This is a genomic window from Enterococcus sp. DIV1368b (genome assembly GCF_050529595.1).
GTDB lineage: Bacteria > Bacillota > Bacilli > Lactobacillales > Enterococcaceae > Enterococcus_B > Enterococcus_B mundtii.
Genome location: NZ_CP172883.1, coordinates 1218872 through 1334214 on the forward strand (window position 1 = coordinate 1218872; position 115343 = coordinate 1334214).

General features: G+C 39.4%; 110 protein-coding genes and 1 pseudogene (2 of these 111 running past the window's edge). 87 read left to right on the forward strand and 24 right to left on the reverse strand.

Annotated features, from left to right (window positions below; all coding sequences use genetic code 11):
• From purL to holA, 33 genes are all read left to right on the forward strand, one after another.
• Positions 1 to 1399: the 3' portion of a phosphoribosylformylglycinamidine synthase subunit PurL gene (gene purL / locus IGJ19_RS05795; protein WP_115357534.1), read on the forward strand. 824 nt of this gene lie to the left of the window's left edge; only the last 1399 of its 2223 coding nucleotides appear in the window; its start codon lies beyond the left edge, outside the window; the stop codon is at positions 1397 to 1399.
• Positions 1384 to 2823: an amidophosphoribosyltransferase gene (purF, locus tag IGJ19_RS05800; RefSeq protein ID WP_071867134.1), complete on the forward strand. Its 1440-nt coding sequence runs from the start codon at positions 1384 to 1386 to the stop codon at positions 2821 to 2823. Before purL ends, purF begins: the two co-directional genes overlap by 16 nt.
• Positions 2824 to 2853: 30 nt before the next feature.
• Positions 2854 to 3897 (forward strand): phosphoribosylformylglycinamidine cyclo-ligase, encoded by a 1044-nt coding sequence (gene purM, locus IGJ19_RS05805; protein ID WP_161642408.1) that lies wholly within the window; start codon positions 2854 to 2856, stop codon positions 3895 to 3897.
• A complete protein-coding gene (purN, locus tag IGJ19_RS05810) occupies positions 3894 to 4472 on the forward strand; it encodes a phosphoribosylglycinamide formyltransferase (RefSeq protein WP_115357535.1) in 579 nt (192 codons plus the stop codon). The genes purM and purN overlap by 4 nt, the downstream gene beginning before the upstream one ends.
• Positions 4469 to 6001 (forward strand): bifunctional phosphoribosylaminoimidazolecarboxamide formyltransferase/IMP cyclohydrolase, encoded by a 1533-nt coding sequence (gene purH / locus IGJ19_RS05815; protein WP_430604467.1) that lies wholly within the window; start codon positions 4469 to 4471, stop codon positions 5999 to 6001. The genes purN and purH overlap by 4 nt, the downstream gene beginning before the upstream one ends.
• Before the next feature lie 15 nt (positions 6002 to 6016).
• On the forward strand, positions 6017 to 7282 hold the full coding sequence (purD, locus tag IGJ19_RS05820; protein WP_430604468.1) for a phosphoribosylamine--glycine ligase: 1266 nt from the start codon (positions 6017 to 6019) through the stop codon (positions 7280 to 7282).
• A gap of 118 nt (positions 7283 to 7400) precedes the next feature.
• On the forward strand, positions 7401 to 8315 hold the full coding sequence (locus IGJ19_RS05825; protein WP_071867129.1) for an aldo/keto reductase: 915 nt from the start codon (positions 7401 to 7403) through the stop codon (positions 8313 to 8315).
• Positions 8316 to 8420: 105 nt separating this feature from the next.
• Positions 8421 to 9542: a hypothetical protein gene (locus tag IGJ19_RS05830; protein WP_074799706.1), complete on the forward strand. Its 1122-nt coding sequence runs from the start codon at positions 8421 to 8423 to the stop codon at positions 9540 to 9542.
• A 239-nt stretch (positions 9543 to 9781) separates the two neighbouring features.
• The gene (gene guaC, locus IGJ19_RS05835) at positions 9782 to 10759 is read left to right on the forward strand and encodes a GMP reductase (protein ID WP_019723828.1); all 978 of its coding nucleotides are present in this window, start codon (positions 9782 to 9784) and stop codon (positions 10757 to 10759) included.
• 111 nt (positions 10760 to 10870) lie between these two features.
• On the forward strand, positions 10871 to 12307 hold the full coding sequence (locus IGJ19_RS05840) for a PLP-dependent aminotransferase family protein (RefSeq protein ID WP_161642395.1): 1437 nt from the start codon (positions 10871 to 10873) through the stop codon (positions 12305 to 12307).
• Positions 12308 to 12826: 519 nt separating this feature from the next.
• A complete protein-coding gene (gene pdhA / locus IGJ19_RS05845; RefSeq protein WP_010735671.1) occupies positions 12827 to 13936 on the forward strand; it encodes a pyruvate dehydrogenase (acetyl-transferring) E1 component subunit alpha in 1110 nt (369 codons plus the stop codon).
• A 2-nt stretch (positions 13937 to 13938) separates the two neighbouring features.
• Positions 13939 to 14916 carry an alpha-ketoacid dehydrogenase subunit beta gene (locus IGJ19_RS05850; RefSeq protein ID WP_010735670.1) on the forward strand — a complete coding sequence of 326 codons (978 nt, stop codon included), beginning with the start codon at positions 13939 to 13941 and terminating at the stop codon, positions 14914 to 14916.
• Positions 14917 to 14940: 24 nt separating this feature from the next.
• Positions 14941 to 16593 (forward strand): dihydrolipoyllysine-residue acetyltransferase, encoded by a 1653-nt coding sequence (locus IGJ19_RS05855; protein ID WP_074799703.1) that lies wholly within the window; start codon positions 14941 to 14943, stop codon positions 16591 to 16593.
• A 7-nt stretch (positions 16594 to 16600) separates the two neighbouring features.
• On the forward strand, positions 16601 to 18007 hold the full coding sequence (gene lpdA, locus IGJ19_RS05860; protein WP_010735668.1) for a dihydrolipoyl dehydrogenase: 1407 nt from the start codon (positions 16601 to 16603) through the stop codon (positions 18005 to 18007).
• Between the two features lie 168 nt (positions 18008 to 18175).
• Positions 18176 to 18451, forward strand: a complete 276-nt coding sequence (locus tag IGJ19_RS05865) for a UPF0223 family protein (RefSeq protein WP_019723241.1) — start codon at positions 18176 to 18178, stop codon at positions 18449 to 18451.
• Between the two features lie 4 nt (positions 18452 to 18455).
• On the forward strand, positions 18456 to 19223 hold the full coding sequence (locus IGJ19_RS05870) for an inositol monophosphatase family protein (protein ID WP_115358461.1): 768 nt from the start codon (positions 18456 to 18458) through the stop codon (positions 19221 to 19223).
• 345 nt (positions 19224 to 19568) lie between these two features.
• A complete protein-coding gene (gene typA, locus IGJ19_RS05875) occupies positions 19569 to 21398 on the forward strand; it encodes a translational GTPase TypA (RefSeq protein ID WP_010735665.1) in 1830 nt (609 codons plus the stop codon).
• Positions 21399 to 21776: 378 nt separating this feature from the next.
• The gene (locus IGJ19_RS05880; protein WP_430604469.1) at positions 21777 to 26864 is read left to right on the forward strand and encodes an LPXTG cell wall anchor domain-containing protein; all 5088 of its coding nucleotides are present in this window, start codon (positions 21777 to 21779) and stop codon (positions 26862 to 26864) included.
• 435 nt (positions 26865 to 27299) lie between these two features.
• Positions 27300 to 29087: a DNA helicase RecQ gene (recQ, locus tag IGJ19_RS05885; RefSeq protein ID WP_071867120.1), complete on the forward strand. Its 1788-nt coding sequence runs from the start codon at positions 27300 to 27302 to the stop codon at positions 29085 to 29087.
• A gap of 88 nt (positions 29088 to 29175) precedes the next feature.
• Positions 29176 to 29478 (forward strand): YlaN family protein, encoded by a 303-nt coding sequence (locus IGJ19_RS05890; RefSeq protein ID WP_010735661.1) that lies wholly within the window; start codon positions 29176 to 29178, stop codon positions 29476 to 29478.
• A 2-nt stretch (positions 29479 to 29480) separates the two neighbouring features.
• Complete coding sequence (locus tag IGJ19_RS05895; protein ID WP_071867119.1) at positions 29481 to 30647, forward strand: FtsW/RodA/SpoVE family cell cycle protein; 1167 nt, start codon at positions 29481 to 29483, stop codon at positions 30645 to 30647.
• A gap of 21 nt (positions 30648 to 30668) precedes the next feature.
• The gene (locus IGJ19_RS05900) at positions 30669 to 34097 is read left to right on the forward strand and encodes a pyruvate carboxylase (RefSeq protein WP_430604470.1); all 3429 of its coding nucleotides are present in this window, start codon (positions 30669 to 30671) and stop codon (positions 34095 to 34097) included.
• A 17-nt stretch (positions 34098 to 34114) separates the two neighbouring features.
• Positions 34115 to 35245, forward strand: coding sequence for a CAP-associated domain-containing protein (locus IGJ19_RS05905; RefSeq protein WP_074799700.1), 1131 nt, complete (start codon positions 34115 to 34117; stop codon positions 35243 to 35245).
• Entirely contained in the window at positions 35232 to 35663 is a 432-nt protein-coding gene (locus IGJ19_RS05910; RefSeq protein WP_071867161.1) for a YlbF family regulator, read from the forward strand. Before IGJ19_RS05905 ends, IGJ19_RS05910 begins: the two co-directional genes overlap by 14 nt.
• Positions 35647 to 35988, forward strand: a complete 342-nt coding sequence (locus IGJ19_RS05915) for a YlbG family protein (RefSeq protein ID WP_034689324.1) — start codon at positions 35647 to 35649, stop codon at positions 35986 to 35988. The genes IGJ19_RS05910 and IGJ19_RS05915 overlap by 17 nt, the downstream gene beginning before the upstream one ends.
• Before the next feature lie 183 nt (positions 35989 to 36171).
• The gene (rsmD, locus tag IGJ19_RS05920) at positions 36172 to 36729 is read left to right on the forward strand and encodes a 16S rRNA (guanine(966)-N(2))-methyltransferase RsmD (RefSeq protein ID WP_019723134.1); all 558 of its coding nucleotides are present in this window, start codon (positions 36172 to 36174) and stop codon (positions 36727 to 36729) included.
• The gene (coaD, locus tag IGJ19_RS05925) at positions 36730 to 37221 is read left to right on the forward strand and encodes a pantetheine-phosphate adenylyltransferase (RefSeq protein WP_071867116.1); all 492 of its coding nucleotides are present in this window, start codon (positions 36730 to 36732) and stop codon (positions 37219 to 37221) included.
• Positions 37211 to 38254: a SepM family pheromone-processing serine protease gene (locus IGJ19_RS05930; protein WP_074799698.1), complete on the forward strand. Its 1044-nt coding sequence runs from the start codon at positions 37211 to 37213 to the stop codon at positions 38252 to 38254. Before coaD ends, IGJ19_RS05930 begins: the two co-directional genes overlap by 11 nt.
• Before the next feature lie 303 nt (positions 38255 to 38557).
• Positions 38558 to 39700 (forward strand): hypothetical protein, encoded by a 1143-nt coding sequence (locus tag IGJ19_RS05935; RefSeq protein WP_430604471.1) that lies wholly within the window; start codon positions 38558 to 38560, stop codon positions 39698 to 39700.
• Positions 39701 to 39821: 121 nt separating this feature from the next.
• Positions 39822 to 40475, forward strand: coding sequence for a helix-hairpin-helix domain-containing protein (locus tag IGJ19_RS05940; RefSeq protein WP_430604472.1), 654 nt, complete (start codon positions 39822 to 39824; stop codon positions 40473 to 40475).
• 19 nt (positions 40476 to 40494) lie between these two features.
• On the forward strand, positions 40495 to 40977 hold the full coding sequence (locus IGJ19_RS05945) for a ComE operon protein 2 (RefSeq protein WP_034689319.1): 483 nt from the start codon (positions 40495 to 40497) through the stop codon (positions 40975 to 40977).
• Positions 40970 to 43246 carry a DNA internalization-related competence protein ComEC/Rec2 gene (locus tag IGJ19_RS05950; RefSeq protein ID WP_430604473.1) on the forward strand — a complete coding sequence of 759 codons (2277 nt, stop codon included), beginning with the start codon at positions 40970 to 40972 and terminating at the stop codon, positions 43244 to 43246. Before IGJ19_RS05945 ends, IGJ19_RS05950 begins: the two co-directional genes overlap by 8 nt.
• 36 nt (positions 43247 to 43282) lie before the next feature.
• The gene (gene holA, locus IGJ19_RS05955; protein WP_074799696.1) at positions 43283 to 44329 is read left to right on the forward strand and encodes a DNA polymerase III subunit delta; all 1047 of its coding nucleotides are present in this window, start codon (positions 43283 to 43285) and stop codon (positions 44327 to 44329) included.
• 114 nt (positions 44330 to 44443) lie between these two features.
• Here the strand turns inward: holA and rpsT are convergent, their stop codons facing one another.
• The 4 genes from rpsT to IGJ19_RS05975 form a co-directional block, all read right to left on the reverse strand.
• Positions 44444 to 44698, reverse strand: a complete 255-nt coding sequence (gene rpsT, locus IGJ19_RS05960) for a 30S ribosomal protein S20 (protein ID WP_010735647.1) — start codon at positions 44696 to 44698, stop codon at positions 44444 to 44446.
• A 401-nt stretch (positions 44699 to 45099) separates the two neighbouring features.
• On the reverse strand, positions 45100 to 45369 hold the full coding sequence (locus IGJ19_RS05965; protein ID WP_010735646.1) for a hypothetical protein: 270 nt from the start codon (positions 45367 to 45369) through the stop codon (positions 45100 to 45102).
• Positions 45370 to 45564: 195 nt separating this feature from the next.
• The gene (locus IGJ19_RS05970) at positions 45565 to 45690 is read right to left on the reverse strand and encodes a hypothetical protein (RefSeq protein ID WP_010735645.1); all 126 of its coding nucleotides are present in this window, start codon (positions 45688 to 45690) and stop codon (positions 45565 to 45567) included.
• A 70-nt stretch (positions 45691 to 45760) separates the two neighbouring features.
• Positions 45761 to 46216 carry a DUF441 domain-containing protein gene (locus tag IGJ19_RS05975; protein ID WP_010735644.1) on the reverse strand — a complete coding sequence of 152 codons (456 nt, stop codon included), beginning with the start codon at positions 46214 to 46216 and terminating at the stop codon, positions 45761 to 45763.
• Positions 46217 to 46651: 435 nt separating this feature from the next.
• Between IGJ19_RS05975 and IGJ19_RS05980 the strand changes: the two genes are divergently transcribed.
• From IGJ19_RS05980 to IGJ19_RS06020, 9 genes are all read left to right on the forward strand, one after another.
• On the forward strand, positions 46652 to 47080 hold the full coding sequence (locus tag IGJ19_RS05980) for a DUF1310 family protein (protein ID WP_430604474.1): 429 nt from the start codon (positions 46652 to 46654) through the stop codon (positions 47078 to 47080).
• Complete coding sequence (locus tag IGJ19_RS05985; RefSeq protein ID WP_430604475.1) at positions 47067 to 47345, forward strand: hypothetical protein; 279 nt, start codon at positions 47067 to 47069, stop codon at positions 47343 to 47345. The genes IGJ19_RS05980 and IGJ19_RS05985 overlap by 14 nt, the downstream gene beginning before the upstream one ends.
• 130 nt (positions 47346 to 47475) lie before the next feature.
• Entirely contained in the window at positions 47476 to 47901 is a 426-nt protein-coding gene (locus IGJ19_RS05990; protein ID WP_161642383.1) for a DUF1310 family protein, read from the forward strand.
• The gene (locus IGJ19_RS05995; protein ID WP_430604476.1) at positions 47891 to 48367 is read left to right on the forward strand and encodes a hypothetical protein; all 477 of its coding nucleotides are present in this window, start codon (positions 47891 to 47893) and stop codon (positions 48365 to 48367) included. Before IGJ19_RS05990 ends, IGJ19_RS05995 begins: the two co-directional genes overlap by 11 nt.
• An 85-nt stretch (positions 48368 to 48452) precedes the next feature.
• Positions 48453 to 48857 (forward strand): IS200/IS605 family transposase, encoded by a 405-nt coding sequence (gene tnpA, locus IGJ19_RS06000; RefSeq protein ID WP_019724606.1) that lies wholly within the window; start codon positions 48453 to 48455, stop codon positions 48855 to 48857.
• A gap of 16 nt (positions 48858 to 48873) precedes the next feature.
• A complete protein-coding gene (gene tnpB, locus IGJ19_RS06005; RefSeq protein WP_077152109.1) occupies positions 48874 to 50022 on the forward strand; it encodes an IS200/IS605 family element RNA-guided endonuclease TnpB in 1149 nt (382 codons plus the stop codon).
• A gap of 185 nt (positions 50023 to 50207) precedes the next feature.
• The gene (locus IGJ19_RS06010) at positions 50208 to 51020 is read left to right on the forward strand and encodes a hypothetical protein (protein WP_430604477.1); all 813 of its coding nucleotides are present in this window, start codon (positions 50208 to 50210) and stop codon (positions 51018 to 51020) included.
• Between the two features lie 2 nt (positions 51021 to 51022).
• Positions 51023 to 51352, forward strand: coding sequence for a hypothetical protein (locus IGJ19_RS06015; RefSeq protein WP_074799693.1), 330 nt, complete (start codon positions 51023 to 51025; stop codon positions 51350 to 51352).
• A gap of 19 nt (positions 51353 to 51371) precedes the next feature.
• Positions 51372 to 51611 carry a hypothetical protein gene (locus IGJ19_RS06020; RefSeq protein WP_430604478.1) on the forward strand — a complete coding sequence of 80 codons (240 nt, stop codon included), beginning with the start codon at positions 51372 to 51374 and terminating at the stop codon, positions 51609 to 51611.
• A gap of 183 nt (positions 51612 to 51794) precedes the next feature.
• Here IGJ19_RS06020 and IGJ19_RS06025 read toward each other — a convergent pair whose 3' ends face one another.
• Positions 51795 to 52751, reverse strand: a complete 957-nt coding sequence (locus IGJ19_RS06025) for a permease prefix domain 1-containing protein (RefSeq protein WP_430604479.1) — start codon at positions 52749 to 52751, stop codon at positions 51795 to 51797.
• Positions 52748 to 53080 (reverse strand): PadR family transcriptional regulator, encoded by a 333-nt coding sequence (locus IGJ19_RS06030; protein ID WP_086334599.1) that lies wholly within the window; start codon positions 53078 to 53080, stop codon positions 52748 to 52750. Before IGJ19_RS06030 ends, IGJ19_RS06025 begins: the two co-directional genes overlap by 4 nt.
• A 509-nt stretch (positions 53081 to 53589) precedes the next feature.
• Here IGJ19_RS06030 and abc-f point away from each other — a divergent pair.
• A pseudogene (gene abc-f / locus IGJ19_RS06035) lies at positions 53590 to 55092 on the forward strand (ribosomal protection-like ABC-F family protein); the annotation flags it as partial.
• 200 nt (positions 55093 to 55292) lie between these two features.
• On the opposite strand, the gene IGJ19_RS06040 reads toward abc-f, so the two are convergent.
• The 3 genes from IGJ19_RS06040 to IGJ19_RS06050 all read right to left on the reverse strand — a co-directional run bounded on the left by IGJ19_RS06040 (position 55293) and on the right by IGJ19_RS06050 (position 57634).
• Positions 55293 to 56126, reverse strand: a complete 834-nt coding sequence (locus tag IGJ19_RS06040) for an undecaprenyl-diphosphate phosphatase (RefSeq protein WP_071867106.1) — start codon at positions 56124 to 56126, stop codon at positions 55293 to 55295.
• Positions 56127 to 56279: 153 nt separating this feature from the next.
• Positions 56280 to 56984: a histidine phosphatase family protein gene (locus tag IGJ19_RS06045; RefSeq protein WP_074799691.1), complete on the reverse strand. Its 705-nt coding sequence runs from the start codon at positions 56982 to 56984 to the stop codon at positions 56280 to 56282.
• A gap of 23 nt (positions 56985 to 57007) precedes the next feature.
• Entirely contained in the window at positions 57008 to 57634 is a 627-nt protein-coding gene (locus IGJ19_RS06050) for an MBL fold metallo-hydrolase (protein WP_010735633.1), read from the reverse strand.
• Between the two features lie 316 nt (positions 57635 to 57950).
• Between IGJ19_RS06050 and IGJ19_RS06055 the strand changes: the two genes are divergently transcribed.
• A complete protein-coding gene (locus IGJ19_RS06055; RefSeq protein ID WP_375148145.1) occupies positions 57951 to 60299 on the forward strand; it encodes an ATP-dependent DNA helicase in 2349 nt (782 codons plus the stop codon).
• 58 nt (positions 60300 to 60357) lie between these two features.
• On the opposite strand, the gene IGJ19_RS06060 is transcribed toward IGJ19_RS06055, so the two are convergent.
• Complete coding sequence (locus IGJ19_RS06060) at positions 60358 to 60852, reverse strand: YajQ family cyclic di-GMP-binding protein (protein ID WP_019723741.1); 495 nt, start codon at positions 60850 to 60852, stop codon at positions 60358 to 60360.
• 156 nt (positions 60853 to 61008) lie between these two features.
• Between IGJ19_RS06060 and IGJ19_RS06065 the strand changes: the two genes are divergently transcribed.
• From IGJ19_RS06065 to IGJ19_RS06080, 4 genes are all read left to right on the forward strand, one after another.
• Positions 61009 to 61956 carry a YitT family protein gene (locus IGJ19_RS06065; protein ID WP_430604480.1) on the forward strand — a complete coding sequence of 316 codons (948 nt, stop codon included), beginning with the start codon at positions 61009 to 61011 and terminating at the stop codon, positions 61954 to 61956.
• Positions 61957 to 62203: 247 nt separating this feature from the next.
• Positions 62204 to 62542 (forward strand): metal-sulfur cluster assembly factor, encoded by a 339-nt coding sequence (locus IGJ19_RS06070; RefSeq protein WP_019723739.1) that lies wholly within the window; start codon positions 62204 to 62206, stop codon positions 62540 to 62542.
• A gap of 324 nt (positions 62543 to 62866) precedes the next feature.
• On the forward strand, positions 62867 to 63301 hold the full coding sequence (locus IGJ19_RS06075; RefSeq protein ID WP_081367441.1) for an IS1096 element passenger TnpR family protein: 435 nt from the start codon (positions 62867 to 62869) through the stop codon (positions 63299 to 63301).
• Positions 63302 to 63642: 341 nt separating this feature from the next.
• Entirely contained in the window at positions 63643 to 63807 is a 165-nt protein-coding gene (locus IGJ19_RS06080; protein ID WP_019723294.1) for a hypothetical protein, read from the forward strand.
• A gap of 897 nt (positions 63808 to 64704) precedes the next feature.
• Here the strand turns inward: IGJ19_RS06080 and IGJ19_RS06085 are convergent.
• Positions 64705 to 65208 (reverse strand): phosphoribosylanthranilate isomerase, encoded by a 504-nt coding sequence (locus tag IGJ19_RS06085; RefSeq protein ID WP_430604481.1) that lies wholly within the window; start codon positions 65206 to 65208, stop codon positions 64705 to 64707.
• Between the two features lie 251 nt (positions 65209 to 65459).
• On the opposite strand from IGJ19_RS06085, the gene IGJ19_RS06090 reads away from it, so the two are divergent.
• The 4 genes from IGJ19_RS06090 (at position 65460) to IGJ19_RS06105 (ending at position 67235) form a co-directional block, all read left to right on the forward strand.
• Positions 65460 to 65948, forward strand: coding sequence for an ASCH domain-containing protein (locus IGJ19_RS06090; RefSeq protein WP_430604482.1), 489 nt, complete (start codon positions 65460 to 65462; stop codon positions 65946 to 65948).
• Entirely contained in the window at positions 65938 to 66396 is a 459-nt protein-coding gene (locus IGJ19_RS06095; RefSeq protein WP_142433498.1) for a GNAT family N-acetyltransferase, read from the forward strand. The genes IGJ19_RS06090 and IGJ19_RS06095 overlap by 11 nt, the downstream gene beginning before the upstream one ends.
• Before the next feature lie 29 nt (positions 66397 to 66425).
• Positions 66426 to 66548, forward strand: coding sequence for a hypothetical protein (locus IGJ19_RS06100; protein ID WP_019723288.1), 123 nt, complete (start codon positions 66426 to 66428; stop codon positions 66546 to 66548).
• A gap of 240 nt (positions 66549 to 66788) precedes the next feature.
• The gene (locus tag IGJ19_RS06105) at positions 66789 to 67235 is read left to right on the forward strand and encodes a GNAT family N-acetyltransferase (protein WP_430604483.1); all 447 of its coding nucleotides are present in this window, start codon (positions 66789 to 66791) and stop codon (positions 67233 to 67235) included.
• Positions 67236 to 67321: 86 nt separating this feature from the next.
• Here the strand turns inward: IGJ19_RS06105 and IGJ19_RS06110 are convergent, their stop codons facing one another.
• Positions 67322 to 67900 (reverse strand): helix-turn-helix domain-containing protein, encoded by a 579-nt coding sequence (locus IGJ19_RS06110; protein ID WP_430604484.1) that lies wholly within the window; start codon positions 67898 to 67900, stop codon positions 67322 to 67324.
• A gap of 261 nt (positions 67901 to 68161) precedes the next feature.
• On the opposite strand from IGJ19_RS06110, the gene arsC reads away from it, so the two are divergent.
• Entirely contained in the window at positions 68162 to 68596 is a 435-nt protein-coding gene (arsC, locus tag IGJ19_RS06115) for an arsenate reductase (thioredoxin) (protein WP_430604485.1), read from the forward strand.
• A gap of 343 nt (positions 68597 to 68939) precedes the next feature.
• The gene (locus tag IGJ19_RS06120; protein ID WP_430604486.1) at positions 68940 to 69497 is read left to right on the forward strand and encodes a ClbS/DfsB family four-helix bundle protein; all 558 of its coding nucleotides are present in this window, start codon (positions 68940 to 68942) and stop codon (positions 69495 to 69497) included.
• Between the two features lie 53 nt (positions 69498 to 69550).
• Here the strand turns inward: IGJ19_RS06120 and IGJ19_RS06125 are convergent, their stop codons facing one another.
• On the reverse strand, positions 69551 to 70165 hold the full coding sequence (locus IGJ19_RS06125; RefSeq protein WP_074799681.1) for a LysM peptidoglycan-binding domain-containing protein: 615 nt from the start codon (positions 70163 to 70165) through the stop codon (positions 69551 to 69553).
• Between the two features lie 340 nt (positions 70166 to 70505).
• Between IGJ19_RS06125 and IGJ19_RS06130 the strand changes: the two genes are divergently transcribed.
• Positions 70506 to 70940 carry a universal stress protein gene (locus tag IGJ19_RS06130; RefSeq protein ID WP_071867833.1) on the forward strand — a complete coding sequence of 145 codons (435 nt, stop codon included), beginning with the start codon at positions 70506 to 70508 and terminating at the stop codon, positions 70938 to 70940.
• A gap of 73 nt (positions 70941 to 71013) precedes the next feature.
• Here IGJ19_RS06130 and IGJ19_RS06135 read toward each other — a convergent pair whose 3' ends face one another.
• Positions 71014 to 71268 carry a glucose uptake protein gene (locus IGJ19_RS06135; protein ID WP_071867832.1) on the reverse strand — a complete coding sequence of 85 codons (255 nt, stop codon included), beginning with the start codon at positions 71266 to 71268 and terminating at the stop codon, positions 71014 to 71016.
• A 170-nt stretch (positions 71269 to 71438) separates the two neighbouring features.
• Between IGJ19_RS06135 and IGJ19_RS06140 the strand changes: the two genes are divergently transcribed.
• A complete protein-coding gene (locus tag IGJ19_RS06140; protein WP_071867831.1) occupies positions 71439 to 71702 on the forward strand; it encodes a hypothetical protein in 264 nt (87 codons plus the stop codon).
• A 22-nt stretch (positions 71703 to 71724) separates the two neighbouring features.
• Positions 71725 to 71913 carry a hypothetical protein gene (locus IGJ19_RS06145; RefSeq protein ID WP_065095892.1) on the forward strand — a complete coding sequence of 63 codons (189 nt, stop codon included), beginning with the start codon at positions 71725 to 71727 and terminating at the stop codon, positions 71911 to 71913.
• A 156-nt stretch (positions 71914 to 72069) separates the two neighbouring features.
• On the opposite strand, the gene IGJ19_RS06150 is transcribed toward IGJ19_RS06145, so the two are convergent.
• A complete protein-coding gene (locus tag IGJ19_RS06150; RefSeq protein ID WP_071867830.1) occupies positions 72070 to 72255 on the reverse strand; it encodes a hypothetical protein in 186 nt (61 codons plus the stop codon).
• A gap of 159 nt (positions 72256 to 72414) precedes the next feature.
• Between IGJ19_RS06150 and IGJ19_RS06155 the strand changes: the two genes are divergently transcribed.
• Positions 72415 to 72786, forward strand: a complete 372-nt coding sequence (locus IGJ19_RS06155; protein ID WP_071867829.1) for a YxeA family protein — start codon at positions 72415 to 72417, stop codon at positions 72784 to 72786.
• Between the two features lie 92 nt (positions 72787 to 72878).
• Here IGJ19_RS06155 and IGJ19_RS06160 read toward each other — a convergent pair whose 3' ends face one another.
• Both IGJ19_RS06160 and IGJ19_RS06165 read right to left on the reverse strand, forming a co-directional pair.
• Positions 72879 to 73301: a hypothetical protein gene (locus tag IGJ19_RS06160; RefSeq protein ID WP_430604487.1), complete on the reverse strand. Its 423-nt coding sequence runs from the start codon at positions 73299 to 73301 to the stop codon at positions 72879 to 72881.
• 59 nt (positions 73302 to 73360) lie between these two features.
• A complete protein-coding gene (locus tag IGJ19_RS06165) occupies positions 73361 to 74110 on the reverse strand; it encodes a C39 family peptidase (RefSeq protein ID WP_430604488.1) in 750 nt (249 codons plus the stop codon).
• Positions 74111 to 74382: 272 nt separating this feature from the next.
• Between IGJ19_RS06165 and IGJ19_RS06170 the strand changes: the two genes are divergently transcribed.
• Both IGJ19_RS06170 and IGJ19_RS06175 read left to right on the forward strand, forming a co-directional pair.
• Positions 74383 to 74580, forward strand: a complete 198-nt coding sequence (locus tag IGJ19_RS06170) for a hypothetical protein (RefSeq protein ID WP_010735604.1) — start codon at positions 74383 to 74385, stop codon at positions 74578 to 74580.
• A 240-nt stretch (positions 74581 to 74820) separates the two neighbouring features.
• Positions 74821 to 75309: a hypothetical protein gene (locus IGJ19_RS06175; RefSeq protein WP_071867826.1), complete on the forward strand. Its 489-nt coding sequence runs from the start codon at positions 74821 to 74823 to the stop codon at positions 75307 to 75309.
• A 69-nt stretch (positions 75310 to 75378) separates the two neighbouring features.
• On the opposite strand, the gene IGJ19_RS06180 is transcribed toward IGJ19_RS06175, so the two are convergent.
• The gene (locus tag IGJ19_RS06180) at positions 75379 to 75975 is read right to left on the reverse strand and encodes a nitroreductase family protein (RefSeq protein ID WP_430604489.1); all 597 of its coding nucleotides are present in this window, start codon (positions 75973 to 75975) and stop codon (positions 75379 to 75381) included.
• Between the two features lie 372 nt (positions 75976 to 76347).
• Here IGJ19_RS06180 and IGJ19_RS06185 point away from each other — a divergent pair, with 372 nt between their 5' ends.
• The 6 genes from IGJ19_RS06185 to pheT all read left to right on the forward strand — a co-directional run bounded on the left by IGJ19_RS06185 (position 76348) and on the right by pheT (position 89385).
• Entirely contained in the window at positions 76348 to 77811 is a 1464-nt protein-coding gene (locus IGJ19_RS06185) for a peptide MFS transporter (RefSeq protein WP_086334611.1), read from the forward strand.
• 142 nt (positions 77812 to 77953) lie between these two features.
• Positions 77954 to 81484 carry a PD-(D/E)XK nuclease family protein gene (locus IGJ19_RS06190; protein ID WP_430604490.1) on the forward strand — a complete coding sequence of 1177 codons (3531 nt, stop codon included), beginning with the start codon at positions 77954 to 77956 and terminating at the stop codon, positions 81482 to 81484.
• Complete coding sequence (addA, locus tag IGJ19_RS06195; RefSeq protein ID WP_430604491.1) at positions 81481 to 85200, forward strand: helicase-exonuclease AddAB subunit AddA; 3720 nt, start codon at positions 81481 to 81483, stop codon at positions 85198 to 85200. Before IGJ19_RS06190 ends, addA begins: the two co-directional genes overlap by 4 nt.
• A 66-nt stretch (positions 85201 to 85266) precedes the next feature.
• On the forward strand, positions 85267 to 85608 hold the full coding sequence (locus IGJ19_RS06200; RefSeq protein WP_019724054.1) for a winged helix-turn-helix transcriptional regulator: 342 nt from the start codon (positions 85267 to 85269) through the stop codon (positions 85606 to 85608).
• Between the two features lie 308 nt (positions 85609 to 85916).
• Complete coding sequence (gene pheS, locus IGJ19_RS06205; RefSeq protein ID WP_071867821.1) at positions 85917 to 86960, forward strand: phenylalanine--tRNA ligase subunit alpha; 1044 nt, start codon at positions 85917 to 85919, stop codon at positions 86958 to 86960.
• Between the two features lie 4 nt (positions 86961 to 86964).
• A complete protein-coding gene (gene pheT, locus IGJ19_RS06210; protein ID WP_430604492.1) occupies positions 86965 to 89385 on the forward strand; it encodes a phenylalanine--tRNA ligase subunit beta in 2421 nt (806 codons plus the stop codon).
• Between the two features lie 70 nt (positions 89386 to 89455).
• Here pheT and trpS read toward each other — a convergent pair whose 3' ends face one another.
• A complete protein-coding gene (gene trpS / locus IGJ19_RS06215) occupies positions 89456 to 90469 on the reverse strand; it encodes a tryptophan--tRNA ligase (RefSeq protein WP_019724057.1) in 1014 nt (337 codons plus the stop codon).
• A gap of 253 nt (positions 90470 to 90722) precedes the next feature.
• Between trpS and IGJ19_RS06220 the strand changes: the two genes are divergently transcribed.
• The 8 genes from IGJ19_RS06220 to cbpB all read left to right on the forward strand — a co-directional run bounded on the left by IGJ19_RS06220 (position 90723) and on the right by cbpB (position 97140).
• On the forward strand, positions 90723 to 91460 hold the full coding sequence (locus tag IGJ19_RS06220; RefSeq protein WP_010735594.1) for an amino acid ABC transporter ATP-binding protein: 738 nt from the start codon (positions 90723 to 90725) through the stop codon (positions 91458 to 91460).
• Positions 91461 to 91473: 13 nt separating this feature from the next.
• Complete coding sequence (locus IGJ19_RS06225; RefSeq protein WP_019724510.1) at positions 91474 to 92289, forward strand: transporter substrate-binding domain-containing protein; 816 nt, start codon at positions 91474 to 91476, stop codon at positions 92287 to 92289.
• A gap of 12 nt (positions 92290 to 92301) precedes the next feature.
• Entirely contained in the window at positions 92302 to 92949 is a 648-nt protein-coding gene (locus IGJ19_RS06230; RefSeq protein WP_071867819.1) for an amino acid ABC transporter permease, read from the forward strand.
• A 14-nt stretch (positions 92950 to 92963) separates the two neighbouring features.
• Complete coding sequence (locus IGJ19_RS06235) at positions 92964 to 93620, forward strand: amino acid ABC transporter permease (protein WP_071867818.1); 657 nt, start codon at positions 92964 to 92966, stop codon at positions 93618 to 93620.
• 214 nt (positions 93621 to 93834) lie between these two features.
• On the forward strand, positions 93835 to 94662 hold the full coding sequence (gene racE / locus IGJ19_RS06240; RefSeq protein ID WP_142433491.1) for a glutamate racemase: 828 nt from the start codon (positions 93835 to 93837) through the stop codon (positions 94660 to 94662).
• Positions 94662 to 96014: a ribonuclease PH gene (gene rph, locus IGJ19_RS06245; protein WP_071867835.1), complete on the forward strand. Its 1353-nt coding sequence runs from the start codon at positions 94662 to 94664 to the stop codon at positions 96012 to 96014. Before racE ends, rph begins: the two co-directional genes overlap by 1 nt.
• Positions 96015 to 96527 (forward strand): metallophosphoesterase, encoded by a 513-nt coding sequence (locus tag IGJ19_RS06250; protein WP_071867816.1) that lies wholly within the window; start codon positions 96015 to 96017, stop codon positions 96525 to 96527. It abuts the gene before it with no gap.
• A gap of 106 nt (positions 96528 to 96633) precedes the next feature.
• Positions 96634 to 97140 carry a cyclic-di-AMP-binding protein CbpB gene (gene cbpB / locus IGJ19_RS06255; RefSeq protein WP_071867815.1) on the forward strand — a complete coding sequence of 169 codons (507 nt, stop codon included), beginning with the start codon at positions 96634 to 96636 and terminating at the stop codon, positions 97138 to 97140.
• 279 nt (positions 97141 to 97419) lie between these two features.
• Here the strand turns inward: cbpB and IGJ19_RS06260 are convergent, their stop codons facing one another.
• Positions 97420 to 98337, reverse strand: coding sequence for a mechanosensitive ion channel family protein (locus tag IGJ19_RS06260; protein ID WP_430604493.1), 918 nt, complete (start codon positions 98335 to 98337; stop codon positions 97420 to 97422).
• 177 nt (positions 98338 to 98514) lie between these two features.
• On the opposite strand from IGJ19_RS06260, the gene IGJ19_RS06265 reads away from it, so the two are divergent.
• Positions 98515 to 99528, forward strand: coding sequence for a branched-chain amino acid aminotransferase (locus tag IGJ19_RS06265; protein ID WP_260697453.1), 1014 nt, complete (start codon positions 98515 to 98517; stop codon positions 99526 to 99528).
• A 66-nt stretch (positions 99529 to 99594) separates the two neighbouring features.
• On the opposite strand, the gene fabI is transcribed toward IGJ19_RS06265, so the two are convergent.
• Positions 99595 to 100350: an enoyl-ACP reductase FabI gene (fabI, locus tag IGJ19_RS06270; RefSeq protein WP_010735584.1), complete on the reverse strand. Its 756-nt coding sequence runs from the start codon at positions 100348 to 100350 to the stop codon at positions 99595 to 99597.
• A gap of 210 nt (positions 100351 to 100560) precedes the next feature.
• Here fabI and fabZ point away from each other — a divergent pair, with 210 nt between their 5' ends.
• Complete coding sequence (gene fabZ / locus IGJ19_RS06275; protein WP_010735583.1) at positions 100561 to 101001, forward strand: 3-hydroxyacyl-ACP dehydratase FabZ; 441 nt, start codon at positions 100561 to 100563, stop codon at positions 100999 to 101001.
• 443 nt (positions 101002 to 101444) lie between these two features.
• On the opposite strand, the gene IGJ19_RS06280 is transcribed toward fabZ, so the two are convergent.
• Entirely contained in the window at positions 101445 to 102197 is a 753-nt protein-coding gene (locus IGJ19_RS06280; RefSeq protein WP_260697454.1) for a peptidylprolyl isomerase, read from the reverse strand.
• A gap of 185 nt (positions 102198 to 102382) precedes the next feature.
• On the opposite strand from IGJ19_RS06280, the gene IGJ19_RS06285 reads away from it, so the two are divergent.
• The 9 genes from IGJ19_RS06285 to IGJ19_RS06325 all read left to right on the forward strand — a co-directional run bounded on the left by IGJ19_RS06285 (position 102383) and on the right by IGJ19_RS06325 (position 112361).
• Positions 102383 to 103474, forward strand: a complete 1092-nt coding sequence (locus tag IGJ19_RS06285; protein ID WP_019723746.1) for a DUF871 domain-containing protein — start codon at positions 102383 to 102385, stop codon at positions 103472 to 103474.
• 157 nt (positions 103475 to 103631) lie between these two features.
• Positions 103632 to 104564 carry an alpha/beta hydrolase gene (locus IGJ19_RS06290; RefSeq protein ID WP_430604494.1) on the forward strand — a complete coding sequence of 311 codons (933 nt, stop codon included), beginning with the start codon at positions 103632 to 103634 and terminating at the stop codon, positions 104562 to 104564.
• Positions 104565 to 104815: 251 nt separating this feature from the next.
• Positions 104816 to 106129: a GTPase ObgE gene (gene obgE / locus IGJ19_RS06295; RefSeq protein ID WP_034689254.1), complete on the forward strand. Its 1314-nt coding sequence runs from the start codon at positions 104816 to 104818 to the stop codon at positions 106127 to 106129.
• 263 nt (positions 106130 to 106392) lie between these two features.
• Positions 106393 to 106980 (forward strand): DUF1269 domain-containing protein, encoded by a 588-nt coding sequence (locus IGJ19_RS06300; RefSeq protein ID WP_074799742.1) that lies wholly within the window; start codon positions 106393 to 106395, stop codon positions 106978 to 106980.
• Between the two features lie 152 nt (positions 106981 to 107132).
• A complete protein-coding gene (gene rnz, locus IGJ19_RS06305; RefSeq protein WP_071867809.1) occupies positions 107133 to 108074 on the forward strand; it encodes a ribonuclease Z in 942 nt (313 codons plus the stop codon).
• A complete protein-coding gene (locus tag IGJ19_RS06310; protein WP_430604495.1) occupies positions 108071 to 108859 on the forward strand; it encodes an SDR family NAD(P)-dependent oxidoreductase in 789 nt (262 codons plus the stop codon). Before rnz ends, IGJ19_RS06310 begins: the two co-directional genes overlap by 4 nt.
• 9 nt (positions 108860 to 108868) lie before the next feature.
• A complete protein-coding gene (locus IGJ19_RS06315) occupies positions 108869 to 109303 on the forward strand; it encodes a LapA family protein (protein WP_023519574.1) in 435 nt (144 codons plus the stop codon).
• A gap of 233 nt (positions 109304 to 109536) precedes the next feature.
• Positions 109537 to 111834, forward strand: coding sequence for a single-stranded-DNA-specific exonuclease RecJ (gene recJ, locus IGJ19_RS06320; RefSeq protein ID WP_430604496.1), 2298 nt, complete (start codon positions 109537 to 109539; stop codon positions 111832 to 111834).
• A gap of 14 nt (positions 111835 to 111848) precedes the next feature.
• On the forward strand, positions 111849 to 112361 hold the full coding sequence (locus tag IGJ19_RS06325) for an adenine phosphoribosyltransferase (protein WP_010735573.1): 513 nt from the start codon (positions 111849 to 111851) through the stop codon (positions 112359 to 112361).
• Positions 112362 to 112562: 201 nt separating this feature from the next.
• Here the strand turns inward: IGJ19_RS06325 and IGJ19_RS06330 are convergent, their stop codons facing one another.
• Both IGJ19_RS06330 and lexA read right to left on the reverse strand, forming a co-directional pair.
• Positions 112563 to 112781, reverse strand: coding sequence for a hypothetical protein (locus IGJ19_RS06330; protein WP_430604497.1), 219 nt, complete (start codon positions 112779 to 112781; stop codon positions 112563 to 112565).
• Between the two features lie 177 nt (positions 112782 to 112958).
• A complete protein-coding gene (gene lexA / locus IGJ19_RS06335; protein WP_010735571.1) occupies positions 112959 to 113582 on the reverse strand; it encodes a transcriptional repressor LexA in 624 nt (207 codons plus the stop codon).
• A 151-nt stretch (positions 113583 to 113733) separates the two neighbouring features.
• On the opposite strand from lexA, the gene IGJ19_RS06340 reads away from it, so the two are divergent.
• Both IGJ19_RS06340 and tkt read left to right on the forward strand, forming a co-directional pair.
• A complete protein-coding gene (locus IGJ19_RS06340) occupies positions 113734 to 113985 on the forward strand; it encodes a DUF896 family protein (protein WP_071867806.1) in 252 nt (83 codons plus the stop codon).
• A gap of 98 nt (positions 113986 to 114083) precedes the next feature.
• Positions 114084 to 115343: the 5' portion of a transketolase gene (gene tkt, locus IGJ19_RS06345; RefSeq protein ID WP_142433487.1), read on the forward strand. The gene runs 735 nt beyond the window's last position; 1260 of the gene's 1995 nt are visible here — the first part of the coding sequence; it begins with the start codon at positions 114084 to 114086; its stop codon lies beyond the right edge, outside the window.

A 115343-nucleotide genomic window follows, 5' to 3' on the forward strand; every position in this document is an offset into this window, starting at 1 on the left:
AGATATGGGTGCGGCAGGACTTGTTTCATCTAGTTCAGAAATGGCTTCAAAAGCAGGCTCTGGTTTGGTATTGACCTTGGACGATGTACCTCAGCGTGAATCACAGATGACCCCTTATGAAATGATGTTGTCTGAATCACAAGAACGGATGTTGATCTGTGTGAAGGCAGGATCAGAAGCGCGCGTCCAAGAACTATTCCAAAAATACGATTTAGATGCGGTGACGATCGGAAAAGTAACAGATGATGGTCAGTACCGTTTGTATCATCATGGAAAAGAAGTAGCTAATCTTCCGGTAGATGCCTTAGCAGAAGATGCGCCTGTCTACCAGAAAGAAATGGTTGAACCAGAACGGATGGCAAAATTCCGTGAATTAGGGCAATATCAACCAGTGATCGATGACCCAAATAACGTGTTGCTAGATTTATTGCAACAACCAACGATTGCTTCAAAACGTTCGATCTATGAAACTTACGATTCTCGTGTCCAAACGAATACAGTCGTTGCTCCGGGTAGTGATGCCGCAGTCTTACGTATTCGTGGCACGAAAAAAGCGTTAGCGATGACGACGGATTGTAATGCTCGTTATATTTATCTAGATCCAGAAATTGGTGGTCAGATCGCTGTTGCGGAAGCAGCAAGAAATATCGTCGCGAGTGGTGGACAACCGTTAGCGATCACGGATTGTTTGAACTATGGTTCTCCAGATAAACCAGAAGTATTCTGGGAATTAGCGTACTCAGCTGATGGGATTGCCAAAGGATGTGAAATGTTGGAAACACCCGTGATCTCAGGAAATGTTTCTTTATATAACGAGACAGATGGCCAAGCGATCTATCCAACGCCGATGATCGGTATGGTCGGATTGATCGAAGCGCACGAACATATCACTACCCAAGAGTTCAAACAAGCGGGAGATTTGATCTATGTGATCGGCCAGACGTTTGCAGACTTTAACGGCAGTGAATTACAAAAGATGCAGCTTGGCAGGATCGAAGGAATGGTGGAGCATTTTGATCTAACCACCGAAAAAGAAAACCAAACCTTGGTGTTAGAAGCAATCAAAGCTGGACTGATCCAAAGTGCGCATGACTGTGCAGAAGGTGGGTTAGCGGTAGCTATCGCTGAATCAGCGTTTACAAATGGATTTGGGGTATCAACGACAATTGATCTGCCAGTTGCTCATCTGTTTTCTGAAACACAATCACGTTTTGTCGTATCAGTAACAAGAGAAAACAAACAAGCATTTGAAAAACTAGCTGGTGATCGTGTGACATTTCTTGGTCACGTGACGGAAGAAAAACAATTAGTGGTACAAGCAAATGATGGAAGAGTTGACTTGGCAGTCGCTTCGGCGAAACAGTCTTGGGAGGAAGCGATCGAATGTCTTATGAAGTAAGAAGCATCAATGAAGAATGTGGAGTGTTCGGTGTTTGGGGACATCCTCAAGCTGCCAATGTCACTTACTTTGGTTTGCATAGTTTGCAGCATCGTGGGCAAGAAGGCGCTGGCATCGTATCGAATGATGACGGGAAATTATATGGTCACCGTGATCTTGGGCTTCTTTCGGAGGTATTCAAAGATCCAAGAAAACTAGCAGCTTTATCTGGACAAGCAGCGATCGGTCACGTTCGCTATGCTACTGCGGGCAATGGCAGTGTAGATAATATCCAACCTTTTTTATTCAAATTTTACGATCAATCGATTGGGTTGGCTCATAACGGCAATCTGACGAATGCTCGCTCTTTGCGGACGTCTTTAGAAAAAGATGGTGCTATCTTTCATTCAAATTCAGATACAGAGATCTTGATGCATTTGATCCGTCGTAGTAACGAAGAAACATTTTTAGACAGATTAAAGGAAGCCTTAGCTGAGGTAAAAGGCGGGTTTGCCTACTTATTACTGACAGAAGACGCCATGGTTGCGGCACTGGACCCTAATGGTTTTCGCCCATTAGCCATTGGTCAAATGAAAAATGGCGCATATGTCATTACTTCTGAAACCTGTGCGCTGGAAGGGATCGGTGCGCGCTTCGTACGTGATGTCTTGCCAGGAGAAATCGTCATCATCAATGATGATGGCTATACGATCGAACAATACACGACAGATACTCAACTGGCGATTTGTTCGATGGAATATATTTACTTTGCACGTCCGGATTCTGATATTGCAGGGATCAATGTGCATACAGCACGCAAAAATATGGGGAGACGTTTAGCGGCTGAAGCGCCGATCGAAGCAGATATGGTGGTTGGTGTGCCGAATTCTTCGTTGTCAGCAGCCAGTGGGTATGCGGAAGCAAGTGGAATCCCTTATGAGATCGGCTTGGTGAAAAATCAATACGTGGCGCGTACGTTCATTCAACCAACGCCAGAATTAAGAGAACAAGGTGTGCGAATGAAACTTTCAGCGGTTCGAGGAGTTGTTGAAGGAAAAAAAATCATTATGGTCGATGATTCGATCGTTCGCGGCACTACAAGCCGAAGAATCGTCAATCTATTAAAAGAAGCCGGAGCAAAGGAAGTCCATGTACGAATTGCATCTCCACCATTGAAATATCCATGTTTTTATGGGATCGACATCCAAACGAGGAAAGAACTGATCGCAGCGAATCATTCAATCGAAGAAATCAGAGAATGTATCGGTGCAGATTCGTTGGATTTCTTGAGTGAAGAAGGTTTGATTGGCGCAATCGGCCTACAAAAAGATGCCCCTTATTCAGGGTTATGTATGGCTTATTTCAACGGCGATTATCCGACACCGCTATATGACTACGAAGAAAAATACCAAGAATCTTTAAAAGAAAAAGTATCATTTTTTTAAACGGAGCAAATGAAAGGAGCAAGTAATCAAATGAGTAATGCTTATGCAAAAGCGGGTGTGGACGTAGAAGCGGGTTATGAAGTCGTGGATCGCATCAAAAAACATGTGAAGAAAACAGAAAGAATCGGTGTGATGGGGGCATTAGGAGGATTTGGTGGTTGCTTTGACCTTAGTGGATTCCAATTAAAAGAACCTGTCTTAGTTTCCGGAACAGACGGTGTAGGTACTAAGTTAGCTGTAGCTATCGCCGCAGATCGCCATGAAACGATCGGTATCGATTGTGTCGCGATGTGTGTCAATGATATTTTGGCACAAGGGGCAGAACCTTTATACTTTTTAGATTATTTGGCAACAGGTAAAAATGATCCAGAACGTTTAGAAAAAGTCGTAGCAGGCGTTGCCGCTGGCTGTGTTTCAGCAAACATGGCATTGATCGGTGGCGAAACAGCAGAAATGCCAGGCATGTATCAAGGGGACGATTATGATCTGGCAGGCTTTGCGGTAGGGATCGCGGAAAAAGCGCAATTGATTACTGGTCAATCGATCACAACAGGTGATATCTTGCTAGGTTTGCCTTCTAGTGGCATCCATTCCAATGGGTACTCTTTGGTTCGTAAAATTTTTTTTGAACAGCATGGTTTTTCATTAGAAGAAACGATCGAAGGGTTGGATTCCTCTTTGGCAGATGTGTTGCTTGAACCAACAAAAATCTATGTTTCGACTTTATTGCCATTAGTCAAAGAAGAGAAGATCAAAGGTGCCGCACATATTACAGGTGGTGGATTTATTGAGAATATTCCACGGATGTTGCCAGAAAACGTTGCTGCCAGCATCGATCTAGGCACTTGGCCAGTTTTACCGGTCTTCGATTGTTTACAAAAGTATGGGGAAATCCCTGCACATGAAATGTATGAGATCTTTAACATGGGCATTGGAATGGTCATTGCAGTTGCTCCTGAACATGCGAGTGAAATCATTGATCAAATCCGTAAATCTGGCGAAGAAGTCTATCAAATCGGGCAAGTCGTACCTTTTGAGGAGCAAAAAGTCGTGATCGCAGAGGGGAAAAAATGAAGATTGCCGTCTTTGCTTCAGGAAATGGCAGTAACTTTCAAGCGCTGGTCGATTATTTTAAAAAGAACCGACTTTCTGCGACAATCGAGTGGTTGTTTTGTGATCAGCCACATGCCTATGTTTTACAACGGGCAAAAAAAGCGCAAGTTCCGAGTACCTGTTTTTCACCGAAAGAGTTTGCATCAAAAACGGAGTACGAACAAGCGATCCTTGAAGAATTAGCAAACCGAGAGATTGATTTGATCGTACTGGCAGGCTATATGCGAATCGTTGGTGAAGGGTTACTGTCTGTTTACGAAAATAAAATGATCAATATCCATCCTTCGTTATTACCAAATTTTCCAGGTCTTCATGGGATTCGCGATGCTTTTGAAGCAGGCGTGGAAGAAACAGGTGTGACTGTCCATTATATCGATCGTGGTGTGGATACTGGACCGATCATTCGTCAGGAAAAAGTAGTAATCGAAAAAGAAGATACATTAGCTACATTGGAACAAAAAATCCATCAAATCGAACATCAGATCTTTCCAGAAGTAATCGCAAAAATAGTAAATATGGGAGATGTAAACAAATGACAAGAGCGTTAATAAGTGTTTCAGATAAGACTGGGGTCATTGACTTTGCGAAAGGACTGCGTGCTGCCGGTATAGAGATCATTTCCACAGGCGGAACAAAAACTGCTTTAGAAGAAGCGGGAATCGAAACTATCTCCATTGAAGAAGTAACTGGTTTTCCTGAAATGATGGATGGTCGAGTAAAAACCTTACATCCGAAAATCCACGGAGGATTATTAGGGCGTCGAGATAGTGAAAGCCATATGGAGGCAATGGAAAAAGAAGCCATCCAACCAATCGATATTGTCTGTGTCAACCTTTATCCATTCAAGGAAACGATCTTAAAACCAGAAACGACCGAAGCAGATGCGATCGAAAATATTGATATCGGTGGGCCGAGTATGTTGCGAAGTGCTGCAAAAAACCATGCCTTTGTAACAGCCATCGTTGATCCCCTTGATTATGCGATCGTCTTAGCAGAAATCCAGCAAGAAGGTTACACGACTCTTGCGACGCGCAGAAAACTAGCAGCAAAAGTTTTCCGTCATACGGCGGCTTATGATGCCTTGATCGGACAATATCTCACAGAGGCAGTGGGTGAGAAAGAACCTGAGAATCTAACACTTACCTACACGCGTAAACAAGACCTTCGTTATGGTGAGAATAGCCATCAAGAAGCAGCGTTTTATCAAGCGGCATTACCATCGAGCTACTCGATTGCGTGTGCGGAACAATTGCACGGTAAGGAACTTTCTTTCAATAATATTCGTGATGCGGATGCTGCGTTACGTATCATGAGAGAGTTCACGGAACCAACGGTCGTTGCGCTAAAACATATGAACCCATGTGGTATCGGAAGTGGCGAGACGATTTTCTCTGCGTGGGAAGCAGCTTATGCTGCTGATCCGGTATCGATCTTTGGCGGTATTATCGTATTGAATCGGGAAGTCGATTTGGTTAGTGCACAAGCAATGACCCAATTATTTTTAGAAATCATTATCGCTCCTAGTTACAGTGAAGAGGCGCTAGCTGTACTGAAAACAAAGAAAAATCTCCGTCTGTTGCAAGTCGATTTCTCAAATGTGGAGGGAAATGCTAACGAAATGGTCTCTGTCTTAGGCGGTTTACTGATCCAACAAGATGATCGTGCAATGGAAGAACCCGAAAGTTGGACCGTAGTCACCGATCGTCAACCCACAAAAGAAGAGCAAGCAGCGATGGCTTTTGCTTGGAAAGCAGTCAAACATGTGAAATCAAATGCGATCGTCGTTGCAAATCAACAGCAAACCCTCGGTATTGGTGCCGGTCAAATGAATCGTGTGGGTTCGGTCAAGCTTGCAATCGAACAAGCTGGTGCTAAAGCCGGAACAGCTGCGCTTGCAAGTGATGCTTACTTCCCGATGGATGACTCTGTCGAATACGCTGCGAATCATGGTATCAAAGCAATCATCCAACCAGGAGGAAGTATCAAAGATCAAGCCTCAATCGATATGGCAAATAAGCATGGTATCACAATGGTATTTACCGGCGTGCGTCATTTTAGACATTAAGAAGGAGCGAATAAAATGAAATGTTTAGTGATTGGCTCGGGCGGACGAGAACATGCAATCAGTAAAAAACTTGCAGCTAGTCCGTTAGTCGAAGCGGTGTATTGCGCACCTGGAAATGCAGGGATGAAAAAAGATGGGATTCGTTTGGTAAATCTTGCTGAAACAGAACATGAAGGATTGATCGAGTTTGTTCGATCTGAAGGAATCGCCTGGACATTTGTAGGTCCAGAGATCCCTCTACTCAATGGGATTGTTGATGATTTTCAAGCGGAAGGATTAGCGATTTTTGGTCCAACTAAAGCAGCTGCCTTGATTGAAGGTTCAAAAAGCTTTGCCAAAGAGTTAATGGCACGTCAAGGTATTCCTACGGCAGAGTCACAAACGTTTAGCCGTTTTGCTGAAGCAAGAAAATATATTGAAGCGAAAGGCGCACCGATCGTTATCAAAGCAGACGGATTAGCTGCTGGTAAAGGGGTCGTTGTGGCAGAAACCATCGAAGCCGCTGTCGAAGCCGCTTCAGAGATGCTAGAACATAATCGATTTGGTGCTAGTGGGCAACAAATCGTTGTGGAAGAGTTCTTGTCTGGTGAAGAGTTCTCTTTACTTGCTTTTGTCCGAGATACAGAAGTTTATCCCATGGTGATCTCGCAAGATCACAAACGAGCGTATAATGGTGATAGAGGTCCAAATACCGGTGGAATGGGTGCCTATACACCTGTGCCACAAATCCCTCAAACCATGGTTGATCAAGCTGTCGAAGAGGTGCTGAAACCCGCAGTGCGAGGAATGAAAGAGCTAGGACGTCCATTTACTGGTATTTTATATGCAGGGTTAATTGCCACAGCAGAAGGACCAAAAGTAATCGAGTTCAATGCTCGGTTTGGTGACCCTGAAACGCAAGTCGTCTTGCCGCGACTCAAAAGTGATCTAGCAGAAATCATTGACCGTCTATTATCAGGAAAGGCAGTCGAGTTAACATGGGAGTCAGAAGGGTTTTGCTTAGGGGTAGTCGTTGCTGCGGAAGGTTATCCAGAAAACTACCAAAAAGGCGCCTTACTTCCAGATTTTTCAACTGATCCAGATGTGTCCATCTATTATGCCGGAGTAGAGGAACGAGCAGAAGAATTGGTAGGTGCAGGAGGACGGATCTATTTGGTGGAGGCTAGTGGTCAGACAATCGAGGAAGCGCAAGAAAAAATATACTCGGTTTTAAAAGTCAAGAATACTGATCATACATTCTATCGGACGGATGTCGGCTCAAAAGCCTTGGTACAAAAGTAAAATCTAAATAAAGAAATAAAACTATTTTTTGCTGAATAGGAAAAATAGTTTTATTTTTTTTGAAGCCTTTTCATGGTGATTATGGTAAAATCGAGTTGGTAAGAAAGGATGAGATTTGATGAAAAAGATTCGTTTAGGGACTTCTGACCAGCTCGTATCCTCCGTCATTTTAGGTTGTATGCGGTTGAATGGTTCTGAGCAACCTGAAAAAGTGATTGAAACAGCTTTTGAAAATGGCATCAACTTTTTTGACCATGCGGATATTTACGGTGGTGGGGACTGTGAAACAATTTTTGCTCAAGCGTTAGCAAAAACTTCGCTAAAACGTGATGAATTATTTATCCAAACGAAATGCGGGATCGTACCAGGAAAGATGTTTGATTTCTCAAAAAAACACATCATTCAATCGGTTGAAGATAGCTTGCGTCGATTAGATATGGAATACGTTGATGCCTTGTTACTTCATCGTCCAGACACGCTCGTTGAACCCGAAGAAGTGGCGGAAGCGTTTGATGAGTTGGAACAATCTGGCAAGGTTCGTTTCTTTGGTGTGAGCAATCAAAAGCCAATGCAGATCGAGTTATTGAAAAAATATGTGAAACAGCCGTTACTGGCAAATCAATTACAGTTTGGTCTGAAACATTCCGAAATGATCGATCAGGGAATCCATGTGAACATGACGGATCAAGCAAGTATTGACCATGATGGCAGTATCCTAGATTATTCTCGTTTGCATGAGATGACAATCCAAGCGTGGTCGCCTTATCAATATGGCTTCTTTGAAGGTGTATTCATTGGAAATGAAAAATTCCCGGAATTGAATCAGTCGTTAAACGAACTGGCAGAAAAATATCAGACGACACCAACCGGTTTAGCTTCAGCATGGATTTTACGTCATCCTGCAAATATGCAAGTGATCGCTGGAACGATGAATCTGACAAGGATTGAAGAAATCGCGAAAGCATCAATGATCGATATGACACGAGAAGATTGGTATGCATTGTATCGTGCTGCTGGCAACATTTTGCCATAAAATAAAAGATATCGTTAGCCGACTCTCTGTTTTTTATGAGAAAGAGAGTCGGTTTTTACAAAAATAGAAAAACGATGAACAGTATCGAAGAAAAGAGGAGAATCAATGGATAAACAGTTAAGGAAACTATTACAAGATGAGAGAAAATACTTATACGCCGATTTTAGTACATTACATAAAACGCAACAAAAACTATATAATGAAATCATCAAAGAACAAAATAACTTATTGAATAAATTTCCTGAAAATGGAACACAAGCAAAAAAACTTATCGACCCAATCAATTCTTATGAAAATAAGATCGAAATGTGGGTAGCCAACGCCATGCGGATGGAAAAAATGGAGAAGCATATCCAATCTATTCGATTAAAACTACATGCGGGCTTTTCTCAGCCAAGCAAGGCTTTCGAAAGAATGGGCTATCAGGAAAATTCGGCAAGAATCATGCTTGAAAAACGAAATGAACAGTTTTATCCCAAGGTGTTTCAACAATTGATTTCAAATATTACTTCCTTCCTTGGTCAGAATGTCACTTTCGCCCGTGGTGAAGCAAAGATTCCGCAATCGGTTGATCTAAACCTAAGTAAAAAAACGTTACAAACACGTAAAGATCGTTTGTCAGCTGAATTTAAAGTACTACATAAAGAATCAAATGAATGGAAAAATGATTTGAAAACCTTAACGAAACAAGTGTTGAAGCATCGTGAAGATTTAGAAAATCCTGATTTTCGAATGGATTTTAAAAGAGGCTTGGAATCGCATCATTCCATTGAACATATTGCAGGACCCGTCATCAATTCGATCGAATCACTACATTCAAGTATGTTGAATTACGCAGAAAGTTTGATCCATTTAAATAAAAAAGAGGGAGAACTTTTTGAGACCAGAGCGCAAATCAACGGGAAAGAGCAGTATGTCAATGGGAGTCATACGCTGAAAAGCTTGAATTACCAGCGTGGTCAGGCACTAACTGATCTAAAAGCAATAAGCAAAGAATATTATACTCCTAAAGTGCTGTCAGCGATCGATTATGTACGTGGTCTAGGTGCAGGAGTACTAAGAACAGTTGATGTAGATAAGCATGTACAGACGGACAGAAAACTCCAACAAGTATCTCAGCTAAAAGCACAAGGCTCTTTCGCCGACCGTGCGAATCGTGCGAAAAAAATGGCGGGAGATTTCCAACAAAATCGCCCAACAACAAGCAACCACGAAAAAAGTCGTTAGGAATCATTGTGATTTCACAAACAAATAAGTAAAGTAAAATCAAAAAAAGCGAACATTTTTTTAACGTTCGCTTTTTTTGTACGAAAACTTAATTAAAGGTAAAGTGAAACTTTTTTATAACAAAAAAGCTTGATTTTTTATTGAAATTACGTTAAATTACTTGAGGTGCTAAAAATAAGCACGTAAAAAGCAGATAATGTTCGTGTTTTTTACGAATATGAAATCGAGAGGACGATATGATGAAAGTATTTGATTACGAAGATATTCAACTGATTCCTAATAAATGTATCGTAAACAGCCGTTCAGAATGTGATACAACTGTGACATTAGGTTCACATACATTTAAAATGCCGGTTGTACCAGCAAATATGCAAACGATCATTGATGAAACGATTGCGGAATTTTTAGCTGAAAATGGTTATTTCTATATCATGCATCGTTTTGAAGAAGAAGCAAGAATCCCATTTATCGAAAAAATGAAAGCAAGAAATTTAATTTCTTCTATTAGTGTAGGCGTGAAAAAGGACGAGTATGCTTTTGTAGAAGAATTAGCAGAAAAATCGCTTGTACCAGATTATATTACAATTGATATTGCCCATGGACATTCAAATGCTGTGATCGCGATGATCCAGCATATCAAAAAGCATTTACCAGATACGTTTGTCATTGCGGGGAACGTAGGGACGCCAGAAGCCGTTCGAGAATTGGAAAACGCTGGAGCAGATGCAACGAAAGTCGGCATTGGCCCAGGAAAAGTATGTATCACAAAAATCAAAACTGGTTTTGGTACTGGTGGTTGGCAATTAGCTGCACTAAGATGGTGCGCGAAAGCTGCCCGTAAACCCATCATTGCTGATGGTGGCATCCGTACGCCTGGAGATGTCGCGAAATCAGTGCGTTTTGGCGCGACGATGGTGATGATCGGCTCATTGTTTGCAGGGCACGAAGAATCACCAGGAGAAACAAAAGTAGAGAACGGCGTCGTTTACAAAGAATATTTTGGATCAGCCTCTGAATTCCAAAAAGGCGAAAAGAAAAATGTTGAAGGTAAGAAAATCTGGATCCAACACAAAGGATCTCTGAAAGATACGTTAGTTGAAATGCAACAAGACTTACAATCTTCGATTTCTTATGCCGGTGGTCGTGACTTAGAATCAATTCGTAAAGTCGATTATGTCATCGTTAAAAACTCTATTTTCAACGGAGATACGATTTAATTTAATAGATTAGAAGATTGGTAGGAGAAATCTTGCCAATCTTTTTTTGGCATTTTCCTTTCTGTAAAAACTACGTTACAATAGTAGAAAGTAAACAATTGGAGAATCGTTATGTGGACGAAAATAAATAAAGAAAAAGGTTCTGTTTACCAACAAGTTATGGACCAAATCTTGAAGAACATCGAAAATGGACAATTGCAACCAGGAGATAAACTACCCTCGGAAAGACTATTTGCGGATTATTTTGGAGTGAATCGTACGACTGTTGTGCATGCGTTAGATGAATTGCGTGGACTAGGGATATTGGAAAGTCGTCAAGGGAGTGGTCGGTTTATTTCTTCGGTGACTTGGGGTGATTTTTCAGAGCCACGGATCGATTGGCGTCAATTGATCTCTGTAAGATACGATAAGATCGTTGATAGTTACGGAGAAAAAGTCAAAGATGCAAGTCGGAAATCCGATTTTTTAGATTTATATTCAAGTGAAATGCCGCTTGATGTATTACCTAATGTGAAGATGCCCAATTATACATTAGAAGGTATCTTAAAAGAAGAACAAGCCGTTTCCGTGTTTGGGTATCAACCGTTGATGGCGCAGATCAGAGAACGCTTGATCAGAAATAACGGATTTTCGTTTAAAAAAAGTCAATTGCTGATCACGGGTGGGGGACAACAAGCAATCTTCCTGATTTTACAAACGATTTTGTCCGTAGGAGATGCCGTTGCGGTGGAATCCCCAACCTTTTTCTACCGCTTGCCATTGTTTAAAGCACTTGGTACCCGCTTATTCGGTATTCCAATGGATGATCAAGGGATTGATTTAGGGAAATTGGAAGAAGCCGTTCATAAGCATAAGATCAAAGCGGTCTTAGTCAATCCAAATTTTCAAAATCCGACAGGTACAGTGATGGCAGCTGAACGCCGCCAACGTTTAGTCGCGCTGTGCCGCAAATACCAATTGCCGATCATAGAAGATGATGTGTTTGCAGATTTAGCCTTTTCTCCAGAAAAAAAAGCTTCGATCGCTCCGATCCATGTGATTGATCCGGAAAATGTGCTGTATGTCGGTTCGTTATCGCGCTTGTTAGGGGAAACGACTAAAATTGGTTGGATCGTCGGTCCAGCGATTTTGATCCAACGATTGTCTGAGGCACAAAAAATGATGGATGTCTCTTTGAGTATCTTTACACAAATGGCCGCAACTGCTGTTTTTGAATCTTCTTTTGACCAAAACATGGCAAGTCTGTGTCAACGACTAGAAAAGAACAGTCAGCTTTTACGTAGTTGGATCGATTCGCAAGACTTCTTTCATTTAGCCCCTCTTGCAGGTGGATACTATGGCTGGCTGACTTGGGAGGGTGAAAAGTTCACGAAGGTATTAGCAGAAAGATTATTGCGTGAGGGGTTAGGTGTGGCCCCAGGTTATCTTTTTGGCGAAGACATCGGTTTAAGAATCAACTATAGCCGTATGAGCTCTGATGACCTGCCACTATTCGCTTCACGAATGGACAAATTACAAACATGGTTGGAAGAGAAAGAGAAGCAATAGCAAGAAAAGAAAGAGTAACTTTTGTTATTTTTTCTTTTCTTTTTTATTTTGTGAAGAAATTTCTGGAAAAGTTGACGTATTGCCTGTCAATCAAAAGAAATATGTAGTTGTACAGGCTTATTGTTTGTAAAAAAGCCTATGTTAAGGATAAAATTAAGATAAGTGATTTGTGTAATCACTCACTATCGAGAAAAAAATTAATACAGTGACTGGTAAAAGGTTGTAACAACTTGAATACAGAAAAGAAACGATTGTTATAAAAGGGGAGAAACATCTCTATGTTTTTTTAGAAAAAATGTAAACCGCTTACTATCTTGTGATTGCCTTCACTATTTTAACAGAGATAGGGATTGTTATAATTTTTTTTTAATGGTGAAAATTTATGCTTAAAGCTTGTATTTCGGAGGAATACGTGATAATTTATTAGTGAAGCCGGAGAAATAGTGATACAGATATCGTCGCTGTTTCAACCGCGGAATGAAGAGAGTTTCTTATAGATGAGAGAGGAATGTGTGATAAATGGCAAACAAGAAAACACCTATCGACTTCCAAGCGTTGCTTGAAGAAGTCAATTCAGATTTTCCGGTATACCAAGCACTTGATCAAGATGGGAAAGTAGTAAACCCTGATCTTGTTCCAGATTTGACAGATGAAGAGTTAGTAGAATTGATGACTAGCATGGTTTGGTCTCGTGTATTGGATCAACGCTCAACAGCATTGAACCGTCAAGGACGTTTAGGATTTTTTGCTCCTACTGCTGGACAAGAAGCAAGTCAATTAGCTAGTGCATTCGCTTTTGACAAAGAAGATGTACTATTACCAGGTTACCGTGATGTTCCACAATTGATCAAACACGGCTTACCTTTATCTCAAGCATTTCTATGGTCTCGTGGACATGCAGCTGGAAACTTCTACCCAGAAGAATTGAAAGCTCTACCACCACAAATCATCATTGGTGCACAATACGTCCAAGCAGCAGGTGTTGCATTAGGACTTAAAAAACGTAATAAGAAAAATGTTGTTTTCACTTATACAGGTGATGGCGGTTCTTCTCAAGGTGACTTCTATGAAGCAATCAACTTTGCTGGAGCTTACCATGCGAATGCTGTATTCTACATCCAAAACAATGGATTTGCGATTTCAACACCTCGTGAAAAACAAACAGCAGCAAAAACATTAGCGCAAAAAGCAGTAGCAGCTGGTATCCCAGGTATCCAAGTGGATGGTATGGACCCATTAGCTGTATATACTGTTTCAAAAATGGCACGTGACTGGGCAGTTTCTGGTAACGGACCTGTATTGATCGAAACATTGACTTACCGTTACGGTCCACATACATTATCTGGTGATGACCCAACGCGTTACCGTGAAAAAGACGTTGATGATGAATGGCAATTAAAAGATCCATTGATACGTTTCCGTAAATACCTAACTGAAAAAGGATTATGGAGCGAAGAAAAAGAAGAAGCAGTCATTGAACAAACAAAAGAAGAAATCAAAGCAGCAATTGCTGAAGCAGATAAAGTTCCAAAACAAAAAGTTTCAGATTTCTTGAAAAATATGTTTGAAGAAACACCACAAACAATCAAAGAACAAATTGCAATCTATGAAGCGAAGGAGTCGAAATAACCATGGCACAAAAAACAATGATTCAAGCAATCACAGATGCCTTAGCACTTGAACTTGAAAACGACGAAAACGTACTCGTTTTTGGTGAAGATGTCGGCAAAAACGGAGGCGTATTCCGTGCAACTGAAGGATTGCAAGAAAAGTTCGGTGAAGACCGCGTATTTGACACTCCTTTAGCAGAATCAGGTATTGCCGGATTAGGTTTCGGTTTAGCACTTGAAGGATTTCGTCCTGTCCCTGAAATCCAATTCTTTGGCTTTATTTTTGAAGCAATGGATGAAGTTGTAGCACAAATGGCTCGTACAAGATACCGTATGGGTGGAACAAGAAATATTCCAGTAACGATCCGTTCACCATTTGGTGGTGGTGTTCATACACCTGAATTACACTCAGATAACTTAGAAGGATTGATTGCTCAATCTCCTGGTATCCGTGTAGTGATTCCATCAAACCCATATGATGCAAAAGGATTATTGATTGCTTCTATTAGAAGTAATGACCCTGTTGTTTTCTTGGAGCATATGAAACTTTACCGTTCATTCCGTGAGGAAGTGCCAGATGAAGCGTACGAAGTGCCTTTAGACAAAGCCGCAGTGACTCGTGAAGGAACAGATGTATCGATCATCACTTATGGTGCAATGGTACGTGAAGCCATTAAGGCAGCAGATAATCTTGAAAAAGAAGGTATCTCTGTTGAGATCGTTGACCTACGAACAGTTGCTCCATTAGATGTTGAAACAATCATCAAATCTGTTGAAAAAACAGGACGTGTCGTTGTTGTTCAAGAAGCACAACGTCAAGCAGGCGTAAGCACTCAAGTAATCTCTGAAATCTCTGAACGTGCAATTCTTTCATTAGAAGCACCAATCGGACGCGTTTCTGCACCAGATACTGTTTTCCCATTCGGTCAAGCAGAAAACATCTGGTTGCCAAATGCTTCTGACATCGAAGCAAAAGTAAAAGAAATCGCAGAATTTTAAGGAAAGAAAGGACGTTAAAAACCCATGGCTTACCAATTTAAATTACCTGATATCGGTGAAGGTATCGCAGAAGGTGAAATCGTTAAATGGTTCGTTCAACCAGGCGATACGATCAATGAAGACGATACATTATTAGAAGTACAAAATGACAAATCAGTGGAAGAAATTCCATCTCCAGTGACAGGAACAGTGAAAAGCATCGTTGTTCCAGAAGGTACAGTCGCAAATGTTGGTGACGTATTAGTTGAGATCGATGCACCAGGACATGAAGGAAACGAAGACAGCGGAAGCGAAGGCGTGGCAGCTACTGAGCAAACACCTGAAGCACCTGCTGCTGAACCAACAACAGAAAGTTCATCTGCATCAGCAGAAGCTTCTGAAGGTGGCGTATTCCAATTCAAATTACCTGATATCGGTGAAGGTATCGCAGAAGGTGAAATCGTTAAATGGTTTGTTAAAGCCGGTGACACGATTAATGAAGACGATACATTATTAGAAGTGCAAAATGACAAATCAGTGGAAGAAATTCCATCTCCAGTAACAGGGACTGTGAAAACAATCGTTGTTTCTGAAGGTACAGTCGCAAATGTTGGTGACGTATTGGTTGAGATCGACGCGCCAGGACACAATAGTGCACCTGCAAGCAAACCAGCGGCAGCAACTTCTGATGCAAAAGTGGAAACTTCAGGTTCTTCAAGTATCCCTGAAGCTGCAAACCCAGATAAACGCGTATTAGCAATGCCATCTGTTCGTCAATTCGCTCGCGAAAAAGACGTGGATATCAGCCAAGTTTCTGCAACTGGAAAAGGCGGACGTGTGACAAAAGAAGATATTGAAAACTTCTTATCTGGCGGAGGCGCTCCAGCAGCTGCAAGCAAACCTGCTGAATCAGCTGCACCGACAGAAGCATCTGCTGAAAAACCAGCTGAAACAAAAGCTGCTCCAGCAAAAGCATTCAAATCAAACTTAGGCGATCTAGAAGAACGTGTGGCATTGACACCAACACGTAAAGCAATTGCCAAAGCGATGGTCAACAGCAAACAAACAGCACCTCATGTCACTTTACATGATGAAGTTGAAGTAACAAATCTTTGGGATAACCGTAAGAAATTCAAAGAAGTGGCAGCTGCTAACGGCACGAAATTAACGTTCTTGCCTTACGTTGTCAAAGCATTGACTGCAACAGTCAAAAAATTCCCAATCTTGAATGCGTCAATCGATGATGCAAAACAAGAAATCGTTTATAAAAACTATTACAATATCGGTATCGCAACAGATACAGACCATGGTTTGTATGTGCCAAACGTGAAAGATGCTGACCGTAAAGGAATGTTTGCGATCGCAGACGAAATCAACGAGAAAGCAAAACTTGCACATGATGGCAAACTAGCGGCAGACGATATGCGTAATGGAACGATCACGATCAGTAACATTGGTTCAGTTGGCGGCGGCTGGTTCACACCAGTAATCAACTACCCTGAAGTAGCAATCCTAGGTGTAGGAACAATTGCCCAACAACCAATCGTCAATGCTGAAGGAGAAATTGTTGTTGGCCGTGTGATGAAATTATCATTGAGTTTCGATCACCGAATCGTCGATGGTGCGACAGCACAACAAGCAATGAATAACATCAAACGTTTATTAGCTGATCCAGAGCTATTAATGATGGAAGGATGAGAAACAAATGGTAGTTGGAGATTTTGCTGTTGAATTAGATACAGTTGTAATCGGTGCGGGACCTGGCGGCTATGTCGCTGCCATCCGCGCTGCTGAAATGGGCCAAAAAGTAGCGATCATTGAAAGAGAATATATCGGCGGCGTTTGTTTGAACGTTGGTTGTATTCCTTCTAAAGCGTTGATCGCAGCAGGTCATCATTATCAAGAATCACTTGATTCATCGATGTTTGGTGTAACAAGTGAAAATGTCTCACTTGATTTTACAAAAACACAAGAGTGGAAAGACAACAAAGTAGTGAAAACATTGACTTCAGGTGTCGGCTACTTGTTGAAAAAACACAAAGTTGAAACGATCGAAGGCGAAGCATTCTTCGTAGATGATCATACATTACGTGTGATCCATCCGGATTCTGCTCAAACGTATTCATTCAACCATGCTATCGTTGCAACAGGTTCTCGTCCAATTGAAATCCCTGGATTCAAATTTGGTGGTCGTGTCTTAGATTCTACAGGTGGATTGAGCCTAACAGAAGTTCCTAAGAAATTCGTCATCATCGGCGGCGGGGTAATCGGTGCTGAACTTGGTGCGGCTTACGCAAACTTAGGTTCTGAAGTAACGATCCTTGAAGGTTCACCACAAATTTTACCTACGTATGAAAAAGACTTGGTGAAATTAGTGGAAGATGACTTCAAGAAAAAAGGCGTAACAGTCATTACAAATGCCATGGCTAAAGAATCAATCGACAATGGTGATAGCGTAACTGTAAAATATGCAGTAGACGGAAAAGAAGAATCAGTAACAGCTGACTACGTGATGGTCACTGTTGGACGTCGTCCGAATACTGAAGACATGGGCTTAGAACAAGCTGGTGTTGAAATCGGTGAACGTGGCTTGATCCCAGTTGATAATCAAGGACGTACAAACGTACCTAACATCTTTGCAATCGGCGACATCGTTCCAGGCGCTGCTTTAGCACATAAAGCAAGCTATGAAGCAAAAATCGCCGCAGAAGCAATCTCTGGCAAAAAAGTAGCCGTTGACTACAAAGCTATGCCAGCTGTTGCCTTTACTGATCCTGAATTAGCATCAGTAGGGATGACGATCAAAGAAGCAAAAGAAGCCGGACTAGAAGCAACTGCTTATAAATTCCCATTCTCTGGGAATGGTCGTGCATTATCATTAGGTAAAACAGAAGGCTTTATCCGCTTAGTGACAACCAATGAAGACAATGTCATCATCGGTGCGCAAATCGGTGGAGTTGGAGCGAGTGATATGGTTTCTGAACTTGCTTTGGCAATCGAATCAGGTATGAACGCTGAAGATATCGCGTTGACGATCCATCCACATCCATCTTTAGGTGAGATCACAATGGACGCAGCTGAATTAGCTTTAGGCTTACCGATTCATATTTAATCATTCAACTAAATGCAACTTTCTCTGAGAAGAGAGAGTTGTGTTTTTTTATACTCTAAATAGCGACTATAAAATTATTATGTAAACTAAAATAGAGCAAAACCACTTGGAAGAAGTCTTCTTTCTATGATAAACTGAAAGGGATGAATAGAATAGGAGATAATATCTATGAATGAGTATCAATATCCATTAGACTTGGACTGGACCACTGAAGAAATGGTCATCGTGATGAACATGTGGGAGGCCCTCGAAAAAGCGAATGAACAAGGGATCAATAATCAGGAATTTCTAACAACCTATCAACAATTCAAAACAGTGATCAAATCGATCGGAGAAGAAAAACGATTAGGACGCGAATTTGAAAAAGCTTCTGGCTATTCGCTATACCGTACTATTCAAGAGGCAAAGAAGAACACCAACAAAATGCTAAAAATGAATGGGTGAGACGATGGAGAAAATGATTGAGGAAATAATTGGCTGGTTGGTAGCAGCAAAAGAAAAGATCCTTCATGCACAAAATGATCAACTAACAGTCGCAGAAAAAACGAATCGTAAAGATCTAGTGACAAACATGGATCGAGAAATCCAAGCATTTCTGATCAATAAAATCCATTCTGCCTATCCTCAAGCAAAAATTTTGGCAGAAGAAGAAGGATACAACAACTTATCGGATTTGAGTGGTCAAGTCTTTATTATTGATCCCATCGATGGTACCTTGAATTTTGTAGTCCAAGGCGAAAATTTCTGTATCATGCTTGCTTATTACGAAGATGGAGTGGGACAGCTAGGGTTTATCTATGATGTCATGCGAGATGAATTATACTGGGGCGGTAAAACGATCGGTGTTTACAAAAATGATGTGAAATTAACAAAACCGCAAGACCTTCCGTTAGATAAAGGATTAGTAGCAATCAATAGCTATCTCTTCGGTCACGATCGATTCAATATCCATGCGATTGGTGAACAAAGTATCGGCGTTCGGATGTGTGGCTGTGCAGGCTTAGAATTGATTGCGATGTTAAAAGGAAACCACATCGGCTATATCTCTAATCTAAGTCCCTGGGATTACGCAGCTGGCAATGTTCTTTTGGAAGAGTTCGGTATGCGATATAGTGGGTTTTCCGGTGCGCCATTGACTTTCAGTGGCAGAGAATATTATTTAGCCGCAACGCCAACAGCCTATGAGACCATACTTGACATGCTTCAATTGGACTGATTATTTTTCTGAGTTTGAGATATGCCTATCAAATAGCTCTTATAAAATAAGTGGAGGACGATAAAATTGCTTTTTAAGCAACCTAGTCCTTCGCTTATTTGTTTAGTCAAATATAGTATCGGAATATTCATTTGTAGAATATGCTAGTGGAAGAGTTTTGTAATAGCTCCTTTTTTACATAAATTCGGATTTTTCGTGCTGTTTTGATTAGAAAAAGGGCAAATTATTAATTTTCTCGAAAAAATGAAAACATTTCACTATATTTCATGAAAAAAGTTTGGTATAATAAACAGTCGAGTAAAATTGCCCTGTGATAAAGAATCGATAAAAAAGGAGTTACTTAAATTGAATAAAAGAAATGACATCCGTAACGTAGCGATCATCGCCCACGTCGACCACGGAAAAACAACATTAGTTGATGAACTATTAAAACAATCTGACACATTAGACGCCCACACTCAATTACAAGAACGTGCGATGGACTCAAACGCACTTGAACAAGAACGTGGAATCACAATCTTAGCGAAAAATACAGCTGTTGATTATAAAGGGATTCGCGTCAATATCATGGATACACCTGGACACGCGGACTTCGGTGGTGAAGTAGAGCGTATCATGAAAATGGTAGACGGCGTTGTCTTAGTTGTAGATGCTTATGAAGGCACCATGCCTCAAACACGTTTCGTATTGAAAAAGGCTTTAGAGCAACATATCACACCGATCGTTGTTGTAAACAAGATTGACAAACCATCCGCTCGTCCTGAGTATGTGGTAGATGAAGTCTTAGAATTATTTATCGAATTAGGCGCAGACGATGATCAATTGGATTTCCCAGTGATCTACGCATCTGCTTTGAACGGAACATCAAGCTTATCCGATGATCCAGCGGACCAAGAACCAACAATGGCACCGATCTTTGATACAATTGTCGAAGCTATCCCTGCACCAGTTGACAATAGCGATGAACCTTTACAATTCCAAGTATCATTACTTGATTACAACGATTATGTTGGACGTATCGGTATCGGCCGTGTCTTCAGAGGAAAAATCAAAGTTGGTGACCAAGTATCACTGATCAAACTTGATGGCACAGTGAAGAAATTCCGTGTGACAAAATTATTTGGTTTCTTTGGCTTACAACGTTTAGAAATCCAAGAAGCTAAAGCTGGTGATTTGATCGCTGTCTCAGGAATGGAAGATATCTTCGTTGGGGAAACCGTTACACCAGTCGATCATCAAGAAGCATTACCGATTTTGCATATCGATGAACCAACATTACAAATGACTTTCTTAGTCAATAACTCTCCATTTGCTGGACGCGAAGGAAAATACGTGACATCACGTAAAATCGAAGAACGTTTGATGGCAGAATTACAAACAGACGTTTCACTTCGTGTTGAACCAACGAATTCACCAGATGCTTGGACAGTTTCAGGTCGTGGTGAACTTCACTTATCGATCTTGATCGAGAACATGCGTCGTGAAGGTTATGAATTACAAGTATCACGTCCAGAAGTTATCGAAAGAGAAATCGATGGCGTAAAATGTGAACCATTTGAACGTGTTCAAATCGACACACCAGAAGAATACATGGGTAGTGTCATCGAATCATTGAGCCAACGTAAAGGTGAAATGCAAGACATGGTCCATACAGGAAATGGTCAAATTCGTTTGACATTCTTGACACCTGCTCGTGGATTGATCGGTTACTCAACAGAGTTCTTATCAATGACTCGTGGTTACGGAATCATGAACCACACATTTGATCAATACTTGCCAATGCTTCCTGGCCAAATCGGCGGACGTCACCAAGGTGCGTTAGTATCCATCGATACAGGTAAAGCAACCACGTATTCAATCATGAGTATCGAAGAACGTGGTACTGTATTTGTTGAACCAGGAACAGAAGTATACGAAGGTATGATCATCGGTGAAAACAGCCGTGAGAATGACTTGACAGTCAATATCACAAAAGCAAAACAAATGACCAACGTTCGTTCTGCTAACAAAGATCAAACATCAGTCATCAAAAAACCAAAACAATTAACACTTGAAGAATCATTAGAATTCTTGAATGACGATGAATACTGTGAAGTAACTCCAGAAAACATCCGTCTAAGAAAACAAATCTTAGAAAAAAATGCACGTGAAAAAGCATCTAAAAAGAAAAAATAATTATTTTGACCGAATCTTAGAGAGAAATCTCTGAGGTACGGTTTTTTTTGTAACTTTTAAACCGATCAAAGATTATTCTTTTTCCTTGATAAGTAAAGTTAAATAACGCTGTTCTTTCAATTTTTACAAGTTAATATAGAAAAAATGGCGTTATCAAAAAATGATTTTAGTTTTAAACTTAACAAAGTAAAGTTTACCTATATTTATAGACATGGATGGAAGGTGAGACAAAAAAATAAAACAACGCTTCTGATTGAAAGATAAGAAAATAGCCATAACATTTTGAGAAGGAGGAGCGATGTCTTTAGATGAGAGAAATAGATACCATATAAGTAGCAACGCTCCTCCTGACGGGTAAGATCGAAGGAGGAACGTAAGGTGAGTATACGGAGAAAGATAATACATAGTGTTTTAGTGGGTGGTATGTTGTTAGGGAACTTGAATGGAGTGATTGTTCAAAGTGTATCGGCAGTTACTCAAAGAAACAATGAACAAGTAATTAGTAATAAAAAATCTCTAACTAACAATGTGATGGGAACGAAAGAAAATAATACGGTAAGTTCAAACAAAGCTAAAAAAGTAAATGAAAATAATTTGAATACAAGATATTCTGAAGAAGAAGTGAAAAAGATAATTGCAGAAGCTATAGATGATCGATTTGGTTATCTATATTCAGAAGCAATGAAATCCTTTGATCATAATTTTAAAATTGGTGAAGCAATTAAAGTAGAGGGAGATTATAGAACTTGGAATTTTCCAACTGAAGAGCCCTCAATACCTATTCCAGAAAGCTATTTAGTTGGTCAGATTTATTTAATAAACAGGATGACACTGAATCCGGAGTGGACTAGTGAAGGAATTACCAAAAGTGGTAATTGGCATGTCCGTTTTGAATTGAAAGATCGTGGGCAAACTCTTGATAATGCTGGAGCTACGATAACTATGACTAGATTAGCTAATAATCCAGTAAACGGAAATGAGATTCTTGAAAATGTTAGACTTGATCATTTATATTCACTTAGAAGTAATGGCTTTGGTATAGAATTATATAGAATGAATGGTAACGTTTCATTTCTATCTGCTGAACAAGCAATAGGTGATATTAAAGTAACAGTAAAAAATGGACCTCACAATTTAGATGAGGGACAAGACGTTGCAAATTTAAAATTGCTAGATTATCTAGATGTTAGCAATGCGAAAGGAACCGTTTCTGCTAGTTGGGTAGAAAAACCAGACACATCAAAAGTCGGCGAGCAAAAAGGGAAAGTCAAAGTTACTGATTCAGTCACTTCCAGAGAGACAATCGTTGATGTGCCATTCAATGTCAAACCTGGTCCATTACGAATGACAGCTAAATCAGGAAACTTTGAAGTTTATCAATATGATCGCTTACCAGATCCTAAAGACTATTTCGAGGTTCCAAATGCGAACGGAACTTATATCGTCGAATGGTTAAGCAATGTAAATACAAATGTTTCGGGAGTACAAAATTGGCAAGCAAAAGCTACTGCGGAAGATGGGCGAACTGCTGAAGCTTCTGTAACAATCAATGTCAAACCTCATGAAGGTCTGAAGGTCCAATTGAAACCCATTGAAGATCGAGTAATGGGGAATGAGTATCCATCCTTTGCTTCTAATTTTAAGGATTATATTGATTCTGTGACCATGAACGGTGTACCAGTTGCAGTCGATGATTTGGAGTTTGTTGAGGCAGAATCAAGTGAACCCAATTTCACATATACAGGCACGCAGCCAGTTAAGTTGACGGTACAAACACGGCATTCAAACAGTGGTGTGATGATCAAAGGAACCGGAGAAACGACCGTCAATGTTCTTTGGGGACATACGATTTATATGCGATCGGCAACCGGAGCTTCAGCGGGATCATTTTCTTTAAAAACGGATAATTCAGGAAATCCAACAGCCAAAATCGTTTTTGGTACAGGAATTCCTTCAGCAATGAATGTTGCAGTTGGACCTCTATCCTCACCATTTTCATTGTATTACTCATTTGAAGTTTTAAGAGGAAATACAGTTGTTTATAGTCAGGACGTCTCCAATCGTGCCACATTACAACAAATCATGGATCAATTTGGAAACACCTCATCAACGATCGATGTCCGTTACGATGATGTCATTAAGATCTATCATCCAGAACGAACGCCGAATAGTTCAGTCGTGATGATCGATGAAAAAGAAGAGGATTATACCTATGATTCTGAGTATGCATACTATAAGATCACACCGTATGGATTTGATCCGTTTCCGGTATTAGATGCAGAATCTTCGCAAAAAAGCTTTGTACTTGGAGAAAATACCTCTATGATTGAACCAGCCTCTTTATTGAAAAATGTAACCATCAATGGTCGTACAATCGATAGTAAGGATTATACCGTAGAAGCTCTTGTTGATTTTGATACTCATGCGATTGGTGCGAGAAAAATGAATCTAAATGTCACAACGAATGATGGTCTAGCAACGAAAGAATTCGAAGTCGATTATCAAGTCAAATGGGGTAGTACATTCGTATTGAAAGGCTTGGATAATGCAACCGTTGGAGCATTTAGTCTACTGAAAGAAAACGATCAATGGGCATTGCATGCTAGTCCAGGTGTAAGTGGGACGGACTTGAGTCAACCGGTCAATAATCATTTTGGACGAGACACCTACTATGGCATTGAAGTGATCGAAAATATTACCACCAAGTATCAATATAACGTACTAGGGAATCAATCGATTAGAGAAGGAATCGAAGGGTTCAATCAAGGAAAACCTTTGAATGTCAAACAAGGCGACGTCATCAAAGTGTATCATGCAGAACCAACAGGTAATAGTTTATTGATGCAAGATGAATTAGCAAAAGACTTTACGATGGGTTCAAATGATGCCTATTACGAAGTCACAGAACATGGGTTAGAACCGATCCTCGCGATTTCTACGGATACCAAACCACAAGAATTTAGCTTAGGTGATGATGCCACGGGGATTGATGGAACGCAACTGATCAATCAGGTAACGATCAACGGTACCGAGCTAACACCGGATCTATATACAGTGAAACAATTAGGAAACTTCGATACAACCACAGTCGGTCAAAAAGAACTTGCTATCCAATTTGACACGAAAGATGGGGTAGTATCAAAAGTCATCACAGTGCCTTATGAAGTGAAATGGGGCAGAACGATTGTGATGAAATCTAGCACTGGTGGTTCAGCAGGTGTTTTCTCACTGCAAACTACTAATACGACCAGACAATTGAAAATCCATCATGGGTTTGACTCGCCATTAGATGAGCGCTTAGGAAACGATCAAGACCTCTATTATTCAATTGAAGTCTTACGTGGCGAAAGAGTCCAGTATAGTCAAGAAGTCCCAGGTCGTGTCACGCTACAAGACGTCATCAACGGTTTTGGAACTAATGGTACTCAAGCTGTCACTGTCCAGTTAGATGATGTGATCAAAATTTATCACCCGCAAAAATCTCCTGGTAGCTCGGTACTGATGGTCGATGAACTAGAAGAGGACTTCACGTATGGTTCAGATTATGCGTATTACAAAGTAACGACTTATGGTTTTGAAGCAATGCCAGTCATGGAAGTCCATACAGCTAATAAAGCATTTTATCTCGCGCAAGATGTGACTACTGCAGCTGATGCTGAATTAATTGATCGTGTGACGATCAACGGCAAAACAGTTGATCCAGAGGAATACACAATCGAAAGACGTTCAGAAATCGATACGACGACGGTAGGAAATAAAAACGTCGCTATGCGTGTGAAAATGAACGATGGTTTAACTAGTGTACAAGTTGAACTTCCTTATCAAGTCAAATGGGGAAGTACATTTATTCTGAAAGGTGAAGAAAAAGAAGGGAAAAAAGGTATCGTCGGTTCTTTTAGTCTGCTTGATCAAAATGACCAGTTGGCTATCTATGCCACAAAAGGTGAAGATGAAACAGAACTTAATGCGCCAGTCAATTCTGCTTATGGTCGTAATGCCTATTATCGAATCGATATCCTAGCAGATCCTAAAAATAAAGCCAATAGTTTATTTCCCAATAACATCAAATATACTTATGAAGTGGCAGGTAATCAAACGGTTCGTCAAGCAATCGAAGGGTTCAATAATGGGCAATCATTACCTGTGGAAGAAGGAGACATTTTCCGTGTCTACCATGCAGAAACAGATAACCAGAACTTACTGATGTGGGATGATATCGTCAAAAACTATACAGCTGGGTTGAATTACGCTTATTATGAAGTCAAGAATGGAGAGTTTGAGCCAATTACGATGATCCACGCAGATGTTGCTAGTCAGGAACTTGTCTTAGGTGAAGATACCAGTGAAGTAGACGTGACAACGTTGATTGACAATGTTGCATTTAACGGACAGAGTTTGAACACAGAGCTTTATAAAGTAGAACAAACGGGAGCGTTTGATACGCATACGACAGGAGAAAAAACAGTAACGGTAAAAGTATCAACGGCAGATGGTGTTTCTTCGACTGACATCGAAGTGCCATATGAAGTGAAATGGGGCAGCACGATCCATTTAAAAAATCGTAAAGGTGAAACGGTTGGATCATTTGGACTACTTAAAAACAGCAAACAAATCGAGATCCAATCTGTCCAAGGAACCGATCAAACAGTGTTGAAGAATCGAGTGAATGAATACGATGACACCGAAGTATATTATGGAATCGAAATTCTCAACGAACGTAAGCAAAGCAAATATCAATACGAGGTTCGTGGTACACAAACGATCGAGCAAGCAATTTCACGTTTTAATACTGGTAAATCACTGGCGGTGACCCCAGGTGATATCGTGAAGGTTTATCACGTAGATACTAGTAACAATTTATTGATGGCAGAAGAGAACGAACGAAACTACACCTATGGCAGTAATTACGCTTATTATAAGGTAACAGATTATGGTTTTGAGCCTACGGGTGAGTTAACAGTTGAACCTGCTCAGCCTTCTTTTGCACAAGGCACTGCAAGAGTTGACCTGAAATCGTTAGTAAAAGAAGTTAAAGTCAATGGACGTGTAATACCTAAAAATGTCTATACTGTTTCTTTAGATGGGTCATCTGAAATCGATACAGAAACTATGGGAAGTCGCTTTGTTTCTCTCGATGTCAAAGTGGACCGTAGTTATGGGAGTTTATCTACTCGTACAGAATCTTCCTATGAAATCGTTGAACCTGGCCAAGAAACAACGCCAGGAGAAGAGGACGCTAGTGCAGAAGATGGTACTGGCACATCCAACGACCCAAATGCAGATGGAATTTCAGCAGAGACTGGTTTAGGTGAGGGTTCCGCAGCAGAAGGTGATGAGAGCAAATTGCCACAAACCAATCAAACCATCAATCGAGTACTGCCATATATTGGTGCATGTTTCTTACTAGTAGTAGGATTTGTTTTATGGAAACGAAAAATGTCTAAAAAATCGTTTGATAAACAGTAACCGATAGTTAAAATGACAACGAAGCAGTTGAAAGAGCGAAAGTGATAATTACTTTGGCATCCTTTCAACTGTTTTTTTATGATCACTAAAGGAGTCACGGACAAGAAATATAAAAATAAATCCTATGAGCAAAAAACAAAATTCTCATAATAGGAAGTCGATCATTAGCTGTGGAGAACTTAAAGAAACAAAAAATGAAAGCAAGAATGGCAAGATGAATTTTTTAAAGAACTTTTAAAAGACTCGAAATGCTCTATTTTTAGTTTCACAAACGGTATTTTGTTTCACGGAGTGAGACTTGCTCTTATGAGCAGACAGAAGTAGAATAGATAGTACATGTCAAATGAATCATTGGAGAAAATGCGTAATTAATAGTTAGATGAAAGAAGTAAAACTTGAAAGTGTAAAAACAAACAGAAATCGAGGAGGGCGCATGTGGAGCAGTTATTAAAAAAATATTTTGGATATGAGCTTTTCCGCCCAGGCCAAAAAGAAATCATTGAAAAAATTATGGCTCAAGAAGATGTCTTGGGTATCATGCCGACTGGAAGCGGAAAATCAATATGTTATCAGCTACCTGCGCTAGCCTTGGAAGGGTTGACGATCGTCGTTTCTCCCTTGATCTCTTTGATGAAAGATCAAGTGGATGCTGCGAATCAACTGGGGATCGCTGCTACGTTTATCAATAGTTCATTAGAAGGATATGAAGTGGCACAACGTTTTCGTTCATTAGATGAGGGAAAGTATCAATTGTTATATGTTGCACCAGAACGTTTTATTATGCCTGATTTTATCCAAGCGATGAATCGTTGGTCCGTTCGCTTGATTGCCATTGATGAAGCCCACTGTATCTCGCAATGGGGGCATGATTTTAGACCCAGTTATTTGCAGATGGCGAATATTTTAGAAGGTATTCCTCAGCGTCCGCCCATCGTGGCCTTGACAGCAACTGCTACTGTCCCTGTAGCAACAGATATCAAAAGACTTTTAAAAATCCCTGAAAAGAACCATATTCAAACTGGATTTGCACGAGAAAATCTAAGGTTGCAGGTTATCAAAGATCAAAAAAAAGAACAATATTTGGTCGAGTATTTAAAAGTGAATCAAAATCAATCAGGCATCATTTATGCCGCGACTAGAAAAGAAGTGGATCGACTTTATCAGTTGTTGGCGAAATTTGGTTTTTCCGTTGGCAGATACCACGGCGGTATTTCAGAAAGGGAACGGACGGAAATGCAAGAAGCTTTCCTCTATGATCGTATCCAACTATTAGTAGCAACCAACGCTTTTGGAATGGGAATCAATAAAAGTAATATTCGGTTTGTCATTCACTACCAAATACCAGGTTCATTAGAAGCATATTATCAGGAAGCTGGTCGTGCCGGAAGAGATGGCTTACCTAGTGAAGCCATTTTGCTATTTGCGCCACAAGATGTGCAAGTCCAAAAGTTTTTTGTTCAACAATCGCAACGTGAGGAAGCACAAAAACATAAGGAATACGACAAGATCCGAGCCATGACTGAATACGTCCATATCGAATCCTGTCTGCAACAATATATTCTTTCTTACTTTGGAGAAGCAAGCGAGCCTTGTCAGCGTTGTGGCAACTGTCTTGATGATCGTGAACTGGTCGATGTGACCACAGAAACGCAAATGGTTTTGTCTTGTTTGAAACGAATGGGTGAAAACTACGGAAAACAATTACTAATGAAAGTCCTTGCCGGATCAAAAGATCAGAAAATCAAACAGTTTCAGTTTGATCGATTGTCTACGTATGGTCTACTAAGGAATCTGTCACAAAAAAATATATTGCAGTTGATCGACTATCTGATTTCAAGTGGCTACTTACTTGCGGCTAGTGGTGAATACCCTGTTTTAAAAGTCAGCGATCTTGGGGTGCAAGTGCTTATGGGGAAAGTAACTGTACACAAAAAGGAACCCAAAAAAGTGCAACAATTGTCGCATGATGAAACAGATGGTCTATTTGAAGTATTACGCCAGTTACGGACCGATTTAGCTGCTGACGCGGGCGTTCCACCATACGTTGTTTTTTCAGATGCAACACTCAAAGAAATGAGTCGTAATCGTCCAAAAGACCGATTGGCACTTCTCCAAATCAAAGGGGTAGGACAAAGCAAGCTCGATAAGTATGGTGAAATGTTCTTGCAATCAATCCAAAATTTCCAAGAAAGCGCTACGCAAAGTGATAGTGAAAAAACATAAAAAAAAGCCTAGATAAATCTAGGTTCTTGCTCAGTTATTGCGTAAAATATGCTATAATGAATGAACTTAGAAATGGAGGGAAAGGCAAATGGATTCTCTTTCAAAAGAGACGGCACTTAATGTGTTGATTGATGAGGCAGATCGCATCAAGCGTTTGATCCAAAATCAAACAAACAGTCTTTGTATCTCACAATGTAAAGCCTTTGAAGAGGTAGTCGATACACAAATGTATGGATTTTCTCAACAAGTGAGTTTTGCAATACGTGTAGGGATCATTGAAAAAAAAGAAGGGCAACTGATGCTCAGTGAGTTAGAACGTCAATTGAATCACTTATACAATGAAGTTTACCGAGAAAATTATGATAAAAAAGAAAGTGGCAAGGGGGAATAAGCTTGCCGAATAAAGTAAAAAAAAGGCATCTGTTGGATTACAGTATTTTAATTCCATATTTGATTTTATGTATCATCGGATTGATCATGGTTTACAGTTCTACGTCATACTTGTTATTAGCAAATGGGAGCAATCCAGCGTCATCGGTCATCAATCAGAGTATTTTTTGGGTGCTTAGCTTGATCGTTATTGCACTCCTATACAAAATGAAAATCGGTGTATTGAAAAATCAGCGATTGATCATGGCGGCTATCGCAGTCTTGACGATTTTATTATTGATCGTCTTATTTTTTGGGGAAGAACGAAATGGGGCAAAAGGTTGGCTTGAGATTGCCGGATTTTCTATCCAGCCCGCCGAATACCTAAAAATCATTGCCATCTGGTATCTTTCCTTTACTTTGTCACAGAGACAAATGAGTGTGCAAAAAAACTTCATTGCAACGGTCAAACGACCTTTATTGTTAGTTCTTGCCTTGACTGTGTTAGTGGCAAGTCTACCCGATTTTGGGAATGCAACGGTTATTTTTTTGATCATCATCGTGTTACTCTTAGCTAGCGGCGTCAATTATTTTTACACCTTGATCGTTGGTGTCGGAGGAATCATTTTTAGTGTGATAACAATTTGGTTGATCAACGTGACCCAAGGGAAACTTTTCCCAGGTCGCTTACAATATATCTATCATCGTTTTGAGATTTTTCAAAACCCTTTTTCTGATGAATTGAATAACGGACACCAAATGGTGAATGGTTATTATGCGATGTTCAACGGTGGTCTATTCGGTCGCGGATTAGGGAATAGTATCCAGAAAAAAGGATTTCTACAAGAAGCGCAAACCGACTTTATCTATGCCATCGTAGTAGAAGAATTAGGCGTGATCATGGGTATTTTGATCTTAGCTTTATTGATGTTCATGATCGCCCGTATCATCTTAGTGGGGATCCGCTCAAAAGATCCATTCAATTCTTTGCTATGTATCGGAATCGGTTCGATGTTTCTGATCCAAGTATTTGTCAACCTTGGCGGGATCACTGGGATCATCCCACTGACAGGGATCACATTCCCATTCTTGAGTCAAGGTGGTTCGAGTTTACTGATGCTTTCGATCTGCGTAGGTTTCGTCCTGAATATCAGCGCAGATGAGAAACGTAAGAGTTTAGGTATTTACTAAAATTGACGTAGGAGTGATTCGATGAGAAAAGTTTTGGTAGCTAACAGAGGAGAAATTGCTGTACGGGTATTTCGTGCGTGTACAGAATTAGGAATCCAAACTGTAGGTGTCTATGCAGAAGAAGATGAATATTCCGTGCATCGCTTTAAAGCGGATGAGGCATATCTGGTTGGTAAAGGAAAAAGACCGATAGATGCGTATCTTGATATTGAAGGGATTCTTGAGATTGCTAAGGCTAGTGGAGCAGACGCAATCCATCCCGGCTACGGATTATTATCTGAGAACTTACACTTTGCTACACGTTGTAAAGAAGAAGGCATCACTTTTGTTGGGCCAGAACTACATCATCTTGATATTTTTGGTGACAAGATCAAAGCGAAAACAGCAGCCATCGAAGCTGGTATCGCATCGATCCCTGGGACAGATGGACCAGTAGAGTCAATTGAAGAAGTTTTATCATTTGCTGAACGTCATGGCTATCCAGTAATGATCAAAGCAGCACTAGGCGGTGGCGGTCGTGGGATGCGTGTAGCATATGACGAAAAAGGCGCTCGTGAAGGATATGAGCGTGCAAAAAGCGAAGCGAAAGCCGCATTTGGTAGTGATGAAGTCTATGTTGAAAAGTATATCGCTGATCCAAAACACATCGAGGTCCAGATCTTAGGGGATACCCATGGGAACATCATCCATCTATTTGAACGTGATTGTTCGGTCCAACGGCGTCATCAAAAAGTCGTAGAAGTCGCTCCTTGCGTTTCTATGAATGAGCAGCAACGTCAACGTATATGTGATGCCGCTGTCCAATTGATGAAGCATGTGGGATATGTCAATGCAGGAACAGTCGAATTTTTAGTGGAAAATGACGAATTTTATTTTATTGAAGTCAACCCACGTGTTCAAGTGGAACATACGATCACTGAGATGATCACGGATGTCGATATCGTGACGACGCAATTATTGATTGCACAAGGGAAAGATCTGCATAAAGAAATCGGATTGCCACAGCAAAGCGAAATAAAAATCAAAGGTTCAGCCATCCAATGTCGGATCACAACGGAAGACCCATTGAGTAACTTTCTACCAGATACTGGTAAGATCGATACGTATCGCTCACCAGGTGGAATGGGCGTCCGCTTAGATGTAGGGAATGCCTATGCAGGCTACATCGTTACCCCATATTTTGATTCGCTTTTAGTAAAAGTTTGTACACATGCGGCTGACTTTGCAACAGCTATCCAAAAAATGGAACGTTGTTTGAGAGAATTCCGTATCCGTGGAGTGAAAACAAATATTCCATTTATGTTGAATGTCATCTTGCATCCAGAATTTCAATCAGGACAAGCCAAAACGACGTTTATCGATAGTACCAATGAATTATTTGATTTCCCACGCTTACGTGACCGTGGAAATAAAACAATGAAATATATCGGAGAAATCACGGTAAATGGTTTTCCTGGTATCGAACGTGGTGAAAAACCATATTACGATGCACCACGTATGCCCAAAGAGCTGATCACTCGCCCAGATTACATCACAGCTAAAAATGTCTTAGACAAAGACGGTGCTTCCGCGTTAGTCGATTGGGTCAAACAACAAGAAAACGTGTTATTGACAGATACCACGTTTAGAGATGCCCATCAAAGCTTATTGGCAACTCGTGTGCGTACAAAAGATTTTAAAGAAATCGCGCGTTTGACTGGTGAAGGACTTCCAGAGTTGTTTTCAAGTGAAATGTGGGGTGGCGCGACGTTTGACGTCGCCTATCGTTTCTTGAATGAGGACCCATGGAAACGCCTGAGAAAGATTCGCTCATTGATGCCGAATACTTTATTGCAAATGCTCTTTAGAGGATCGAATGCTGTCGGTTACTCCAACTACCCAGACAATGTGATCGCTGAATTTATCAAAGAAGCAGCGACACAAGGGATCGATGTCTTCCGGATCTTTGACAGTCTGAACTGGGTACCGCAAATGGAAAAGAGTATCCAAGCCGTTCGTGATACAGGGAAAATTGCAGAAGCGACGATTTGCTACACAGGTGATATCAATGATTCAAGTCGTGCGAAATACAATGTGCAATATTACAAGGACATGGCAAAAGAGCTGGAACAGTTAGGCGCTCATATGATTGCCATCAAAGATATGGCAGGACTGTTGAAACCGCAAGCTGCTTATCGCTTGATCAGTGAATTGAAGGCGACAACGGATCTACCAATCCATTTACACACACATGATACGAGTGGCAATGGCATCATCACTTACTCAGCAGCAACCAAAGCGGGTGTCGATATTGTCGATGTAGCGATGAGTGCGATGAGTGGAAATACTAGCCAACCAAGTATGAGCAGTTTGTATTACGCTTTGGTCAATGGGCCACGTGTACCAGAAATCAATATTGAAAATGCGCAACAGTTGAATCACTACTGGGAAGATGTTCGCATGTATTACAAACCATTTGAGAATGGCTTGAATGCCCCTGAAACTGAAGTTTATATGCACGAGATGCCAGGTGGACAATACTCGAACTTACAACAACAAGCCAAAGCAGTTGGTTTAGGTCATCGTTGGGATGACATCAAAAAAATGTACCACACGGTGAACCTGATGTTTGGCGATATCGTCAAAGTCACGCCTTCTTCTAAAGTTGTAGGCGATATGGCTTTGTTCATGGTCCAAAATGAATTGAGCGAAGAAGACATTTATGAAAAAGGCGAGACCTTGAGTTTTCCGGAATCAGTCGTTACCTTCTTCCAAGGTGAATTAGGCCAACCAGTTGGCGGATTCCCAGAAAAACTCCAAAAGATCATTTTGAAAGGTCGTCCAGCAATCACTGAACGTCCAGGATTGTTCGCTGAAAAAGTGGACTTCGAAAAAGTCAAAGCAGAATTAGCTAAAAAGATCGGCTATGAACCAAAACAAGAAGAAGTCTTGAGTTACTTGATGTATCCACAAGTCTTCTTGGATTATCAAACCGCTTATAATCAATTTGGCGATGTCACATTACTGGATACACCGACTTTCTTCCAAGGGATTCGTTTAGGGGAAACGGTCAACGTTCAAATCGAAAAAGGCAAGATCCTGATCATTCGCTTAGACGAGATCGGTGAACCTGATATTGAAGGGAATCGTGTGTTATTCTTTAATTTGAACGGTCAACGAAGAGAAATCACCGTCAAAGATACGTCGATCGTCAGTGCGGTAAAAACTAGACGAAAAGCAGAACCAACAAATCGCGAACAAATCGGTGCGACGATGTCCGGTTCAGTTTTAGACGTCTTGGTGAAAAAAGGCGATACAGTCAAAAGAGGCGATACATTGATGGTCACTGAAGCAATGAAGATGGAAACAGCCATTGAAGCACCATTCGATGGAGAAATAGCACATCTCTATGTTGTTGCTGGCGACCCCATTTCCTCAGGAGATCTATTAATCGAAGTTACAGAAAAATAAGAAAGGAGAGGGAACATTTGAAACGACTAGGTCTATTTATAGCAACACTACTATTCGTCACGTCGGCTTTATATTTGGAGCCAGTAGTGTTCCCTCCCAAACTTGAAACATCCACGCAAGACCAACAACTGATAGGAAATCAAAATCAGGTAACGTCTTGGAAATACCAGGAGCTAAATGCGACTGGCTTTTCTACATATATTGGTCGATCAGTCACCGAATTAGAAGCAGAGATTGGTTCACCTAAAGATCGTTTGACGAGCGGATTCGGCTTTGAGATTAGATATTATCAAGATCCAATTCAACAAATCGTACTTGAAGCAAATATACAAAATGACCGAGTGGAGGCTATCAAAGTTTTAAATGCGAACGCAACTAGTTTGACCCCATTTGCCGTTGGCATGACTATGCAGGATCTGACAGAGATTACAACGATTTTTCCGAACTTCACATTCGAGTATGAAGAGACAGAAGTCGGAATCGAGTTAACTGAAGAAGACATGAATTATCGTCCCTTGATTGCTTTTGACAACGGTACATTTGCGATGCTTTTCTTTGATCAAGACACAGGTGGATTATTTTCAACAGTTTATTTAAACAAGAAAAGCTTATTGAAATTAATGCCTTACCAGGTCTTCGGAGAAGGATTGCCCCACTACGAAATGGAGAGTTCAGCAGACTGGGAAAGTATCAATCAGTCAAGAGAGCGTGTCATCACTCGAGTATTGACGAGATTACGCCAAGAAGCTGAACTGCCTGATTATCATTACTCTCCAGATTTTATGATCCAAACGAATGTACTGTTAACAGACTTTATCGACCAGCCAGAAGAATGGTTGGCAGAAAATCGTTTGGCAGAGTGGCAGATGGCAACACAGACTTCCCAAACGACAGTTAAATTTACGTTGTCAAATGATGAAATCAATCGCTTAGTGGAAAAACGACAATTAGATCAAACAACTGGAATTTTCATGCATCCAATCATTGATCCGACTTTTTCAGTTTTATTGTTATATACTGATCCTTATTATCATGATCGATTCTTGGAAAAAGAACCAACACAGTTAGGCGTTGCGTTTTCGAAAGAAAACATGTTAGTCTTAATGAAGGAAAAAGAGGAGACTAGTGAAAGCAGTGATAATCAATGAGGAGTTGTTTGAACTGGAGGACCAGTGTCATCAGCTTGTTCAAACGATTGTAACAAGTGAAATGATGGAACAATATCTCAAAACTAAAAAAGAGATGGAAACTTCTATCAACGTCAACCAGTTAAAAAATGATTTTATTGTAAGCAGACAAGCATTTGAAGAAATTTCACCTTATGGAAAGTACGTTCCAGAGTTTCGTGAAAAACAACGAACTGTACGACAAGCCAAAAGGCAGTTGGATCTAAATGAAGAAGTAGCTGCTTTTCGAATAAGTGAAACAGAATTACAAAAGATACTAGATTCCATTGGAAAACAACTTGCACATACGATTTCGACGGAGATCAAAATCAGTGCAGGTAGTCCATTTTTTGAAAAAAGTGAAGGGTGCGGAGGAAACTGCCATGGACATAGAAAATAAAGAATTTGAACAAACACATCGGCGAGGGTTAGTCGTGTGGGTATATAGTTTAAAACAATTGAAAAATCTTCGCAAATTTGGTTTAGTGCATTATGTCTCTCGTAAAATGAAGTATGTGATCATGTATTTAAATGAAGACAACTATGAACAAACGGAAGAAAGGATCAAGAAATTACATTTCGTACGAAATGTCGAACGTTCTTATCGACCAGATATCGAAATGAATTTTGCTGAAAAAATCGGTAAAAAGGCGGACACAAAAGAAGAAGGCTTCGAGATCGAAGAATTAAACACAAAGATCCGCTTAGCTGATCACGTTTTCTAGTAAAGAGAGTCTAGCGTTATAGTTAATAAAATCGACGAAAATGAAGAAAATGTGATAAAAAGATTTTGAATAGTTATAAAAAGTTAAATTAAGAAAAAATAGACTTGAGAATTGACGATTTTAGTCGGAATCAAGTCTATTTTTTTGGTATACTAATAACAGTATGTTTCAAGGAGTGAGTAGATGCGAGTAATTTCAGGAGATTACGGCGGTCGCCGTTTAAAAAGTTTAGCAGGGCCAAATACTCGACCGACGTCTGATAAAGTCAAAGAGTCGATATTCAACATGATCGGTCCTTATTTTAATGGAGAGGTCGTTTTGGATCTTTACTCAGGAAGCGGGGGTCTAGCGATCGAAGCTGTTTCCAGAGGCTGTAGCTACGCAATCTGCGTGGAGAAAAACTATCAAGCACTAAAAATAATCAAAGAAAATATTGAAATCACAAAAGAACCGAACAAATTCAATACAATGAAATTAGATGCTGATAAAGCGATTGAGTCACTGGCGAAAGAGGATCAAAAGATTGATATTCTATTTTTAGATCCACCTTATGCCAAACAAAAAATCGTCGATCAAATTGAACGTATGGAAGAATTGGCTCTTTTTCAGGACGCTGCCTTGATCGTATGCGAAACAGATAAGTCAGTGGAGCTTCCTGAGACAATAGGAAATTTTCAACAAATCAAACAGCAGACCTATGGCATCTCTGCGGTGACCATTTATAGAAAAGAGGAAATATAAATGAGAAGAGCGTTATTTCCAGGGAGTTTCGACCCATTGACTATGGGTCATTTAGACACGATCGAACGAGCTGCGAAGTTGTTTGATGAAGTGATCATCGGTATCTTTATCAATACATCAAAAAAAACATTGTTCACGGCTGAGGAACGCTTGGAATTGATCACACAAGCAGTCGCACACTTAGAAAATGTCCGAGTGATCCACCAAGAGACACAGTTGACAGTGACGACGGCAAAAGAACTAGGTGTTCAAGCGTTGGTTCGAGGTGTTCGTAGCTTCAAAGATTTTGAATATGAACGTGACATTGCGCAAATGAATCATCATTTGAGTCATGAATTGGAGACGGTGCTTTTTATGGCAAAACCAGAGTATAGCCATATCAGCTCAAGTATGCTTAAAGAGGTTCTTTATTTTGGTGGGGACGTGAGCACCTATTTACCTACTGTGATCAACGAAGCATTAGCTAGAAAGCGTGAAAGTGATGCAGAATAAGAAATGGTGGAAAACGTTATCCGTGATCCTTTTAGGCACATTATTAGCAGGCTTTGTCATTGTGCCTTTACCCTATTACGTGGAAGCTCCAGGTGCCACGATCGATCTTAAAGATATGATCACAGTCAATGATCAAGAAGATAAAGAATCAGGCTCTTTCTCTCTCACTTCTGTAGGAATCAGAAGAGCAACAGGATTTGGTGTCGTCTCCGCACTAATGTCAGATTTCAAAGATGTTATCAGTGAAGAAGAGTTGACTGGTGGAGCGACAAATGAAGAATATAATCAGATGCAAAAATATTATATGGAATCCTCACAAAATGCCGCCATTGAGCAAGCCTTGAAACTAGCGAATATTCCTTATACGATGGAATTTAAAGGTGTCTATGTCATGGGCGTCGAAAAAAATTCGAGCTTTTACAAGAAACTATCTGTTGGCGATACAGTCACAAAAGTAGATGGGATAAGTTTCAAGAGTGCAGAAGAATTTATGGAGTACGTGAAAGGACAAGAAGTAGGACAGGTTGTCACAATCACCTTCATCCACGATGGCAAAGAAGAAGAAGCTTCAGGTAAACTGATCGAGTTATCGACAGATAAAAAACCAGGAATCGGGATCACGCTGACCGATCATACAGAAATCGCCACAGACACAGAAGTGGCAATCAATTCTGGTTCAATCGGTGGCCCTTCAGCAGGCTTGATGTTTACTTTGGAGATCTATGAACAGTTGACCCATCAAAACATCCGTAAAGGGAAAAAAATAGCCGGTACAGGTACGATCAATAGTGCAGGTGAAGTGGGACGGATCGGTGGAATCGATAAAAAAGTGGCAAGTGCAGACGAAGCAGGAATGAATATCTTTTTTGCGCCAGATGATACGATTTCTGATGAAGTGAAAAAAGAAAATCCTGATATCAAAACGAATTATGAAGAAGCCAAAGCTGCGGCTAAAAAACTCAATACATCGATGAAGATCGTTCCGGTCAAAACAGTGCAAGATGCCTTAGAGTATCTTGAGAACATGAAATAAACGGTTTCGACTTGAACGTTTTGTACTCATATTTTAAAGCGAGGACAAGACATGTTTAGCCTCAAGAAATAATGCGCCATCCACGAAAATTGTTTTTCAAATTTTTGTGGGTGGCGTATTATTTTTCGAAGAGGTTCCATCTGTTCCCGCCGTTTATTCGGTTTAGGTGGTGCGAAAGGGCTAATGTCTCCCTCTTTTTCTTTTTTTTCAATAATTACAAAAAAACGTTTTGTTATTTTGTAGGTAATTTTAAGTAAGTTTGCTACCATATTAAAAAAAGAGTTAGAAAGGGGCAAGAAAAACATGGAACAATCAAGCAATCGCCAATCATCATTCGATATCGGAGAATATTACTCCGAAAAAAAGTATAAAAAAAATTTTGGGAACTTGCGGAAAACAGCAGACTTTAAACGTGTATTAACTGATTTTGACAAACAATTGGAAGAAACGAAAGATCAACTGTCAAAACATCGAAACGGTGTGTTGTGGACCAGGCGCTTACTTGCAGATTTTCGACAGAAAAAGTTGAGTAAAACGGATAGAGTTTTCAATTTTATCCTTAGGCGTAAGAATAAAGAACCTGAAAAATATGAGAATACACTAAAGGATTTGAATAGTAAATATTTTAAATCAGAATATATTCAATCGATTGTTGATAAAGATGTATGGATTGATCCAAAAGAAATCGTTGATGAAATCAAGCACTTAGCTTCAAGAGCGAAATCTATCCCTACGGCTCGCGGATTGGAACTAAGGGAGCAGCTTCGTGCACAACCTTTAGAGCAAAAAAAATGGCGTCAACCTGAAACAGAAGATGAATTACATTACAGTACCCTATCTTTCCTAGAGGAAGGTAGAGAAAGCGAGAAGTCTCGCAAGGTAATTATCAATAGAAAAGATGACCCTGTCATTTACGCAGTGATCCGACGAGCGAACAATGGGGAGAAAATTTCATTAAATATAGAGGTGTCCCATAATAAAGAGAAACTTATCGAAAAACCTATAGTGGGACACCACAGAAATCCTTCCGTTCATGGCGAGGTAGCATTTACTGGTCATCATGAGCAACAAATCAAACAACCAAGACGGTTATCACCAATTTCAGAGTTGCAAGAAAATAATGGGAGAAAAAATTCATTGAAAGATGAGTTTGAACGACGTGATTCGAAACTTCGAGAAGTAAAATCTGCGATCAATCAAGGCCTTATTTCGTCAAAAGCAATATCTGGAGAGAGCCCTGTGCAATCGGTGAAACAACGAATCTGGGAAATAGAGAACGGATCTGGGAAGTCCGACCGTATGGTTTTTAACAGCCATAATGCCTCTGACAAACGTTCATTTGGCATGACCAAACAAGCAGCAATGAGTAAGTCTGGGGGAAATCGACCACCAGCTCCGCCTTCTCCAAGTTTGAAGCCGAAACCAAGGATAGAACCAACTAGGTAAATCGTGAATATAAAAATAAAAGAAATAATCATTTGAGGCGTATCTAATAGTGAAGGAACATCGCAGTGTAGATGTTTTTTCACTATTTTTTAGAAAGGAAAATGAAATAGAAAGAATACCAATGAAGAAAATAGTTCAAGAAATCTTTGATTCGCCAAAACGCCTCCTTCTATTTTTTATATGCAGTGTATCAGTTAGTATGCTAATAGGAGTGGTCATATACCGTCAGATCGGTCCAACTAAGATCAATGAATCTAGTAACATATCGTTGATAACCGCTACAAGCTCGGATAGTTACCAAAAGACTGCGACAACCGAAACGACGACAAAAGACCCTATCATGTATGTAGACGTGAAAGGCAATGTCAATCGACCTGGAATATACGCCTTTACAGACGAGGAACGTGTCTTTGATATCATTGAAAAAGCAGGAGGACTGACTGCACAAGCTGATGAAAAACAGATCAATTTTGCTGCAAAAGTTTCGGACCAACAAGTGCTTTATATTCCCCAAGTTGGCGAAGAGATTCCTCAGTTCGTAGAGGAAGTAAAGGAAAAAGAGCAGACAGAGGAAAAGAAAGTCAATCTTAATACTGCCAGCCTTGCTGAATTACAGGAGCTTCCGGGAATCGGGGCAATGAAAGCACAAGAGATCATCAACTATCGCGAAGCCAACGGTTCCTTCCAAACAATTGAAAGTTTGAAAGAAATATCGGGATTTGGCGAAAAGACAGTTGAAAAACTGAAAAACTTCGTTACAATTACAATAGAATAAACCAATGAGGTGACAAATTATGAGCAATGAACGAATTCCTTGGGATCAGTATTTTATGGCACAAGCCGTATTATTATCATTAAGAAGTACATGTACACGATTAGAAGTAGGTGCCACATTAGTTAGAGAGAAACGAATCATTGCGGGTGGTTATAACGGCGCAGTGAGTGGGGATGTTCATTGTATCGACGAAGGTTGCTATGTCGTGAATGGTCACTGTTTACGAACGATCCATGCAGAAATGAATGCGTTACTCCAATGTGCAAAACTCGGAGTCCCTACAGAAGGGGCAGAGATCTATGTCACCCATTTTCCATGTTTGGCCTGTACAAAAGCATTGCTTCAAGCTGGAATCAGGAAAATCCATTACTTGCATGATTATCGCAATGACCCTTATGCACAGTCATTGATTACCCAATTAGGTGCATCCGTCCATCAAGTCAATTTAGATATGAAATATTTTGCTAAACTTCAACAAGAATCAACAGGAGAACTTGATTAAACAATTTGGCGAACAAGTTCGTAATTACTTGATTTTACCAGTAATGTCTTCGGTCATTTTATGTTTCGTTTACTATAAGGAGCATGATCTGTCTCGCTTGATCGTTGCTGGCCTTTTTCTTCTGGTTCTATTCAAACACAAGCAAGCGGTGATCTATCTTTGTTGTTTTTGCAGTCTGGCAGTTTGGTTTGCTTGTCTTCGTTCAGAGCTTCCCTCGATTGATCACACAAGAACAACTGAAGAGTTTCTATTGATGACCGATACGATTCAACGTAATGGCGACTGGTTGACTGTAGAAGCACGCAGAATCTCAACGAAACAAAAAGTCCAGCTAAGTTATCAAGCCAAAACAAAAGCAGAAGCACAACAATGGGAGGACTTTCGAGGGTATCCGATCGAACTTCGAGTAACTGGCAGTTATCAGACATCCGGATCGTTGCGCAATCGTTATGCATTTGATACGGTCAATTATCTGAAGGGATCACGAATCAGTGGTCAGTTCCATGGAAAGGATTTTCAAGTCCTGCCTTCTACAAGGGGAGGGGTGACTCGATTTCGTGACCTCCGTGGAAAAGCAATCAATTATGTAAAAAAACGATATCCTAAAAAAATAGGGATGTATATGAACGCGTTGCTTTTCGGTTATCGTGATGCTTCTTTTCGCGAAGCCGAAACAATTTTTAAAGCAACTGGACTACTGCATCTATTCGCAGTTTCTGGGATGCATGTCCATTTTTATTTAGGTTTTTTATATTATGTTTTTCGACGAAGTGGCTGTCCTTTGTCTGTTACGATTCTTCCGCTGACATTGCTTACGGGGATTTATATCCTATTAGCTGGCGGCTCATTTTCAGTGGTTAGAGCAGGCAGTTTCTTTATTTTGAAGCTTGTACTCAAATTGACATCAATCAAACTATCTACGCTGGATTGTTTTTCTTTGAATCTATGGTTGCTTTTATTGTTCGATCCGTTGATCCTGCTTCAAATGGGTGCGCAATTAAGTATATGGATGAGTTTATTATTTATGACATTTTCTCACGCATCAAAAGGTTGGAGCAATCGTTTATTCTACCTATTCCAAACAAGTGCAATCCAATTACCTTTAAGTGCTTGGTATTTCTATGAATGGTCGTTTTTAGGTGGCTTATTCACAACACTAGGCATTCCATTATTCCAATACGTCCTTCTTCCAGGGATGATCATTCTCTTTTTAGCAGGCAGCATCATTCCACAGGCCTTATTTGAAATCCTCGAATCTTGTTTGGTTCACTTTGAAGACTTCCTCTCTTATTTTGATTTCTCCACACTGACCATCGGGCAACCCGCTTTTTATTTTGTTATATTGAGTATCATCGTCTTCTTACTCTTGTTTGAGAGCAAAACGATTCTGCCATGGAAAAAAATCATTTATTCATCACTAATCCTCATCAGTTATTTCTTGATACCATTACTTGATGCTTCGACTACGATCACCTTTATCGATGTCGGACAAGGCGATAGTATCCTACTAAAAAGTCCGATGAAACAAGATGTGATTTTAATCGATACTGGGGGCAGATTAAATGTTGAAACAGAAGCGTGGCAGCAACGTATTACTCGTCCTTATGCAGAAAATAATATCGTTCCATATTTAAAAGGACAAGGGATCACCACGATCACAAAACTATTTCTCACACATAACGACACTGATCATATCGGGGAATTGGAAACACTCTCGTCACATTTTACCATCGAAGAAATATACATTGGTTGGGGAGCTGCCACAGAGCCAAAGTTTCGCGAACGATTGATAAAAATTAGTCAGTTAGGAACCAAGATCATAGAAGTCAGGCAAGGGGATCGAATATCTGCCTACTTTGACTTGTACGTCTTGATGCCAAGTAAAAAAGGGCAAGGGAAAAATGAAGATTCAGTGGTTCTTTGGTTCACCTATAAGAAGCAGCGCTTTTTGTTACTGGGTGATTTGGATCAAGAAGGGGAACTCGAGATGTTGAATGCTTACCCAAGGCTAAGGGCGGAGGTCGTGAAATTAGGGCATCATGGGAGTCGTAGTTCGAGTCATCCTTTGTTCTTGGCTGCTTTACAACCGATGATAGGAATTTTATCTAACGGGCTGGACAATCGCTATGGGCATCCACATCCTGAAGTCCTCGACACGTTGGAAAATTTAGAGAGTACTGTTTATCGGACAGATAAAAATGGGGCGATCACTTTTTCTTGGCATCCTATTTGGACAAAAAATGGCCGACTTCAGAAAATGATAGACTAGTAATTTTTGTTTTCTCGTGATAGGATAAATTGGAAAGTGGTGAGAGATGTGAGTATCCAAGTTGAACTACAAAAAATTCGTAAAGAAAAGCTCGCACCTTGTTATCTCGTTTTAGGAACGGAGAAGTTTTTACAAGACCAAGTGCGTACAGAAATCCTTAAGAAAATACAAATATCAGGAGAAGATGATCTCAATTTTCTGAAATTTGATATGACCCAAGCAACGATCGATGACGTAATCGCTGAAGCAGAAACCTTACCGTTTTTCGGTGATCAACGAGTAGTGTTTGTCGAAAACCCTTATTTTTTGACGGGTGAAAAAAACAACAACAGTCTCGAACAAAACACAGATCTTTTAGTAGACTATTTAAAAGAACCACTCGAATCAACCGTTCTCGTCTTCTTTGCGCCTTATGAAAAACTAGATGAACGAAAAAAAGTCACGAAACAATTGAAGAAAACAGCGATATCGATCAATGTTCAGCAATTGAATGAAAAAGAAGTGCGACAGTATTTATTGAATACATTAGAAAATACACCGCTTACTCTAGATCGTAAAGCAATCGATCTTTTTTTACGATTGACTGATTTAGATTTATCAAAAATGATGGCAGAATTAGATAAATTGATGTTATATGGGCAGAATCAATCAGCCATCTCTGCGAAAGAAATCGAACAATTAGTGCCTAAGACGTTGGAACATAATATCTTTGACATGACACAATATATGCTTTCTGGAGATACGGAACATACCCTGCGATTATTTGAAGATTTAGTCACACAAGGGGAAGAGATCATCAAGATCAATGCGATTTTACTCTCCCAACTACGATTGTATCTCCAAACGAAATTTTTAGTCAAAATCGGGTATCAACAAGCAAATATTGCGGAAACTTTGAAAATCCATCCTTATCGGGTAAAATTGGCGATGCAAGAAGTCAGAAAGTTCGATGAACAAATATTAGTCCAATTGTTCGACCAATTAGTCGAGATGGACTATCAAGTAAAAAGTGGGCAGATCGAAAAGAAATTGAGTTTTCAATTATTTGTGTTTCAGGCAGCTGAAAGATTAAAAAATAAGTAAAAACAATAGCAACACAAATACACACAGTTTGGTTGGTCATCAGAAGGATCAGCCAAACTGTGTGTATTTGTGTATAGAAAAAGCAAATAAAAAAACCGGCCGTAGCCGATTTCCTTATTTAGCGATTTTTTTGCTTAAACGAGATTTGTCGCGGTTTGCTTTGTTTTTGTGGATAAGACCTTTAGTTTCAGCCATATCGATCGCTTTAACAGCGTCTTTATATAACGCATCTACGTTGTCAGCACCTGAAGCTACAGCATCCTCAAATTTTTTGATTGCAGTACGCATAGCACTAGTTTGAGATGAATTTTTTACATTCGCGTTTTCGCTTGTGCGAACACGTTTGATTGCAGATTCAATGTTTGGCATTTGTTTCACCTCCGATAAGTAAAGTTCTTACGCGTGTTACCGCATAATTCAACATTCATTATTATACCTAATGCGAGCGCGCATTGCAATATCAACATGACAAGTTTTTTTCCTTAACACGTAAGAAATATCAGAGAGAGTGGATTTATGAGAGGTAGAAGAACAAGAAAACAAAAGAAAAAGCGCTGTTGTGGGAGACAACAAGCGCTTAACCAAACGTGGTTTAATTTATCTTGGTAAATAAATAATTGAATGGGATGTTTGGTACTGAAATAGTATATAACAAAGTCAACCGTTTGCAAAGTTTTTTTTGAAAAGGGATACGATTGCTTCAAATCAACGAATCATACCGTTAACATAGATTAGTTATTTTATAACTAATTCGAATGCATGAAAATGAGCTATTCAGGTGTTCCAATGATTTTGATGTATTCGTCGATGTTTTTGATCATCATTCGTTTGATGACTAATTGATTTCGGCGATTCCATTTCCCACTAACTTCCAATACATATTTGTTTAAAGGTAAACGTAAAACATATTTTGCCAAGTAGCGATCTTTAATTAGACAATTGATTACCCGGTCTTCAAGTTGGAGATTCAAACCAGTCAACATCATTGGTTGTTCTTGTAAAACATACGTATCAATCAAAAGACCTTCAAAAGTTTCCACGAGCGTCTTCCTTTCTTCTAAATCAAACATTTCGCACTTCTTATAAAATTTCCTGCATAAAAGAGGTGCACTCACACCTAGTATAACAAAAAAGATGCACCAAGCCAAAAAAAAGCCGAAAGAACTTGAATAATCCAACGATCTGTCAAGTTTTCCGCCTTTTTTTATAAATAGTTGAAAAAATAGTTACGTATATTAAAAATTGGCATCAAAGACGTTTTGGATCAAATCAGGAAATAGTAAGTAGGTCAATCCAATAATCAATAGAACAGCCAATAAAAACCATCCAACAGTCCCAAAGAAATATTTTAGTTTTTGCATATGCGATCACCTCAAAACTAGTATACCACGAACAAAAAAATTATCCTTTTCTCAACCACTAGATGCATCATTATTTATTAAAAGAAAACAATTGGAGAATGCAATAGGCAATCCCAGAAGCAATCACAGGGCCCGCTGCGATCCCTTTTAAGAAAACAACGCCTAAGATCGTTCCAAAAACTAGAGCCACAGTGATTTGTGGATCTGTAGCAATCAAGCCAACGCCTTTAGACGATAAAACAGCAACTAAGCCACCACAGAAGATCGCTACCCAACCCATAGGTGATTTGAACGCATCAAGCAAATCTTTTAGACCAATATCACCTGTAGCAATAGGCACTAAAATCGCCGCAGTAATGATCGTCACGCCAATATTGATTCCTTTCCCTTGGAGCCATGTCAAAAAATCTTTCGATGCAGGAATAAACTTAACAAGTAAAATAAAACCAGTCGCTAACATCAGACTTTGATTTTTAGCAAGGACGGCAACCAGCATGATCAACCCAAGAAATAACCAACTTTCCATCAAAAAACCTCACTTTCTAATTATTCATCATACCATTTTTTTTATATGATGCAAAAGAGTCATTAGTAAAATGTTTGATAGAGCATAGAAGGAACAAAAGGGTGTGAAGAATTAGACGAAAAGATAAAAATGAGAAAAATAGCTACGTTGATGATGTCAAAACATGTTTTTATGAGGTGAAGAATAGAGGGTCTGATTTCTCATGTATACTTGATGTGAAAAAGTAACAGATCAACAATATATAAAAAAGAAAGGGTGAATGTTTGTGATAGTCAGTTGAAATGGCGTAATTAAATAAGAGGAGATGGGAAAAAGAGAAGAAGATTATGTGGCATGTCATTCCATACATTGATTGATCAATTAAACATACATAAAAACTGTGACGTACTGCTTACAACAAAATTATGATAGACATAATAAAAAAGGAGGTCATTTATGAAACGAAAACCGATCAAGAAGCGCCAAATCGTACTGATCATCACTGGCATATGCCTATTATGGATTGGCGGAACAATGTATATGGACCATTTGAAGTTAGAAGAAGAAATGATTCAAGTTGTGAATAGTGAAGAAGCAAAAATCGTTTTGGAGAAAACATTGAAAAATCTGGACTCTAAGGCATTGACATCTGAAGGAGTGATAAAAAAATATAAAATTGATTATAAAAATATCAAGAGAAATCCAATGGGTGGGATTAGTGTACCTCTAATTATAAATGATAATAATAAGTTACTTGTTTTTAATCTACTAGATCGAAATCAGATAAACGGGGAGCTAAGTAAGCTAAAAAATGATATTGTGCGTACTACTTCTGAACTATATGAATTACTAAAAGAAGGAGGGGAAGATAGTGAAGAATACTGAAAAAGAAAAGGTTGGAATAGCCAAGCAACAATATGAAACTTTGCGTTTAAAAGAGCCTTTCTTTAAAAATGAGAATAAAGAGTTCATCGGTTACGTCTCCCATATCAACAGTAAAATCACCGGCGAACAATCCTTTATCATCACCGACAAATATGTTCCGTTGTCAGCACCGCTTAGCGAAAGGGAAAGCGTAAAAGAAGTCACGGTTTTATATCGTGGTTCGTCGTTTGATTCTTCATTAGATGCTGAATTAAGTTGGCGGTAATCAATCTTTTGAAAAATGATTTTTGTCTCCTTTATAGACAGAATATTTGTACATAGAAATAAGTATAGCCTGAAAAAAACTCTTAAAAAAAGAGATAACATAAAATTATTAAAGAAAAAGGAGGTCATTTATGAAGCGAAAACCGATCAAGAAGAGCCAAATCGTACTGATCATCACTGGCATATGCCTATTATGGATTGGAGGAACAATGTATATGGACCATTTGAAGTTAGAAGAAGAAATGATTCAAGTTGTGAATAGTGAAGAAGCAAAAAAAGTTTTGGAAACAGGGCTAAAAAATCTAGATCCTAATGCGTTGACATCTGAAGGAGTAATAAAAAATTATAAAATTGATTATGAAAATATCAAGAGAAATCCAATAGGTGGGATTAGTGTACCCCTAATTATTAATGATAATGATAAGCTACTTATTTCCAACCTCCTAAGTCGCAATTTGGCAAATGGCAAGCTAGGTGAGCTAAAAATTGGTAGCTCAAATACTACCTATGAACTACATGAATTATTGAAAAAAGGAGTGGAAGATAGTGAAGAATAGTGAAGAAGAAAAGGTTGAAATAGCCAAGCAACAATACGAAGCTTTACATCTAAAAGGAGAACTCTTTATAAATACTAATAAAGAGTTCATCGGTTACGTCTCCCACATCAACAGTAAAATCACCGGCGAACAATCCTTTATCATCACCGACAAATATGTTCCGTTGTCAGCACCGCTTAGCGAAAGGGAAAGCGTAAAAGAAGTCACGGTTTTATATCGTGGTTCGTCGTTTGATTCTTCATTAGATGCCAAATTAGATTGGCAGTACAATAATATTTTTACAGCTTTTCAGGTGATCAATGGTGGTGGGGCAGCAGCGATGCCTCAGCTTCAATCTTCTGCGACAACATTACAACAAACATTGGAAGCTTATCCAAATGCTGAATTTAACAGAATTAGGCAGAAGTCGCCCATCCTCTATAGGTGGGTGATGAATGCCGTTCGGTATGAGGGTTACCGTTGGTAACTCGAAGACCGACAACTAAGGCGTATTGCTTTTTTATTTTGTCTCATGTTAAAATCAGTCTATACAAGAAATGAGTTGATATAACATGGAATTAGACACAAATAACCATTCAGTATTTCTTCTTTATTATCACCTTGTTTTAGTAACGAAATATCGTAGACAAGTAATTGATAATGAAATATCTAACTACGCTAAAGCGACTTTTGAAAGAATCTCAGAATCGTATCACATCACTTTAGTTGAGTGGAATCATGATAAAGACCACGTTCATATTATGTTCAAAGCTCAACCAAAAACAGAATTGACAAAATTTATCAATGCCTATAAAAGTGCTAGTTCACGTTTGATAAAGCGCAATTATCCAAGAATCAAACAATTTCTTTGGAAAGAAATGTTCTGGTCAAAAAGTTTTTGTCTTTTGACAACTGGTGGAGCACCAATTGATGTGATTAAGAAATATATTCAAAATCAAGGAAACAATCATAAATAGAAAGCAGGCGAGCTTTATGGAGCGACTAAAAGCATATAAATTTAGAATCTATCCAACAGAAGAACAAGAAACCTTCTTTGCTAAGTCTTTTGGCTGTGTCCGTAAGGTCTACAATCTAATGCTTGATGACCGAATGAAAGCTTATAAAGAAACTAGGAAAAATTCCTCTAAAAAAATGAGTTTTCCAACGCCTGCAAAATATAAGCAAGATTTTCCGTTCTTGAAAGAAGTGGATAGTCTTGCTTTAGCAAATGCACAACTCAACCTAGATAAGGCGTATAAGAACTTCTTTCGCGATAAGTCCGCCGGATTTCCTCGTTTCAAAAGCAAGAAAAATCCAGTTCAAAGCTATACGACTAACAATCAAAATGGAACAATCGCTTTGATTGATAATCAATTTGTCAAACTTCCTAAGTTGAAGTCGTTAGTTAAAATTACGCTCCATAGACAACCTAAAGGTCTGATCAAATCCGCTACAATATCACGTCATTCTAGCGGTAAATATTATATTTCTTTATTGTGTAAAGAAGAAATAGCTGAGCTTCCTAAAACTAATTCCGCTATTGGAATTGACCTTGGTATAACTGATTTTGCAATCCTTTCTAATGGTCAAAAGATTGATAACAATAAATTCACGTCAAAAATGTCAAAAAAACTAAAACGTGAACAACGTAAGTTGTCAAGACGTGCATTATTAGCTAAACAAAAAGGTATCAATCTGTTTGAAGCTAGAAATTATCAAAAACAAAAACGTAAAATAGCACGACTACATGAAAAAGTAATGAATCAACGCAATGACTTTCTAAACAAGTTGAGCACAGAGATTATCAAAAACCACGATATGATCTGTATAGAAGACTTAAATACAAAAGGTATGTTGCGTAATCATAAACTAGCAAAAAGTATTTCGGATGTTTCATGGTCTAGTTTTGTGACTAGGTTACAATACAAAGCTGACTGGTACGGTCGAAAAATTATCGAAGTGGATAAGTGGTTCCCATCTAGTCAAATCTGTTCGAATTGTGGACACAAAGACGGCAAGAAATCTCTAGAAATTCGAGAATGGACTTGTCCTGTTTGTCATGTTCATCATGACCGAGATATCAATGCTAGTATCAATATTCTGACCGAAGGTCTAAGACTACATTCTATGGGATTAGCTTAGATCCAATCATCAAAAACCGTAGGAACTACGGGGATAGCTTGGTAAATAAGAGAAACCGCTGTGAGTAAAGAAATACGCTTGCAAGTATGCTCTATTCCCAAGAAGCTCCCACTTCAAGCGTTAAAAACCGGTAGGTTTAGCTAAGTGGTGAGTAGTTCACTGTATATGGTCATTCTTTAGGATCAATGAATGCGCAATATGCGTTAGCGAGTATTTCTTCAAGTGATGCGGATCGTGTTTATGGCTATGTGTATCAGGGACCGAATATCTATGAGGTATTAACGCCTGAGCAAAAACGGCAAGCGGATTATTTGACCGAAGAGTATCGTCTTTTGAATTACATTGACTCAAAAGACTTAGTTGCGATTGGTTATGGGGAAGGCAAAAAGGCCGTTGGGCAGATCGTTTATCCACTATCTGAACGGCTGGGCTTGAGACGCACGATCGATCAACATATGTGGGGAGGTTACCAATTTGAGGAAGATGGTGCTTTATTAACAACGAATGGCAGTGGCACTGTATTAGCAGAGTATCAAAGACGATTGAAAAAAAGATCGATTGCTAGTATTAAAGGTGAATGGAGTGGACAAACAGGTGGAATGTCGGCAACTAAAGAAGTTTACCTAGATGCAGTTCAAGCGAAAAGCATTGTTTCAGGAATGAAGACAGTGATTGATGAAAAAATCACTGAACTGATGACGGTCTATCAAACAGGCATCGATCAGGCGAATCAACTGTGGCAAGATACAATCGCTAATGCGCGTTCATATGGAAGCAATCTTACAGAGATGGAACAGCTAGAGGCGTTAGAGCAAGGAGGGGTGACTCGACAACACGTACTAATCGAACCAGTCATCGACTATGAAGCGGCGTTGAATCAACTTCGCTCGATCAAATCAAGTTACGAAGATCTGATCTACCAAATCAATCAGACGATCGATCAGCAAATACAATTGGATAGTGAATTAGCGAGCCAATTCAAGAAAGGAACATTTTAGTGATGGCTAATAATGAGTCGAAAGAAATGAAAAAAATCGAAGAAGATTATTGGCACAAGAAAGATGAATTAGAGAATAAAATAGCGGATCTTGAAGCAGAAAAACGTTCATTTACACGCTACTTAGATCAATTAGGAGAAAAAATCCCTTTGACACAACGAACATTTTCAGACGGAGGAACGATTGATCCTCGTATCGCGTATCGTTTGATCAATGATGCAAGCGAAGAAGGGCAATATCTTGTACGTAAAGCATTATATAGGATTGAAGATGAATTAGCAGAAAATCAGCAAAACTATCAGTCAGCTAAATTAAATCATAAAAATCAATAAATGGAAGGGAAAGATAGCAATGTTTGATGAGCAAATAAAGGGACTAGAAAAAGCATTGATTTCTTGGTTTATTGCTAGTCATAGCCGTGCCAGTTCAGATACAAAGAAGAATACGATCCAAGTCACGCGAGATCTCACGAACCAAGAATTAAAAGATAGAACAAAACAGTATACCGATCGTTTAACTGATGCGGCAAAAGGAGAATGGGTCGATCAGGCAATGAGCGTGGTGAAAGACATAACAAAAGCTTTTAGCTAGAAAACAGAAAAGTCTCTGGGACATTCGACCTCTCACACCACATAAAAAATGCTTAAAAGGTTGGAGCAAAAGCAACCTTTTCGAAAAATAAGGCGCAATCCATAAAAATCTGAAAAACAATTTTCGTGGATTGCGCCTTATTTCTTGAGGCTAAACACTTCTGTCCCGACCGCGATTGAGAAGTTATTTACGTTTCAATCTTTCAAGGAAAAAGTCTTCCAATACACCGCCTAGCACAAAGATGAGCCAAGAGTAAGCCCAGCTTCGGGTCATAAAGGACCAAACCATGTAAACGATGAAAATGCCCGGCCAGTATAAACGTTCAAATAAACGAATCGTTTCCGCTGAGTCGCCATACATATGTTGAGACGCACGTGGTCCTGGCTCGTCTTCATCTGAGATAAAGAACGTGCCTTCTGCCACTTTTGAAAACCAAGTATAGATGATGCTGACATAGACGATAAAGAAGACGCCGAGTGCCACGGAAGCAAAGAAAAGTAATAAAGCGAATCCAATCGGTAAGCCAAAGGCTCTATTCGTCAAGATAGGTGTGACCGAAAGGATACATAAAATGATACCGAAAACTAATCCTACTCGAAAACTTTTCGCATAGGCTTCTGTTTGTTGTCTTGCTTCGATTTTTACTTGCTGTGAATAGGGACGATCATTTAGTTTCTTCTTACTAGCTGAATAGCTCAAACTTGTAGTAATAATCAAACCAACGCCTAAAGCAATCAGAAGAAACATTGCCAGAAAACCGAGAATCTCACTAATACTATTAGCAAAAAATACGAGCATTCCCACAGCTAAGATACAACTAGCAATTCCTGTTGAAAGAAAAAGGGAAAAACGACGAACTTGGTTCCAAAATGAAATCACTTCATCGAGTTCAATCTCGTTTTCCCAGACTTCTTCGTCAAAAGAGGACCGAGAAAGTTCCAATTCTTGGAGGATCTCATCAATAGAACCAAACTCACTGATTACTGCACCAATGGCTTCATGCTCTGATTTTCCTTCTTCTAATAATCCATGATACTGATCTTCCATGATTGCCAATAGGTCTTCTTTGGCTTTTTTTGTTTCAGGTGTATTCGGTACATTTAAAAATAAACTATCTAGATAATCCTTAATGGTTTTCATGTTTCTCCTCCTTGTAGAAAACGGTCAACAACGATTTTCGTTTGCTGCCATTCCTCTTTTTTTTCTTTCAAAATGTTCTCCCCGGCATCGCTGATTCGATAGTACGTCCGTTTCTTTCCATGAGTGACTTCCCCAGGATACGAAAGGATCAGTCCCTGCTTTTCTAAGCGTGTAAAAGCGGAGTACAAAGTGGTTTCCTTAATCGCATACAGCGCATCGGTTCCTTCCCGGATTTGCTTCGAGATCTCGTAACCATAGGAATCTTCCTTGGAAAGAATGGATAAAATGATGGCATCATTGTATCCACGAATTGCATCACTTGATATCACTTGATCGCCTCCTTTTTCAATTACTCCATCTGTCGTAATAATTATAAAACAATTACTACGACAGGTAAAGTAAATTAAATAAATTAGTTAGAATTCAGTCTTAGGTCTGAGTCTGTTTGTTGGAAATCGATTTGCGGAGACAATATCTGTGGAAATGTCACAATGTTTAGACTAGATTTTATTGTTTTCGTTTTCATTTGAGCTTTGATAAGTGATTTGGTACAATTGATATAAATATAGAATGAAAAGGAAGGACATATGTAATGGACAGCTTGACTAAAATAACAGAAGCAGATAATTATTCTAGATATCATATTAGCTTTAGTCATGCAATTATTTTTGTATTTTCTATCCAAGGCATCAGTGCGCTTAAAAATAGAAAAATCAATCAAAAATAAATGACCATTCAATATGTTTATTCCATTTTTAGCTAAGTACCAAATAAATGAAATAACAACAGGTCATGAATTTTTTCATGGCTTTTTTGATTGGTCTTAAGGAGCGAGAAAATGTATATTCAAGCCAATAAGATCAGTAAAAATTATAGTGGAGTACCTCTTTTTGAAAATTTGAGTTGCACACTCAATAAGCAAGACAAAATCGGATTGATCGGACAAAATGGAACTGGGAAAACAACTCTTCTTCAAATGTTGATCGGGTCTGAAGGTGTTGATGAAGGGACAGTTAGTAGGAAAAAAGGGCTGTCGATTGGTTACATTCCACAGAAAATGGAAAATGGCTCAATCGCTACTTTTGACTATGTGTATCAGAGCTTCAAAGACATCCAAGAATTGCAAACACAACTCAATTACTATGAAGAAAAAATGTGTATCGCAACGGAAGATCTGGACCATATCATGAAAGTATATGGTGACTTGCAGCAACGATTTGAGATGATGGGCGGATATGGGTTAGAAGATCGAATCACGAGTGTTTTGAAAGGATTAGATCTTGCAGAACAAATTGAAACACCGCTTGATCAATTAAGTGGAGGCGAACGTATTCGAGTAGAACTAGCCAAAGTATTATTACAAGAAAATGATGTCCTTCTATTAGATGAGCCAACCAATCATCTTGATCTCGACTCCGTACAATGGTTAGAAGAATATCTGAGATTGACAAATTGTGCGTTCCTCGTGATTTCCCATGATCGTGCGTTCCTTGACAATGTAGTCAAAAAAATCATAGAGATCGAGGATGGTCAGATCATCGAATATTCGGGAAATTATAGTCGTTACATGACGTTGAAGAAACAACGGATACAGGAACTTCAAAAAAATCATGAACTTCAGCAAAAAGAAATCAAACGATTGAAAGTAATGATACGACGCTATCGCCAATGGGGGAATGAAGGAGACAACGAAGCATTCTTTAAAAAAGCAAAAGAAATCGAGCGTAGATTAGAAAAAATGATACTGATAAATGCGCCTAAGGACCCCCGCAAAAAACTAACTACAATCAGTCAAGAAGATCTGTCGGGGAAAGAAGTGTTGGTTGCCAAAAATATAAAGAAAACAGTAGGTAAAAAATGTTTGTTTTCAGATAGCTCTTTTATGGTCTATCGTGGTGAGCGGATCGCTCTATTAGGTAAGAATGGTTCTGGTAAATCAACGCTATTAAAAGTAGTGATGGGGGAAATAGGAGTAGATGAAGGGGTTATTAAAACTGGCGCAAGTCTGTCAATTGGCTATTTACCTCAACGCTTAACGTTTGATCAACCAGAACAACGGATATTGAATTATGCTAAATACCTGATACCCGATGAACAGAAAGCACGACAAGTATTAGCGAATTTTGGATTCTTCAGTGGAGATGTCGCTAAAAGGATCAAAGATCTTTCTGGAGGAGAGCAAGTAAGGCTGTACCTCTTGAAACTATTCCAAAAGAAAATCAATGTATTGATCTTAGATGAGCCTACGAATCACTTAGATATCTATGTAAGAGAAGAAATTGAAGAATTATTGTCTACATTTACCGGTACCATTTTAGCAGTTACTCATGATCGCTATTTCTAGCGAAAGAATTTTGATCAGATATTGTTAGTGGAAAATGAAAAAATCGAAAAGCTGTTGTATGAGGATCATTCATTTTAGATCAAAGAAGTATATAAAAAAAGTAGTAAGCTCAGCGATGTGTGAGCTTACTACTATTTTTTTGGCTGTTGCGCTTACCAATCATTTAGCTGGTTTGCGATGAGCATATCAATGATCCATTACATTGCGATGAACCAGTAACCGATCAAGATGATCCCTAGAATGATACGATACCAACCGAAAACAGTAAAGTCATTACGTTTCAAGTAGTTGATCAGGAACTTGATCGCAAAAATCGATACGACAAATGAAACGACAGTACCCACTAAAAGAATAACTGTTTCTTCCATTTGGAAACTGTTACCATCAGCAAGGTATTTCACGATCTTTAATCCACTGGCACCAAACATCACTGGAATGCCAAGGAAAAATGAGAACTCAGTTGCAACGAACCGGGATGCACCAATCAGGATTGCTCCAAGGATCGTAGCGCCGGAGCGTGAAGTCCCTGGGATCAAAGCCAAGACTTGGAAAGCCCCAATCAGAATCGCTGCTTGGAAAGTCAAATCATTCAGGTTTGACCAACGAGGTGTTTTATTTTTGTTTCGCTTTTCAACAATGATAAAGCCGATACCATAAACGATCAAGGCGATCGCTACTGGTAAAAATTTATAAAAATGGGCATCTAACCAATCGTCCAATAATAAACCAATAATAGCTGCTGGCACACAAGCAACAAGTACTTTTGACCATAAAACCCACGTATCTTTTTTCTCGATCGAGGATTTACTAGGCGCAAAAGGGTTCAACTTGTGGAAATACAAAACAACGACGGCTAAGATCGCTCCTAATTGGATCACGACATTGAACATCGACATGAATTGTGAACTCGCATCAAGCTTGATAAATTCATCTGCTAAGATCAAATGTCCTGTACTACTGATTGGCAGCCACTCTGTGATTCCTTCAATGATTCCTAGAATCGCTGCTTTTATGATATTTGCAAAAAACATAAATTCCTTCCTTCCCATTTAAAATACAACATTTAGTATACCGTTCTTTGTTTCCAAAGCCAAATTGTTTCTTTGAGATTAAAACAAAAATAAAGGAGTTCAAAAAAAGTACATTGAAATCAAAAGACTTCAATGCACTTATTCAACGAGTCATCACATAAAGGATTCTCTTGTTTGTTGCTTTCCTTGTTCGATATAGCTTGTGTCATTGACACTTTCAATTGAAAAACGACCATTTTTATAGGTTACTTTTGTGACACTACCATTTAACAAACCAGCACGAACTGGTTGAGAAGGATCGATCAAGCTAAGAAGAAAAGCAATCGTTAGGCCGTGGGAGACGACTAAAACATTGCCACCATTGTTCTTCTCACACTGATGAGCGATATCTTCAAAACCTGACCAGACACGTTCTTTTAATTCTGCATAAGGTTGCGCCCAGCCAGCAGTATCCGTCTCATAGATGGCATTAGCGATTTGTTCAAAGGTAACATCTGTGGTGAACATCTCATCGTATGTTTGAAAATTTAGTACGCGAGGAATGACACCCCACATCTCCATATCGTAGCCACCTTCTAGCGAACCAAAACACCATTCACGAATCCGTTTATCAATAAAGTAAGGAATTTCTTTTCCTTTTGTATGTTCGCTTAAAATGATCCGTGCCGTTTCGATTGCTCGGCCACTGTCGCTTGAATAGGCGTAAGAAAAATCGATATCTTTTAGACCTTTACCTAAAAAATGGATACCTTCTTGTCCTTGTTTCGTCAATGGTGTGTCACACCAGCCTTGCACACGTTCAATCGTATTGAACATTGTTTTACCATGACGGACGATATACAGGGTTGTTTCACTCATGTTGAACGACCTCCTAAGTTTGATTAAGCGTTAAAAAATGGGTTTGTTTTTTTCTCGTGTTCAATCGTTGTTGGTTCTCCATGGCCAGGATAGACCACAAATTCATTTGGTAGAACAAAAAGTTGTGTCGTGATGCTATAGAGTAACTGCTCTAAATTACCGGTGTAGAGATCGGTGCGACCGATACTCCCTTTAAAGAGTGCGTCTCCAGATATCACGAAGTCATCGAAAATAAAGCTAACACTGCCGGCTGAATGACCAGGTGTTGGAACGACTTCAAATGACATATTCCCAAGACGGTATTGTTTCATTTCAAATTCATATTCCGCAGGAGAAACGATGATATTATCCATATCATCATGGCGACCAAGTCCTGAGAGATTCAAGATGGGATCTCCAAGCCATTCTTGTTCTAATGGACTGACATAGACAGGGATGTCATAGGTATTTCTCAATGCTTCGACAGCGCCAATGTGGTCGTAATGCGTATGCGTTAGTAAAATAGCGACAGGTTGTTGCTGGGTCTTCTTGATTTGTTCTTGGATCATTTCAGCGTCAGCACCTGGATCAATGATCAGAAGCGCTTCGTCGTTGTAGACAAGGTAACAGTTTTCCTCGATTGTTCCAGTTTTCAATTGTAAAACATGCATAAAAGGAAACCTCCAACTTTTAAAAATTTCTTTCTTCTATCGTTCGATATAAGTATAACGCAAATAGAGATCAGAAACAAAAGTGTCTACTTTTATAACAGTAGTTATCTGAATTGTCAGATTATATGAAAAGTGTTTAAAAATTTTAAACGGAAGAATAGAAAATTTTCATTGATTTTTCATTTAGTCTTGTTACATTGAGTGTATCCAAAAATCCAAATTCTATATCCTATATCCCTGCTTATCCGAGCAGGGTGTTTTTGTTTTTTGCGAAACGGTCTATTTTGCGGTACTCTAATACAAGAAGGAGGCGACCATGGTGAAAAAATCTAAAATATCCGTCCGTCACTTAGTCGAGTTCATCTTGCGTCGCGGAAGTATCGATAATCGAAAGAAAAGTAATCATACCGCCTTAGAAGGTGCAAAAATCCACCGCAAGCTCCAAAAAGAAGCAGGCGAAGAGTATCAAAAAGAAGTGTTCTTACAAACCAGTGTACAGCTTGATCCTTATGAACTAATCGTTGAAGGACGAGCAGATGGTATTTTCAAAAAAGATGGCGTGTACCACATCGACGAAATCAAAACGTCGGAACCGCGCTTTGAAGATTTAGAACCCGAACAAGTCGAATTGTTTTTTCATCAAGCAAGAGTGTACGCCTATATTTATAGTCAAGAAAACAACTTAGAGGAGATCAACCTCCAGCTCACTTATTATCAAACCACAGAAGAAGTAATCACACGGAAAGTTGAACATCAGACGAGAGAACAACTGGAAGTGTTTTTTAAAAAACTGACCGAGGATTACCAAGAATGGCTGATTTTTCAGGAAAATTGGCGTACTGTACGTAATGCCTCATTGATGGCGCTAAAGTTTCCATACGAAGAGTATCGTAAAGGACAAAGGGAACTGGCAGTTGCTGCCTATAAAACGATCCGGACAAAACAAAAGCTGTTCGCAGAAGCCCCCACTGGTACTGGAAAAACGATCTCTACATTATTTCCAGCCTTAAAGGCGATTGGAGAAGATGAAGGAGAACGTATTTTTTACTTAACCGCGAAAACTATTACGAGACAGGTGGCTGAAGATGCGTTAACAGCGTTAAAAGATGTTGGGGCTGAGACAAAAAGTGTGACCTTGACAGCGAAAGATAAGATTTGCTTCTTAGATGAGACAACGTGTAATCCCGACCAATGCCCTTATGCAAATGGCTATTATAATCGAATCAACGAGGGGTTATGGGATTTATTGAACCACGAAAACCAGATCACTCGTGAGGTGATTGAGAAATATGCGAAGAAACATACTTTATGCCCATTTGAACTCTCCTTAGATGTCAGCTTATGGTGTGACGTGATCATCGGAGATTACAACTATCTTTTCGACCCAACGGTTTACTTGAGACGATTTTTTGATGAAGAGAAAAATGAAGATCATCTTTTCTTGATCGATGAAGCACACAATTTAGTCAATCGTTCAAGAGAAATGTATTCTGCTGAGTTATCTTATGGGAAAGCACGTAAGGTCTATGGAGAGATCCCAAAGGAATTTAAAAAACTACGTCGTCGATGGAATCGTCTTTTAAAAGCTTTTGATCAGATTCAAGAAATTGCTCTTGAAGAAGGATGGAACTATCATCATCAAAAAGCCCCAGCAGATTCATTGATCAATGCAGGGTTTCAACTCGGTGAATTTATTCAAGAATGGTTGGCTGAATATCCTGAGCATCCGATGCAAGAGCAAATTTTAGGATTTTATTTTGACTTGAATCATTTTTTAAAAATCAGTGAATTCTATGACGATCACTATGAAACAACTGTAGAGAAAAGTTACCATGATTTGATCGTGAAGCAATTTTGCATCGATCCTAGTTTATTTTTAGAACAATCGTTGAATAAAGGGCGGAGTAGCCTTTTGTTTTCCGCGAGTTTTTCACCACTTTCTTATTATCAAGAAACATTAGGGGGCAAAGAGAGTTTAGCGTATCGCTTACCTAGTCCATTCCCAATTGAGAATCAACAAGTACTTATAGCAAGTTATCTTGAAACGACGTATCGCAAAAGAGAGCAGAGTATACCACGTTTAGTAGAAACGATTCAACGTTTCATTCAAGGGAAGACGGGCAATTATATGATTTTCTTTCCTTCCTATCAATATCTGGACCAAGTCGCCGAAGTGTTCAAAGAAACTTACCCTTCGACTCGCACACTTATCCAAGGAACCAAGTTGAATGAGCAAGAACGAGAAGATTTCTTAGCAGAATTTATAGTCGAACCGCAAGAAACATTAGTCGGCTTTTGTGTACTTGGCGGCATTTTTTCAGAAGGAATCGATCTACGCGGATCACGCTTGATTGGTAGTATGATCGTGGGTGTTGGCTTACCACAAATGAATCATGAGCAAGAGTTGATCAAATCTTACTATGATGAAAAAGAACAGCTAGGTTTTGCTTATGCTTACCAGTTACCAGGAATGAATAAAGTATTGCAAGCAGCTGGGCGAGTAATCAGAGATATGGAAGATCAAGGCATTGTGCTTTTAGCCGATCAACGCTTTGCCTCATCAAATTATCGTAAACTTTTCCCGCCACATTGGCACGAAGCAAAAGAAGTTCGGACAGTTGAGGCATTATCACAAACTATCCATCAGTTTTGGCAAGACCACTAAAAAAGGACGAAGCAAAATGCTTGTCCTTTTTTGATGATATCTCAATAGTACCCATGAACTAACGGTAGTTCGTAAATTGCAATTCAATCGGCAAGTCTAGTTTTCGTAAAAGTGCAATCACTGCTTGGAGGTCATCACGATTCTTACCAGTTACGCGGATCTGGTCTTCTTGGATCTGTGTTTTCACTTTTAGTTTTTCATTTTTGATCGCTGTCGTGATCTTCTTACCATTATCTCGGTCGATCCCATTGACTAGATCAGCAGACTGGCGCGCTTTACCACCTAAAGCGTGTTCCGTTTCAGAAAAGTGGATATTTTTGATTGGCACATTGCGTTTATTCAATTTTCCAAACAAAACATCTTTGATTTGTTCGATTTTAAATTCATCATCACTTAACACAACTAATTTATTTGTATTCTCTAACTTGATCTCAACCGTTGAATCCTTGAAATCGAAACGGTTAGTTAATTCTTTCGTGGTTTGTTGGATTGCATTTTTTACTTCTTCAACAGATACTTCTGAAATGATATCGAAACTTGCATCTTTTGCCATAATGTCCTCCTCGTTCATTCGGTTTTCTTTTATTGTAGCATAGGCTTATTTTTTTTGTGACAACTTTACTAAAATTCTTCTCATTTAAGTAGTCGCTATTTTATTTTCTGGAAGAAACTGTTATTCTTACATTTGGAATAAACTTGAAAAGGAGAGGTGCTTGTGAGCAGATTCATGACTGTCTATCAAAGAAACGAAAATCTTAAGAAAATAGTGGTTATCTTGATGACCGGTTTGTCTGCAGCGGTGGCATTGAATTATTTTTTGATTCCAGCCAACGTCTTTTCTGCAGGAATGAACGGGATCGCCCAAATCATTGCTTCACTATTATCTGAATGGGTCCATATAGATGTCGATACTGGAACGTTTATTTTTCTATTAAATATTCCTGTATTTATACTAGGCTTTTTAAAAGTCGGAAAACGCGCAACTGTACTTAGTTTCATCAACGTTGTTTGTGTGTCAGTCATGACGACAGTTTTACCGACAGGACAGGTAACAGATAATATACTGATGAATGCATTAGTCGGTGGTGTTTTACTTGGCGTCGGCGTCGGTATTTCTCTAAAAATGGGTTTTACAACTGGTGGAATGGACATCATTTCATTGGTTCTTTCTCAAACGACAGGGAAAACCGTAGGAAACTATATGCTGATTTTAAACGGCATTATCGTCGTAGCAGCTGGCTTCCTCTTTAATTGGGAAAGTGCTTTGTATACGATCATCTCGATCTATGCAATGACTCAAGTCATCGATGCGATCCATACGAGTCACCAAAAAGTGACCGCCATGATTGTCACTGTGAAACCAGAAGAAGTAACTGCTGAAATTGCGCAACGCATGGTTCGGGGGATGACTCTCTTACCTTCAGTTGGTGGATATTCAAAACGTGAAGGAAAAATGATCATGATGGTCATCACACGTTACGAAATGTATGATCTTGATCAAATCGTCCATGAGATCGACGAAGATGCGTTCATCAATATTTTACCAACGCATTCCGTCTTTGGTCGCTTTGCCAATGAGAGCGAACAAAAAATGTATCGTTCAACAGGGGTTCTTCCTGAAATCAAACATGCATCTAAAAAGGCGAAAAGCAAATAAAAAAGGGATAGACAAACAAATCTACCCCCTTGTTTGTCACCTTTGAACCGAATAACTAGTGGAAAAAGAAGTAACTTCTTAGGAACTAAGAGGATCTATAAAAAATTTGAAAAACAATTTGCGTAGCTGTTACCTTAGTTCTTGAAGTGAAAGACTTCTGTCCAGACCTTGCTAGTCAAATGAATATTTACAAACCCCTTAAAAAAAGGTATGATAAACAAAAATTGTGAGAAGGAGAATCCGAAGAATGAGTGAACAAAAATGGTCTGCTGAAGAAGTAGATGAAATCAAAGAGCGAATTCTCACCGCGTTAGAAATGGTGATTGACCCAGAACTAGGAATCGATATCGTGAACCTAGGCTTGATCTATGAAATCGAATTTGACCCTGAAAATGGAGATACCGTTGTTAAAATGACTTTGACAACGATGGGCTGTCCGTTAGCTGATATCTTGACTGAATCGATCCATGATGCACTAAAAGAAGTACCAGAAGTGTCAAAAGCAGAAGTCAAATTAGTGTGGTACCCCGCATGGACGACCGATAAAATGAGTCGTTATGCACGGATTGCGCTTGGGATTCGTTAGGTAATTGTTCTTTAGAAGGTAGATCGGATCTGTAATATAACGAATGATGAAGTAAACGTTGAACTCTTTAACCAACTTTTTTGAAAAGTTGATTAAAGAGTTTTTTATTATGAAAAATGTTGGGTTAGTTGAACGATACAGACGAAAATTAGCAAACTTTAATGTAATCGAAAATAAATAAATTAGTACGTTTTCACTCTTACAAACGATATAATAGTTATAGTAGCTATTCTCATGATCAATTTTGATGTAAAAACCTGTACATAGAACGGGTAGGTTGTTAACTTATAAAATTTTTGGTTACTTTAGAAAGGTTGGATTAAAATGATTTCTCAAAAAGACAATCAAGCAATTGTAGCAATTGTATTTAGTATTTCAATAGGATCAGGTTGTTATCGGCACATTAGTGTGTCAACAGATGAGACACTTGAAGATTTTGCTGAAATTATCTTGGATTCATTTGATTTTATCAATGATCACGCACATGCATTTTTTATGGACAATTCTGCTTGGAGTGGAAATAAATGTTACTACATGGCAGAAGTTGACATGGGACACGAATACCTTCATACCTGTGACTATAAACTTTATCAACTCGGTCTGAAAAAAGGAGATAAATTCAAGTTTGTCTTTGATTTTGGTGATGATTGGAGATTTCAATGCAAAGTGTTACGTGTCATTGAAGATGATGAAGGAGGCTATGAAGTATTAAAAAGTGTGGGAGAACCACCTGAACAATATTTCAATTTTTTTGAGTGATTTCTAATAAACGCCAAAAGAGTGAATATGAGTGATTATGTTTCAAAATCGTTGAATCTTTTTTTGTCTTAGATAGTACTACTATAAGGATGAAAGTGAATAAAACAGTTCAAAAAAAAAATCATTTTGTTTTTTACTAATTATGTGACACTTTTTAGTTTAGAGATAACCAAATTTTAAATGGAAGATGACAGAAATGTTTATCCGATCAATGAAACTCTGCTTAAAATTTTAAGTATCGTAAGGGATAACGTGTGTACTTTGTATGTAACGTATTTAAATTACTGCGAAGAAATAATATAATCTATCATGTAGTTAATAATAATAAGGAGTCGGTATTTATGGCAAACATAAGTTTGGAACGTCCAATTATTTTATCTAATGAAGATGTCAAAATTATTGAAAATACGCATCCTACAAAAAAATTCTATGACTTATTAGAAAAGAAATCTAGTGATCGTATTAGTAACAAGGATCAAGTACCTAATTGGATGAGAAAAAAATAATATGGACTATACTGTGATTTCATTAAGTAAAAAGATCAAAATGCTGGTTGAAGTAATTAAAGAAGAGGAAATTGAGATTGGAAATAAAGCTCTTAGAAAGAAGGTAAGAGAACGCTTTTCGAACTTTGTAGAATCTTCTTTTTTTGTGGAAACAATTCAGAAATGACTGAATTTTAAAACATGATGCCATACAAAAAGAGCTTTATCATGCGACAAGGACGTACTTGATTTTTAAAGACGAAACACAAGAACATCTCTTAGTTTTTTTTACGTTAGCAAATCAAAGATTTAGATATTAGCAAGCTTGAAATAAAAGAGAAAAAGAAATTAGTATTTAACGGAAAATCGCCGAGTAAGGTAGGTGTTGCACCGTCTTATTTAATTGCTCATGTCGCAAAGAATGATTATTTTTCTAAAGAATTTCCAGGAGTAAAAATCATTGAAGAAGCTTTACTTATTGTTGACGATGTTAAAAGATCAATTGGAGGAAAATTAATAATACTTGATAGTATTTGTATTCCTAAGGTGATGGATTTATATAAACAATTTGGATTTCGTGAAATTGGAGAAACATTTACATCACAAATTGGACAAGAGTTGCAGTTGATGGTGCTTTCAATGCCTAACTCATTTGATTGATAAATAAATATGTAAAAATTAATTAAGAGTACATCATTTTTTATGATAGCTTCTCTCTTCTAGACGAATTTTTTTGAGTACATATAGCTTGTTTGTTTATCGATATAAAAATAAATAAGAAATAGGATCTTAGACTCTCTTAGCGATCAATTAAAAAATTGATAAGAGAGTCTTTGATTCAATGAATAGACTTGATGCAATGTCTAATTAAATATTTTGATTATAAGTAAAAGTAACTCAATCATTTAAAATCATTTATTACGTATTCCCATCCATGTACTTTTCCAAATACTCGATCTTTGCTAGATCCTTATGATTATTTTTATCTGCACGGTAACTATCTTTAGCGGAATGTTGATAGATTTTCAAATATTGTTTCGCTGTAGGTAAGTAAAAGGAACAGTCGTCGATCCTGATTAGAGAGAGTTCATTAAGTGGAATACCTGAAAAGCCGAGAAGACTGTCCATGCTGCCAAATTGGATGGTATAAGAATCTTTAGCAAATTCATGTTCGTGTAAATCAACTAGATGGTAACTCAACGTTTCCATGATTTTTAAGATGCTTTGCCAATTGTGCAAGCGATCTTCATCGGGTGCTTCCCAACCACGGGGATCGCCAGGAACGTGGATGTCAATGTCTCTTGGTTGCCAGTCGATATCTGTTAAGTAAGACAAGCCCAATGAACCTAGTAGTAGCGGAGTAATCTGTTGCTTGTTTAATTTTTGCGTGATCAATAAAAATTCTTTGAAATAAAGTTCCATGAATTTTCTCCTTTTCTTTGGTTGCATTTATTGTAACAAAGTGGATGTCTAATTTTCCATTTCATCCTGAAAACAAAACTAGATTCTCTCAAAAAGTGAGTCTAGTTTTTTTATTTCTTGTATTCAAGAAGTGAAGTTGGGGAGTAACTATAAATTTAACTGTAGGAGTTGTAAAAAAATGAATGTGAAAGGCTTAGTTTTCCTGTTTTTGGTATACTTGATTTACTATCAATCAGAAAGTTGGTGACAGATTGAACCTAGAAGCACCAAAATATTGGGAAAGCTTTTGCTTAAAAAATGGTGTGTCACAAGCGTCATTATATGAAATTTTTGCTTTTGGAAATACGAAAGAACACGCAGATGAATTAGCAGATTTGGTATTGGAAGGGAAGAAAACAGGGACAAGCTCAGGGTATGAGCTTTACCAAATGGATAACGAACCATTACCTAAAGTTGGTGACTATTCCGTCGTTGTGAATAGCTCTAAAGTACCGATAGGCATTATCCAGACTGTCGAAGTGTTGATCCTACCTTGGAAAGAAATCACCGAAGAACTGGCAGCTACAGAAGGTGAAGGCGACTTATCTCTTATGTATTGGCAAAAGGGGCATTACAATTATTTCAAACCTTACTATGAAGAACATGGATTATTGCTCAATGAAGAAACAAAAATCGTCTTTGAACGATTCCAACTTGTTGATCGATATTTGCCGAAAAAAGAGGAAATCAATGCGTATTGATTTAGTAGAAGAAGCAATAGAAAAGAAAAAAATCGTCCAAGAAGTCTTGAATGATTTGCCAGAATGGTTTGGCTTGCCAGATTCGACACAAGAATACATCGAGAACTGCCAAAAATATCCGTTGTGGGTCTTGCAAGAAACAAATGAATCAATAGGGTTTATCAGTTTAAAAGAAACAAGTAAAGCCACCGGTGAGATCTATTGTATGGGGATAAAAAAAGCCTATCATCATCGAGGACTAGGTAAGCGATTACTAGGTGAACTTGAATCCTATGCAAGAAAACATTACCTATTTTTACAAGTGAAAACGGTCGCCGAAGGGCATTACGCTATCTATGATCAGACGATTGGATTCTATCGAAGGATGGGTTTTGTTGAGCTAGAAGTGTTCCCAACCTTATGGGATGAATGGAATCCATGTTTGGTAATGCTAAAAAGTCTTAACTAAAAAAGAAAGCGAAGTTGGAACTCTCGCACATGACAGTTGTCGTTCGTGGTCGTAAATGTTCGACAGAAGTCTTTACGGAGATCTTTGATGCAAAAGAAGTGTATTCGAGTAAGGAAAACAATACTCCTTATTTCCAGAAACATTCTTATTGATCGGTGATCTGTGGGTGGCGTTGATGGAAGATAAGCAGACAAAGCTTCTCAAAACCTACAATCATATTGATTTTTCAAATCTCTGCGGAACAACTTCTTTGATATAAAGAACAACTTCGTCTTCTAGACCTCAAAATTGAAGAAGGACGTTCGCGGGTAGCAGTAGACATCCATGCGGGCAATCTAAATGATCGTTTGAAGAGGTATGAAGAATAACTATAAGTTTTCAGGAGTAATGGGATGATTAAAAAAGTGAAGAAACTAGACCGAGAGATAATGGACCGGCTACTAACTATTTGGTTAACGACCAATATCAAGACACATGATTTTATTGATGAGAAATATTGGTATGAGAAAGAAGCGTTGTTGAAAAAAGAATTGCCAAAAGCAGAAATTTATTATTGTGAAATGAATAGTCAGATCGTTGGTTTTATGGGAATCGTAGATGAATCTTATTTAGCTGGCATTTTTGTAGAGTCAACATATCAAAATAGAAAAATCGGGCAAAAATTGATTGAAGCTGCTAAAAAAGAAAAAGAACGAATAAGCTTGTATGTTTATGGTAAGAATAAAGGAGCAATACGATTCTACTTTAGAAATGGCTTTATAAAAGTGGATGAACAAATGGATGAATCGATGGGTGAGAAAGAATACCTTATGATCTGGGAAAACAATAAACAGATCTAATGAGTACAAAAAAATTTGTGTTGGTTCCGATTAACAAAAAAACAAGATCGATCCTTGAAGGTTGATCTTGTTTTTTTGCGATATTACTAGCGATTGAATAGTACAAACGGCAGACTTGTGAGTAATGCGATCACTCCACAAATGAGTCCAAACAAAAGGACGATTCCTACCTTTTCGATCCAATTTCTGAGCTTGTCTCTTTGTTTACGTAGAGGTGCTACTTCTTTGTTTTCCATGAATGCAACGATTTCTTTGTAGGTTTTGATATTCTCTTGTTTTTTGAGTCCCTCGACTTTTATTGCGCCGTACATGCTGACGATCCAAAAGATCAAGGGAAGAGCTAATCGCCAATTACCAGGTAAAAACAAGGATGGCCCAATTGAAATCAAAGCAAGGAGCATTGATACGAGCATGACTTTAGTATATTTGTTTATTTCCAGAAGTGTCACATTTTCTTTCATCTTTTCCACATCTCCTTTGACTAATTGATCCAAAGAAACGTCAAACAGGACACTCAGTAACAATAAATTATGAATATCGGGATAGCTACGCTCATTCTCCCAGTTTGAAATCGTTTGTCTTGAAACATATAATTTTTCGGCTAATTCTTCTTGGGATAAAGCTAGCTGTTTACGATATTTTTTTATTTGATGACTCAAGTCCATAGTATCCGCTCCTTCTTATCTCAGTGTGATCGAAGAGGTCGAAATCGACGATCAAAGGTGTTTGTCATTGCCAGATTTAGCATGTAAAAAGTCTTTGACATGCTTTAAAAAGCTGTTTTTTCTGTATTCACTAGTTATTTATTATGTAAATGGCTGATCATTGGTTTATTAAAAATAATACGTTTTTTTTGAATGAACCAACGATCCCTTAAATATATGATATCATAAACTTAATCCTGAAAGGGAATTTGGATTGGAGGAATGGTTTTGGAGAAGACAACAAGTGTAGAAAAGAAGAAAGTTTATTTTTTATGTACCGGTAATTCATGTAGAAGTCAGATCGCTGAAGGGTATGGTCATGAATATTTGGAGGAGCAATTTGACGTTCGCAGTGCTGGAGTGGAGACACATGGGTTGAATCCACGTGCCGTAAAAGTGATGGCAGAAGATGGCATCGACATTACGAGTCAAACTTCAGACTTGATTGATCCAGATTATTTTAGCCATGCGGACTTGATCATTACGCTTTGCGGAGATGCGTTAGATAAATGCCCAGTGATTCCTGCTCATATCCGTCATGAACATTGGGATTTAGAAGATCCAGCAAAAGCAACTGGTACGGAAGAAGAAATTATTGCTGAATTTAGAAAGACCCGCGAAATCATCAAGGAAAAAATAAAGGATATGGCTAACTAAGGGTAAAAAACACCTGTCTATAATGAAGAAATATGTATTATTCTTTTGGTAACGAGAATTCAATGGAGTATTGAACTGAAGAAAAAGGTGCCTTTGCCATTGTCAGCGTATCAAAGCGAGTACCGTTAAATGACTTGATCAAAAAAGTGTATAGTGATAGGCGGTTCTCAGTCAAGACATGGAATGAAGATCGTTGAATCAAGTGGATAAAGACGAGTAATCATCTAGAATGTATATTCATTCTAGGATATTACTCGTCTTTTTTTTAGAAATCAGGCATACTAGAATTATAGGTAGATTGGAAACGATTTAAAACGTATGTATTTTTAATAAGGAGAAGAATATGAGACCAAAGTCAAAAGAGGAATTATTGATACTCGCAGCTGAAAATTATGAGAAGTTACAGCAGTTGATCGATTCAATACCTGAGGAACAAAGAGAAGTGACATTTGATTTTGAGGAAGTATTTCTTGAAAAGAAAAAAGAAGCACATTGGCGAAGGGATCAAACGATCAAAGACGTGTTGATCCATTTATACGAGTGGCATTGTTTGCTATTAAAGTGGGTGACTGATAATCAAATGGGAGAAGCGGTGCCTTTTTTGCCGGAGCCGTATAATTGGCGAACGACAGCCGAAATGAATCGTGCCTTTACAAAAAAACACCAGTCTACTACGTTACGGCAAGCGTCTGACTGGTTGAAGGAAAGCCATGCAGAAGTGATGTTACTGGCGAAAACCTTCGATGACGATCAGCTGTTCCAAAAAAAACAGTATCCTTGGGTAGGAAATACGACACTTGGCGGTTATTTTGTTTCGGCTACATCGAGCCATTATGATTGGGCGATCAAAAAAATCAAACAAAGTCAAAGGCAAAAACAAAAGGGAACTAACGCGAAATAAGAACAAAAAAAATAGGAATCAATAAGATTCCCATTTTTTCAAAATCGCTCTTTTTAGTACCAACCGTTAGCTAACCAGAAAGCTTTTGCAGCGTCCCAAGAGCCATAACGAGAGGCAACATATTGTTCTGCTACTCTTTCTTGATTGGCAGCAGAGTAGTCACCGTTCAAGTAAGAAGAGTCTAATTGGTAACGGCCGATATAGCGTCCGTTTGTTGCTGTGTAAGAACCGCTAGATTCTTTTTGTGCGATCCATTCTTTGGCATCGTTCGTACCAGTTGAAACAGCTACTTCAGTAGCAGGTGCTTGTTCCACAACTGGCGCTTCTTCTACTACAGGAGCTTGTTCCACTACAGGTGTTTCCACAACTGGAGCTGTTTCTTGAACAGGTTCTACAGGCGCTTGAGTAGCGACAGGAGCAGCTGCTTGTTCACCAGTAGGAATAGTTAATTCTTGACCTGAAAAAATCAGGTGAATGTTTGAGATTGAGTTCGCTTCGGCAATTGTTTGGATCAAGGAGTTGTCACCAACGTATTTTTGAGAAATCGTTGATAAAGTATCACCTGATTGAACAGTGTAGGCTTCGTCTGCGTGTGCAGAAGTACCCATAAATAATGCAGCGCCGGCAGCCAAAGTTGTTCCAAAAAGAATTGTTTTAAGTGATTTCATGAAAGATCTCCTTCGTGTTTTAAAAAGTTATTTGGTTAGCTGTTTTCGCTAACGAGTAATACTTTACCATGGGATTATATTTCATAGGTGAAAGATACGTGACAGTTTGTGACAAATGCTCCTTTTTTGTAACAAGGATATGTATAAATAATGTGCGTTTTAATTAGAAAAACATCATAAAAGGATATTCATGCGTTTTTGACATTTGTTTTTTATTAGAAAAATGCAAAACAAAAAAGTAGAAAATCGGCAAATTAATTTTGATTTGTCGGTAAAAAAGTGAAATTTTTATAAAAATCGATCAAAATGATACAATAGAAGAAACAAGGAGATGGTATGGATGACGAATATGTATGAAAAAATAATGGTGGCAATTGATGGTTCAGAAAAAGCAGAGAAGGCATTTGCCGAAGCGTTAGAATTAGCTAGAGACAATCAATCAGAATTATTGATCGTTTCAATTATCAATAAAATCGAATTGACACACAGTGCGTATGCATTCTCGAAAATTTATGCGGAAGAAAAGCAAAAAACAGAAGTAGAACTATTGAAGAGGATCAATGATGCAAAAGAATTTGGAATCGAAACGATCCATGCAATCGTGGAAACGGGTGATCCAAGAACCTTGCTCGCCACAGTATTGCCGAAACAGGAGTCGATTGATTTGATCGTGATGGGGGCGACTGGTAAAGGCTCGATTCAACAAGCATTGGTAGGATCAACGGCTTCTTATGTAGTGACACATGCGCCTTGCAATGTGTTGGTCGTTAAATAAATTCCGATTCCTGATAAGCTACGTTGCTGATTTCCAACGTGGCTTTTTTAGTCGTGAAGAGTAGTACTGGTAACTAAGGATGTTTGTAAAGGTAATAAATCCATAAGATCAATATCGTTAATGAAATAATCAACCCTAATTCATGTGACAGTAATTTTGGGGTGGGTTCCCAATGCCGAAGGGAAAATATTTTGTGGGAAAAATAAGCGACTGGTAAAAGTGTCAGCAATACGGAAAATTTCCGCTTCGTCCATTTCGTGTAGTAGATTGCTAAAGTTGTCATAAGAAAAAAAGGAACATAAAAAACCAGTTGTCCCATAGTGTCCATACAATATACGCCTCCAAGAAAAATGAAATACTTAAATAAAAATAACACTTTGTACGTACATGCACAAGGGGAGATGTCATAAAATTTCTTGATTTCAACAAAAAAGTTGTTTTTTTGATTCTGAACGTACTTATTGTTATAATTCTTTTAAAGAAAGGGTGTAATGTTTCATGGACCAAGTTGTTTTAGAAGTTGATCTACATTTAGAAAACGATATCCGTATTTGCTATTATATCGTAAGTAATAGTGTGGAACCGCGAGTTTTAATGAATAAAATCGACGGTATTTTATCAAAAACAGATTTCCATCAATTTAATGATGGGGAAGAGAGTTACTATAGTATTCCAGTGGAAAAGGTAATTTACACGAAAGTGAATGTGCGGAAAGATTTAGATACGAAAGAAATACATGCGCCGATATTCACTGATTATTGAAATAAGCTGGAGGCAATCAAAGATGAATCCCTATGAACAAATGATCCAAGAGTTGATGGATGGAAAAATCCAAAAAATAGAGGTCAAACGTGAGGAAGTCATGGCTTTTCGCGAAGCATGGTTAAAAATTGAGAATCGCAAGTTTATTGTTGGAAAGGCCGAGCTGAATGGCAATGTGACGTATCACTATGATCCAACAAGATTGTACTAAAAGCAGGTTTTGATAAAAGTGTGGCTTTTGCAAATACTCATGATGTTTTAGAGTCGCCAGAACCTTAAAAGATCCCCGACAATCGTTGATTGTCAGGGATCTTTTGTTTCTAAATGTGATATTCTGGCTCGAACCACCTTACGAAAAGATGATTGTTCATTTGAACAGATTTTTGAATTTATCCGTTATTCCTTGAAAATCGACACCTTGGAGAAATTCTTGGGCTTTTTCTTTGTAAGGACCTAATTGTTCTTTATGCTCTTCGAAAAATGTTTTGGCTTCAGTGAAATTGCCACTTTGGACCAGATCTTTGATTTTCTGAAGTATTTCTTCTTTATTCATAATGAAACACATCCTTTCTTTCCTATTATAATAGCAAAAATCTATGAAATTTTATAAAAATAACTTCTGTGCTCAAGTCCGATAAAAAACTCGATCTAGAGACGGATGAATCTGATTTTTTTACAGGCTATACTCAAAGAGTAAAGAGGAGGTAGGAAAATGAAAGTAATCAAAGTATTAGTAGGTGCCGTTGTATTCAGTGGCTTAGCGTTATTTGGCTTAAAGTTTTATACGCAGGGTGCTAGTGGAGAATTGCCAGCAGTTATTGACCAATTGAATCCGTTAGTCACAAAGGGAGAAGTGTATGTCAAAACAAAACAGCCCGATGAAGTCAATTCGTTCGGTACAGCAAAATATATCCAAAAAGCAGTTGATGCAAATGGTAACGAACGCGAGATTGAATTTAATGGGTTATCTGTTTTAAAAAAAGACCGTTACTTGAGATTGACGAATAAAGGCGCTCATGTTGAAACATACGAAGAAATTCCCAAAGAAGAGGTACCTAAAGAAGCATTAGCTATAATTGGTTGATTTTATTTTTATTATGTAAACTAAGTATTGGATTAAAAAATAAGCCTAAGAATAATTGATTAATGACTTAATCATTCGTTCTTAGGTTTATTTTATTTTCTTGCCATGTTCAATTTCAATTGATCGATTCGCCGTTCCAATTTTTTGATCAATCCAGCAGGCAAGCCGATGATCTCAGCGGATGCCAAGACAGAAGAGAGCAACTGATATTCAAGTGCTTCTGCATGGGTTTTACGATAAATGGTGGCTAAACGTTCGATGTACTCAAAATGAGTATAGCCAGTTTGAATGATCAAAAATTTCAACAAATCAATGGCTTTCTCGTAGTCTTGCTCAGAATAATAAGCCAATGCTTGTCGATAAAGTTTGATTTCAAGTAAATCGAGGGAAGCAGGGCTGTATCGGTTCGTCCATTCATTGACTGACACTTTTTTTTGGATATTCCCAGCAGTATCACGGACGAAGATGATTGGGATTTCATTTGGATCCGCCTTTTTATGAATAAATCGTTCCACAGATTCTTGCTCCTTCCATGCGTTGTTAGCTTGAGTATAAGCTATTTTTCTAGGAAATACTAGTTCTTTTCTAAAGTAAGCATTTGTCCGCCCATGGCAGTAAATACTTGCTCAAAGTCGTCGATTGGTACCGCACGATTTTTTATGCCATAAGGATCATTGACATAGATCGATTGATCATCATAGCCAGTTACAACACAGGCATGGACTAATGGCGTGACTTGTACTTCACCGTTTGCAGTCGTCCAAGTCATGAAATCATTTTCTGTCGGCACTTGAAAATCGATCGTGACAGAAGCCCACACAGGTTTTTCTTCTTTTAATGCATTTTTGATGTCAGTCAAGCTTGCATCCGTTTGCGGTTCGGTATGATAATCGGTTTGTAGGATTTCTTGCGCTAACGTAGCGATTGGTGGAACATAGACACCCATTGCCCAGTCACCACCCCAAATCTCACCAACGAAGCCTTCATTTGGATCGCCATGAGTGCCATCAGCATTGAAAACGGGGACATAATTTAGTTCTTCGGCTAATTGATTTTTGGTAGTTTCGTAGCCATAGAAGCGCAGCAGCATCGATAAGGCGGTTACTTCACAGCCATTCTCTAGTGCAGGTTCATCGAATTGATTTTCAAGAGGTACGTCGAGTAGTACTTGTTTTTCTTCGGTTTTGCTTGTCTGCTCTATGTTTTCCTCCGTTATTGATTTCTGATCTTCTAATTGTTTATTTGTAAAGTAAAAGACGCTTGAAATCAACACTAGCGTTGCCCCACCTAGTAGTAATCGTTTTTTACTTTTTTGTTTTGACATGAAAGACTCCTCCAGACTTCTTTCTATTATAATTGTTTTTCTAAAAAAAACTACATGAATCTGCCTGATCAAATGTAAAAAAACAAGGAAAAACAGTCCCAAAAACGATTTTTTTATTATGTTTAGCTGTTAAAATTTGTGAAAACGAAAACAGTACGCTATAATGCGGATAGATCAAATAAGAGTTTGATCAAAACACCACTAACGAAACACACAGATAAAACGAAATGATTTTCTGTGGCAAACTGTTTGAGTAGTTTAGGAGGATTTTGATGACGGAAGAAATGATTAATTTAGGAGAACAATATTCATGTAGGCCCATTGGTTTTACCAAATCAGTTGTTGGAGAAGTTGTTTCAAAAATGACGAATTGCGCCGTAGTCAAAGTTGCCCAATGCGCTATAGAAGATCAAGAATTATTAGAAGAAAAAGCTAGCATGGTAGTAGCTAAATATGATACATTTGAATAAGAAGATATGGACATGCAACATCGAATGATAATGTTGCAGGTCCTTTTAAGGTTATGAAAGGAGCATTGAACACTAAGATATCAGACAGAAAAAACGAAAATGCCTATTTCATTTTTGAGTTTTTTGGCTTATGACCGAAGTGCTGCTCCTTGAATACCGTTTGTTCAGTTAGAGGGGACATGATTTACCCCTTTGATTTTCTAGTTTCAAGAGTTGAAAATAAAGGTGTGGATCGATAAGATGGTTTCCTTTTTTACAATAGTTCTATTTTTATTTGTCATCGTCATGTGCTTATTTCTATGGCTTGTACGACGAGAGATCGTTTATAAAACGGTTCGGAATCGCTGGGTCTATTTAGTTGTTCCTTTCCTTGCTGTACTGGTTCTATGGTATACATTGGTTAGTCAACCAACCACTGATGAGTTAGTGAAAGGCATCTTGGCTTCTCTTGTGTTATTGAGTTTCTTGTTAGATAGTCGAGGACTTACTACAGAAGGGCTAGTTTTGAACAGCTTTGACCGCCGTGGAGTGCCATATTCTGAAATCAACAAAGTCGTTCTTTACCAACCAAAAGATTCGAAAGAAGTCAAAATGAATTTTTTCCGGAACGGTTGGCGTGGCCCGTTATTGAAATTTTCTGTCTCATTAGAAGAATTGATTCCTTTTTTAGCAAAACACTTAAATGATGATGCAGAACTTGATATCATGATCGAGCATGAGGATGAATGATCCATTGAAATGACAAAAAAGACAGCTCCTTCTTTTAATAGAGGGAGCTGTCTTTTTGTATTAGTGGAATTAGCCAAACACGCGGAAACGATCAGCATCGTTCATATATTCTTTTTCGCCAGCTGGAGATTCAGGTGAACCAAAGACTAATTGTGCACGTAATTTCCAGTTTGTAGGAATCGACCATTCTCTTGCGACAGCTTCATCGATCACTGGATTGTAATGTTGTAGGTTTGCACCTAAACCTTCTTCGCTTAATGCCACCCAAGTATTGGCTGTAGCAATACCATTTGATTGTTCTGACCAATCAGGGAAGTTATCTGCATATAATGCAAATTGCTCTTGCAAGTTTTTGATCACATCTGTGTCTTTGAAGAACAAGACAGTACCGTAACCTTTTTTGAAACTAGCTAATTTGTTTTGAGTATTTGGGAAAGCATCAGCAGGTGTCAATGGACGTAAAGCTTCTTCTGTCATTTCCCATAATTTTTCATGTGCATCGCCAAATAAGATTACTGCACGTGTTGATTGCGCATTGAAAGCAGTAGGGCTTTCTTTGATTGCTTCTTGGATCAATGTTGTTAATTCTTCATTTGATTGTGATACGTTACGGCCTAGATCATAGATCGAACGGCGGTTTTTTAAGATATTTGTAAATTCAGTCATAGATTAGTTCTCCTTTAATTCGCTTTTCTGCGTTTTTTTCTTGATGACAAAACGAAGTATATCATCTTACAAAAAGTAAGTAAAACAAAACGCTCAACAAAATGTAAGAATAGAAAAAAGATGTTCTTTTACATAAAAAATTCGTTACGAGACCGTTTACATACTGAATATACCGACATTTAAGCTTTATGACATGAAGTAGACTATATAATTATTAAAAATAACCTATGTTTTTTCTTATCGTTTTCCCATTAAAATTTTGTTGTATTTATAGAAAATAAGTATATATTTCTTAAATAAATATTTTTACACGGATTTTCGGTAAATATGTGTATTATTTTCTGAAAATTAAAAGAATTGGGGTATGGGAATATGGAAAAACAAGACAAAGGGTTCTTCGGTCAGCCGAAGGGATTGTCTACATTGTTCTTCACAGAGATGTGGGAACGATTCAGTTATTATGGTATGCGTGCCTTACTGATCTATTATATGTACGACACGGTAGCAAATGGTGGACTTGGTTTACCTCGTGCCACAGCGTTGTCGATCATGTCGATCTACGGTTCGTTGATTTATATGTCGAGTATCGTAGGCGGCTGGTTTTCAGATCGTGTGTTAGGAGCCAAAAAAACCGTCTTTATTGGTGGGATCTTCATCATGATCGGTCATGTTGTTTTGGCATTGCCGTTTGGTGTCTCTACTTTATTTATCTCGATGGCACTGATCATCATCGGTACAGCTTTCTTAAAACCAAACGTTTCGGGAATGGTTGGGCATTTGTATACGAAAACCGATTTAAGAAGAGATGCAGGATTTTCGATTTTTTATATGGGTGTCAATTTAGGCGCATTGCTCGCGCCGTTGATCGTCGGTACGATCGGTCAAGAGTATAACTACCATTTAGGTTTCTCATTAGCCGCTATCGGTATGTTCTTCGGGTTGTTGCAATATGTGATCCAAGGACGTAAGACATTGGATGGAGTGGGTATGACACCTCCAAATCCTTTAACACAAGGCGAACGCAAAGGATTTATCCGTAATGTTGTGATTGCATTGATCGTATTTGCTATTATTTTTGGTGGAGCGCAACTGACTGGACATTTGACGATCGATTTCTTTGTTAATACGATCAGTGTCTTAGGAATCGTTTTACCACTTTATTACTTTATCAAAATGTTGACTTCAAAAGATGTTTCAGTGGAAGAAAAACCACGCGTATGGGCATATATCCCGTTATTCTTAGCAGCGATCATCTTTTGGTCATTGCAAGAACAAGGGTCATCGATCCTCGCGCTGTTTGCAAGTGAACGGACACAATCGACTTTGATGGGTGTTCCGATCCAAGCGAGTTGGTATCAATCATTGAACCCGATCTTCATCTTTATTTTGACTCCTGTGTTCGTTACTTTATGGACACGGTTAGGTAAACGGCAACCATCAACTGTAGTGAAGTTCTCACTAGGTTTGTTATTTGCCGGATTGTCCTATCTGTTATTGATGTTGCCGGGGATGTTATATGGAACAGCTGGAAAAGTCAGCCCGCTTTGGCTGATCGGTAGCTTTTTCATTATCGTGATCGCTGAACTTTGCTTATCACCTGTCGGTCTTTCTGTTACGACGAAATTAGCACCTAGAGCCTTTGAATCGCAAACGATTGCGATCTGGTTCTTAGCCGATGCTTCTTCCCAAGCCATCAATGCACAAATCGCTCGTTTTTATACACCTGGTACCGAATCAGCGTACTTTGGGATCATTGGTGTCGTAGCAATCGTCGGTGCAGTGATTTTATTTGCAATCAAAGAACCAATCAAAAAATTAATGGGTTCGATCCACTGATTGGATCAACATCATTTGTCGGAGAGGATAGTCGTCCTGCTCCGGCTTTTTTATTTCCAAAATTTAAACGATAATAGAACAAATGTTCAGCTATCTTTGTTATAATGAAGAGGTATATCAACCAGGAAAAGGAGGCAATAAGGTGTCGTTACAATTTATCTTAGGGAATGGTCAAAAAGACCACCGCAAAGCACTGATCGATGAAGCCGCCGCTTGGCTTGAAAAAGATGAAGACAATCAAGTATTTTTCCTTGTACCTAACTATAATAAATTTGAACAAGAGCAAGAATTACTCGCTGAGATGCGAAAAAAAAGCGGAAAAAGCTCATTTAGCACAACGAATATACAAGTATTCAGTTTCTATCGTTTGGCTTGGTACTTATTACAACAAACCACGTTGCTGACAGGTAGTGAATTGACCGAATCTGGTTCAGCAATGATCCTCCGCCAAATCCTAGAAAAAAAACAAGAAGAATTGACGATATTTCGAGGAGAAATCCGTAAAAAAGGGTTTATCCGTCAACTACAAGAGCTATACAGCGAACTGCAAGTCGGAAAAATTTCGCCTGTTGATTTGCTCACTTCTGTGACAGGAGAGTCGCCAAAAGAAGAAGACCGACAATTGAAAATGAAGGATTTACAACTGATCTTCTCGGCATTCGAAGAGGAATTAGTCCAACGTGCGCTACAATATGAAGACGCGTTGACTGTACTAGCAAATTATATGGCGACACAGGATTATCATAAGATCAAGTTCTTAGTGAGTGGTTTCGCTCGAATCAATGCCCAAGAATACCAGTTGCTGCAAAAAATGATGGAAAAAGGACATCTAGTGGTGGATTTGCTACTGGATCGCCCCTACAAATCTGATCTACCAGATCCGTTGACCTTGTTTTTCAATACAGGGAAGGTCTATTTCCAACTACTTAACGCAGCAAGAGAATTGAATGTTCCTGTCTCTGTCGATCATTATGCACCGAATCGGGAATACCCAAAAGAACTTCAAACCTTACAACAAATGTGGGAAGAAACATCTAGCCAGCAGAAAAGCCAATCTGTTGAACTTGGCGCGCAAGAGACATTACATCTGTGGGAGGCGGAGAATCCAACGGAAGAAGTTCGGCAATTAGCGGTGGAGATCCGACGTTTGGTCAGTCAAGAAGGCTTTCGGTATCGAGATATCCAAGTGTTGACGAAGGATATGACGCTTTATGGAAATCTACTGCGTCCGATTTTTCAAGAGATGTCGATCCCTTTTTATCTGGATGAAGAGCAATTGATGGAAAATCATCCATTGATTGAATGGATCAACAGCTTATTTGCATTGGATCGTTACCAATACCGCTTAAACGATATCATGCGTTTCTTCAAGACAGAGTTGACGATCGGTGCCCCGGCGGAAGAACTGGATCTTGAGACTTGGGAAGTTACTAGAAATCAATTCCGTACGAACTTAGATATTACAGAAAATGTAGCGTTAGCTTACAACTATCAAGGCAATTATTGGCTCCGTGAGAAAGATTGGCAATTTGTTGCCTATGATTTTGAAGCAGAACAGCTAGAAGACGTCAAACAACTGGAAGAGCAATCAAATACGATCCGGAGACTTTTTCGTGACATGGTGCCGGTGTTTTTGAAGAACATCAAAAAATGCCAAACAGGTCAAGAAGCTGTCACTTTGTTTTATCGCTTCTTGATCGAAAGCGGCGTGCAACAACAATTGCTTTTCTGGCGGGACCAAGAAGTGGCACGTGGCGGATTAGCTGCGGCTAGAAATCATGAACAAACGTGGGGGGCGTTGATGGATCTTTTGGACGAGTATTCATTGATCTACGGAGAAACAGCGTTCGACTGGTCATTATTCCAAGAGATCATCACGAGTGGGCTAGAAAATCTTAGCTATGGGAAAATTCCTACGGCCATCGATCAGGTGAGGATCAACCGCTTGGAACTTGTGCGACCTAATCAAGCAAAAGTAACATTTGCGGTCGGCTTGAATGACCAAGTGTTCCCAGATCGTCATGAAACCAAAGGCTTATTATCGAGTGAAGAACGTGAAGCGTTGAATCAAGGGTTAGGCGAGGATCAATTTTTATTTGATCCAGCAAAAGAAAGTATGTCTTTCGAACCTTTCCAAGCGTATGTAGTGTTTGTTTCGGGAACGGAACGTTTGTATTTAAGCTATGCGCAAAGCTATGATACCAATCGGTTGAAAATGTCTCCGTACTTGAAACGAGTCGTTGACTATCTAGGTGTTCCAGTCGAGCCAAAATGCCAGTTGCAATTGACGAGTGAACCAGATTGTTACGTGGGCACTTACCGCAGCGGGATCAATACGATCAATCGGGTCTATCGTTTAGCAAAAGAAGCCAAACAAGCAGTACCACTTTATTGGCAACAACTAAAAGAGTTAGTTCTGCGTTCGGATCAACGAAATTTTGCATTGACGATTTTTGAAAGTCAAGATCATCTAAATGTACCAGTTTCCTTATCAGAAGAAATGGCAGAAGCTCTTTATGGCAAAGAAATCTATACGTCGATCTCACGCATGGAAAACTTTTATAACTGTGAATATAAATACTTTGTCCAGTTTGGTTTGAAGCTGAAAGAACGTAATATCTATGGACTGACACCAGCTGCCACTGGCGACTTTTATCATGAATCATTGGATCGCTTCTTCAAATTGTTATTCTCGAATCAACTGTCACTTGTGGCGATGTCGGAGAAAGAGCGACAAGAATTTACCGAAAAAGTCTTACAAGAAGTATTTGGTGAATTACGCTTTGAGATTTTAGATAGCTCTGCACGGATGAACTATATTCGTTACCAATTAGGGCAGACGATCCAAAAAGTGGCATGGGCGTTACAAAAACAAAGTAAGAATACGGGCATGAAGCCATTGCAAACAGAGATTTTATTCGGACAGATCGCTGGCGCACGAGGGATTCCAGGATTGGAAATACCTTTAGACAAGGGTGGGAAACTCCACGTTCGTGGAAAAATCGATCGCATCGATGTAGCAACTGAACAAAGTGATACGTGGTTGAGTGTGGTCGATTATAAATCAAGTGGTCGTTCTTTTGATGTGACGGAAGCTTACTACGGCATGGCGATGCAACTATTGACATATCTTGATGTGGCATTGATGGATGCTGTACGATTGACTGGGAAAGCTGCAGTCAAACCAGCAGGCTCCTATTACTTGCATGTGCATAATCCAGTTTTGACAGATACGACAGATGTCGAGAAAAATACGTTGAAAAAATTCAGCTATGACGGTGTTTTTGTCGATGATCCCGGTCTGTTAGAAGTGCTCGATCATTCATTGGAAGCAAAAGAAAGTTCGTTGATCTATCCAGTGAAGAAAAACGCCAAAGACGAATTACAAAAGGGTAGTTATAGTAAAGAGAAGTTCTATACAGAAGAAGAACTTCAATTATTTATGAACCATAATCGTGAGAATATGCGTTTAGCGGGTGAAGCGATCACCTCAGGGGAGATCAAACTGAATCCAGCTTACAAAGATAAACAACGGATTGCTTGTGAGCATTGTCCGTTCAGAAGTATATGTACGTTTGACGTCATGCTTAAAGAAAATAATTATCATCGTTTAGAAAAGCTGGATAAAGATGAAGCATTGCGCAGAATACTAAAAAGGAGTGAAGACGAGTGACATCAATTCCTTTAAAACCGGAAAATGAACGTTTTACCGATGAACAATGGCAAGCCATTTTTGACCAAGGCGACAATCTGCTTGTTTCGGCTTCCGCCGGCTCAGGTAAGACGACTGTGTTAGTCCGCCGTGTGATCGAAAAGTTGAAAATGGGCGTCAATATCGATGAGTTGCTGATCGTGACATTTACAGAAGCGGCAGCAAGAGAAATGAAAGAGCGGATTCAAGTAGCCTTACAAGAAGCAGTCAATAGTGAAAGTGATCCGGTCTGGCAAAAACATTTTACGAAACAGCTTGTTTTACTGCCTACCGCAAATATCTCGACACTCCATGCGTTTTGTTTAACGGTGATCCGTAAATATTACTATTTGATCGATATCGATCCAGTCTTTCGGATGTTGACGGATGAAACGGAAACGATCTTGATGAAAGAAGATGTCTGGGATGAGATCAGAGAACAACTCTATGCAGAAAATCGCGAAGGTTTTTTTCAGCTGACGATGAACTTTTCAAATGATCGTTCAGATGACGGTTTGACTAACCTCGTATTTTCTCTCTATGATTTTGCCCGAGCAAATCCTGATCCGTTGGCTTGGTTGGATCGTTTACCAGAAGCGTATCGGCTAGAAGAGGGATTAGCAGCTTCTGCATTGTATCAAGAACAGATCCGGCCACTTGTCTTAGCTGATCTCCTTCATTGTACGCAGTTATACGAAGAAATGGTCGTTTTGGCACAAGAAGAAGGACTTGAAAAGATGTTTGATCAAGTCTCACAAGAACAAGCAAGTATCCAAAAAATCTATGAACGTTTCCTTGGGGATGAGTTGGACGAAGCTTATCAAGCTTTAGAAAACCTGACGTTTTCGACCTTCAAAAGCAGTCGGAAAGCAGAGTTGAAAGAACGTTCTGCTGAAGTCAAAAACTTGCGAGACCGCGCCAAAAAAATCTTACAACAAATTGGCAAAAGCTATTTCCCAGTTTCGCCTGCACAAATCGAAGAGTTGAGTCAAAAAGCATTACCCCTCGTTGAACAAATGACAGCAGTCACAAAGCTTTTCATGGAAGGTTTCAGTGCGCGCAAACGTGAAAAAGGCGTGCTAGATTTCAATGATCTGGAACACTTGGCGTTACAAATATTGACGAAACAAACAGAGGAAGAGTGGCTACCAAGCGAAGCATCGGATTATTATCGCAGAAAGTTTAAAGAAGTCATGGTCGACGAATACCAAGACGTCAACCAATTGCAAGAAGAATTGCTCTGTTGGGTCAGAGAGCCAGATGAGGAGAGAGGCAATCTCTTTATGGTGGGAGATGTCAAACAGTCGATCTACTCCTTCCGTTTAGCAGATCCAACTCTATTTATCAATAAATATGAGAAATTCTCGGAAGAAAAAGGGGGACGACGAATCGTCTTAGCTGAGAATTTCCGTTCAAGGCAGGAAGTCTTAGCGTTTACCAACTTGATTTTTGAACAGCTGATGGACCCAACAGTTGGACAAATCGCTTATGATGAAGCGGCTCGGCTGGTTCTAGGTTTTTCTGGGTTCCCAGAAAATGAACGATTTGCACCAGAAGTCTTGATCTATGAAAAGGAACAAGAAACGACAGAAATCGAGTTGCCGATAGACGATATGTTGGAAGACAAAACAGAAGGTGAACTTTTGATGACTGGCTTGAAGATCCGTGAATTGATCGATTCAAAATTCATGATCTACGACAAAAAAAGTCAAGAAGAGCGCCCAATCGAATTCAAAGATATCGTGTTATTGACACCAACGAAGAAAAATAATTTGACGATTTTAGAAGTATTCAAAACGTTTGATATTCCGTTGGAACTCAATGATGCCCAAAATTATTTCCAAGCGACAGAAATCAGGATCATGATTTCATTGCTCCAATTGATCGACAATCCTTATCAGGATATCCCATTAGCTTCAGTGTTACGTTCACCAGTCGTGGGCTTGATCGAACCAGAGTTAGCACGTATCCGATTAGCCGATAAGGCGCATACTTACTATGATGCAGTCTTAGCTTACCAAAATAATAATCAAGATGAATTAGCGGCTAAATTGCTTCATTTCAATGAGCAACTGGAACAATGGCGAGAGTTAGCGCGGCGTTCTTCGATCACGGACTTATTATGGGAAATCTATTACCAAACAGGGTATTTAGAATATGTCGTTGGGTTGCCAGCTGGTGCACAACGTCAAGCGAATCTGTATGCGTTAGTGGATCGTGCCAAAGCTTATGAACAAAGCTCGTTTCGTGGTCTCTATCAATTTGTACGATTTATTGAGAAAATGCAGGAGAAAGACAAAGACTTGGCGGAACCAGTGATTGCTTCTAGTGACAATGCCGTTCGTGTCATGACCATCCATGCAAGTAAAGGATTAGAGTTCCCCATCGTTTTCTTATTAGATATGACGAAGCAATTCAATCTACAAGACTTGAAAAACCGTTATGCCTTCGAAGAAAAACTAGGTGCGGGCGTGCGCTACATGGAGCCAGACACGCGGGTCTTGTTTGACACATTACCTTATCAAGCCATCAAATTAGCCAAACAGAAGAAATTGCTTTCCGAAGAAATGCGTAAATTATACGTAGGACTGACTAGAGCAGAGCAAAAATTGTTTATTGTCGGTTCGTACAAAAGCAAAGAAGACACGTTCAAAGCCTGGTCAGAGGCAAGTGAGCAAACGGATGTAGTGTTAGACCCTGTGATTCGCCTGAAAAGTTCGAGTAGCTTGATGAATTGGATCGGTTACAGCTTGATCCGTCATCCTAAAATGACCGAATATTTTCCAGAAGTCACGCCTTTACAACAACTGAAACATTCACCGGGAGATTTTACGATCACCTGGATGGATCAACAAGAGATTTTAACCCAACGCCAAGCATTGACAGTCAAAGGAGAGCAAGCAGAAGAACAAAAAGGAGATCAAACACCATTAACCGCTGAACTACAAGCTCGTTTAGCTTTCACTTATCCTTATGAAGCCTCTTCGCAAACAACGAGTTATCAATCGGTTTCTGAGATCAAACGGCTGTTTGAAGATCCAGACGATTCCCCAGAGGCACGTTTGACTTGGGAAAGCAGTGATAAAAAAGCCTTTGCCCAGCCTTTCAGGTATACGCAAGACCAATTAGCTGAACCACGTTTTGTACAAAAAGAGCGCAAAGTTTCTGCCACAGCTGTTGGGACAGCGACACATTTTCTGTTACAAGTCCTACCATTGGAACAGTTGACGAAAGAAAGCATCGAAAAAGAACTGACGACCCTCGTCAAAAAACGTTTAGTCGATGAACAAGTAGCGAAACGTGTGCCAATTGATTCCATCTTATGGTTTTATGAATCTACCCTTGGCCGATCACTGATTGAACATCCGGAAAAAGTGAAACGCGAACAACCATTTTCAATGCTTCTACAAGCAGAAAAGGTATTCGATCACTATCCGAATGAAGACGATGAATTATTGATCCATGGGATCGTCGATGGATATCTTGATTTTGGGGAGTACGTGCAGCTTTATGATTTCAAGACTGATTTTATTTTACATCCTGAAAACCCAGAGGAAATCACTAAGGTCATCAGCAAATACCGCGGGCAATTGAACTTATACCAACGGGCATTGAGTGAAGCGCTGAATAAACCCGTTCAAGATGTCTTTTTAGTTTTGTTACAGGCGAAGAAAATAATAAATCTTAATAAAGAATAAGAAGTGAGCAAACTGGACTTACACTTTGTAAGTAATATGCTATACTCATGAAAAGAGGTGAGTAAGATGGAGCTAACACAGACAGAATTCATTCTGTGTCCCAAATTTGAAAAAACATTCTCGATTTTAGGGAAAAAATGGAATGGATTGATTATCGATGTATTACTCGAAAATGGTCCGCAGCGCTTTGTTGATCTCTCTGCAAAAATCCCGATGGTCAGTGACCGTGTCTTGGTCGAACGATTAAAAGAGCTTGAAAAAGAAAAGATCGTTACCCGTAATTTTTCGTGTAATGAATCCAGTCGTTCAGAATATATGCTGACAGAAAAAGGGGCAGATCTACAAAAAGCGATGGTCCAGTTGCAGCTTTGGAGTGAGAAATGGGTCACACCCGAAGAATGCAGTTGATTTTGCATCAAAAATCTTGTACACTAGTTTTTAGTTGAATAGACAAAAAGAATGTTGACGAAAAAGAGTAGTTTGGCTAAACCAGTATAGGGAGATCTGTCATGGACTGAAAGCAGATCCTGTGTTTGAAAAATGAAGTTCACTTTCCGAGTTCGTCTGAGAGATTTTTCAGACCGGCAGTATATCTGTCGTTATTAAAATGAGTGTACGATCTCGTTGGGATCGTAAATTAGGATGGTAACGCGAAGACCTCGTTCCTTGATAGGAATGAGGTCTTTTTTGTAGTTGAATTTAAAGGAGGAAATCGCATGTCTTTACAAGCACAACTCGAAAGCTTGAAAGAAGCAACGATCGTCAAGATCAAGCAGGCGCAGGATTTGAAAGAACTAAATCAAATCCGTGTCGAAACATTAGGGAAAAAAGGACCGATCACTGAGGTCTTACGAGGAATGAAAGATCTAAGTGCCGAAGAACGTCCGAAAGTGGGAAGCTTTGCCAATGAGATCCGTGATCTATTGACACAAGAAATCGAAGAGAGAAAAGCAGTATTGGAAACCGCTGCAATGAATGAAGCATTAGAAAAAGAAACAATCGATGTCACGCTTCCAGGTCGCTCAGTCAAACAAGGGACACGCCATATCTTGACGCAGATCATGGAAGAAATCGAAGATATTTTTGTCGGCATGGGGTATCAAATCGTTGAAGGATATGAAGTCGAGTCAGACCATTACAACTTTGAACGAATGAATTTACCAAAAGACCATCCAGCGCGTGATATGCAAGATACTTTCTATATCTCAGAAGAAATCTTGATCCGTACGCATACGTCGCCTGTCCAAGCACGTACCATGGAAAAACATGATTTTTCAAAAGGTGCGCTACGCATGATCTCACCAGGAAAAGTTTTCCGACGTGATACGGATGATGCAACACACAGCCATCAATTCCATCAAATCGAAGGATTGGTGATTGACAAGAACGTGACGATGGGTGATCTAAAAGGAACACTTGAAGTCGTGATGAAGAAAATGTTTGGGGAAGATCGCCAAATCCGTTTACGCCCAAGCTATTTCCCATTTACAGAACCATCTGTTGAAGTCGATGTCAGCTGTTTCAAATGCGGTGGTTCAGGCTGTAACGTCTGCAAACACACAGGTTGGATCGAGATCTTAGGTGCTGGTATGGTTCATCCAAATGTCTTGGAAATGTCAGGAATCGATCCTGAAGAATACTCCGGATTTGCTTTTGGACTTGGCCCAGATCGTGTCGCAATGTTACGTTATGGGGTCAACGATATTCGTAATTTCTATCAAAATGACTTGCGCTTCTTAAGTCAGTTCAAGGGGGAGTAAAAGAATGTTAGTATCATATAAATGGCTGAATCAATACGTTGATTTATCAAATGTGACACCGCAAGAACTTGCAGACAAAATGTCCGTCACAGGAATCGAAGTCGAAGGTGTGACTGTACCTGAAGAAGGCTTGAAGAAAATCGTTGTCGGAGAAGTGAAGGAATGTATTCCGCATCCTGATTCGGATCATCTATCGATCTGTCAAGTCGATATCGGCGAAGAGGAATTATCACAAATCGTTTGTGGAGCACCGAATGTCAAAGCAGGAATCAAAGTCATCGTGGCTTTACCAAATTCACGGATTGCGGGCAATGTCAAAATCAAAAAAGGCAAGATGCGCGGACAAGTTTCAAATGGGATGATCTGTGCCTTACAAGAAATCGGTTATTCTGACAGTGTCGTACCGAAAGAATATTCAGAAGGCATCTACTATTTGCCACAAGAAGCGGTCAATGGGGAACCAGTCTTTTCTTATCTAGATATGGACGATGCCATCATCGAATTATCCATCACACCTAACCGTGCGGATGCACTATCAATGAGAGGTGTGGCGTATGAAGTTGGCGCGATCTACCGCCAAAAACCAACATTCAATGATGAAAAGTTAGTAGAAGTTGAACGTAAAGCTTCAGAAAAAATTGTGGTAAAAGTAGAAGATGAAGAATTGGTACCAGCATACCAAATCCGCATCATTGAAAACGTCAAGATCCAACCGAGTCCACAATGGCTGCAAAATATCTTGATGAATGAAGGAATCCGACCAATCAATAACGTCGTTGATATCACAAACTATATCTTGTTATTGTTCGGTCAACCGTTACATGCATTTGACTATGATAAGTTAGGTTCAGAAGAAATCGTGGTACGTCATGCAGCAGAAAAAGAGAATATCGTGACGTTAGATGGTGAAACGCGCACATTGACCTCAGAAGACTTAGTCATCACGAATGGACAAGTGCCAGTCGCCTTAGCTGGGGTAATGGGCGGACAAGACTCAGAGATTACGGAAACAACGACAACCGTTGCGTTAGAATCCGCTCTATTCGATCCCATCTCGATTCGTCGCACAGCAAAACGTTTCAATTTACGTAGTGAATCATCTGCGCGCTTTGAAAAAGGCATCAATAAAGGAACCGTCGGCGAAGCAAGCGATGTTGCAGCGGCGATGATCGTTGCTTTAGCAGGAGGAGAAGTGTTACAAGGAGCGGTCAAAGGTTCTGAGTATCAAGCAAAAGAAGTCGAAGTACAGATCACATTGAAGCGCATCAACCAGTACCTTGGCACAACCTTAAATGTCGCTGAAGTAAGTGAGATCTTTGAAGCATTAGGATTCGGCTATCAAGTCGATGGAGAAACTTATACTGTTGTTGTACCTCCAAGACGTTGGGATATCCAGATCGAAGCAGACATCATCGAAGAAGTGGCACGTATTTATGGGTATGATCGTTTACCTTCAACGTTACCAAGCGGCGAAACAGTTGCAGGTAGTTTGACACAAGAACAAGCGACTACGCGAAAGATCCGTACATTACTTGAAGGCAGTGGTCTAACTGAAGCCATTAGTTATGCATTGACAACGGAAGATAAATCACGTCAATTCGCTTTGAAAGAAACAGCCATCACTCGCTTGGATTGGCCGATGAGTGAAGACCGTTCTGTCTTACGTATGAACTTGATCAGTGGTCTATTGGATAACGTTCAATATAACACGGCACGTAAAAATGCAGATGTCGCATTTTATGAAGTAGGTCGCGTCTTCTATCAAGAAAACGATCCATTGACTCATCTACCACAAGAAGTCACTCACGTAGCTCTTGCAGTGTCTGGCACATGGGAAGAGAAGAGTTGGCAAAGTAAGCCACAAGCGGTTGATTTCTTTACAGTAAAAGGCATATTAGAGAATGTATTCGAACAACTTTCCATCAATGAGGAAATCACTTATCAAGCATTGACAACGATCGATGAACTTCATCCAGGTCGTACAGCAGCCATTTATTTAGGTGAAACAATGATCGGGTTTGTTGGTCAAGTACATCCTATGACTGCTAAAGCTTACGATATTCCAGAAACGTATGTGGCAGAGTTTGATTTAGCCACAGTCGTAGAAGCATCACAAAAAGGCATCACTTTCCGACCAGTCACAAAATTCCCAAGTGTGACGCGTGACATTGCCATGTTAGTAGCTGAACAAGTGACGAATCAAGAAATCGTTCGCACGATCCAATCAGCAGCTGGTCGTTTCTTGACAAATGTGGAATTATTCGATGTCTATCAAGGAGCAAATATTGAAGCAGGGCATAAATCAGTCGCCTATACGTTAAGCTTTGAAAATCCCGAAGCAACGTTGACAGATGAAGAAATCAACCAAGCAATGAGCAAGGTTGAAAAGGCGTTGACAGAAACAGTCAATGCAAGTATACGTTAAACCTTAATAATAGAAGAAAAAACTGGGACAAAAATCATCCAATGATTTTTGTTCCAGCTTTTTTGTGTGATTACTGATTGAAATAATTGATGCCCATTGCCGCTTTCACTTCAGAAAGTGTGGCTGCCGCAACTTTAGCGGCTTCTTCACTACCATGACGTAAGATATCCATCACGGCTTGTGGGTCCTTCGCCAATTCTTCACGACGTGCGCGGATCGGTGCAAACTCTGCTTCTAATACGTCGATCAAGTAACGCTTGATTTTCACGTCACCGAGTCCACCACGACGATAGTGGGCTTTCATCTCTTCGATTGCTTCTTTGTCTGTACCAAAAACATCTAAGTACGTAAAGACCATATTGCCTTCGACTTGTCCTGGATCTTGGACATGGATGTGATTTGGATCGGTATACATACTCATCACTTTTTTCTGTAAAACATCCGCAGGGTCAGAAATGTAGATGCCATTTCCTAATGATTTACTCATTTTTCCGTTGCCATCGATCCCAGGTAAACGACCCATCCCTTTAGGAGGGAAGACGCCTTTCGGCTCAACTAGCACTTCACCGTAGGTATGATTGAAGCTTTGGACGATCTCTTGCGTTTGTTCCAACATTGGTTTTTGGTCTTCACCAACTGGTACCAAATTAGCTTTGAACGCAGTGATGTCAGCAGCTTGTGAGACAGGGTAGATAAAAAATCCTGTTGGGACACTTTCGCCAAATTTCTTTTGCTCGATCTCTGTTTTTACGGTCGGGTTACGACGCACACGACCAACACTCACTAAGTTTAAGTAATACATTGTCAACTCAGCTAATTCAGGGATCTGCGACTGGATAAACAATGTTGATTTGGCAGGATCTAAACCAACCGATAAGTAATCTAAAGCAACTTCTAATACATTGGAAGACACTTTTTCAGGGTCTTTCGCATTGTCAGTCAAGGCTTGCATATCGGCGATCATTACGAACAACTGATTGTTCTCATCCGCTTGCATTTCTACACGTTTTTTCAAGGACCCGACATAATGGCCTAAGTGTAGTTTGCCAGTAGGACGGTCTCCTGTTAAAATAATATTTTTCAAAAAAGAACACCTCTTTGTAATTTCTAAGACTAATACTTAATATCTTACCGTTTTTTTGCAGAATTAACAACAGGATAAACCGAAAATCATTGAAAAAATCAATTAGGAAATCGTTATTTATACAAATGGTAAAAGAAAACAGACAAAGGAATTTTCTTGGAAACTTTACAAGTTGCTTCGCTTTCGGATATAATGTGTTCTATTATATATCTTTAAATGAAATCTTACTAAATAATAATGGGAGTGTAATGTTATGACAATGATTAAATTTGATAGCGTGGAAAAGTATTACGGCAAATTCCATGCGTTGAAAAACATCAATCTTGAGTTTGAAAAAGGGGAAGTTGTCGTTGTCATTGGTCCATCAGGATCAGGAAAAAGTACGATGCTTCGCTGTATCAACGGCTTGGAAACAATCACTTCAGGAAAGCTTTTGATCAATGATGTTGATATTCGCGATAAAAACACAAAATTGACGGAGATTAGAAAAAATGTCGGAATGGTCTTTCAACATTTTAATCTTTACCCCAATAAAACAGTTTTAGAAAACATCACATTGGCACCAATCAAAGTATTAAAACAAGATGAGGCAACTGCTGTAAAAAATGCGGAAAAGTTTTTAAAGACAGTCAATATGCTAGATAAAAAAGATTCCTATCCTTCCATGTTATCTGGTGGACAACAACAGCGTGTAGCGATTGCTCGCGGCTTAGCGATGAATCCCGAAATGCTGTTATTTGACGAGCCAACATCTGCCTTGGACCCAGAGATGATCGGCGATGTCTTGGACGTAATGAAAAAATTGGCAAGAGACGGCATGTCAATGATCGTGGTCACCCATGAAATGGGCTTTGCGAAAGAAGTGGCAGATCGTGTCATTTTTATGGCGGACGGACAAGTATTAGAAGATAGTCGCGATGTGCGCAATTTCTTCGATGATCCAAAAGAAGAACGTGCAAAACAATTTATCAGTAAAGTAATCAATCATTGATAGGAGGAACGATATGCGTAAGACAACATTCACTCGTTTATTATTTCTTTTTGGGCTAGTATTTCTAGTATTGAGCGGCTGTAAAGGTAGCAGTTTGGCAGAAAAAGATATTTTGACTCGTAGCAAAGAAACGAACGAGATCATTTGGGGTGTCAAATACGATACACGATTGTTTGGGATGATGGATATCGAAAGCCGCACAGTTCAAGGGTTTGATATCGATATCGCCAAAGCAATCACGAAGAAGATTTTAGGAGAGGACGGAAAAGCAGAGTTTGTCGAAGTCACTTCTAAAACAAGAATCCCATTATTAAAAAATGGGAATATCGATGCAATCATTGCGACGATGACGATTACCGAAGAACGTAAAAAGCAAGTCGATTTCTCTTCTGTTTATTTTGACGCCGGACAATCATTGCTCGTTGAAAAGGGTAGTCCCATCAAAAGTGTGGAGGATCTAAACGCTGAAACGACTGTTTTAGCGGTAAAAGGCTCGACTTCAGCTGCCAACATCAGAGAACATGCACCTGATGCACGGATCTTGGAGTTAGAGAACTATGCCGAAGCATTTACTGCCTTACAATCGGGGCAAGGCGATGCCATGACAACAGATAATGCGATCTTACTAGGAATGGCAGCGGAGAACCCTAGCTATGAATTAGCAGGAGGAACATTTACCGAAGAGCCTTATGGGATTGCAATCAACAAAGGACAAGAAAATTTCTTGGATGCAGTCAACCAAGCATTAGCAGAAATGGTTGAAGACGGCACCTACGATAAGATTTATGAAAAATGGTTCCCAGATACGACTCAGGGAAAAATTGATTAAGGAGGGAATAAAATGAGTGAATTGATACAAACTTATGGGCCAGCCTTCCTTGATGGATTTAAAGTAACGATCCTATCAAGTGTCTTGGCGCTTTTATTCAGTTTGATCATCGGAACGTTGATGGCGATTTTTCAATTGTCACACAATAAATGGATTCGTGGTTTTGCGAAAGCCTATGTTGAATTTTTTAGGAATATTCCGTTATTGATCATCGTGATGTTCTTCTATGTCGTATTACCACTTTATTGGATCAGCTTTGACGGTTTTCAAGCAGGAACGATCGGGCTGACGATCTATACTTCCGCATTTATTGCAGAAACCGTTCGTTCTGGCATCCAAACTGTGCCAAAAGGTCAAATGGAGGCTGGTCTTTCATCGGGGTTTACTTACTCAGAAACAATGCGTTACATCGTATTGCCACAGGCATTTAAAATCGTTATCCCACCATTAGGCAATCAATTTATCAATTTGGTCAAAAATTCATCGATTTTAGCAATTGTCGCTGGTTTGGATATCATGTACCAAGGGGATTTGATTGCCAGTGAGACGTTCAACACGTTTGATACCTATATCATTGTCGGTTTATTTTACTTGATCATTACCTTACCATTGTCTTATTTGATGGTTTATCTTGAGAAAAAATGGGCAGTTCGTTCATAGAAAGGAGAATCTCAATGGATTTTAGTGGTGCATTTTCATGGATGAATATTCGCTTTTTACTGGAAGGACTAAAAGTAACGATCGAAGTTTCGCTCTTCTCCATCATTTTTAGTTTTTTGATCGGTGGGCTGACAGGTGTTCTTCGTTTTGCGAGTATTCCTTATTTATCAAAAATAGTAGGTTTGATTATCGACATCATTCGTAATCTGCCATTATTGCTTATCATCTTTTTCACTTATTTTGCTTTGCCGCAAATCGGTATCCAAATGAACATCTTTTGGTCAGCAGTTGCAGCATTGACGATTTTTGAATCTGCCATGTTATCAGAGATTTTCCGTGCAGGTTTGAATGCTGTGCCGAAAGGTCAGATGGAAGCAGGACTTTCTACGGGGTTAAGCTATGTGGAAACGATGCGTACGATCATCATGCCGCAAGCATTCAAGTCAATGATCCCTGCCATTGTCAGTCAGTTGATCTCATTGATCAAAGACACTTCTTTAGCGGTGATTATCTCGTTACCAGAGTTGACGCACCAAGCGCGGATCATTTACGGCCAAAATACTAATTATGTCTTACCAATGTTCGTTATGATGACTTTCATGTATTTTGTCGTATGTTACGCACTTTCTTTACTTTCTTCTTACCTAGAAAGAAGAAAGTACAGCTATTAGTAGAAAAAATCGTATTTTAAATGGTAATTAAGAAGGAATCCACGAAATTTTTTTAAAAAAATTTTTGTGGATTCCTTCTTACTGTCATCCAAAAATTCCATCGATAGACAAGTAGGATCGCAATGTTGGAAAAGAGCCGGAAAGCAGATTGTAGGACTTGATAATTCACGTCAAAAAGTCCACAATATAGAAGGTAGAATTTTTTTGAAAAAGGATGATTCGATTGACAGATAAACGTCCGATCGGTTTTATTGATTCAGGGGTTGGCGGTCTTACAGTCGTCAAAGAAGCATTGAAGCAATTGCCGAATGAAAACATATTATACGTTGGCGATACCGCGCGCTGTCCATATGGACCAAGACCCGCAGAGCAAGTGGTCGCTTATACATGGGAAATGACGAATTATTTAGTTGAAAAAGGCATAAAAATGCTTGTGATTGCCTGTAATACGGCAACTGCGGTCGCATTAGAAGAAATCAAAGCAACACTCTCGATTCCAGTGATCGGTGTGATTTTGCCAGGAACAAGAGCGGCAGTCAAGCAGACGAAAAATCATCGAGTAGGGGTGATTGGAACAATTGGTACCGTCAAAAGTGCTGCTTACGAGACGGCATTATTGGATAAAGCACCCGAACTGAAAGTTACCAGCTTGGCGTGTCCAAAGTTTGTTTCAGTCGTAGAAAGTAAAGAATACCGATCATCAGTCGCTAAAAAAATCGTGGCTCAAACTTTGGCTCCATTAGAATTAAAAGGGATCGATACCTTGATTTTAGGTTGCACTCATTATCCGCTCCTTCGCCCAATCATTCAGAATGTTATGGGGGATAAAGTCATGCTGATCGATTCAGGAGCAGAAACGATTGGCGAAGTTTCGATGTTACTTGACTATTTTGAAATCAGTAATTCACCACAAAATGGCCGAACGCTTTGTCAGTTTTATACGACAGGATCAGCTAAAATGTTCCATGAGATTGCCCAAGATTGGTTAGGATTAAAAGAACTGATCGTTGAATCGATTGATTTAGGAGGAAAAGAGCAATGATGCGTCATGACGGAAGAAATGTCCAAGATTTACGTAAAATCACGATTGAAACAAATGTGCTAAAGCATCCAGAAGGATCAGTTTTGATCAGCTTTGGCGATACGAAAGTGATTTGTGCGGCAACGGTTGAAGAGTCAGTGCCCCCCTTTTTAAAAGGTACTGGTAAAGGATGGGTGACAGCAGAATACAGTATGTTGCCTCGCGCCACGAATACGAGAAATCGTCGTGAAAGCAGCAAAGGTAAGTTAAGTGGACGGACGATGGAGATCCAACGCTTGATCGGTCGTTCGTTGCGTGCGGTCGTCGATCTCGAGAAACTTGGTGAACGTAGTATCATCGTTGATTGTGACGTGATCCAAGCAGACGGTGGCACCCGAACAGCAAGTATTACCGGTGCATTTGTGGCTTTAAGATTAGCAATCGAAAAATTATTACAGACAAAAGTGTTAGCGAATGATCCAATCAAAGAACATTTAGCCGCCATCAGTGTAGGGATTTTAGCTGATGGGACATGTGTGACTGATTTGGATTATCACGAAGACGTGGCAGCGGAAGTCGACATGAACTTAGTGATGACGGAATCAGGCAGATTTGTGGAGATCCAAGGCACAGGCGAAGAAGCTACCTTTGATGGTGAACAATTGAACGAAATGCTTGTTTATGGCAAAACAGCGATCGAATCACTGATTTTTGAACAAAAAAATGTTTTGTTGAGCGAATGGTCAGACACTACGCCTGAACCGACAGAAAAAACGATTGTAATTGCTACTCGAAACGCAGGCAAAGCAGAAGAATTCCGTACCTTATTTGCGAAGGAAGGCTATACAGTCAAAACATTGTTCGATTATCCTGAGATACCTGATGTCGAAGAAACAGGTACAACATTTGAAGAAAACGCCCGGTTAAAAGCAGAAACGATTGCTCAAGTATTGAACCAGCCAGTATTGGCGGATGACTCTGGCCTGAAAGTCGATGCGTTAGGTGGCAGACCAGGAGTTTATTCTGCCCGTTTTGCTGGCGAACATAAGAGTGATGCGGCAAATAACGCAAAACTGCTTTTTGAATTAACCGATGTAGCTGATGAAGAACGCACCGCACAATTTCATTGTACGTTGGTTTTTGCTGAACCAAATAAAGAAAGTTTAGTCGTGGAAGCAGAGTGGCCTGGACGAATTGGTCGGATACCTAAAGGCGAAAATGGCTTTGGCTATGACCCTTTGTTCATTCCTGATGGGTACACTCAAACAGCGGCAGAAATCTCAAGTGAAGAAAAAAATAACCATAGTCACCGAGGCATGGCCATGGCAAAACTAAGCCAAGTTTGGCAGGCATGGTTGGAAGGAGTGGAGTAGATGCGCTATTTAGTCGTTAGTGACAATCATGGGGATCGAGCAATCATCAAAGAATTGCTGTCCCAATACCAAAATCAAGTTGATTATTTTTTTCATTGCGGTGATTCAGAACTTGACGCAACAGATGAAGTTTGGGAAACTTATTTCGGTGTACAAGGCAATTGTGATTTCGGCACAGACTTTGAAACTAAACGAGTTGTAGATACTGGGCTTGATCGGGTATATATGACTCACGGCCATTTATCGAATGTCCGCTTTGGTTTGACTCAGTTAGCCCTTGAAGCAAAAGAGCAACACGCAACGATTGCTCTTTTTGGTCACACCCATCAACTAGGGTGTGAATTTGAAGAAGGTATCTTGTTCTTGAATCCAGGAAGCATTTCCCAACCTCGAGGAATGATCCAAATCCCAGCATACGCAATCATCGAGAGTACGAAAGAGACACTTGCTGTCCAGTACTATAATCGATCACACAAAAAAATCGATAACATGGCATTTGAATATAAACGCTGACAAACAAACTCTAATTTTTGCTAAAAATAGAAATGTTTGTATAGATTTTGCATCCGTTTTCGGTAAAATAGAGATATTGAAAGAATTTGAAATGGAGGGCCAATACATGATTGGACCAATTGTAAGAGAGTTATTACTGCAAAATCAAGAGACATTTTTGGTTCCAGCAGAAAACGTGGCAAATGTTATGTATCAACATCCGTTATCGCATGGACTATTAGTTTTATCGAAAGTGGGCTACACTAAAATCCCTGTCTTAGGGAAAGATGATCGCTTTGTTGGTCTAGTCAGTCTATCAAATGTTGTCAATAAGATGATGGATCTACAAACAATCAGTATGGAACCATTAGAAGGCCTAACAGTGGCTGATGTAATGGAAACCGATGTACCAACCATTGATGAAAATTGGGAACTAGAAGAAGTTCTTCATTTACTAGTTGATGCTTCGTTCTTGCCAGTTGTCACAGAGGATAAAGTGTTCAAAGGAATCATCACACGAAAAGAGTTACTGAAAGCAGTCAATTACATGGTACACGAATTAGAACGCCAAAATATTGTATCACCTAAAATAGATGTAGATGAATTGAGAGAAAGAATCGATATCGTTAGTTAAAGGTAATTGATCCTACTCACTAAAGATAAAGACATAAAACAAACGAAGCGACGCCCAAAAGTTAGACTATATTTCTAACTTTTGGACGTCGCTTTATTTGTTGTATTAAGAAATGACACGAGTGGTAATAAAGTTTGTCCTGAGAATCAAATACTTTAGTCATTTTAGACATTTTTCTAATGATTAAAAAAAGAGGTCAAACCTAAACACTTCTGTTCATTCGGTATTAAGTGGTAGGAGAGGGCTAATGTCCCACGCCCAGCGTAGACATTACATAAACTATTTCAACACGATTGGTGTATTTGGGATGCTGTAACCGGCAGCTGTCAGTTCTTTGACATAAGAACTCAAAAATTCTTCTTTCAATTCGAACTGTTTACCATTTAAAACGTAACAGATCGTCCGAATCGCAAAGTTGCTGTTGCCGATATCGACCAATCCAAAGATCGATGGCTCAGTTTGTAATTCCTCTTCGTATTTTACAGCTAACGTTTCATTAACTTTTTGAATGATCTCATAAATCTTATCATAGCCTTCTTCCGGAACGATCCGAATATCAAGAACGACTTGCATATTGGAACGAGAGAGGTTACTGATCGTTGTGATACTACGGTTTGGAATGAAATGAACGGTACCGTCAACACCTTTGAGTTGCAGTGTCCGGATACCAACGGATACCACGGTTCCTTCGATCGTAAGATTCGTTAATTTGACATAGTCGCCAACGTCCATTTGTTGTTCCATGATAATAAAGAAGCCAGTGATCACATCACTCATAAAGCCTTGTGCCCCTAAACCTATGGCTACTCCGGCAATCCCTGCTCCGGCTAATAGTGAACCGATCGGCACACCGATCACGGAGAGGATGGCATAAATAAAGAAAAAACCAATCGTATAATTGAAAATGGTATTTAAAAGACTTTGTAACGTTTTTAAGCGGCTGCCGTTAAGAACGGTTTTTTTTGAATATTGTTTAAAAGATTTGTCGATCAAGTATTTACCGATTCGATTGATGAGGCCAAAAAGAATAATCAAAAAAATAAGGAATAATCCTTTTTGGATCATTGTAGAAAAAATCCCATCCCAATCAATATTATTCCAAAAACGTTGGAACGCATTGAGTTGACTGACCGCTTGATCAGTCAAATTTTCTCCAGTTGAGCTTGTTGTTTCTGCTGTTGTAATGAATGAAAACATAAAATCCCCTTTTCTAATTAGTCTCTTTTGTATTGTAACAAGAACAGCATAAAAATCAAAATAAATCATTAGATAAGCTACCAATCACACTTGCAATAACAAGTGGTTAAAATAAACGATGACAAATGGGAGAGATAGTGCTAAAATATTTCAAAACTGACGATTGGTGGTATGAACATGCAAATAGATTGGGATAACTTAGGATTTTCTTACATCAAAACACCTTGGCGCTTCGTTGCCAAATGGAAAGATGGAGAGTGGGAAAAAGGCGAATTGACCGAGGATAATTATCTGTCACTTCATGAAGGATCGCCCGCACTTCACTATGGCCAACAGTGCTTTGAAGGATTAAAGGCTTATCGCAGAAAAGATGGAAAGATCAATTTATTCCGTCCAGAGCAAAACAGTCGTCGCTTGAACCAGAGTGCCAGACGTTTATTGATGCCCATGGTGCCAGAAAAAATGTTTGTTGATGCAGTGAAAGAAGTCGTAAAAGCAAATGAAGCCTTTGTGCCACCTTATGGTTCAGGAGCAACGTTGTATTTACGTCCTTTCCTGATCGGGGTTGGAGAAAATATTGGCGTTCATCCAGCGCCTGAGTATTTGTTTGTTGTTTTCTGTACGCCTGTAGGAGCCTATTTCAAAGGTGGATTAAAACCAACGAACTTTATCGTTTCTGACTATGACCGAGCGGCACCTAATGGAACAGGAGCTGCCAAAGTAGGAGGGAACTACGCAGCAAGTCTATTACCAGGGACTGAAGCGAAAGAATTAAATTATTCAGATTGCGTTTATCTAGATCCAGCGACGCACACAAAAATTGAAGAAGTCGGCGCGGCGAATTTCTTTGGTATCACTAAAGACAATCAGTTCATCACACCGCAATCGCCTTCGATTTTACCAAGTATCACGAAGTATTCCTTGTTGCAGATTGCGGAAGAACGTTTGGGGCTTAAAGCAGTTGAGGGAGATATCTACATCGATCAACTTGATCGATTTGCAGAAGCAGGTGCGTGTGGAACCGCAGCGGTGATTTCACCGATTGGTGGAATCTACTATAAAAATGATTTACATGTCTTTTACAGTGAGACAGAAGTAGGACCAGTAACTATGCGCTTATATGAAGAATTGACGGGTATCCAGTTTGGGGATATCGAAGCACCAGAAGGATGGATCGAAGTCGTCGAATAATGACTGGCTTTAAAAATAACTACAAAAAAATCAGCTCTCACTTTGGAGGGCTGATTTTTTATTGGATCAAGATAAGTGAACACCTTTATCTACGTAAATGATATCACCGATGATCCCGCTAGATAGGGGGCTGATCAAGAAAGCACAAGTATTTCCGACTTCTTCGATCGTCACACCTTGTTGATCGGGGGTGCGTGATTCGGATAACTCGATCAATTTTTGGTAATCCTTCACACCAGTCACTGCTAACGTTTTGATCGCACCAGCAGAGATCCCATTGACACGGATTCCTTTAGGTGAGAATTCAGCGGCTAAGTAGCGAATGGCAGCTTCTAGTGAAGCTTTTGCGATTCCCATCATATTATAGTTAGGGATCGCTCGTTGTGAACCAAGATAAGACATACTTACGATGCCGCTGTTGGGAGCTAAGTACTTTTGGGCATACTTCGATACAGCGATCAATGAATAGCTGCTGATGTCTTGTGCTAATTGATAACCATCTCTTGAAATATCAGAAACGTTACCTGAAAGCTCTTCTTTGTTGGCATAAGCAACAGCATGGACCAAACCATGGATCTCACCGGCATATTCACCAATCGTATCCATCGCTTTTTCGATGCTCTCATCGCTAGCAACATCACACTCTACAGTGAAGGCATCTTCACCGACTAATTTGACTAGCGATTTCTTCATCCGTTCATTTTGGTACGTATAGATGATCTCAGCGCCTTGTTGCATCATTGCTTCTGCACAACCCCAAGCAATACTGCGTTTATTCGCAACACCCATGATCACGATTTTTTTTCCTTCTAAAAAAGACATATAGACACTCCTTTGATTCAATAAAAGTTTTGTTTGACGATAATATAAGTGCAAAAAAATAACTTCTTGATTTCTTATTATTCAGTAAAATGCTTTGATTGTCAAACTATTTTTTTGATGAATAAAAAATGATTGCCAAATAATCAAGAATATGATACTTTGATAATCAAAGTATTGATTACGGCAATTGCCCGAAAGAAGGAGTAAACTATGTCATACGCATTATCAGCAACGGAAGTAATGGATCTTATTCCAAACCGTTACCCAATTTGTTACATCGATTACGTGGATTCGATCGATTCAGGAAAGAAGATCATTGCAACAAAAAATGTAACGATCAATGAAGATTTTTTCCAAGGTCATTTCCCTGACAATCCTGTCATGCCCGGAGCGTTGATCCTAGAAACCCTTGCACAAGCAGGTTCGATCTTGATTTTAAAATCAGAAGAGTTCCTAGGGAAACGTGCGTATATCGGTGGGATCAACAAAGCAAAATTCCGCCAAAAAGTCGTTCCTGGGGATGTGATGAAGTGTCATTTTGAGATCATCAAAATGAAAGGACCTGTAGGGACTGCGATTTCTGAAGCTTTTGTTGACGATAAAAAAGTGTGTGAATGTGAATTTACATTTATCGTCAATGAGCAAGCATAAAGATAAAAATAAACTTTAGGAACCCATAGAGAGGTTCTAAAAATATCAATAGATATGGCAATAGGGGAGTGGAAAGTAGCTTTCCGCAAAAAAGAATCATCTTCTGAATAGTTTTCTATTCTTAGATGATCTTTTTTTGTCTATTTAAGACTGTTTTGAAAATGTTAAGTTTTACTAAAGATGAAAATAAAAAAACTATTTTTTAGCGAAAATATAAAAAATAGTTGTAAAGTCCCAGCCATCAAAAGTTTTTTTAGTAAAAAAGGGAGTGGGACATTCGTTCATCTCACCCACCTATAACCGAATAAACGGCGGGAACAAAAGTAACCTCTTCGAAAATAAGGCGCCATCCACAAAAATTTGAAAAACAATTTTCATGGATGGCGCCTTATTTCTCGAGGCTGAACACTTCTGTCACGACCTCGAAGTGTTCAAATGTGTGTTTATTTTGCTTCCTGTAAGATGTTGATTTTTTCGATCTTCACATCTTCTTTTGGCTTATCTGAGCTATCTGTTTCGACAGCAGCGATCGCATCAACGACGTCCATACCTTCAACGACTTGACCAAAGACAGTGTATTCACCATCTAAGCTTGGGTAGCCGCCATTTTTATAAGCGTCAATGATAGCTTGTGGGTAATCATCTTTCAATAAACCATCATGCATGTCATCAGAGTTTTGTACGATGAAGAATTGGCTGCCATTACTATTCGGGTCTTGTGTACGAGCCATTGAAAGGGCGCCGCGGATGTTATACAGTTGGTTTGAGATCTCCGTTTCGAAACCTTCTCCCCAAATACTTTCTCCGCCAGTTCCGTTCCCTTCAGGATCGCCACCTTGGATCATAAAGTCTTGGATGACACGATGGAAAGTGACGCCATCGTAATAGCCATCTTTAGCATGAGTCATAAAGTTCTCCACAGCTTTTGGTGCAAGCTCTGGGAATAGTTTGATCTTGATCGTTCCTTTAGTTGTGACCATTTCAACTAGATCTTCGTTATCAGCGACTTCTGTATTCAATTGAGGTAACTCTAAAGAATTTAAATTGATGCTTTCTACAGTGCTAGTCTCTGTTGTTTTTTCTGTAGATTCTTTCGTACTTGAAGAGGCGGTATCTGAACCGTTCGACGTACAACCAGCTGCAAATAATAGCGTTGCAGCCATACTCATAGTTAAAAATAATTTTTTGTGTTTCATAAGTAATTCCTTTCTTTTTTGTTCGTTGTTATCTTTAATGATAGCAAATTATCAGATAAATACCTACACTTTTTCGAACAATAAGCGAAATTATTTAATAAATAGCAAAAGGTGTAGACCATTTGAAAGCGGTTTGTTATAATGTAAGTGGATACAAAAACGCACATCCAGGAGGGTATCAACACATGGGAAAATTAGGAATTTCAATTTATCCAGAACGTTCAACGTTTGAAAAGGACAAAGAATATTTAGATTTAGCACATAAATACGGATTTAAACGTGTATTCACAAGTTTATTACAAATTGCAGACGATAAAGAAAAAGTCTTAGCAGACTTTAAAAAGGTAGTCGATTATGCCAATCAATTAGAGATGGAAGTCATGGTGGATATCAATCCAGCATTATTTGAACAGTTAGAGATCTCATATGATGATCTATCGTTCTTTGATGAGATGGGCGCCGACGGCATTCGTCTTGATATTGGATTTACTGGAGCAGAAGAAGCAAAAATGACTCGCAATCCATACAATATCAAAATCGAGATCAACATGAGTTCAGGTACGAATTATGTTGACAATATCATGAGCTATTCGCCGAACACAGATAACTTATTAGGTTCACATAACTTCTACCCTCATCGTTATTCTGGTTTAGGCTATGATCATTTTGTCGCTTGTTCGGAGAAATTCCGCAAATATAATTTGAATACGATGGCATTCGTAAACTCACAAACAGCCGACTTTGGTCCATGGCCAACTCAAGACGGACTTTGCTCATTAGAAGACCATCGTGATCTTGAGATCGCAACACAAGTCAAACACCTGATGTTGACAGGTTTGATCGATGATATCTCTGTAGGGAATGCTTATGCGAGTGAAGAGGAATTACGCGCAATGTCTGAAGCCTTCTTTGCAAGTTATCCTACATTAAAAGTGGATGTAGCAGACGATATCACAGAAGACGAACGTATTTGTCTATTCGACAACCTTCATAGTTATCGTGGGGATCGCTCAGAGTATATCTTGCGTTCAACGATGACACGCATCTATTACAAAGACAAACCATTCCCAGCACATAACACAAAAGATATGACGCGTGGGGACGTATTGATCGATAACGTTGGTTACGGTCAATATAAAGGCGAAACACAAATTGCCTTAAAAGAAATGAAGAATGATGGACGTGTGAACGTCGTCGGACGTATCTCAGACGATGAGTTATTCTTACTTGATTTCTTGAAACCATGGTCAAACTTCAAGTTGATCGAAAGCAAATAATTGTGTAATGATAAATATTGAAAAGCCCCGTAAAGCGATCAGAGCTTTACGGGTCTTTTCAATGACGATTATTATTTATTCTAGATTGCATCACACGTCCTCTTTGTTTATACTAATTTTAGACAGTACATCAATGTAAAAGCAAGGAAGGTATAAAATGAAACTTTGGATCAAAATTTTAATCGGCGTGACATTACTCGTGACAGTCGTATTAGTCTTTGCGGGTAATTATTTTTATAACTATGCCGTTGTTCCTTCAGAAAAAGACTTTTTAGAAGGCGATACTCCTGGCACAACAAAAACAAATGAAGAATCGAGTGCACAATCTTGGTTTGCGAACCCTGAAAATCGTAAAGAATGGCAACAGACATCTGCGGATGGATTGAAGTTATCAGCCATTTATCTACCAGCAACAGACAGTCATAAAACAGCGATCGTGGCTCATGGATATATGGGAAATGCGGAAACGATGGCAAATTACGCAAAGATGTTCCATGATCTTGGCTATAACGTATTAGTCCCTGATGCCCGCAGCCACGGAAAAAGCGAAGGGGATTATATCGGCTTTGGCTGGCACGAACGGAAAGATTATGTGAAATGGATCGATCAAGTGCTTGAAACAAACGGTCAATCTGAAGAAATCGTTTTATACGGTATTAGTATGGGGGCAGCTACTGTGATGATGACTAGCGGAGAACCATTGCCTACAAATGTTAAAGCGATCATCGAAGATTGTGGCTATTCCTCTGTTAACGAAGAATTGGCTTATCAGCTTAATGAATTATTTAGCTTACCACCGTTCCCATTGATCCAAGTAACTAGCTTGATGACAAAAATCAGAGCCGGCTATTTCTTTGGAGAAGCTGATGCAATCAAACAATTAGAAAAAAACCAATTACCGATGCTGTTTATCCATGGGGATGCGGATACATTTGTTCCTTACGAAATGTTGGACAAAGTCTACCAAGCGACGAACGGACCAAAAGAAAAATATATCGTCCCAGGAGCAGAGCATGCCAAAGCATATTCGATCGATCCTGAGAATTATCAAAAGACTGTAAGTAGTTTCCTAGAAAAATATGTAAAATAACTGTTGTGACCAAAGTGTTTCTTAAAGAACTTTAAGAACTTTCTTGAAACTTTTGGTCACAACGTTTTATTTTGTCTCCATTCGTTCTTACAGTAAAATAAAGAAAGAGCCACGAATTTCCGTGAAACTTTCAGTTTAATGATGGACAAACGGGCCATTCACCGATAAAATAGACAGGACTTGTGTTTATTGTGGAAATTCAGGTAGTCAGTATAGTTAGAATAGATAAAAGGAAATAGGAGGACGATAATATGTCCATGTTTTTAGATCAAGTAACAATCGACGTGAAGGCTGGTAAAGGCGGAGACGGGATGGTTGCGTTTCGTAGAGAAAAATATGTACCTGATGGAGGACCGGCTGGTGGTGATGGCGGTCAAGGAGGCGATGTGATCTTAGTCGTTGATGAAGGCTTACGTACGTTGATGGACTTCCGTTTCAATCGTCACTTTAAGGCTCAGCCCGGTGAAAATGGCATGAGTAAAGGAATGCATGGACGTGGTTCTGATGATACGTATGTCAAAGTCCCTCAAGGAACAACTGTACGTGATGCAGAAACAGGGGCACTCTTAGGAGATTTGATCGAAGATGGCCAGACTTTAGTAGTAGCAAAAGGTGGCCGCGGCGGTCGCGGAAATATCCGTTTTGCTTCTCCAAGAAACCCTGCGCCGGAAATCGCTGAAAACGGCGAACCCGGCCAAGAACGTAAAATCGAATTAGAATTAAAAGTACTAGCAGATGTAGGTCTCGTAGGTTTTCCTTCGGTTGGGAAATCGACCTTGCTTTCTGTGATCTCTTCGGCAAGACCAAAAATCGGTGCGTATCACTTTACTACCCTTGTGCCAAATCTAGGAATGGTCACTACAAGTGACGGACGTAGTTTTGCGGCGGCGGATCTTCCAGGACTGATCGAAGGAGCTTCACAAGGCGTCGGATTAGGCACACAATTTTTGCGTCATATCGAGCGAACTCGTGTCATTTTGCATGTGATCGATATGAGTGGAATGGAAGGGCGCGATCCTTACGAAGATTACTTGGCGATCAACCATGAGTTGTCTTCTCATAACTTGCGATTGCTAGAACGTCCACAGATCATTGTAGCAAATAAGATGGATATGCCAGATGCAGAAGAAAATCTAGTGAAATTCAAAGAACAACTAAATAAAAACAAAGAAGATGAATTTGCCGATGACATCCCAGTATTCCCGATTTCTGGCGTGACTCGTAAAGGACTGGATGCCTTACTGAATGCGACAGCTGATCTATTGGAAGTAACACCAGAATTCCCATTGTATGAGGAAGAGATCGAAGAAGAAACCGTTCATTATGGCTTCAATCCAGAAGGTCCTGAATTTACGATCGATCGTGAACCAGATGCGACATGGGTATTGTCAGGTGAGAAGATCGAGAAGTTATTCCAAATGACTAACTTTGACCACGATGAAACGGTGATGCGTTTTGCTCGCCAATTACGTGGGATGGGTGTCGATGAAGCCTTGCGTGCCAGAGGTGCAAAAGATGGTGACTTGGTGCGTATTGGTGAGTTTGAGTTTGAATTTGTCGAATAGTATTGGATACACCACATATTTAGGTGACTAGAGAGCCGTTCAGTTCCAAGTAGTAAGGCAAAATTTAAGAAAATAATCGTTCATTTTTTGGGTTTTGACTTACTCTCTTAGGAGCAAGCTTTCGTAGAACCTTTAGCGGATTTGAGGAGTTGACGAATGTCAAACTCCTTTTTTTGTATACTGCGTTATTTTTTAAAGGTTTTCCCTTTTATTTTTGTTTATTCCAAGGTACACTAAAAGAAAATGAGAAAGAGGCGATCTCCATGAGCAAACGAGTGATCATATTGAATTTTGAGTTAGAAAGTCAAGCTTACCAAGCATTTTCCGAAATCAAGAAGCTTCACATGACGAGAGCGATCAAAGGCGAACAAATGGCGGTCATCAGCCATCAGTCTAATGGCGCCCATCAATTCAAAATCGAAGACTTCTTAGATTTTACTGGGAACAATAAATCCTCTAAAGGTGGTCTGATCGGAATGCTAGTTGGCGTTTTAGGTGGCCCATTAGGGATCTTGCTAGGATGGTTTGCGGGTGGAATGATTGGTGCGAGCCAAGATGCCAAAGAAATCAAAGATGCACAAACGGTGTTTGATTTTGTCGGGAATAAGATCGGCGAAGGCGCAACAGGTCTGATCTTGATCGCAGAAGAAGAGGACAACCGCCCATTGAACCAACTTGTGATGATGGAATTAGGTGGAGAAATCACTCGATTGGATTATGAAGAAGTAGAACAAGATGTTCAAGATGCTACTGAGGTAGAAAAACATGCAAAAGAAACAGCGCAGAAAAATTGGGATGAAAAGCACAAAAAAACAACCGATAGCTCAGAGGATGCTACACCTTCTGAATAACGATAAAAAGAATGGATGTAAGAATAGTGGTACTTATTCACTCTTTTCATTTATAGGGACAGTCTTCTAAAAAATTATCCTGCGAATTTCAGTTGATTGTCGACTGATTTTACCCTAGAATTAATAAGAATGAATAGAAAGTTAGGTAAATTATGGAACTAGAATTTTTAGGTACAGGCGCAGGGGTTCCTGCTAAACATCGAAATGTCTCAAGTATCGCATTGAAACTTTTGGACGAGCGAAATGAGGTTTGGTTGTTTGATTGTGGGGAAGGCACGCAAATGCAGATTCTACGAACAAATATCCGTCCAAGAAAAATAGAAAAAATATTTATCACTCATCTTCATGGGGATCATATTTTTGGTTTGCCAGGTTTAATCAGTAGTCGCTCTTTTCAGGGTGGCGAAACACCATTAGAAATCTATGGCCCTAAAGGAACGGAAGCATTTGTACGCAATGCGCTGACGATTTCTCAAACAAAACTAGGTTATCCCCTTGTTTTTATTGATTTATCAGAAGATCAAGCTATTTTTGAAGACGCACACTTTTCTGTGTATGCAAAAAAATTAAGCCATGGTATCGATAGCTACGGATATCGGATCGTTGAGCATGATCACAAAGGCGAATTACAAGTGGATAAGCTTAAAGAACTGAATATTCCAGCTGGCCCCATTTATGGAAAACTAAAAAAAGGGGAGACGGTCCAATTAGATAACGGACAGCTCATCAATGGACGTGATTTTGTCGGTCCAGATAAAAAAGGCCGAATCGTGACCATTTTAGGAGACACTCGAAAAACGACCAATTCTGTTATATTAGCAAAAAATGCAGATGTCTTGGTGCATGAAAGTACGTTCAATAAAAACGAGGCAAGAATGGCCCATAACTATTTCCATTCGACGACTCATCAAGCCGCAGAAGTGGCGAAAGAAGCAAATGTCCAAAGATTATTACTGACCCATATCAGTGCGAGATATCTAGGAAAAGCAACACAAGAACTTGAACAAGAAGCACAAGAAATCTTTCCAAATACAAAAGTCATGAAAGATTTTGAGGTTGTGGACGTTCCGTTTCAAGAGGAGGAAAAAAGTTGAATTTAGAAAATAAAGTCGTTTTAGTCACTGGTGGCTCTGGTGGTTTAGGTGAACAGATCTGTTATGAAGCAGCAAAACAAGGGGCAATCGTTGTCACATGTGCGAGAAGAATCCAACAAATCGGCGAAGTGAAGGCGGTTTGTCAAGAATTAAGCGGAAAACCAGCATATGCGTTTCAACTAGATGTTAGTAATCCTGACAGTGTAGATGAATTGTACGACAAGGTGATAACTGAGGTCGGACGTGTCGATATCTTAGTCAATAATGCTGGATTTGGTATCTTTGAGGATTTCTTATCCTTTGACTTAGGAAAAGCCTACGATATGTTCGAGGTCAATGTCTTGGGGATGATGGTATTGACACAAAAATTTGCGATCGATATGGCAGAAAGACGTCAAGGACATATCATCAATGTGGCATCCATGGCAGGAAAAATGGCGACAGCTAAATCTACGATTTATTCTGCTACTAAATTTGCTGTTCTGGGCTTTTCCAATGCGTTACGTTTAGAGTTGAAACCACTAGGTGTTGCGGTCACGACGGTGAATCCTGGACCAATCGAAACGGAATTTTTTGATAAGGCTGATCCAAGTGGTAGTTATTTGGAAAAAGTCGGTCACTTAGTTTTGGATTCAACTAAATTAGCACAAACGATCGTGCGAGCGATGAAACACCCTAAACGTGAGATCAATCAGCCGGTATTGCTAGAAATCGCGTCTAAATTTTATGCACTTTTCCCAACCATTGGGGATTATTTTGCAGGTGGAATTTTTAATAAAAAGTAGGTGAAGTAAATGAAAAAGCAAGGTAGTGTGATCGTTGGTTTTTTACTTGTACTTGTCATTGTCGTGTTCGCTGTGTTGAACAATCAAAATGTTCCTGTAAGCTTTGGATTTGCTTCTTTTAATGCGCCATTGATTCTAGTGATCATTGGTTCAGCATTGATTGGTGCATTGATTGTATTTTTAACAGCCTTTACGACACTGTGGCAACAGAAGAAACAATTGAAACAACTAACAAAAGAATTAGCAGAGAACCAAGCAGATATCCAAAAGAAAATCGAAGAGGCGACAGAAGAACAACAAAGACAATTTCGTAATGAACGTGCGGAACTTGAAGCGGCCTATCAAGCAGAATTACAAGCAAAGCAAATACAGATCGAACAAATGCAAACACCTTCTGAATCACCTTCTCAAACACCAAAGCAAAGTGTCAATTACTTTGATTGATCAAGGATCACTGTTGATTTTCTAAAAGCAAATAGAAGAAAGTGATAGAAATCATTATTTCAGAAATTATTAGAGGATGTTTTATCCAATTTCTAGCAGGCAACCAAAGTGGGCAAACGAATCTGTTTTGTCTACTTTGGTTTCTTTTAGTTGGATTTGTCAGAATCTATTCTTCTGAAATTCTTTTTTTTAGAGAAGACGTTTGCTATAATGACTAAGTTAGGGGTGAGCATGTGAGACGAGCAAATTTTGATTGGAAGGTCAATGAAACAACACCTTCTGAATCTTTTATCCAAATAATCAAACAGCAGCAATTGTCTCCTTTGATCGGGCAATTACTGTGGCAAAGAGGATACCGAGAGGAAGAAAGTATCCATCAGTTTTTACATCCAAAAGAACAAAAACTCTATGATCCTTATTTGATGTTTGACATGGACAAGGCAATCAGCCGTATCCAAGAAGCGGTGATCAATGGCGAGCAGATCTTAGTTTATGGAGATTACGATGCAGATGGTATCACCAGTGCGACCGTCATGAAAGAAACGTTAGAGTTGCTAGGTGCTCAAGTTGAAGTCTTTTTACCTAATCGATTTGAACATGGGTATGGACCTAATCTAACCGTTTATCAAGAGAAAATAGCTGCAGGTACCCAATTGATCGTGACTGTCGATAATGGTGTAGCAGGACATGAAGCAATTGCTTATGCACAACAGCAGGGAGTAGATGTGATCGTGACAGATCATCATGAGTTGCCTAGTGAATTACCGGCGGCTTATGCAATCATCCATCCCCGCCATCCACAAGGCAATTATCCTTTTGGAGAATTAGCGGGTGTCGGTGTCGCATTTAAAGTAGCGACCGCTTTGTTGGAAGAACCACCAGCAGAATTTTTAGATTTAGTCGCAATTGGAACAATCGCTGACCTTGTCTCTATGACCGATGAGAATCGGACGCTAGTGGCGTTAGGTTTAGAGGCAATTCGTCATACCGAGCGAGTAGGCTTACAGGCACTGTTTGCGAAAAGTAGTGTACGTGCGAATGAAGCGGATGAAACGATGATCGGTTTTTCGATTGCCCCGCGCTTGAATGCCATCGGCCGGATGGGAGACCCTAATCCAGCGGTTGAATTACTAGCCACATTCGACGAAAGTCAAGCTCAGACATTAGCCGAGCAGTTACAAACGGTCAATGAAGAACGTAAAGCGATCGTTGAGCAAATCACCTCAGAAGCATTGGCGATGATCAATGACGAGAACCAGATCCATTTGTTAGTACATCCAGGCTGGCATGAAGGTGTACTAGGGATCGTCGCTGGAAAAATCATGAACCAAACAGGCAAACCAACAATCGTTCTAGGCATCAAAGACCAGACCATTGCAAAAGGATCAGGTCGAAGTATCGAAGCGTTGAATCTTTTCGATATGCTGAATGAGATGCGTGAATTGTTTACATTTTTTGGTGGCCATCACGCAGCAGTCGGATTAACAATGCCAACGGAGAATATCCCTCAGTTACAAGACCGGATGAATGCCTATATAGAAGAAAAGAAAATTGACTTGTCCAAAGGTCCTGTGTTGGCGATCGATGAAATCGTCTCCCCAAAGGATGTAACGGTCGAACAAATCGCTACATTGAAATTACTGGCACCATTCGGAACAGATAATCCTGTACCTAACTTCTTATTCAAACAGGTTGCTGTCCAAAATGTAAAACGAATCGGTTCGAACCAACAGCACTTGAAGCTTTCTTTAGTGGATGATGATAGTCAATTAGATGCTGTCGCGTTTGGTTTTGGTCCACAAGAAAACGAATTTGTAGATGATTCACTTGATATTGTCGGACAATTATCGATCAATGAATGGAATGGGCGTAAAAAACCGCAGCTGATGGTTTCTGACTTTGCAGTAGAAGGATTGCAAGTATTTGATTGGCGGGCGAAACGTTACCGAACATTAGCAAATGAAATCGAAAGTCCGTTCTATTTAGCGTTTAATGAAGCATCGATCAAAGAACTAAATGAGTCGATACAAAAACACATCATTCTTGGGACAGATAAAGAAATGATTCAATCATGGATTCAGGAAAATGACCCAAAAGCATTAGTAGTGATCGATTGTCCAACGGATCTGACCGACTTGAAAGAGATCTTATCTTTTGGGGCATTTAGTCGAGTTTACTTCTTAGGTATTTCTGTTGATGAAGCATACTTGAACGGTGTAGGAACAAGAGAACAATATGCACGACTCTTCAAATTGATCCATGCGCAAGAACGGATCGATATCCGACATAAATTAGGTGCAATGGCCAACTATTTAAAAATCCCACAAAAATTATTAATTTTTATGATACAGGTGTTTTTTGAGTTGAAGTTTGTTACAATAAACAATGGTGTTTTGGAGAAAGTCGCAGATCCGGCGAGTCATCCTTTGACTGCAAGTGACCGCTATCAGAAGCGATTGAAAAAAATCAAATCAGAGGAATTCTTACTATTAAGTGACATTCCCACAATAAAAAAATGGTTAACAACCTAGGAGGAAACAATAAAGTGGATTTAAAAAATTATATTGCTAGTATTCCTGACTATCCGTCAAAAGGAATTATATTTAGAGATATCTCGCCATTGATGGCTGATGGAGATGCTTATCGTGAAGCAACGAAGCAAATCGTTGATTATGCGAAGGAAAAACGTATCGATATGGTCGTTGGACCAGAAGCGCGCGGATTTATCGTAGGTTGTCCAGTAGCTTATGAATTAGGTGTGGGCTTTGCTCCTGTTCGTAAGAAAGGAAAATTACCTCGTGAAACGATCGAAGTCACTTACGGACTTGAATACGGTACAGATACCTTGACGCTGCACAAAGATGCAATTCAACCAGGACAAAGAGTCTTGATCTGTGATGACTTATTAGCAACAGGTGGAACGATCAAAGCAACAATCGAATTGATCGAAGAACTTGGCGGAGTTGTTGTTGGTTGTGCCTTTTTGATCGAGTTGATGGACTTGCATGGTCGTGACAAAATCGAAGGCTACGACATGATTACTTTGATGGAGTATTAATCAAATAAAATATTGAATAGAACCCCCCTTCCACAAACGGATGAACCGTTTGCGGAAGGGGGGTTCGTTGGATGAGTAGCCTCAATTTATTGATGGAACAAATGAGTGCAAGGGTAGGTAGTCAGTTTGTCGTTAAAAAAAGCAAACGAGCGATCATCGTTTGCTTGGACGGATTTTTCATAGAAGCGATCTTATTTACTTTTACGAGTGCCTGGAGCTGTAATAGGTTTCGTGATAGAAGGAGTCTTCATGGGAGTGACGACGTTGTGATTGACGGTATTTTTTTTCATCCCACAACATAAACCACAATGTAAACAAAGGAACAAAAACCAACAGCGCTGTACGTAGACCAAAATTACCAATAATAATACCTAAAAACAAAACGATCAATACTAAACCAAAACGTCTCATTGATTTCATGATTTTCACCTCTTTATAGAATGCGAACAAAAGTTCGTATCATTAGTATACGAACTTTTGTTCGGTTTGTAAAGAGGGAAGTTCAAAAAGAACAAAGATATCTGCTAAAAGAGGAAAAGACGAGCTTGAGATCATGATCTCAAGCTCGTAAATAAATAACTGAATTTTCTTTTCTTATCAATAAATATGACTACGGTACAGACCAACGACTCGACCTAAGATCGACACCTCATCTAAAATGATCGGTTCCAGTAAATCATTCTCGGGTTGCAAACGGAAATGATCTCTTTCTTTATAGAACCGTTTGCAAGTTGCTTCGTCTTCTGCAGTCATCGCAATAACGATATCACCATTTTGTGCAGTTTCTTGTTTGCGGACAATGACATTATCGCCATCCAATATACCAGCATTGATCATACTTTCTCCTCGGATCGTCAACATGAACAGACTACCTTCTTCTGATGAAAGGTTTGGTGGTACTGGAAAGAAGTCAGAGGCTTCCTCAACAGCTAGTATCGGCTCTCCGGCAGTAACAACTCCGAGAACAGGGATCGTTGTTGGGCGAATCCCGATTTTTGATAATCCTTGTTGCGTCAATTCGATGGCACGTGGTTTCGTAGGGTCTCTTTGAATAAAGCCTTTTTTCTCTAATCGGGCAAGATGACCATGGACTGTCGATGTTGAAGAAAGCTGAACAGCTTCTCCGATCTCACGGACAGTCGGTGGATAGCCTTTTTGGGTCACTTGTTCGTGAATATATCGTAAGACTTCGATTTGTCTTGTTTCAGTTTGTCGGGCCACAAGGTACACCTTCTTTCACTTGATAACTAAATAGTACCATAGAAAATACTTGATTTCAAACAAATGTTCGCATTAAAGACTATTGATGTAGTTGTTTTTTTTTCATTTTTTATATAAGATGTAGGAGAAGCAAAAGCGAGGAGGAATAGTTGTGTTATCGCCTGAAAAAATCGAACGTATCAATCAGTTAGCTAAAAAGAAAAAAGCAGAAGGATTGACACCAGCTGAAGTCAAAGAGCAAAAGGAATTACGAGAAGCATATCTGACAGCCTTTCGTTCTGGCATGAGACATCATATTGAAGGGATGAAAGTTGTTGATCCCGATGGAAATGATGTCACACCAGAAAAATTGAAAGAAATCCAGAAGAAAAAAGGCCTCCACGACCGAAATAGCAAGTTTTAGTAAAAAAAACTAAAAGTCGTTGCTTTTTTAGAGGAGATACTATAAAATTAGAAGTAGAAATATAGGTAAAAAAAACCTAAATTACAGGAGGGGTTACATTGTTTGATAAAATTGATCAGCTTGGTGTGAATACGATCCGTACATTGAGTGTCGATGCAGTACAAAAAGCAAATTCAGGACATCCGGGGTTACCAATGGGTGCCGCGCCAATGGCTTATGCCCTTTGGACGAAACACTTGAAAGTGAATCCGAAAACTTCTAAAAACTGGGCAGACCGTGACCGTTTTGTCTTATCTGCGGGACATGGTTCAGCGATGTTGTACAGCTTGTTACACTTAGCAGGGTACCAAGTGACGATTGATGACTTGAAACAATTCCGTCAATGGGATTCAAAAACACCGGGACACCCTGAGGTCAACCATACGGACGGCGTCGAAGCAACGACTGGTCCTTTAGGTCAAGGGATCGCGATGGCTGTGGGGATGGCAATGGCAGAAGCGCATCTAGCTGCGACCTATAACAAAGATCAATTCAACGTCGTTGATCATTATACGTATGCGTTATGTGGCGATGGCGACTTGATGGAAGGCGTGTCTCAAGAAGCAAGTTCGATGGCTGGTCATATGAAATTAGGGAAATTGATCGTTTTATACGATTCAAACGATATTTCTTTAGACGGACCAACCTCAAAAGCCTTCACTGAAAATGTTGGCGCACGCTATGAAGCTTACGGTTGGCAACATCTCTTGGTCAAAGACGGCAATGATTTAGAAGCCATCTCAAAAGCAATTGAAGAAGCGAAAGCCGAAACAGACAAACCGACATTGATCGAAGTGAAAACGGTCATCGGATTTGGTGCACCAAACCAAGGAACTTCTGCGGTCCACGGCGCACCACTTGGCTTAGAAGGCATTCAAAAAGCCAAAGAGATCTATGGTTGGGAATACCCTGACTTTACCGTACCAGAAGAAGTGGCGGAACGCTTCCGTCAAACGATGGTTGAAGAAGGCGAAAAAGCTGAAAATGCTTGGCGTGAGATGTTCGCAGCATACAAAGCAGCATATCCAGAATTAGCGCAACAATTCGAAGATGCTTTTGCTGGGAAATTACCTGAGAATTGGGATGCAGAGCTTCCAACATACGACGAAGGTGAAAGCCAAGCGAGTCGTGTTTCAAGTAAAGAAGTCATCCAAGAATTATCAAAAGCGATCCCAAGTTTCTGGGGTGGTTCTGCCGATCTATCCGGTTCAAACAATACGATGGTCACAGCAGACAAAGACTTCACGCCTGAACACTATGAAGGCCGCAACATTTGGTTTGGTGTTCGTGAGTTTGCGATGGCATCAGCGATGAACGGG

Bases quoted from the DNA above. Each gene is read 5' to 3' on its own strand.
- purF (WP_071867134.1), top strand. From the start codon at position 1,384: ATGTCTTATGAAGTAAGAAGCATCAATGAAGAATGTGGAGTGTTCGGT.
- purM (WP_161642408.1), top strand. From the start codon at position 2,854: ATGAGTAATGCTTATGCAAAAGCGGGTGTGGACGTAGAAGCGGGTTAT.
- purN (WP_115357535.1), top strand. From the start codon at position 3,894: ATGAAGATTGCCGTCTTTGCTTCAGGAAATGGCAGTAACTTTCAAGCG.
- purH (WP_430604467.1), top strand. From the start codon at position 4,469: ATGACAAGAGCGTTAATAAGTGTTTCAGATAAGACTGGGGTCATTGAC.
- purD (WP_430604468.1), top strand. From the start codon at position 6,017: ATGAAATGTTTAGTGATTGGCTCGGGCGGACGAGAACATGCAATCAGT.
- IGJ19_RS05825 (WP_071867129.1), top strand. From the start codon at position 7,401: ATGAAAAAGATTCGTTTAGGGACTTCTGACCAGCTCGTATCCTCCGTC.
- IGJ19_RS05830 (WP_074799706.1), top strand. From the start codon at position 8,421: ATGGATAAACAGTTAAGGAAACTATTACAAGATGAGAGAAAATACTTA.
- guaC (WP_019723828.1), top strand. From the start codon at position 9,782: ATGAAAGTATTTGATTACGAAGATATTCAACTGATTCCTAATAAATGT.
- IGJ19_RS05840 (WP_161642395.1), top strand. From the start codon at position 10,871: ATGTGGACGAAAATAAATAAAGAAAAAGGTTCTGTTTACCAACAAGTT.
- pdhA (WP_010735671.1), top strand. From the start codon at position 12,827: ATGGCAAACAAGAAAACACCTATCGACTTCCAAGCGTTGCTTGAAGAA.
- IGJ19_RS05850 (WP_010735670.1), top strand. From the start codon at position 13,939: ATGGCACAAAAAACAATGATTCAAGCAATCACAGATGCCTTAGCACTT.
- IGJ19_RS05855 (WP_074799703.1), top strand. From the start codon at position 14,941: ATGGCTTACCAATTTAAATTACCTGATATCGGTGAAGGTATCGCAGAA.
- lpdA (WP_010735668.1), top strand. From the start codon at position 16,601: ATGGTAGTTGGAGATTTTGCTGTTGAATTAGATACAGTTGTAATCGGT.
- IGJ19_RS05865 (WP_019723241.1), top strand. From the start codon at position 18,176: ATGAATGAGTATCAATATCCATTAGACTTGGACTGGACCACTGAAGAA.
- IGJ19_RS05870 (WP_115358461.1), top strand. From the start codon at position 18,456: ATGGAGAAAATGATTGAGGAAATAATTGGCTGGTTGGTAGCAGCAAAA.
- IGJ19_RS05890 (WP_010735661.1), top strand. From the start codon at position 29,176: ATGGATTCTCTTTCAAAAGAGACGGCACTTAATGTGTTGATTGATGAG.
- IGJ19_RS05900 (WP_430604470.1), top strand. From the start codon at position 30,669: ATGAGAAAAGTTTTGGTAGCTAACAGAGGAGAAATTGCTGTACGGGTA.
- IGJ19_RS05915 (WP_034689324.1), top strand. From the start codon at position 35,647: ATGGACATAGAAAATAAAGAATTTGAACAAACACATCGGCGAGGGTTA.
- rsmD (WP_019723134.1), top strand. From the start codon at position 36,172: ATGCGAGTAATTTCAGGAGATTACGGCGGTCGCCGTTTAAAAAGTTTA.
- coaD (WP_071867116.1), top strand. From the start codon at position 36,730: ATGAGAAGAGCGTTATTTCCAGGGAGTTTCGACCCATTGACTATGGGT.
- IGJ19_RS05930 (WP_074799698.1), top strand. From the start codon at position 37,211: ATGCAGAATAAGAAATGGTGGAAAACGTTATCCGTGATCCTTTTAGGC.
- IGJ19_RS05935 (WP_430604471.1), top strand. From the start codon at position 38,558: ATGGAACAATCAAGCAATCGCCAATCATCATTCGATATCGGAGAATAT.
- IGJ19_RS05940 (WP_430604472.1), top strand. From the start codon at position 39,822: ATGAAGAAAATAGTTCAAGAAATCTTTGATTCGCCAAAACGCCTCCTT.
- IGJ19_RS05945 (WP_034689319.1), top strand. From the start codon at position 40,495: ATGAGCAATGAACGAATTCCTTGGGATCAGTATTTTATGGCACAAGCC.
- rpsT (WP_010735647.1), bottom strand. From the start codon at position 44,698: ATGCCAAACATTGAATCTGCAATCAAACGTGTTCGCACAAGCGAAAAC.
- IGJ19_RS05970 (WP_010735645.1), bottom strand. From the start codon at position 45,690: ATGCAAAAACTAAAATATTTCTTTGGGACTGTTGGATGGTTTTTATTG.
- IGJ19_RS05975 (WP_010735644.1), bottom strand. From the start codon at position 46,216: ATGGAAAGTTGGTTATTTCTTGGGTTGATCATGCTGGTTGCCGTCCTT.
- IGJ19_RS05980 (WP_430604474.1), top strand. From the start codon at position 46,652: ATGAAACGAAAACCGATCAAGAAGCGCCAAATCGTACTGATCATCACT.
- IGJ19_RS05990 (WP_161642383.1), top strand. From the start codon at position 47,476: ATGAAGCGAAAACCGATCAAGAAGAGCCAAATCGTACTGATCATCACT.
- tnpA (WP_019724606.1), top strand. From the start codon at position 48,453: ATGGAATTAGACACAAATAACCATTCAGTATTTCTTCTTTATTATCAC.
- tnpB (WP_077152109.1), top strand. From the start codon at position 48,874: ATGGAGCGACTAAAAGCATATAAATTTAGAATCTATCCAACAGAAGAA.
- IGJ19_RS06010 (WP_430604477.1), top strand. From the start codon at position 50,208: ATGAATGCGCAATATGCGTTAGCGAGTATTTCTTCAAGTGATGCGGAT.
- IGJ19_RS06015 (WP_074799693.1), top strand. From the start codon at position 51,023: ATGGCTAATAATGAGTCGAAAGAAATGAAAAAAATCGAAGAAGATTAT.
- IGJ19_RS06020 (WP_430604478.1), top strand. From the start codon at position 51,372: ATGTTTGATGAGCAAATAAAGGGACTAGAAAAAGCATTGATTTCTTGG.
- IGJ19_RS06025 (WP_430604479.1), bottom strand. From the start codon at position 52,751: ATGAAAACCATTAAGGATTATCTAGATAGTTTATTTTTAAATGTACCG.
- IGJ19_RS06040 (WP_071867106.1), bottom strand. From the start codon at position 56,126: ATGTTTTTTGCAAATATCATAAAAGCAGCGATTCTAGGAATCATTGAA.
- IGJ19_RS06045 (WP_074799691.1), bottom strand. From the start codon at position 56,984: ATGAGTGAAACAACCCTGTATATCGTCCGTCATGGTAAAACAATGTTC.
- IGJ19_RS06050 (WP_010735633.1), bottom strand. From the start codon at position 57,634: ATGCATGTTTTACAATTGAAAACTGGAACAATCGAGGAAAACTGTTAC.
- IGJ19_RS06055 (WP_375148145.1), top strand. From the start codon at position 57,951: ATGGTGAAAAAATCTAAAATATCCGTCCGTCACTTAGTCGAGTTCATC.
- IGJ19_RS06060 (WP_019723741.1), bottom strand. From the start codon at position 60,852: ATGGCAAAAGATGCAAGTTTCGATATCATTTCAGAAGTATCTGTTGAA.
- IGJ19_RS06070 (WP_019723739.1), top strand. From the start codon at position 62,204: ATGAGTGAACAAAAATGGTCTGCTGAAGAAGTAGATGAAATCAAAGAG.
- IGJ19_RS06075 (WP_081367441.1), top strand. From the start codon at position 62,867: ATGATTTCTCAAAAAGACAATCAAGCAATTGTAGCAATTGTATTTAGT.
- IGJ19_RS06080 (WP_019723294.1), top strand. From the start codon at position 63,643: ATGGCAAACATAAGTTTGGAACGTCCAATTATTTTATCTAATGAAGAT.
- IGJ19_RS06085 (WP_430604481.1), bottom strand. From the start codon at position 65,208: ATGGAACTTTATTTCAAAGAATTTTTATTGATCACGCAAAAATTAAAC.
- IGJ19_RS06095 (WP_142433498.1), top strand. From the start codon at position 65,938: ATGCGTATTGATTTAGTAGAAGAAGCAATAGAAAAGAAAAAAATCGTC.
- IGJ19_RS06100 (WP_019723288.1), top strand. From the start codon at position 66,426: ATGACAGTTGTCGTTCGTGGTCGTAAATGTTCGACAGAAGTCTTTACG.
- IGJ19_RS06105 (WP_430604483.1), top strand. From the start codon at position 66,789: ATGATTAAAAAAGTGAAGAAACTAGACCGAGAGATAATGGACCGGCTA.
- IGJ19_RS06110 (WP_430604484.1), bottom strand. From the start codon at position 67,900: ATGGACTTGAGTCATCAAATAAAAAAATATCGTAAACAGCTAGCTTTA.
- arsC (WP_430604485.1), top strand. From the start codon at position 68,162: ATGGTTTTGGAGAAGACAACAAGTGTAGAAAAGAAGAAAGTTTATTTT.
- IGJ19_RS06120 (WP_430604486.1), top strand. From the start codon at position 68,940: ATGAGACCAAAGTCAAAAGAGGAATTATTGATACTCGCAGCTGAAAAT.
- IGJ19_RS06125 (WP_074799681.1), bottom strand. From the start codon at position 70,165: ATGAAATCACTTAAAACAATTCTTTTTGGAACAACTTTGGCTGCCGGC.
- IGJ19_RS06130 (WP_071867833.1), top strand. From the start codon at position 70,506: ATGACGAATATGTATGAAAAAATAATGGTGGCAATTGATGGTTCAGAA.
- IGJ19_RS06135 (WP_071867832.1), bottom strand. From the start codon at position 71,268: ATGGACACTATGGGACAACTGGTTTTTTATGTTCCTTTTTTTCTTATG.
- IGJ19_RS06140 (WP_071867831.1), top strand. From the start codon at position 71,439: ATGGACCAAGTTGTTTTAGAAGTTGATCTACATTTAGAAAACGATATC.
- IGJ19_RS06145 (WP_065095892.1), top strand. From the start codon at position 71,725: ATGAATCCCTATGAACAAATGATCCAAGAGTTGATGGATGGAAAAATC.
- IGJ19_RS06150 (WP_071867830.1), bottom strand. From the start codon at position 72,255: ATGAATAAAGAAGAAATACTTCAGAAAATCAAAGATCTGGTCCAAAGT.
- IGJ19_RS06155 (WP_071867829.1), top strand. From the start codon at position 72,415: ATGAAAGTAATCAAAGTATTAGTAGGTGCCGTTGTATTCAGTGGCTTA.
- IGJ19_RS06165 (WP_430604488.1), bottom strand. From the start codon at position 74,110: ATGTCAAAACAAAAAAGTAAAAAACGATTACTACTAGGTGGGGCAACG.
- IGJ19_RS06170 (WP_010735604.1), top strand. From the start codon at position 74,383: ATGACGGAAGAAATGATTAATTTAGGAGAACAATATTCATGTAGGCCC.
- IGJ19_RS06175 (WP_071867826.1), top strand. From the start codon at position 74,821: ATGGTTTCCTTTTTTACAATAGTTCTATTTTTATTTGTCATCGTCATG.
- IGJ19_RS06180 (WP_430604489.1), bottom strand. From the start codon at position 75,975: ATGACTGAATTTACAAATATCTTAAAAAACCGCCGTTCGATCTATGAT.
- IGJ19_RS06185 (WP_086334611.1), top strand. From the start codon at position 76,348: ATGGAAAAACAAGACAAAGGGTTCTTCGGTCAGCCGAAGGGATTGTCT.
- IGJ19_RS06200 (WP_019724054.1), top strand. From the start codon at position 85,267: ATGGAGCTAACACAGACAGAATTCATTCTGTGTCCCAAATTTGAAAAA.
- pheS (WP_071867821.1), top strand. From the start codon at position 85,917: ATGTCTTTACAAGCACAACTCGAAAGCTTGAAAGAAGCAACGATCGTC.
- pheT (WP_430604492.1), top strand. From the start codon at position 86,965: ATGTTAGTATCATATAAATGGCTGAATCAATACGTTGATTTATCAAAT.
- IGJ19_RS06220 (WP_010735594.1), top strand. From the start codon at position 90,723: ATGACAATGATTAAATTTGATAGCGTGGAAAAGTATTACGGCAAATTC.
- IGJ19_RS06225 (WP_019724510.1), top strand. From the start codon at position 91,474: ATGCGTAAGACAACATTCACTCGTTTATTATTTCTTTTTGGGCTAGTA.
- IGJ19_RS06230 (WP_071867819.1), top strand. From the start codon at position 92,302: ATGAGTGAATTGATACAAACTTATGGGCCAGCCTTCCTTGATGGATTT.
- IGJ19_RS06235 (WP_071867818.1), top strand. From the start codon at position 92,964: ATGGATTTTAGTGGTGCATTTTCATGGATGAATATTCGCTTTTTACTG.
- racE (WP_142433491.1), top strand. From the start codon at position 93,835: ATGATTCGATTGACAGATAAACGTCCGATCGGTTTTATTGATTCAGGG.
- rph (WP_071867835.1), top strand. From the start codon at position 94,662: ATGCGTCATGACGGAAGAAATGTCCAAGATTTACGTAAAATCACGATT.
- IGJ19_RS06250 (WP_071867816.1), top strand. From the start codon at position 96,015: ATGCGCTATTTAGTCGTTAGTGACAATCATGGGGATCGAGCAATCATC.
- cbpB (WP_071867815.1), top strand. From the start codon at position 96,634: ATGATTGGACCAATTGTAAGAGAGTTATTACTGCAAAATCAAGAGACA.
- IGJ19_RS06260 (WP_430604493.1), bottom strand. From the start codon at position 98,337: ATGTTTTCATTCATTACAACAGCAGAAACAACAAGCTCAACTGGAGAA.
- IGJ19_RS06265 (WP_260697453.1), top strand. From the start codon at position 98,515: ATGCAAATAGATTGGGATAACTTAGGATTTTCTTACATCAAAACACCT.
- fabI (WP_010735584.1), bottom strand. From the start codon at position 100,350: ATGTCTTTTTTAGAAGGAAAAAAAATCGTGATCATGGGTGTTGCGAAT.
- fabZ (WP_010735583.1), top strand. From the start codon at position 100,561: ATGTCATACGCATTATCAGCAACGGAAGTAATGGATCTTATTCCAAAC.
- IGJ19_RS06280 (WP_260697454.1), bottom strand. From the start codon at position 102,197: ATGAAACACAAAAAATTATTTTTAACTATGAGTATGGCTGCAACGCTA.
- IGJ19_RS06285 (WP_019723746.1), top strand. From the start codon at position 102,383: ATGGGAAAATTAGGAATTTCAATTTATCCAGAACGTTCAACGTTTGAA.
- IGJ19_RS06290 (WP_430604494.1), top strand. From the start codon at position 103,632: ATGAAACTTTGGATCAAAATTTTAATCGGCGTGACATTACTCGTGACA.
- obgE (WP_034689254.1), top strand. From the start codon at position 104,816: ATGTCCATGTTTTTAGATCAAGTAACAATCGACGTGAAGGCTGGTAAA.
- IGJ19_RS06300 (WP_074799742.1), top strand. From the start codon at position 106,393: ATGAGCAAACGAGTGATCATATTGAATTTTGAGTTAGAAAGTCAAGCT.
- rnz (WP_071867809.1), top strand. From the start codon at position 107,133: ATGGAACTAGAATTTTTAGGTACAGGCGCAGGGGTTCCTGCTAAACAT.
- IGJ19_RS06315 (WP_023519574.1), top strand. From the start codon at position 108,869: ATGAAAAAGCAAGGTAGTGTGATCGTTGGTTTTTTACTTGTACTTGTC.
- IGJ19_RS06330 (WP_430604497.1), bottom strand. From the start codon at position 112,781: ATGAAATCAATGAGACGTTTTGGTTTAGTATTGATCGTTTTGTTTTTA.